The sequence below is a fragment of the Candidatus Binatia bacterium genome (assembly GCA_026415395.1).
GTDB lineage: Bacteria > Desulfobacterota > Binatia > HRBIN30 > HRBIN30 > HRBIN30.
The window spans coordinates 1-113,523 of the sequence record JAOAHD010000020.1 but is presented as its reverse complement, the minus strand read 5'-3'; the positions used below and the strand labels follow the sequence as shown (position 1 = coordinate 113,523).

Here is a 113,523-nt window from a genome sequence, read left to right as displayed (position 1 = left end):
CCCGCGGCTATAGGCTGCAAACGCCAGCCGGCACGGCTTGGCTATGGATTGCCGACGAGCCTCGCGCCTTAGCGCCCGTGCTCAAGAGCCTCGCCGAATTGCAGACCCAAATCAAAGCCAACCCCGAGTCTTTTGACCAAGTCGCTGCAGTGCGCGGCATGCACGAAGGCGTGCTTGTTCGCCTGCAAGTGCTCACGCCGAAGCAATACATCGTTCGCGAGTTGGTTTCCTTTACGCCCAAAACCTGGAGCGCGGCGGACTTCCGGGTCCCCACCGGCTCGAAAGCCATCCCGGTGGAGCGAGCTAGCGCCCGGCCGCAAGCAGGCAGTTGCCACAATTGTGAGTAACAAAACGGTGCATCCAGCCCTCAGTGTGTTTGCCCCCGATTTGTTTCGCGGCCGCACCGCTTTGGTCACTGGCGGCGGACGCGGAATCGGCCGGGCAATTGCCCTGGCGTTTGCACGCTTGGGGGCCAACGTGGTGATTGCTGCTCGCACACCGGAGCCCCTGACGTCGACAGCGCAGGAAATCGAGGCGCTCGGCAGCGTGTGCCTGGCGGTGCCCACGAACATTCGCGAGATCGATCAAGTGGAGCGTCTTGTTGCGCAGACGCTCGAGCGCTTCGGGGCCATCGATTTTCTCGTCAACAACGCCGGCGGGCAGTTTCCCGCTCGTCCCTTGGATATCAGCGATCGGGGCTGGCGGGCCGTGATCGATCTGAACCTGAACGGCACGTGGAACATGCTGAGTCGTGTCGGCCGGCACATGCTCGACCGCGGCTTCGGCGCGGCCGTGAACATCGTGCACATTTACTCATTCGAACGCGGCGCGCCTGCTTTTGCGCACTCAGGTGCGGCACGCGCCGGAGTGGTCAACCTCACCCGCACCCTTGCGTACTACTGGGCGCGGCGGGGTGTCACCGTCAATGCGATCGCTCCCGGCACGGTGTCCACGCGCGGCTTGCGCGAGGAGGAATTTAGCCGGGCGGAAGTCAGCGACTACGAAAGTCTCGCCGTACGCGACATTCCCGCCCACCGCCTCGCCGACCCGGAGGAAGTGGCCGCCGCGGTGCTGTTCTTGTGCTCGCCCGCGGCACGTTACATCAACGGCGCCGTGCTGGTTGTGGACGGTGCGCTGTCGCTGGACAACTGGACCCCGATGTGGGACCCGGAAACGTTTTAAGCCCGCGCTCGGCGCATGGTGGACGTGACCTTTCCCGATATCCTCGCTGCCGCCGAGCGCATCGCGCCGTGGGTTCACCGCACGCCGCTCCATACTTGCACGAGTTTGAGCCGCGAGTTTGGTGCCCATCTCTGGTTCAAATGCGAGCAGTTCCAGCGCACCGGCTCGTTCAAGTTCCGCGGCGCCTGCAACGCGGTGTTTTCCTTGCCAAGCGAAGCTGGCAAGCGCGGCGTGGTGACCCACAGTTCCGGAAACCATGGCCAAGCCTTAGCCCGGGCTGCGGCGCTGCGTGGCATTCCCGCGTACGTGGTGATGCCGGAGGGCGCGGTACGGAGCAAAGAAGCGGCCGCGCGCGCCTTTGGTGCCCAAGTCATTCCCTGCGGCCGCACGCTAGCTGCCCGCGAGCGTGTGGCTGCGGAAGTGCAGCTCCAGACAGGCGCCGAATTCGTGCACCCGTACGACGACCCGCGCGTGATTGCCGGTCAGGGCACGCTCGGCCTCGAGTTGTTGAAACAGCTTGGCGACGTAGACTTCGTTGTTGCACCGGTCGGAGGCGGAGGATTGCTCAGCGGAGTGTGCTTGGCGGTCCACGCTCAGGCCCCGCACGTACGCATTTACGCGGCCGAGCCCGCAGGGGCGGACGATGCAGCGCGCTCGCTGGCGAGTGGGCGAAGGCAGGGCAATCCCGAGGCGCGCACGATCGCCGACGGCCTGCACGCTGAGCTGAGCGAGCGGACCTTCGCCATCCTGCGGGAGCACTTGTCCGGCGTGGTCGTGGTGGAAGATAGCGCGATCGCGCGTTCCATGCGCCTCTTGTGGGAGCGCACGAAGTGGATCGTCGAGGCAAGCGCGGCCATTGCCTTTGCCGCCCTCAGCGCGCCTCCGCTCGTGGAGCTGATCCGCAATCGCCGAGTCGTTGTCATTCTCAGCGGAGGGAACGTCGACCTCGATCGTCTCCCCTGGACTCAATCCCAAATTCCAGTGTACTCGGCAGAGGCGCCACCAGGAAACAGCCCGAGGCAGAGAAAGGAGAACTCATGAAAGCAGACGCCTTAGCTCCCTTGTTCGAAAACAACCGCCGTTGGGCAGCAGCAATGACGCAGCGTGACCCGGAGTTTTTCTTGCGGTTGTCACGCCAGCAGGCCCCCCAGTACCTCTGGATTGGCTGTGCCGACAGCCGCGTGCCCCCCAACGAAATTGTCGGCCTCCTGCCTGGGGAGATTTTTGTTCACCGCAATGTGGCCAACATCGTGCTGCATGGCGACCTCAATTGCCTCTCCGTACTCCAGTACGCGGTCGAAGTTCTGCGGGTACGCCACATTATCGTGTGCGGGCACTACGGTTGCGGCGGCGTGGCCCATGCGATGGGGCATGGCGAACTCGGGCTCATCGACAACTGGCTGCGCTGCATCAAAGACCTCTACTTGCAACACGCAGGCGTGCTGGACACGCTCGACGAAACTCAACGCCTGCGGCGCTTGTGCGAACTCAACGTGCGGCAACAAGTTGCGAACACCTGCCACACCACGATTGTGCAAAAGGCGTGGGCCAGCGGCCAACAGCTCACCGTACACGGCCTGATTTACGACATCCGCGACGGGCTCTTGCACGACCTCGAAGTGAGCACGAACAGCCCTGCGCAAGTGCCCGCAATTTACCGGCTCGGCGGGTAAGGCCCCAGGGTTGCCGAAAAAACCGCCGCGCATACAATGAGCGTGTTTTTCACCAATTGCACAGGAGGTTTCTCGTTTGGCCGGGATCGTTCGCTACGGTAGTTACATCCCTTACTTCCGCCTGCAGCGCCAAGCGATCGGTGCGGGTCGCGGCGAGCGCGCGGTGGCGAGTTACGACGAGGACGCCGCGTCGCTGGCTGTGGAGGCAGGGCGCGACGCGCTGCGCGGCGGCTTGACTGTCGACACCCTGGTGTTTGCCACGACCAGCCCGCCCTACGCGGAGAAACTCAACGCTGCCACCATTCAGGCGGCGTTAGACTTGCCGGAGTCCATTGCCAGCTTCGAACTCTCAGCCACCACGCGCGCCGGGGCTTCAGCATTAGCGTTGGCTCTCGATTTGGCGGCCGCGGGGCGGAAAGTCCTGGCGTGCGCCAGCGACGTATCGGTGGGAGCGCCAGGTGGCCTGCGCGAAGCGCAAGGCGGCGATGCCGGCGTGGCCTTTGTCGTCGGCAGCGACAGCGACGCCATTGCCCGCCTGCTTGGCAAGGCAACGCGAACGATCGAAATTCTCGATGTTTGGCGCATCCCTGAGGAGCGGTTCCCGCGCTCTTGGGAAGAGCGCTTTGCGGCGGAAACGCTCGGGCCGGCAGTGCTCGAAGCGACCAAGGAGGCACTCACGGCTGCTGGCGTGGCACCGGCATCGCTCGCACACGTGGTGCTGGACGGGGTGAACCCGCGTACGCTGGCGCTGTTGCCGCGGGCACTCGGGCTCGATGCTGGCAAAGCGGCCGACCCACTTCTGCCGCAAATTGGGCGTTGCGGGGCGGCGCATGTCGGGCTTGGCCTTGCGCATGTGCTCGATCGGGCCCAGCCTGGCGAGCGCATCCTCGTTGTCAGCGAGGCCGACGGTGTGGATGCCTTGGTTTTCGAAGTCACGGAGCGGATGCGCTCGGCGGCGAAGCCGCGCGCGGTGCAGCGCTGGATCGATTCCAAACGGAACGACTTAGCGTATCCCACCTATCTCAAGTGGCGGGGCATTCTGCCGTTCGAGCCGCCACGACGGCCCGACCCGGAGCGGCCGGCGGCGCCGGTGATGCGCCGGCACGAGCGATGGAAGATGGCGTTCGTGGGCTCGCGTTGCACCCGCTGCCAAACTGGCCATCTGCCCCCGCAGCGCGTGTGTGTGCATTGCGGAGCGGTGGACCAAATGCGCGAAGAGCGCTACGCGGACACCTCTTGTCGGGTCACCACCTACACCCTGGACTATCTTGCGTACTCGCTGCAGCCTCCGGTGGTGGTCGCGGTGGCCGATTACGAAGGCGGTGGCCGCTTTAGCTGCGAGCTTACCGACGTCGACCCCAAGCAGGTGAAAATCGGCGATCAGCTAGAAATGACTTTCCGCCGCCTCTACACGGCGCAAGGAATGCACAACTACTTTTGGAAGGCGCGCCCGATGCGCTAAACGCACGGCGCAGAGAGCCCGAGCGAATTCAGGAGGAACGTTGTATGGCGAGCAAGGGAATCAAAGATCGCGTGGCGATTGTCGGCATGGGTTGTACTCCGTTCGGGGAGCATTGGGATAAAGGTCCGGAAGACCTTCTCATCGAAGCTGCCCGCGAGGCGTACGCTTCAGCCAACATCGACCCGGAGCAGGTCGACGCCTACTGGCTCGGCACCATGGCCAGCGGCTTTTCTGGCCTCATGCTCTCCGAGGCGCTGAAGATTCCCTACAAACCGGTCACCCGCCTGGAAAACATGTGCGCCACCGGCAGCGAAGCCCTGCGCAACGCGGCCTACGCGGTGGCAAGCGGTGCGTACGACCTGGTGATGGCCATCGGGGTGGAGAAGCTCAAAGACTCGGGCTTTTCCGGCCTGGCCATGGCCAACCCGCCGCACGATGGCACGATCTCCAGCATGACAGCGCCGGCCACGTTCTCGCTGCTGGCCCCGGCGTACGCGAAAAAATACGACGTTCCGGAAGACACGCTCAAGCAAGTGCTCGCACGCATTGCTTGGAAGAACCACAAGAACGGGGCGCGCAACCCCAAGGCGCAGTTCCGCAAGGAAGTGTCGATGGAGACCATTTGCAATGCTCCGCCCGTGGCCGGGATGCTGGGGATTTTCGATTGCTCCGGGGTGAGCGACGGCGCCGCAGCGGCGATTCTCTGTCGCGCGGAAGATGCGCACAAGTACACGGACAAACCGATTTTCATCAAGGCGTTGGCGTTCGCGGCGGGTCCGGCCGAGGGCTACTTCAGCCAAAACTACGACTTCACCACGTTCCCCGAAGTGGTGCGCAGCGCCGAAGATGCCTACCGGCAGGCCGGCGTCACCAATCCGCGCGAAGAAATCAGCATGGCCGAGGTGCACGACTGCTTCACGCCGACCGAGCTCGTGCTCATGGAAGACATGGGCTTTTCCCCGCGCGGGCAGGCGTGGCGCGACGTGCTCGACGGCCGCTTCGATGGCGATGGGCCGCAACCGATCAATCCCGACGGCGGGCTGAAAAGCTTCGGGCATCCAATCGGAGCGAGCGGGCTGCGCATGATGTACGAGATGTGGTTGCAGTTGCGCGGCGAGGCTGGCCCGCGGCAAATCCCCAATCCGAAACTCGGCCTCACCCACAACCTCGGCGGCGCCCCTGGGCGCTGCGTAAGCTTCGTGTCGATCGTCGGGTTGTAAGCTCACTCCGCCGGGGAGCCCGGCAGTTCGGCAGCGCGCGCTTGCGCCCGACGGCTGCGTAGCCGTTCGGCTACGGGCGGCACGGCTTTGAGGAGCATGTCGAAGTACGCGAGGTCGGCACCGACCGCCGCTTGCAGGGCCGCTTCGTATTCCGCCAGCGCGGGCTCGAGTTCAGCTTCCTTCTCAGGGATAATTGCCTCGTGTTCATCGAGGCAGGCATTCACCTTTTCGGCCAACTGCTCGAGCCGCTCCTCGCCCTCCTTGCCGAGTTTGCTGTGGAGAGTTTCGTTCCAAATGGCAAAGAAGCCAAAGGTTGCGGCGGTCTGGCGGCGCAAGCCTCCGCTCAACAAGTAAAGCTGCTCGGCCAATTGCTCAGCGTCGGGTTTGCCTCGCCGGCTCACCAGAGCACCGACCCGAACCAACTTGTCCCGCAAGCGCTGCACGCCAAGCTCTGCCGCGAGCAAGCGCATCGCCTCGCGGAACTCTGCTGCCGTCAACTGCGCCATTTCCTCCTGCCTCCTCTTCCAGTGCTGCCGCGCTGAACCGTGATCGTGGGCCTGCTTCGTAGAAAGCCTGAACAAGCAAGGCAACGCCAGGGGGCCATCGGCGCGCTGGCGCGTTCACGGAAACGAGTATTCGAAGGTTTCCACGCGCTCCAAGGCTTCCGCCACCAAAGCTGCGACATCCAGGGCCTGTTCCGCTCGCTCTGCCTCGGCTGGACTCGTGCGGGTGGCGGGCAGTGGCGGCACGAAAAGCTGGCAACAATCTTGGTCGGGTTGGATGGAGATTTCGTACGTGCCGATGCGCTCTGCCTGCGCGCGGATTTCGTTCTTGTCCATGCCAATGAGCGGGCGCAAGACCATGAGGTCCACCGCGCGCTCGATGGTGGCCAGGTTCTCCAGCGTTTGCGAGGCCACCTGCCCCAGGCTTTCCCCTGTGACCAGCGCTTTTGCATGCACCCGCCCGGCCAGTGCCGCGGCAATGCGGAGCATCATGCGCCGATAGAGCACCACACGGTACGGCCTGGCCACGGAGGCGACAATTTGACGTTGGATTTCTCCGAAGGCGACCGCGTGCAAGCGCGACTGTAATTGGTAACGGGTCAGGATGCGGGCTAGGGCTTGGGCTTTTTCCAAGCTGCGGCGGTCTTGGTACGGGGTGCCGGAAAAGTGCACAAACTCCACCCGACATCCCCTGCCCATCATCCGCCAAGCGGCCACTGGGGAATCGATGCCACCGCTCAACAAGCAGATCACCGGGCCGCTCACGCCTACCGGCAGCCCGCCCAGGCCGCGCACCCGCTCAACCGACACAAAGGCTTCACGGGCCAGCACCTCGATAAAAACTTCCACTTGCGGCTGTTCGAGGTCCACAGCCCAATGCAACCGCTCTTGCAAAAGCCGCCCCACTTGCCGGGCAATTTCCGGAGAGGGCAGCGGATAGCTCTTATCGGCACGTTTCACCCGCACCGCAAAAGTTTGCGCGGGCACGTTGCCCAAGGCGGTCAGCGCCGTTTCCGCCAGCGCCTCCACCTCGCGCCCGCTTTTCCAGGCCAAAGCAAAATTCGCAATGCCGAACACCCAACCCAACCGCTCGCGCACCGTGGGCCAGGCACTGGCATCCAGGAGATCGATGACCACCCGACCCTCTGCCGAGCGCACCCGCGAGCACGGGGTGTCGCGGAGCATGCCTTCGATGTTGCGCAGCAGTTGGCGCACGAACAAGGGGCGGTTGCGCTGTTTTAAAGCGATCTCGTGATAGTGCACGACAACCCGTTGCATCGGCTGAGCCCCTATAGCGAGATCGCACACACAATGCGCCAGGCGGGGGTCGTGCCGATGGAATGGCCAAGTGGCTGCCTCTAGCCGCCGCCTCCGCCCCAGGAGAGCACGCGCGTCGCCCCAGAACGATGTATGGGCCCGAATCCCGGCCCAGGTGCACCGCCGCCGCGCCGTCGGCCCCTCAAGCGCAAGCGAGAAGGAGCACGCGCGCTCCACGTTTTTCGTGGGGGGTCCCCTGCACTTCGCCTACCTCCCCGCGCATCCCCCGAGCGCGCCCGCCGAGGCTGGCCGGGCGGCAGCCGTACAAAACCCGCATGAAAAGTTAAGAAAACGGGAAGCGAACGCTTTTTGACAAGCAGTGGGGGCCATGTTATACGCCGGGCGCTTTAAGATCCCCTCCGAGAGGAGAAGTTTTGCTATGGCCCTATTTGGCAAGGACGACAAATCGCAGCGGTCCGACGATGCCAGGCCAGCGTTTATCAACTCTCCGGTTCTGCCCGGCGAACCTGCTCCGGCCGAGCCCAGCGTGCAAGCGCACCTCGGCAAGGGCAGCCGCGTGGAAGGAAAGTTGAGCTTCGAGGGGAGCGTTCGCATCGATGGGCAGGTGGATGGGGAAATTCAAGCACAGGAGGCGGTGATTATCGGTGAGAGCGCTGTTCTCCAAGCGCAAATAACCGCCGGCACGGTGATTCTGACCGGGAGGCTCACGGGCGACGTGGTCGCACGCAAGCGCGTCGAGCTCCGTGCTCCGGCGCGTCTCCTCGGCAACATCACCACTCCATGCCTGGTCATCCACGAAGGCGTGGTGTTCGAAGGGCGCTGTTCGATGGGCGGTGCCCAAGGCGAGGCGAAGTCCGCGGCCACGAGCGCTGCCTCCGCCAGTGGCGAGCGCGCCAAGGTTGCACAATTCCCCCGGGAGGAACGGCCTGCCGGGGTTTCGACTTCCGCAGGAGGTGGGAAGTAACGCTTCGCTAGGCAAGGCTGCGTTCACAATCTACGAAGCAATGCGAACGCCTCTTTCCGGGGCGCGCGGCTTTAGCCTCGGAAGAGGCGTTCGTGCGTAATCCGATTGAGGCCATTTTCTTATGCATTCGATTAAGCAAGTTTTTCACTGGGCAGGTCTGCCATGCTGACATTCCCTCCGGACTGGACGTTCTTGGTTCAGCTCATCTCGTTCTTTGTCTTGTGGCTCGTGCTGCGCCGCATCGCGTGGGAGCCGATGCTCCGCGTGCTCGAGGAGCGCGATCAGCGCACCCTGGGAAACCGGCAGCTTGCGTCGCAGTGGCGGACGGAAGCGGAGCAGGCCCGGCAACGATACGAGGAAGCCTTCGCCCGCGCGCGGGCGGAGATTACGGCGAAACTACAGAACCAGCGCTCAGCCATTGCTCAAGAAGAACAGGGCATCGTGTCGGCTGCGCGCAGCGATGCGCAAACCCGGATCAACGAAGCCCGCGAACAACTGCACCGCGAGCTGAAAGCGGCGCGTGAGAGCATCGTGCGCGAAGCGGAAACCGTGGGGCGGGTCATTGCGCGGCAGCTTCTCGGAAGGGAGGTCGCGTGAGCATGCTCGGGCAGCGGTGGTGGTGGCTCGCGCTACCGTGTGTCCCAGCGGTAGCCTGGGCGGCAGGCCCAGGCGGCCATGGCGCCGACGAAGCTCACGGTGGGATTCCCTGGGCCACGCTCTTTTTCACCTTCGTCAACTTCGCCCTCTTTGTTTGGCTGCTTGCGCGCTATGTGTGGCCGCAAGTGCGACTATGGTTGCGGGAGCGTCATACCGCAGTGGTGGAGGAGCTCGAGGCTGCTGCCCGCGCCCGCAAAGAAGCCGAAGAGCTGCGCGCTGAGTGGCAACGAAGGCTCGCCCAACTCGATGCGGAAGTGGCCCAGCTTCGCCAACAAGTGGAAGCCGACTTGGCGCGCGAACGGGAGCGTGTGCTCGAACAAGCGCGGCGGACGGCGGAAGCCATCCGCAAAGATGCCGAGCGCACGGTTGCCGCCGAGCTGCGGCGCTTAGAGGAAGAGTTGCGGAGCGAACTCGTGCAACAGGCAGTGGCCATCGCCCGCGAGATTGTGCGGCGCAATTGGGGCAGCGCAGAGCAAGAGCGGGCAGTAGAAGATTTCGTGCGGCAGGTGCAGGGATGAGTGCGGTAGCCCGGCGGTACGCCAAAGCCTTGTTCGCGCTCGCTCGCGAACAAAACCTGGAAGACACGATTGGAAGCGAGCTCAACCAGCTTGCCGAGCTCGTGCGGAGCCCGGAGCTGGCTTCGGCATGGAACAACCCGTTACTCACCGCTCCGGAACGCCGGCAGCTTACCAGCGTGGTGCGGGAGCAGCTTCGACTATCGGACCTGTTCGGCCGATTCCTCGACTATCTCGCCGAACACAAGCGCCTGCGCGAACTCCCCACCATTCGCGATCACTACGAACGGCTGCTCGACGAGCTACACAACCGGACCCGTGCCCGCATTGTCAGTGCCGCGGCGCTGACCCAAGCGCAGCTCGACCGCATCGTGCAGCTCTTGCAACAGCGCACGGGAAAAACGGTGATTGCTACGGTCACCGAAGATCCTTCCCTTGTGGGCGGATTCGTTGTCGAAGTCGAGGGCAAGGTCTTCGATGCCAGCGTGGCCAATCAACTTCACGTACTCGTCGCCCGTCTCGGTGCGGGCGTATCTCACTGAGGAGGAGACCAGAAAACGATGCAAATCCGACCGGCTGAGATCAGCGAAGTCATCAAACAGCAAATTGCCCAATACGGACGCGAAATTGAAATCCGCGAAACGGGCCGCGTGTTGTCGGCGGGCGATGGCATCGCGCGCATTTACGGGTTGGCAGAGGCTGCTGCCGGTGAGCTGCTGGAATTTCCACATGGCATCTACGGCATGGTGCTCAACCTTGAAGAGGACAACGTCGGTGCCGCCATCTTCGGTGAAGCGCACCTGATCAAAGAAGGCGACGAGGTGCGGCGCACCGGCCGCATTGCCGAAGTGCCCGTCGGCGAGGCGCTGCTCGGGCGGGTGGTGAACGCGCTCGGCCAACCGATCGATGGCAAAGGGCCGATCGAAGCCACCGAGACCCGTCGGATCGAGCTGAAGGCCCCGGGCATTGTGTGGCGCCAGCCGGTGAAAGAGCCCCTGCAAACGGGCATCAAAGCCATCGACTCGATGATCCCCATCGGCCGCGGGCAACGGGAGCTGATCATTGGCGACCGCCAAACTGGCAAGACTGCCGTGGCCGTTGACACGATCATCAACCAGAAAGGCGGCGACGTCTTTTGCATTTACGTTGCCGTGGGGCAAAAGCGCTCTACAGTCGCGCAAGTGGTGGAAAAGCTCACGCGTTTTGGCGCCATGGACTACACGATCGTCGTAGCCGCCACCGCCTCCGAAGCTGCGCCCTTGCAGTTCATTGCTCCCTACGCCGGCTGTGCGATGGGCGAATACTTCCGCGACACCGCGCGACATGCGCTGGTGATTTACGATGATCTCTCCAAACACGCGGTGGCATACCGGCAGCTCTCGTTGCTCTTACGCCGTCCGCCCGGCCGCGAAGCGTATCCGGGCGACGTGTTCTATCTGCACTCGCGGCTTCTCGAACGGGCCGCCAAAATGAGCGACGAGAAAGGCGGCGGCTCGCTGACTGCGCTGCCGATCATCGAGACACAAGCGGGCGACGTCTCGGCATACATCCCCACCAACGTGATTTCAATTACCGACGGGCAGATCTTCCTAGAGACGGACCTCTTCTACTCCGGCGTGCGGCCCGCCGTGAACGTCGGGATTTCGGTGTCGCGCGTCGGCGGCAATGCGCAAATTCGCGCCATGCGGCAAGTCGCCGGTTCGCTTCGCATCGAACTCGCACAATACCGCGAGATGGCCGCCTTCGCGCAGTTCGGGTCGGACCTCGACGCCACCACGCAGCGCCAGTTGGCGCGCGGGAGCCGGCTGGTGGAAGTGTTGAAACAGGGGCAGTACGAGCCGCTACCGGTGGAAAAGCAAATCCTGATTATTTATGCCGCCACCAACGGCTATGTGGACCATTTGCCAGTGGAGGCCGTGCGCAAGTACGAAGCCGAGCTGTATCGCTTTGTCGACAATCGGCATCCGGAAATCCTGCAAGCGATCCGCGAGAAAAAACAGCTCGATGATGCGTTGAAGGCACAAATCAACGCCGTGCTGGACGAATTCAAAGCCATCTTCCAGCCGTAAACCCTAACGTCCTGCGAGGAGTCCTGTCGTCGCCATGGCCAGTCTCAAGGCAATCCGCAAGCGCATCGCATCGGTGAAAAACACACAGAAAATCACCAAGGCGATGAAAATGGTCTCGGCCGCCAAACTCCGCCGTGCACAGGAGGCGGCCACCAACGCGCGCGCCTATGCCGACAAGTTGAGTGAACTCATGCGCCACGTGGCAGCGAGCAGCAGCGACTCGCCCCATCCGCTCCTGCAAGGGCGCGAGCAGGTGCGCCGCGTGGATCTGATCCTGGTCACAGCCGATCGCGGGTTGTGCGGCGCCTACAACAGCAACCTGATCCGTCGCGCCGAGCAGTTGCTGGCGCAGCACGGGCGGGACCGCGTGCATGTCACGTTCGTCGGGCGCCGCGGGTTCGATTACTTCAAGAAACGCGGCGTAATCGTGGCCGACAAACACATCAATCTATTCGGCGGGCCAGACTTGGCTCTCGCCCAGCGCCTCGCCGACAAAGTCGCAGCCGATTACGCCGACGGCACCACCGACGCCGTCTTTGTCTTGTACAGCCACTTTCGCTCGGCCTTGTCGCAAGTGCCCACGGTCGAGCAACTCCTCCCGATCGTACCGGCATCCGAAGGGAGCCACGGCGGGCGCGAGTACCTGGTGGAGCCAGATGCAGGCACGTTGCTCGATCGCTTGCTCCGCCAATACGTGCGGGTGCTCGTACACCGGGCGTTTCTCGAAGCGCAAGCGAGCGAACATGCGGCGCGCATGACGGCGATGGACAGTGCCACGAGCAACGCCGCCGAGATGATCGATCGGCTGACGCTGGAGATGAACCGTGCGCGCCAAGCTGCGATTACCAAAGAGCTCATGGAAATCGTCAGCGGTGCAGAAGCATTAAAAGGATGAGAGGTCTGCCATCATGAACATGGGAAAAATCACCCAGGTGATCGGTCCAGTAGTCGACGTGGAGTTTCCCAACGGTGACCTACCGCCGATCTACAACGCCTTGCGCGTAAGCAACCCGTCCATCAGCAGCCAACCATGGAACCTCGTGCTCGAGGTCGCTCAACACCTCGGTGAGCGCACGGTGCGGTGCATCGCTATGGACGCCACCGAAGGCCTCAAGCGCGGCATGCCCGTGCAAGACACCGGCGGGCCCATCAAGGTTCCCGTGGGGCCGCAAGGGCTCGGCCGTATCCTCAACGTGGTGGGCGAACCTGTAGACGAAGCCGGCCCCGTGGAGGGCGAGGATTACTACCCCATCCATCGCGAGCCGCCCAAGTTTGTCGACCAAGCAACGGAAATCCAGCAGTTCGAAACCGGCATCAAAGTTGTCGACTTGCTCACCCCGTATGCGCGTGGTGGGAAGATCGGTCTGTTCGGTGGCGCCGGCGTGGGCAAGACCGTGTTCATCCAGGAGCTGATCTCCAACGTCGCCACGCACCACGGCGGCTACTCTGTGTTCGGCGGTGTGGGAGAGCGCACGCGCGAAGGGAACGACTTGTGGCTGGAAATGAAAGAGTCGGGCGTGATCTCCAAGACCGCACTGATTTACGGGCAGATGAACGAGCCGCCCGGAGCCCGTGCCCGGGTGGGGCTTACGGCTGTGACTACCGCCGAGTATTTCCGCGACGTTGAAGGGAAGGACGTGCTGTTGTTCATCGACAACATCTTCCGCTTCACGCAGGCAAACTCGGAGGTGTCGGCGCTGCTCGGACGCATCCCCTCGGCGGTCGGTTATCAGCCCACGCTGGCCACCGATTTGGGCGAGCTTCAGGAACGCATCACCAGCACCAAGCGCGGCGCCATCACCTCAGTGCAGGCCATTTACGTGCCGGCGGACGACTTGACCGACCCGGCGCCGGCAACGACCTTCGCCCATCTTGACGCCACCACCGTGCTGTCCCGGGCGCTGACCGAAATTGGGATTTACCCGGCCGTGGACCCGCTGGATTCCACCTCGCGCATCCTTGACCCCAACATCGTCGGCGAAGAGCACTACCGAGTGGCGCGCGCGGTACAAGAGGTGCTCCAGCGGTACAAGGACTTGCAGGACATCATCGCAATCCTGGGTATGGACGAGTTGTCGGAAGAGGACAAACTCATCGTTGCCCGCGCGCGGAAAATCCAGAAGTTCCTTTCGCAGCCGTTCCACGTGGCCGAAGCCTTCACCAACATCAAAGGCGTGTATGTGAAACTTTCCGACACCATTCGCGGCTTCAAAGAAATCGTGGAAGGCAAGCACGACGAAGTGCCCGAGCAAGCGTTTTACATGGTCGGCACGATTGAGGACGCGCTGGAAAAGGCGCGCCGTTTGGCTGCGTAGGTTATGGCCAGTCGACTCCTGCTCCGCATCGTCACCCCGAAACAACCGCTCCTGGAAACCGAGGTTCAGGAGGTTACCGCCCCGGGTACCGTGGGTGAGTTCGGCGTGCTGCCGGAACACGTCACGTTCCTATCCTCGCTGGAAACGGGCGTCCTCCGCTATCGCAAGGATCAACGGGAGGCAGCGGTTGCCATTCGCGGCGGCTTTGCCGAGGTGCGCGACAACATCGTGACCATCCTTGCCGACGACGCTCAAGCTGCGGAGCAGATCTCCGCCGAAGCCACGCGCGAGGAACTGGCCAGTGCCGAAGCCGTGCTCAAACGTGCCGCCTTCGGGTCACCCGAATATGTGGAAGCCGACGCGCGCAAGCGTTGGGCCGAGGCGCGGCTTCAAGCGGCCCGTTTGCGGCAAGTCTCCTGAGTTTTGCCGGTGAGCGGTGCGGGAGGGGCTGATGAGCAACGGCGTTGCATTGCGCGACAACTCCCCGGGGCTATACAGCGAGGCCGTGCCTTCCAGTTCCGAGGAGTGGATCCCTGTTGCCCGCGCCGACGAGGTTGGAGATCGCACAACGAAGAAATTCTTTGCCCGAGTCGACGGGAACGAGGAAGAATGTTTTCTCGTGAAATACAGCGGGAAGTTTTACGCCTACGTCAACCGCTGTTGCCACGTCCCGATGACCCTCGATTGGGTAGAAAATCGCTTTTTCACCACTGACGGCCGTTACTTGCAGTGCGCCACCCATGGGGCGTTGTACTTGCCCGAATCGGGTGAGTGTGTTGCCGGTCCGCCCTGCGGGAAGTTTTTACAGAGGCTCGAGGTGGCTGTTCGCGATGGTGTGGTGTACGTGTTCGCCAGCCGCGCGGCACAGCAGGATCGACAGTTCTGACACAAGAGGGAGGTTATGGCTCGACAAGACCGTCGTTGGGAAATTCGCCGCCGCCGCAACCGACGCAAGAAATTGGCGAAGCTGCGGGCGCGTTTCAGCGCCGCGCGCACCGCGGCGGAGCGCGAGAAAATTCTTGCCAAGGTGCAGCGCGTGTCGCCCACGGTGACACGCGAGCAATTTATCGCCAGCGTCGAAGCCCTGGGGGGCGGTACGCGTCCGCCTGCGCGCAAGCAGCCAGGCGGCCGTTCGGGCTCGAGCACTTCGGCGGGTGCCGCGTAAGCGGGCGGTCACTCCGCCTCCGTTCGTTCGGCACCCACGCGCGGGAAAGCGCTAGTCGACCGGCCCTTCGCCAAAGGCCATCATCGCCGCGGTGTAGAGTAACGCGTGCTCCCACACGTGGGGCACGTCGTTTTGCGGCCAGTAATCCGGGGCCTCCCCGTCGCCGTTGCGGTCAACCTGCACGCGTCCATACGCCTCCGAGATATGCAGGGTGCCGTTAGTGGTGAGGTTGCGCACGAAAAATTGCACGGCACGGCGCAGCTCGGCAAGCGCTTGCTGATCGTTCCGCTGGCGCGCCAAGTATGCGAGAGCCAACAGCGGCTCGGCATTGTAGCCGCTTTCTGGCGCGGTGCGCTTCAGGATCGGATCGATCCCTTGCTCCTTTAGTCGCTGGGCGTGCGTGGTCGCTAGCGGGTCAGACGGCGACAGAAATTTCACCGGCCAAATCACCCACGGCGCCCGGGGTCCGTCCAAATGGGGCACTGGCTCCTGCTTCAGGAAATGCCGCGGGATTGCATCGGCGAGCTCTTGCGCCCGCGCACGCCAACGTTCCACCTCGCCCGGCTCGAACCCGCACGCCTCGGCTGCCTGGATACCGCTTTGCAACGCCAGCCAAACCGTTTGCGCACCGAGCAAACTTTGGGTGAGGGGAATCGTGTCATCCTCGTTGGCGTAACATTGGAGGTTGTTGCTCTCGTCCTTGCAGTTCGCCAGGTTGGTGGCTCCGAGTGCGATCGAGGAGCACACATCGGCCAAATACTGCGCGCGCTCGGTTGGGTCCTGCAGGAACTTGGCGTGCTCCCACAACGTCCACACGACGAGTCCGGCAGCATCGATTTCGAACGACAGGGGTAGGCCGGGGATCGCGGCCACCGGATCGGTGTAATAGTTGGCTTCCACGGTGCCAGCGGGGACGCAAGCCGGATATGTTGGCTGCTGGCGGTTACAGGGACCAAAGCTGTACAAGGGCGACCAGTCTGCCGGCCGCTTGCGCTGTACCCGCGCGTAAAATTTGTTGTGGCGGGTTACGAGCTCGTGGTAGCCAGCGATGTCGAGCGCGTAGTTGATGAAGGCGCCGTCCCGCGGCCAATCCTCACCGTACGGTGGTTGCGTGTTCACGCTGGCAACGATGCCGCCGCTCGCTTCGTCCATCGCCGTGCGGATGACGATCAGCGAACGCTTGGCGAACGCGAGCACCACCGGGTCGTCGGTGTTCGGCAAGCGCGCTGGCGCCAAAAAGCGTTGCCACCACGCCTCGGTGGCGGCACGTTGGGCATTGACGTCTTCCGCCCGCGTAGCGCGCAAAATGCCATACGCGTGATCGCGGGTGTCGGCGATGGCAATGTCCACCGTCGCCTCCGCTTGGTTGCCGGCGAACAACAAGCGCTTCGCCAAGGCCGCGTTCGCTTGGCAGGCAGCGATGGGAGAGCCGGACAACACGCCGTCGAGCGCATCGCTGTAAGCGCTTTCCGCTTCATACACCCAACCCAAGCGGCTGCGGCACTCCCCGAGCGGTCCATCAGGGTGTGTGATCTGGCGCTCGCACTGGAACGCCATGCGGACGAACTCGCCAAACGTGTCACCAAGGTCGAACACCCGAATGGTGTTTTCCGTTAGCCGGCTTTGCAGCTTACAGATGTCCGTCTGGTCGAAACCGCACTGGTACCCATCGTCACCCCCGCGGACCCCCATGGCAATGTAGACACCGGGCTCGTCCAACTCTCCGATCAGCGCGGCCACTTGCTCTTGCAGGGCATTGCCTTGGCCGGGCTCGCGCAAAATTTGCGACACCCGCGCCAACCGATGCTGATCGACTCGTTCGCTCTGCGGCAGGTAATGGAGCACAGCGCGCTCCCCCGCGTCGTACACCACGGCATGGTCGTTTTTAAAGTCGAGCGCCCAATCGGCCACCGGGAACAACGGCTGACGCGACATCGTTGGGGCAAAGTTGCTGTAAAAAATCAACGTCGCCTCTTGCACAGGAGAGTTGGCTTGGCGCTCCACTTCGTAGTGGTTCACCAAGACATTTCGCTCGGGAAGAATGAACTGGTACGCTCGCACGAGGAGTCCGAGCGCGTTGTTCCGCATGATCGTGAGTGCCACGTTGGAAGCATCGTTCGTGTACTGCTGCTGGTGTTCCCACGGCAAATCACGGAGCCAGGTGAAACCACGTTGGCCGGACCGCGTACGATAGGCGAGTCCGGGGAATGCCCCTGCACTGTCCAACGCGCCAAAATGCGGCTTTAAGCGAGCGTCGGGTTCGTTTGAAGTGAGGTAATCGAGCTGGTCGTAATAGCTCGGGCCGGGCCACTTGAGAGAAGTGATCTCCCCGCAAAGAGACAGGGTGCTCGTCATGTTTCCCGAGCCCAAGGCGGCGTTCGTATTCGTCGCTCCCCACTGGAGTTCGAATACGTTGGGAGCATCCGGCAGCACGCCCAATTGCGGGCAGGGCGGACGCGCTGCCACTCCCGCGCCTCCGGGCGGCTCGCCATCCGAGCCGCAACCCCCGATCAGGGCCACCCCCACCAAGGCCATGACCACGACCCAGCTTGGCTTTCGCAGTCCCTGTTCAAACACGCGAGTTCTGCCTCCCTACAATGCAAAATCTCGAGCTCAACAAAGCCCGTGACCGATAGCGCTTTCAGGCCGCCGCCGTCAGGGGCTCACGCGCACTTCCAGCCCGAGCGCGCGAATGCGCTCCGCCACGCGTTCCAAGGCCTCGGCAGGCAATGGCGCAAGGCGAATTCCTTCGGGTTGAGCCGACGGACGCGCCAAGGTGTACAACAACACCCCTCGCAGCTTGGCACCGCGTTCTTGCACCTGGCGCAAGAACTCTAGATACGCGGCGAGCTCTGCCGGCGCCGGCGGGAGTCCATCGCAGGCGAACCAGCAGGTCTGGATCCAAGTCGGACAAAGTTCGGCACAGAGCCGCACATTCTCCTCCACGCGCGCCACGGGGATCCGCGTGCGGTTGACTTCCCACAACCCTTCGGCTGTGGCGCGATCGACTTTGAACCACACCTCACCCTGCCACTGTACAAGCGAGCGCACCCCCACCTGCACACCGTGGTGGTGTAACTGGCTGCCGTTGGTAATCAGCACAGTTTTCACCGCGGCGCCCAAGCCAAAGCGCGTGCGAACTGCGCCAATGGTCTCGACCACTTCGGCAAATTCCTTCGCTGTGGTCGGCTCGCCGTTGCCGGAGATGGCAATGTCCTTGAGCACACGGAACCCCACCGGCAAATGCCGCTCGAGATAGTCTCCGCACACTACCTGCCGGATGAAGTCCTCCAGTTCGCGATGGAGCAGCGCAACGTCGATGCGCGGCGCGGCACCCCGCTGCAAACCTTCCACCTGGCAGTACACACACCGCCAGTTGCAGGCATTGTTCGGGTTCAAGTTCACCCCCACAGACAGTCCGCCCGAGCGCCGCGACAATACCGGGTAAACGTAGCGGAGCCCCGCCCGCTGCCGGGAATGATCGGTCACAGTGAGCATATTGCGCTGCTGCATTCGCCTGCGTTGGCTTTCTAGAAGGAACTCACCCGGAAACAAGCCGCACCCGCACAGTCATCCTCCGCCGAACCACTCCCCACCCTGCAGAGCTCGTTGTGACCCGTCGACCCGGCCCAGGCGCCACCCTCTCGCCTCCGCGCGCACGCACTACCCGGGTTCTCCTCGAACAGCGCTGACCGGAGAAACCAGCTTGCCCGGGACGCGGGAACATACTAAACGTTCAGTATGCCTTCCCAGGGGCTCTCAAGCCGAGAGAATCCGCGGCGGGAATTGTTGAACGTGGCCATCGATTGCTTCGCCAAGTACGGTTACGCGGCAACGTCGATCGAACGCATCGCCAAGGCGGCGGGGGTGACGAAGGGGGCTTTGTATTACCACTTCAAGGACAAACAGGAGCTTTTGCTCGAGTCTGTGAAGCACCGCGTCGGCCAATTCGAGCGCCGGGTGGTGCAGGAAATCGCTTCCGTGGACGACCCTGCCGACTCCATCCGGGCGCTCGGGCGGATTTGTCACGAGCACGCCACGCGCAGCAACCACCGGCGCTTGATCGTCACCTTGATGGTCGAAGCGCTCGACACATATCCAGCGCTGGAGCAGCTGTTTCGCGACATGATGCGGCGCTTCCGCGCGTTCGTGGCCAGCCTCGTCGAGCGTGGCCAGCAGCTCGGGCGCTTTCGTTCCGAAGTCGATGCGCAGCTTGCCGCCGGCATGTTTGCCGGTGCCGTCATGGGCTTGGAAATTCAATACTACCAAGACCCGGCGAGTTTCGACCTCAAGCGAGCTCTCGATGAAAACAGCGAGCAGTTTCTGACCTGGCTGAGCGCTCGGCCACGAGTGCCGGCGCAGCAGGACAAAAGGAGGATCTCATCATGGTCAGTTTCGAACCGTCGGAAGAGCAACAGCTAATCCGCGACACCGTTGCTGCCTTCGCCCGCGAAGAAGTGCGCCCCCTGGCACGGCCGAGCGACGAGACGGGAGAAATCCCTTCGGCCCTCGTGCAGCAAGGGTGGGAGTTGGGGCTTACGCAAGCGCTCATTCCCGAGGCGTACGGTGGGGCGGGCGAAGCTCACAGTGCCGTGACCAGCGCACTGGTGATCGAGGAGCTGGCTTGGGCGGATCTTTCCATTGCTTGCCACCTGCTCGCGCCGCGCTTGCTCGTGGTGCCGGTGATCGAAGCGGGCACGGAGGAACAAAAGCGCGCCATCCTGCCGCGCTACACGGGCACGCCGTTTACCGCCGCAACGGCGGCCGTGGTGGAGCCCCGCTGGGACTTCGATCTCGCTTCCCTTGCGGTAACGGCCACGCCCAAAAACGGTTCCTACATTCTCGAAGGAACCAAATGCTTCGTTCCGCTTGCGGCGGAAGCAGAGCATTTGGCAGTGTTTGCCCGAGTTGCCGATAGCAGCGAGGTCGGCGTATTCTTGCTCGAGCGCAACACACCGGGGCTGCGCATCTTGGAGCGCGAGAAGAACATGGGGCTCAAAGGCCTAGCTACTTACGAAGTGGCGTTCGAGCAGTGTCGGATTCCCGCCGAACAACGTTTAGGTGGAACCGCCGGTTGCAATGTGGATCGGTTGCTGAACCTGCAGCGGGTCGCGTTGGCCGCGGCTGCCGTGGGTGTGGCGCGCGCGTCGTTCGAGTACGCCCGCGACTACGCGAAAGAGCGCAAGGCCTTTGGCGTGTACATTGCGCAAAAACAAGCCATTGCCTTCATGCTGGCGGAGATGGCGATCGAGATCGACGCTGCCCGGCTGCTCACCTGGGAGGCAGCTTGGAAGCTCGATCGCGGCGAAGACGCCACCCGCGAGGCGGTGCTGGCCAAGCAGTACGCGGCCAACATGGCGCTGATGGTGGCAGATCGGGGCGTGCAAATCTTGGGTGGCCACGGCTACATCCGCGATCACTTGGTGGAGCTCTTCCTGCGCAATGCCCGCGGTTTTGCCACCTTCGAAGGATTGCTCACTGCCTGAGAAGCAGAGGAAGGAGAAACGGTCATGATCGATTTCGAATTGCCCCCGCAGGTCAAACAAGCGCGCGACATGGTGCACATGGTAGCGGAGAACATGATGCGCCCCATTGCCCGCGAGTACGATGAACGGGAGCACGAAAAGCCGTGGGATTTTTTGAATGCGATGTGGGAAGCGTCCAAGGCGACCAGCCCCGTGAGCTTCGGCGGCGGAGGGAAGAGAGAGCCTGGCGCCCCGTCGGTCCGCAACCTACAAACCGTGGTGAGCATCGAGGAACTGTCGTGGGGCGACGCTGGCCTCTATCTCTCCATCCCCAATCCCGGCCTCGGGGGTGCCGCCGTGGCTGCTGCCGGCACGCCTGAACAACGCGAGCGTTTTCTCGCACGATTCCGCTCCGGGCCACCGAAGTGGGGAGCCATGGCAATCACCGAACCGCATTGCGGGTCCGATACCGCAGCAATCACGACCACGGCCGTGCGCGATGGCGACCACTGGGTGCTCAATGGCACGAAGATTTTCGTCACCAGCGGCAAGATGGCTGCACAGGAATCCGACGGCTTCGTGGTTGTGTGGGCTACAGTGGATAAGTCGGCGGGGCGTGCTGGCATCAAAGCGTTCGTGGTCGAGCGCGGCACGCCTGGGATGACGGTCGTCAAAGTGGAAGACAAAATGGGCATTCGCGCCTCAGACACGGCGATGATCGTCTTCGAGAACTGTCGCATTCCACTCGACAACATCCTCGGTAGCCCAGAAGTGCAACGCTCGACGGAAGGCTTCAAGGGCGCCATGGCCACCTTCGACGCAACCCGCCCGGCGGTGGCAGCGAGTGCCATTGGCATTGGCCGCGCGGCACTCGACTTCGTGCGGGCCGAGTTGGAGAAGCAAGGAATCAAGATCCGCTACGGCGTAGCGCGCAACAAACTTACGGCGATCGAGCGGGATTTCATGGATATGGAAGCCAACCTGCAAGCCGCACGGCTGCTGACCTGGCGCGCCGCCTGGCTCATGGACCAAGGACGCCACAACAACCTCGAGGCGTCGATGGCCAAGGCCAAGGCGGGCTTGGCGGTCACCCAGGTAACGCAAAAAGCCGTGGAGTTGCTCGGTCCGCTGGGATACTCGCGCAAGTACTTGCTCGAGAAGTGGATGCGCGATGCGAAAATCAACGACATCTTCGAGGGCACCCAGCAAATCAACCTGCTAATTGTGGCGCGCCGTATCCTGGGATACTCGAGCAAAGAATTGAACTGAGGCCGCAGCACGCGCACGCGATCCTTCCCCGTTTGCCTGCTCCCTTGCGCCAGAGCAGGCACCTGGAGTAGCTTGCCGCTCCTATGCCTGCCACACGCATCGGCTTGATTGGCGCTGGGGTGATTGGCTGCACGCACGCTGCCGCTTTGCAGCAGATTGCCAGCGTACTTCCGGACCACGTTGAATTTGCGGCCGTGGCGGACCCAGACCCCGCTGCGCGCGAGCAGGCGGTGGCGCTCTTCGGTTTCCGGGAGTCGTTCGCCGATGGTCACGATCTGCTCGAGCGCGGCGCCATGGATGCTGTGTTCGTGTGCTGTCCGACGGCCTTCCACGCCGAGTTCGTGCACCATGCGGCAGAGCGGGGCCTCGCCATCTTTTGTGAAAAGCCGCTTGCGATGTCGTATGCCGAAGGTGCCGCAATGCTCGCTGCGGTGCGGCGCCACGGCGTGCCACACCAGATCGGACTCGTGCTGCGCTTTTCCGCAGTGTACACTGTCATGCGCGCCTTGTTGCACGATCCCTCGTTCGGCGAGCCCATGGCCGTCATCTTCCGCGACGATCAAGTGTTCCCCATCCGCGGGGTTCACCACAGTCAGTGGCGGGCGGATCGCCGGCTGACGGCTGGGGGCACGCTGATCGAGCACGGCGTGCACGATCTCGACTTGCTCGCCTGGCTCTTCGGCCCGCCCGTGCGATTGCAAGCGTGGTCGCGCAACATCGCGGGCTACGAGGGTGTGGAGGACTACGTGGCCGTGGAGTTGCAATTCGCCAGCGGGCTGCAAGCCCAACTCGTCAATGTTTGGCATGACATGGTCCAGCGCCCCTCCAACCGCCGCCTGGAGATTTTCTGCCGAACGGGCTTTGTGGCGAGCGATTTCGATTTTCTCGGACCCGTGCTTTACCAGGTTGGCGATGGGCCAGAGACCACCATCGCCGCCGAGGAGGTGCTCGCGCGCTTTGGCAAGTTGATTACGGTGGAGCCGCCGCAGCTCGCCCCCTTTGCTGGCATTGCGTACCTGCTGCAAGATTTAAGCTTCCTGCGCGCCTTGCGGAGTGGCTCTGCACCCGCGCCGGGCCTGGAGGTGGGTCTCGAAGCGCAACGCTTAGCGGAAGCCGCGTATCATTCCGCCCGAATCGGCGAGCCGGTGACCCTGGCCACGTTTGCTGGCGAGGTGCAGCAAGGATGGTCGCGCAAAAGCGCTTGAACGCAGCGGTGCTTGGCAAGTGGCTTCGACTGTGGCAGAGCCGCTCGCAGAGGATGTGGCCATGGCGCGGCTCGAGTCGTTTGCGGGCATCCGAGCGGTCGTAACCGGCGCATCGAGCGGCATTGGCGAACTCTTGGCGAAGCGCTTCGCGCGGGAAGGGGCGGCGGTTGCCCTGGTGGCTCGACGGCGCGGGGAACTCGAACGCGTGGCGCAGGAAATTCGGAACCGAGGCGGGCAAGCGTTGGTGTTGCCCTGCGACGTGGCGCGACGCGATGAAGTGTTCGCCGCCGCGGAACGCGTTGTCGGGGAATTCGGCGGCGTCGACTTGCTGGTGAACAACGCTGGGTACGGGGGACACCGGCCGTTCCTCGAGTGGGACATCGACGACATCGAGCACATCATGCAAGTGAATTACTTCGGCACCGTGTATTGGACCAAAGCGTTGCTGCCGAGGATGATCGAGCAGCGGCGCGGCTGGATCGTCATGATGGCCTCGGTTGCCGGCAAGCTGGGGGTGCCCGACGAAAGTGCCTATGCCGCGACCAAGTTTGCCCAAGTGGGCCTGGCCGAAGCGTTGTCGTACGAGGTCGAAGACTTTGGCGTGCACGTGCTCATCGTCTGCCCAGGAGCGATCGACACCCCTTTCTTCAACGAGGCCGCGCGGCGGCGCATGCCCGAGGTTGCCAAGCGCTTGATGATCCCACCGGAGCGCGTGGTCGACGCCGTGGTGCGCGCTTTGAGGGCCGGGAAGCGGGAGATTACGGTTCCTCCGTTTATCCGCGCCAGCTACGTCGTGCGGGCGTTGGCCCCAGGGATCCTCCGCCGCAATACCAAGCGTGTCGCCATGCCGCCCTCGGCGTGAACGGAGTTGCAAGCACCGGGCGGCGAAACTATATCCGGCCAACTTTGCAATCGATGTCGCGCGCAACCGCCACAGCCCTAGCCATCGTTCGCGTGCCGAAGGGCGCTCCGCGCCCGTCGGATGACGAGTTTCGCCGCGCCTTGGAGGAAGACCGCGCGCGTTTGCATCTGGAACCGCAACCTTACATTGCGGACTTCTTCGTTGCCGGCCCTTACTCCGTCACCCTCGACGGCCAGGAGTTCGACGAATACGTGGTGTGGGAGCGCTGACGCACCTGCCCGCACCGGCGTCGGCAAGCCCCGTTCCGTCGGCCCCAATGTGACGACCTGGAGAACCACCGGCGGAAGCATTAGAGGAGCGCCCGGCCTTCATATCAGCCACAACGTCGATGCGAGACCGGCTTGGGCTTGGCTCCGCACCGACGCTCCGCGCGCGGTGCACCCCGTAGCTGTCCGGGGGTGGGTACCGGCGAGGGCTCGGCCCCTCGTCGCCCGAGGCGCTTCTGCACCCTGGGTATCCAACCGCGAACACGGTCAATGGCGGGCGGCGCTCTTCACTCGACCGCGCTTTGCTCCTGTGGAGCCACGTCGAAGAAACGGTACAAAGCGGGGAGCACGACCAGCGTCAGGACCGTGGACGAGACAAGTCCGCTAATCACCACCACCGCCAGCGGCCGTTGCACTTCCGCGCCAACGCCGGTCGCGAACAAAAACGGCACCAACCCCAGGGCAGCGACCGTGGCAGTCATCATGACCGGACGAAAGCGTCGCTGCGCGCCCTCGACAACTGCCGCAGCCACCTGGAGGCCTTGTTGGCGGAGCGTGCGGATGTACGACACGAGCACCACACCGTTCAACACCGCAATGCCCCACAGCGCGATAAAACCGATGGAGGCCGGAACCGACAGGTACTCGCCAGTCACGAACAAGCCAACCACTCCTCCGATGGAGGCGAAGGGCAACACGAGAATAATCAGCGCCGCCAAGCGCACGGAACGGAACAATAAGAACAGCAAGAAGAAAATCGCACCAATCGTCACCGGTACGATCACCGCCAGGTGTGCACGCGCTCGCTGCATGTTCTCGAATTGCCCGCCCCACTCGAAGAAGTACCCCGAAGGCAACGACACCCGTCGCTCCACTTCTCTTTGCAGCTCGCTGACGTAGCCGCCGAGATCGCGGTCGCGCACATTGATCGCCACAGCGATGCGCCGCCGCCCTTGCTCTCGCCGCACCTGCGAGAGCCCCTCCTGAACCTCTACTCGCGCCACCGCGCTCAACGGAATCGGCTCGCCTTGCGGACCGGTCACGGTGATGTTCGAAATCGCGGCCACACTGTTGCGCAGGTGCTCGGGATAGCGCACGACCACTTGGAACCGGCGCTCGCCCTCGTAAATTTCCGTCACACCGCGACCGCCCACGGCTGCCTCGATAATGTCATGAACATCGGCGGCATCGAGCCCGTGGCGGGCGATCGCTTGACGATCGACCACGATGCGTAACGTGTGCTGCCCGCCGACACGGTCGACTTTGATCTCCCCCGTGCCCCGGATCGTGTTCGCGACCCGGACGACCTCGTTGGCCTTTTCGAGCAGGATGTCCAGGTCCTCGCCAAAAATTTTCACAGCGATGTCCGCCCGCACACCGGTGACCATCTCATCCACGCGATCGGAGATAGGCTGAGCCATGACAATGTTCACGCCGGGCAACACCGCCAGACGCCGCCGTACCTCGTCGGCAATTTCGTCCTGCGTTCGCCCGCCGCGTTTTGCGGGCGGCAGAAGTTCGATCATCATGTCGGTCTCATTGTAGCCCGCGGGATCGATGGGCGACTCCCCCCGACCCAAGCGGGACACGACGTAGTCCACGCCCGGAATGTCTTTCACCAGCCGCTGCGCCTCGAGCTCCATTTGAATGGATTCGTCGAGAGCAATGTTCGGTGCGCGGTTGATGTTGGGAGAAATCGTGCCCTCTTTGAGTTCGGGGATAAACGAGGTCCCCAAGTAAGGGAACAGCAACAGCGCCAAAGTAAACAGCGCTGCCGCCGCAGCGAGCGTATAGCCTGGCTGCGATACGGCGCGAAGGAGCAACCACGTGTACGGGCGCTTTAACGAGCGGACCAGCCTCGTATCGTGCTCCTGCCCACCGCGCAGAAAATAGGCACACAGCACCGGCGACAAGGTCAGCGACAACACGAGCGACACCGCCAAGGCCAGCGCGATGGTGTAAGCCAAGGGCGCGAACAATTTGCCTTCCATGCCCTGCAAGGTCATCAGCGGCAGGAACACGAGGATGATGACGCCCACGCCAAAGGTCACGGGCACCCCCACTTCGCTTGCCGCCTCGCGCACGACGTGGAGGCGGTTTCCAGGTGCGGAGTGGGACAGTCGCGAGAACACGTTTTCCACCACCACCACGGAGCCGTCGATCATCAGCCCGATGGCAATCGCCAAACCCCCGAGCGACATCAGGTTGGCTGACATGCCGAGGTAGTTCATCAACAGGAAGGTCACTGCAGGTGTGACCAGCAAGGTGGCGATCACAATCAGGCTTGACCGCACGTCGCCGAGGTAAAGAAAGAGTACGACGACAACCAAAACGATGCCCTCTACCAACACCCGGCTCACCGTGGCGAGAGCGGCGTCGACCAGTTTGGAGCGATCGTAGTACGGCACGATTTGCAAGCCGTTCGGCAGCAACTGTTTTCGGTTGATTTCTTCGACCCGTTGCTTGATGGCGGACACAACTTCCTTGGCGTTCCCTCCCGCCACCATCATCACGATGCCTCCGACAGCCTCGCCCACTCCACCCTTCACCATTGCGCCGTAGCGCACCTCTTCGCCGACCCGCACCTCGGCAACATCGCGAATAAACACGGGCGTGCCGCCCACTTCCTTGAGCACAATGGATCTGATCTCATCGATATGGCGAATGAGGGCGAAGCCCCCGACGAGGAGAATCTCCGGGCCACGGGGCAACAGACCGCCGCTCGAATTGGCGTTGTTCCGGGCCAATGCTTCTTGCACGTCCGCAATGCTGACTCCGTACAACCGCAGCCGGAAGGGGTCGACGAGCACCTGATACTGTTTCACATAACCGCCGGTGGAGTTAATCTCCGCCACGCCCGGTACCGAGCGCAGGAGTGGACGCACCACCCAGTCCTGAATAGTGCGGCGCTCCAGCAGTTCCTCCTTGGTGAGCGGCCGCGTGCCGTCGTCCGGCCGCTCCAAGGTGTACTGATACACCTCGCTCAAGGCCGTCGATACCGGTCCGAGCACCGGCGACAACCCCTGCGGCATGCGCGCTTTCGCCTCGGCCAAGCGCTCGGCCACGAGCTGGCGGGCGAAGTACACCGGTGTGTCGTCGGTGAAGACCAACGTCACGATCGACAAGCCGGGCTCGTTTTGCGAGCGCATTTCCACCAAGCCCGGCAGCCCGGTCATGGTGATTTCTACCGGAATCGTCGCCATGCGCTCCACTTCGTCAGGCGAGCGCCCGGGCACCTCGGTTGCCACTTGTACTTGAACGTTCGTGACATCCGGAAATGCGTCGATCGGTAACGTTTGCAGCGCCCGCAAACCAAACACCACGCCAATCACCGCCAGAACGAGGACAACCACCCGTTGCTGCAGCGACCAACGAATGAGAGCGTTCAGCATGGGTTAGCTCGCCTCCCCACGCAACTTTTGCACGCGCCGCTCGTTGTTCAGGTGAAAGGCCCCGTTCAAAACAAGTTGCTCGTGCCCATCGAGGCCGGCCAACACTACACGTTCGTCGCCGAGCTCCTCGCCAAGGGTTACCGGACGGAGCCTGAAGGTATTCGGTCCCGCCTGAACGAACACAAACTCTTGATTCCCCTCGCGAACCACCGCACTGAGCGGCACCAGCGTGCGTTCCTCGCTCGGCCCGAGCAAAACCATCTTGGCCATCATCGCGGGCTTGAGCCTGCCATCAGGGTTGGGAATATCCATGCGAACGCGGATGGTGTGGGTTTGCGGATCGACGGTGGCAGCGACGAACGAAAGTGTTCCCCGCACGACGTATCCGTTCAGTGCGGGAATCTCTCCCTCTACGGCTTGGCCGGGAAACAGCAACGAGGCGTATTGTTCTGGAACATCGGCCACCAACCATAGGTTCGAAAGGTCAGCGATTTCGAACAGCGCTTCGCCTGGTTGCACCACCTGACCCAGAACCACCTTGCGATCCAGCAGCGTGCCATCGATGGGCGCTGTGATTCGCAATGCCGAGTCGATGCGGCGGGATGCTTCCAAGGAAGCAATGGCGTCAGGGGTCATGCCGAGCATGGCTAGGCGATCCCGTAGAGCGGCGACCTCGGCAGTGGCCTCGACAAGTTCCACTTCCCGCCGGTGGACCTCGGCAGAGCCGATCACGCCGCCTTCGAGCAGCACGTTGGCGCGTTCGACAGCGCGCTGCGCCAACTGCTTTTTGGCGAGTGCCTTCAAAAACTGCTCCTGCGCCGAGGTCAAATCAGCACCATGCAAAACGCCGAGTAGCTGCCCCCGTTTTACCGGCTCGCCTTCGCGGACCGGGAGTTGAATCACCCGGCCAAGCACGGGGGACCCGAGCAAGACTGCGCGGGTTTCGTCTACCTCGATCCGCGCCGGCACGGGGATCTTTCTGTTCACCTGTTTTCTCTGCGCCGAGCCGAGCTGCAAGCGTTGGAGCAAAGCCTCGGAGGCACTCACCTCGTAGGGGTTGTCGGAAGCCGTGCGTGCGGGGTCTGGCTCGGGCTGACTCCCTCCCGAAGAGCAGCCGAGCACGAGCCCCAAGATCAGCAGCGGAAGACCACAGGACCGGAGATTCTGTCGCATGCGCATGTCGCTCCTTCCGGTTGTTTCATGGGGTGCGCTCGCGTGGGTCGCGAGCACGCAGCTCGTCAAGATCGATCAGGGCTGCTTGGCGATCGTAAATCGCCTGCACCAAGCTGAGGCGCACGGTGCGGAGTACTCGTTGAGCATCGAGCACATCGAGCAGCCCGCGCTCACCGAGCCGATAGGCAGCCTCGGTGGCTTCCAGCGCCTGCTGCGCTTCACGCAGCAACGCACCTTCGATGGCTTGGACCTGCTGGTTTGCGATCTGATATCGCTGGTAGGCGCTTTCCAAACGGGCCAACAATTCGAGCTCACGCATGCGCGCTATTTCGTGTGCTCGGCGGAGCGCCGCCTGGGCCTCGGCGATGGGCCCTTGACGCAAGTTCCACAACGGCACGGGGAGCTCGAACCCGAAGAGGTAAACCGGAGTGTCCGGCGGGTAGTCGACCTGGGTAACGAAGGAGGGCTGCGGGAGCCGCAACGCTTGTTCATGGGTGAGCCGTGCCTCAGCCGCTTCCACCTCAGCGCGTCCAAGCTGGAGTAACGGATGATGTCCCACCACTTCCGCACGGATCACTTCGAGCGGCGATAACGCTTGCGGTGCATCAGGTTCTCCGTGCACGTCGAGCGGCGCAGCCGGTGGCAGTCCGATGGCGTTCCGCAGCTCCGCCAGCGTACGGACCCGTTCGAGCTGGGCTTTATTGGCCGCGGTGCTTGCCAGCGCCACTTCCGCCTCCGCGCGAATCGCCTCCAGCCGAGCCCCTTCGCCGACCGCCACGCGGACAGACACTTTGCGCAAGAGTTCCTGCACGAGCCGGACGTTGTCCTCCAAAAGTTCCAGCTCGTCTTTCTTGTGCAAGGCTTCGAAAAACGCCCGGCGCGCATTGCTCAAGACTTCGAGCCGAACCAACTCCAACTGCAGCGCCGCACGGTGTTCCTCGCGCTCCGCGAGGGACACGCGACTGGACCGCACCGGCCCAACGTCCAGGAGTTGGCTTGCAGCAAAGGCGTGCGCCATTCCGGAAACGTTGCCCGCCACGCGCACCGCTTGTCGCCCACTTGCCGCCGCCACTTGCGGATTAGGAAACCCCCTCGCCGTGCGCACTGCCGCGCGGCTACCCTCCAACTCGGCTAGCGCCGCACGCAGCCGCGGATGCGATGCCTCGGCGAGGTCGAGGGCTTCCCGCCACGACAGCACCTGCCCTGGGGCGGGACTGCCGGCAGCGACTAGGGCGCAACACAAAACTGCCGGGAACGCACCAAGCATGCCCCACCTGCCGCAAGCGTTCTTCACACGCATGGTTCCTCCCGCAGGCAAAACCAGCCGTTGGACTCTATTCTCATCTCACTCCTCTTGTGACCCTCGCAGGAAGCTTCGGCGCACTCCCAACCTGGAATCTTCCCTGGACGAGGTCGGGCGCCCGCTCGTAAACGAGCACGAATTGGCGCCGCCCCTAATTGCCCGCGCACCACGTGTGGCTAGGAATGCGCAGCGGCGTCGCCCTGTTTTCGCAGCTACTGCCGGCTGCGGTGTCGACTGGGCGCGAGCGGTTGCGTTACCGAGGCCGTTGACTCAGCAGCGCAATACGCACAGCAATAAGTGCCGCGCGTGCGCCGTCGCGCGGGCGTCGCGGGCAACGCGTACCAGGGCTAGCGGCCGTCGTTCCGCGCTTGCTTCGACGACGCCGCTTCGGACATGGCTGGCATCGCCCCGCAGCGCTTTGAGATCCGGGCGCTGGCCACGGCTCCGGAGGGACGGCACCGGAGCAGCCTCCACGGTGGCTGCAAACTCGCCCTCGACAAGCGAAGTGCACGAAAGTACTCCCGTTGCCCCAGCTTCGGTTGCCGGGGCCAGACCGACACACAGTGCCGCGAGCAGCAGCCAAACCCAACGCATGCTCTGCCGCTAGAGAAAGCACCTACGCCTGTCAACGAAAGCAGCCCAACGAATCGACACGTGACCACCTCGGGGCACCCCTCGGACCCGCCTCAACGGCGCAACCGCGGCGTCGCTCGCGGAAGATGCGGGGCACCGACGTCGCGAACCGCCTGCACCTTGCCGCGCCCGGCCATCCGTTGCACTTGCTCTGATCGACTCGCAGCGAACAAGGTAGGGTGCGTTGCCATGCGCACCGGCAGGAAAATGGGTTCTCCGGCAGGATCCAACAGCGCGAACTCAGCCACCCACGGCTTCGAGGCGAAGCCGTGGGATACCGCCAACACACCTCGTGGGCGTGAGCTTAGCTGAAGGCAATTTTACCAGGTAAGCGAACATGAAATACGATCCAGCCCGCCACCATCGCCCTTCGATTCGTCTCAATGGCTACGAGTTCCCGAGCAGGGGCGTACTTCATCGCTATCGTCACGCAAGATCGGGCATGTCTGTTCAGGAAGATACGGTTGAATCAATTTGGGCAGATTGTGCAAACCGAATGGTCCCAATCGGTCCGGCTTCCCCGCGGAATGTAATTGTCGCCGGATGAATTTGTGGTGATGCCCAATCACATTCACTGCATCGTTTGGATCAGCGCGGATGAACCCGTACGGACGCACGCCGATGTAGGCGCGCACGGACGTATAGGGGCGCACAGCCGTGCGCTCCAACCATCGTTGCAACGTGCGCCGCGGTCGCTGGCGTCGTTCGTCGCGGGGTTCAAATCCATCGTCACCAAACGCATCAACCAACGCCGCGGCACCCCAGGCGTTCCCGTCTGGCAACGCAATTACTACGAACACATCGTCCGCGACGCCGCAGCCCTCGACCGCATCCGCCGCTACATCGCCGAAAATCCCCTGAGCTGGCATCTGGACCGCGAAAACCCGCACCGCACCGGCGAGGATGACGTCTAGAATACCCTGTTCGATGAACCAAACCTGCGTAATCAACCATGACCACGAATTTCAAATCCTACCCTGCCTGCAAAGACTCCGGCACCCCTGGCTGGGCAAGGTGCAGATGATCTGCACGGTCCCGCCCTACGCCATCAAATACGTTAAGAACTTTGATGCGTTTGCCAACGCAAGGGGGAATTGGCGTGAGACCACGAAAGAGGTTCCAAAACCTACTTCACGAACTCTTCCAATTTGATCTGGCCGACCTGGATTTTGGCATCTACCGCCTCATGAACTACAACTAGCGCGTCATTCAAAAGTGGTTGAATCAGGAGCTTCGCAAGGCGATTCGGGAGGAGTTGCAAAAGGGCGCACCGACCGAACAACCAGAAGCATAAAGACCGCTGGACGAAGCCCGCCAAAACGTACTGAAACCCCTGGGCGAGGACGACATTGACGCCGAAGGCAACTTGCCGGACCAGTTTCATGGCACCTGGGTCAAGGGCGGGCCGATAGGGGCAAACAGTTGAGTGAGAAATGGCACAGAAGAACTCTATTTTCAAAACATACCTCAAGAAGCTCACCGACGTCACCCAGACGGGGGATGCGCGGGAGGAAAGCCTTTACCCCGCGCTGCGTGATCTCATCCAGGCTGTAGCCCAGGTCATGAGGCGCCCAGAAATCCAGGTGACCATCCAACCGCCCCCGACAGAAGCCGGCAATCCCGATTTCCGCATCTGGGATGGGACAAGCCGCAGAGTGGGCTAAATCGAAGCCAAGCCGCCCACCGAGGAGCTGTTGGATCAGGTTGAGGTCTCCGAGCAGTTGCGGCGCTATCTGACCACCTTCCCCAACCTCATTCTGACCAACTTTCTCGAATTTCGCCTCTACCGCAACGGGCAGCGGGTGGCCGTGGCCCAACTGGCCCGCCCCTCGTCCTGGCCCAACTGCACCAGGTGCCCTCTCTGGAAAACGCCGTCCAGGTCTGGCCGCTCATCGAACAGTTCCTCCGGTTCTCCCTGCCGAGGCCCCTAACCGCGGAACAGCTGGCCGTCGAACCGGCCCAGCGCACCCGTTTCTTGCGGGACATCGTCCGGCAGCGGCTGGCCGAGGAACAAACAGCGCAAAATGGTCCACTCCTGGGGTTTTATGAGGCCTTCCACAAAAACCTTATGGACGGTCTCACCGGGGAAGACTTTGCCGATCTCTATGCCCAGACGATCACTTATGGCCTATTCGCCGCCCGTACTCGAGCAACCAACGGCTTCTCCCGCGGGGCGGCCTTCGATCACATCCCTCCCACCGTGGGTGTGCTGCGCGACCTGTTCCGGTTCATCTCCCTAGTCGACCTCCCCGAAGAGATGGCCTGGATCGTGGACGACATCGCCGAAGTACTGGCCGTGGCCGACGTGAACGCCATGATGGATCGCTACTACCGGGAGGGCCGCGGCACCGACTCGGTGGTGCACTTCTACGAGAGTTTCCTGGCCCACTACGACCCCGAGGAACGGGAGCGCCGCGGCGTGTACTACACCCCCGACCCGGTGGTCTCCTACATTGTCCGCTCCCTGCAAGAACTGCTCAAGTCGCACTTCGGCAAGCCCGACGGCCTGGCCTCCGAGGAGGTGACGCTGCTCGACCCGGCGGCGGGCACGATGACCTTCGTGGCCCGGGCCGCCGAGCTGGCCGTCCGGGAATTTGTCGACAAATAAGGTTCCGATCCTGGTGATCCTGGGCAATCCGCCCTATTCGGGGCACTCGGCTAACAACGGGAAGTGGATTCTCCAGCAGATCGAGACCTACAAGCAGGTGGACGGTAAGCCTTTGGGGGAGAAGAACCCTAAATGGCTGCAGGACGACTATGTGAAGCTTATCCGCTTTGCCCAATGGAAGATCGAACAGACCGGGCAGGGCGTGACCGGCTTAATTACGAACCACTCCTACCTAGACAACCCCACCTTCCGCGGCATGCGGCGCAGCCTGATGCAGACCTTCGACGAGATCTACATCTTGGACCTGCACGGGAACTCCCTGAAGCGAGAGCGCTGCCCCGATGGTAGCCCTGACGAGAATGTCTTCGACATCCGGCAGGGGCGGCCATCGCCTTTTTCGTGAAGACGGGCAAAGGCGGCGAGTCCGTTGTGCGCCATGCCGACCTGTGGGGCACGCGGGAGTTTAAGTAAGCCTGGCTAAAGTGCCACAACGTAACCAACACGCCGTGAAAAGTTATCCGCCCCAGGCCAAAGCTTTACCTCTTTGTGCCGCTTTGTGCCGCGAGAGGAGGCCGATCTAGATCGCTGCAACACCTTCCCCAGGGTGACCGACATCTTCCGCACCTACAGGGTGGGCATCGTCGCCGCCCGCGACCGGTTGACCATCCACTGGACCCCCGAGGAGGTGTGGACAACGGTACTCAACTTCTCCCGCCTGCGACCCGAACTAGCCCGGCACGCATATCGATTAGGCAACGATGCGCGTGATTGGAAAGTGCCCCTGGCGCAACAAGACCTGCGAGATTCCGGCCTAAATCGGGATAAAATCAAGCCCATCCTCTATCGCCCCTTCGATGTGCGGTACGCCTACTACACGGACCGCTCGCGCGGCTTTCACTGCATGCCGCGCCCCGAGGTCATGCACCACATGCTCGCGGGGGAGAATGTGGCGTTGTGTATCGGCAGGCAAGGCTAGGTTGTCGGTGGACAAACATGGGATCTGGTGTTCTGCTCCCCCTACATTGAAGACTTCAACCTTTTCTGCCGTGGTGGCGATGTGAATTTCCCCTCCGCCTCTGCCCGGCCGACCGGGAGAGCGGGCAAGGGGAGTTGTACGGTGCGCTGGAAGCCCGGAAGCGGCGGCCGATCGTGGTCTGCGACAGCACCGACCTGGCCAAGCTGATCCACGAGCACATCGCCAAGGAGAATGCCTTCAAAGAAGTGGAAAACCCGGACGGGCAGCAGGAGCTGACCTTCCGCATCGACACCAAGCTCCTTGCCGAAGCAGAAAGCACGGTGGACGGGGAGACCGAGCGGGAGGCGAGCGAGCGCCTCCCGCTAACTCGCGGACGCGCTGCGCAAGACGGAGTGGAAGGGCGAGGGCGAACCTCCAGGCAAGCATGTCCACTGCGTCGTCTCCGTGGGGATGCGGATTGCGAGCAGGCCCACCCAGGAGGTGAGCCATATTCTCGGCCTTCGGGCCTTCACCTCCCATCTGTGCTCTCAGCAGGTGGTGGGGAGGAGCTTGAAGGCACCCAACTTCGACGAGTTGTCGGAACCGGAATCGCGCTCCCGCGCGTGGAAGGGTAGGTCGTCGGTGTACGAAGCCGTATCCGGCTCAAGCTGAACGGCGTTCCCTACCTGGGGAGCGACCCGCGCACCGAGCCAACGGACGTGACAGTCAAGCCTGCGGTGGGGTGTCCGGTCGGGCGGCCCGATCGTCTTGGTCCGGATCCGGAGGTCGAGCACGACAGCCATCAACCAGAACGAGGCCGTGGCGTTGATGCAGGAGAAGTACGAGGTCTGCTGCGACCTCTTTTACGGCTTCGACTGGCGCGCCTGGAAGACGGGGCGGAACGAGGAGCGACTCGCGCTCCTCCCCGCCGCCCAGGAACACATCCTCGCCCACGAGAACGGCAAGGACCGGTTCCTTGCGGCGGTCGGGCGGGAGCTTTCTCGCGCCTTCGCCCTCGCGGTGCCCGACGAAGCCGCGCTGCGGATTCGGGACGACGTGGCCTTCTTCCATGCGGTGCAGGCTGTGCTCTCCAAGCGCGCGCCGCGAGAAGCACGGCCGGAGGAGAAACTCGATCACGCCGTGCGGCAGATCATCTCGCGCGCGGTGGCCCCGGAAGGCGTTGTGGAAATCTTCGTTGCGGCGAGCCTCCAGAAGCCCGACATCTCGATGCGCTCCGATGAGTTCCTCGCCGAGGTGCGGGGGATGCTGCAAAAGAACCTCGCCGTGGAACTCCTGCGCAAGCTGCTTTCGGGCGAGACCAAGACTCGCCGCAGAAGGAACGTGGTCCAGGCGCGCTCGTTCGCCGAACCGTTGGAGCAGTCGATCCGCCGGTATCAGAGCCGAGCGGTTGAGGCAGCCCAAGTGATCGAGAAGCTGACCGCCCTAGCCAGGGAGATGCGGAAAGCGGACCGGAGAGGTGAGGTGCTCGGTCTCACCGAAGAGGAGCTCGCCTTCTACGATGCCCTCGAGACCAACGCCAGCGCGGTCACGGTGCTAGGCGAGCCGACCCTCAAGCAGATCGCCCGCGAGCTTGTCGAGACAGTGCGGCGGAACGTCACCATCGACTGGACCGAGCGCGCGAACGCGAGAACGTGCGGTCGCTCCTCCGCCGCCTGGTCAAGCGGGTGCTCCGGAAGTACGGCTACCCGCCCGACAAGCAGGAGAAGGCAACGCTCACGGTCCTAGAGCAGGCGGAGCTCTTCGGTGCAGAAGTGGGCGGAACAGGGTGCGGCGGAACCACCAGTGGTGGCTGCGGAGGTCCTGCCCTTCCGGCGCGTAACCTCGAGCGCGGACGAGAAGTACCGCACCTGCGTGCCGCTCCTCACTCTCAAGGCAGCAGCCGGCGCCTTCGGTGAGCCCCAAGCCGTCGCATCAGAGGAATGGGTGGCACCCGATTCGCGGCGGTGGCTGCAGCCCGGCATGTTCGTCGCCCAGTTGGTGGACCGCCCCATGGAGCCGCGGATTCCCGATGGAGCGTGGTGCCTCTTCCGGGCGCCGGTCGAGGGGAGCCGCCAGGGAAAGATCGCCCTGGTCTGACACCGCAACATTCACGACCCCGAGACAGGCGGGCGCTACACCGTCAAGCGCTACCGCAGCCGCAAGGCCGCCGACCGCGAAGGCTGGCGTGACGTGGAAATCCGCCTCGAGCCGGAGAACGCGGATTTCGCCCCAATTGTCCTCCGCGAAAGCGCCGAAGGGCAGGTGCGCGTGCTGGCCGAGTTGGTGGAGGTGCTTGGCAAGGGATCGTCGTCCTTTTCGAAGCTAAGGTGACAGCAACAGAAACGCAGTTGATCGCAGCAGGACACATAACGTGGGGTGGTCGGAGCGTACCGACTGCACCCAGGATCGCGCGTGTCTGTTCGGCAACGCGTCAGACCGGCAGATGCGGTTCAAGCCGCCACAAGCAGCGGTGCGTGCCTGTTGATTGGCGATTCCGCACCATTTCACCCGGACCGCGTTGGCTGCTTCCGCCGTCATGACCAACGTTATGCATGGGACGGTTTCGTCGATGGCCGCCGCAACCCATGCCAATCCCGCAGCTTGTTCGGGACGGGCCGGTGCAAAGGGGCCCTGCGTGCCTCGGGCAACTCGACGAAGCGCGCTTTCCGGCGCAACCTGCGGCCGCTAGCAGTCGGGTTCGAGGCTATGCCGGAGGGGACGAAGGCGAGGCGGCCGCGAGCGCGGCAAAAGCGGACGGCACGACGTCGGAGTAGCAGCGGCCGCCTTGCGTGGCTTCAGGCCGGGTGGCCGCGCATGGTCTGGTTCACCCTGGAGTGGGCGACTCTCAGCGCTGCCGCAGCCGCTGCGGCCGTGTGGGCGTTTGGACAAGCGTTCTCCTTCTTCTGGTCCGTCCAGCGCCCAGGGTTCCGTTTACTCGCAAGCTTGGCCACCGCGTTTGTCTCCGCCGTGGCCATCGTGGCAGGTTGGGCGCTGGCGAGGGCACCGCTCCACCACCTGCACCGTGCCGCTCCGCTGGCCGTGGCAGCGGCGTTGGCGACCAGCGCCTGGTGGCTTGCCCCACAGCACGCCTCGACGCGTGCCTACGTGGAGCTCGAGCGCAATCTCGCTACCCGCGCGGAAAGCGAGCGCGAACGCATCGCCCATCAGGTGTACGCCGCCTACCGGCGGGCGAAGCTCGACGAGCTTGCCACCGTCCTGCGGCGCGCGGCGCCCTACCTACCGGCAATCGAGGAAGCCAGTGTCCGCTTCCGCTTGCCCAGCGAGCTGCTGGTCGGCATTGCCGCAACAGAGTCTTCCTTCTTGCCGAGAAAAAGCGCCGACGGCGGGCACGGCTTGTTCCAAATCACCGCGGTGCCGGCGCCCGTTGAACGAGTCGTGAAGCGCATCACGGGGGCCAACAAACTCGATTGGGACAACCCCCACCACAACGCGCTCCTCGCAGCCGCGACCCTGCGCTACTACTGGCAGCAACAAAACGGCGACCTGTTCTTGGCCCTACTCGCCTACAACATCGGACCCGCTAACGGTGGCCTGCGCGACATTATGCAGCGTTACGGGGCGACGGATTTTCTGACCATCCAACCGTACTTGCAAAGCTTGCCCGCGGATTACCCCATCCGCGTGTTGGCGGCAGCGCTCGCCTACCGGGTGCTTCGCCGCTACGGAGAGCTTCTGCGTTACGAAGAAGGTGACCATGCGCGGCAAATCCAGTCGCTCGGCATCCCCGGGTTGGATGCGTGACAGCCGCTATGCCGCTCGCGCCACGCTAACGCCCAGATCGTCAGTGGATGGTCTCGCCTTCGCCTGCAGCTTCGCCGTTCTGCGTGTCGCTGCCGTTGGCTGGGGCGACGCCGTCTTCACGCTCCGCCAAACGGGCCACGGCGACCACACGCTCTTCGCCTTCAAGGTCGATTAAGCGCACGCCCTGTGTATTGCGGCCAATCACCGACACGTCGCGCACCGGGAAGCGAATGACCCGACCCGTGTCGGTGATGAGCATGACTTCGTCGTCGTGCACCATTTGCACGCCGACAACTTTTCCGGTGCGCTCCGTGACCTTCATCGTGATCACCCCTTTGCCCCCGCGCGCCTGCACCCGGTACTCGTCCATCGGTGTGCGCTTCCCGAAGCCACGCTCCGAAACTGCCAGCAGGGTCGCCTGCGGGTCGACCACGTCGAGGCCAACCACCACATCGCCCTCGTCGAGCGTAATGCCTCGCACACCGGCCGCCGCACGGCCCATGGGGCGGACATCCGCTTCGCGGAAGCGAATGGCTTGGCCCTCGGCCGTAGAAAGAATCACTTCTCGTTCCCCATCGGTGAGGCGCACGCCAATGACTTCGTCGCCCTCTTCGAGATCGATCGCCACGATGCCAACCCGGCGCGGGTTCGAAAAGGCAACCAGCGGCGTCTTTTTCACCGTGCCCTTGCGCGTTGCGAAGAACACATAGCCGCCACCATCGAAGCGGCGCACCGGAAGAACCGCAGAAATCTTCTCGTCGCTGCCGAGTTGGAGAAGATTCACAATTGCCTTGCCGCGCGCAGCGCGCGCAAACTCTGGGATTTCATGGACCTTGAGCCAAAACACTTTGCCGGAGGTGGTGAACACCAACAAATAAGCGTGGGTGGATGCGGTAAAGAGGTGTTCGACAAAGTCTTCCTCTCTCGTGGTCGCGCCAATCAGGCCTCGCCCCCCGCGCCGCTGCGAGCGGTACTCGCTGAGCGGGCTCCGCTTCACGTAACCGGCGTGGGAAATCGTTACTACCACCTCCTCATCGGCGATCAACGCATCCGCGGAGAGCTCCTCCGCGTGGTCGAGAATTTCCGTGCGCCGGGCGTCGCCATACTGCTTCTGCACCTCGCGCAGTTCATCCACAATGAGGGAAGAAACTTCGCGCTCGTCGGCAAGAATCCTGCGGTAGCGGGCAATCCTCTCGATTACCTCCTCCCGCTCTTGCAACAGCTTGTCGCGTTCGAGGCTCGTCAGGCGTTGCAGGCGCATCTCCAAAATTGCCTGTGCTTGCCGCTCGCTCAACGCCAGCCGATCCATCAACTCTGCACGTGCGGCCGCTGGATCGGCAGCGCTGCGAATGAGCCGAATGACCTCGTCCAAGCGATCCAACGCAACCTTGAGACCGTCGAGAATGTGGAGCCGCTCTTCGGCTTGCCGAAGCTCGTATGCGGTGCGGCGGACGATCACCTGCCGGCGATGGTCCAGGAAGACCTGCAAGGCATCGCGGAGGTTCAGCAGGCGCGGCCGCCGGTCGACGATGGCCAGCATGGTCACGTTGAAGGTGGTTTGCAGGTCGGAGAGTTTGTAAAGCTGATTCAACACCACCTCAGCCACTGCGTCGCGCTTGACGTCCACAACAATCCGGAGTCCCTCGCGGTCCGATTCGTCCCGCAGGTCGGCGATGCCTGTAATGCGCTTCTCGTTCACCAGCTCAGCAATGCGCTCGATCAGCCGCGCCTTGTTCACCTGATAGGGAATCTCGGTAATCACGATGCTTTGGCGCCCGCTTTTGGGTTCGGTTTCGATGGTCGCGCGCCCGCGCACGGCAATGCCTCCGCGGCCGGTTCGGTATGCGTCGCGAATTCCCTCGCGACCGAGGATCAAGCCGCCGGTGGGAAAGTCCGGCCCGTGTACGTACTCCATCAACTCGTCGGCGGTCAGCTCCGGCCGCTCCACCAGCGCCACTAAAGCGTCGATGACTTCCGAGAGATTGTGCGGCGGGATGCTCGTGGCCATGCCGACAGCAATCCCCGCGGCGCCGTTGATCAACAGATTCGGAATGCGCGAGGGGAGGACAACGGGCTCCTGCAGCGTTTCGTCGTAGTTGGGAACAAAGTCGACGGTCTCCTTGTCGATGTCCGCGAGGAGTTCGCTGGCAATGCGCGCCATGCGGACCTCGGTGTACCGCATGGCGGCGGGCGGATCGCCATCGATGGACCCGAAGTTTCCTTGCCCGTCGATCAGTGGGTAGCGCATGGAAAAATCTTGCGCCATGCGGGCCACCGCCTCGTACACCGGCGCATCGCCGTGTGGGTGGTACTTACCAATGACGTCACCGACCACGCGCGCGGACTTTTTGTAGGGTTTGTTCCAGTCGTTGCCGAGGTCGTACATCGCGTACAGGATGCGCCGCTGCACAGGTTTCAGCCCGTCGCGCGCATCCGGGACAGCGCGGCTGATGATGACGGACAGGGCGTAGTCCATGAAGGACTGCCGCATTTCGTCCTCGATGTTCACCGGGATCCGGTGGCCTTTTTCGATTACGTCCATGGCACGGTCCTTAAAAAGCTGACGCCGCGGTTAGATATCCAAGTTCCGCACATTGAGTGCGTTCTCCTCGATGAACCGCCGGCGCGGCTCCACCTCTTCGCCCATCAGCATGGAGAACACCTCGTCGGCTTCGTAGGCGTCCTCGATTTTGACCTGCAACAACGTGCGCGTTTCCGGATTCATCGTGGTTTGCCACAGTTGCTCGGGGTTCATTTCCCCCAAGCCTTTGTAACGCTGGATTTCTACGCCACGTTTCGCTTCCGCGAGAATGTGTTGGGCGAGATCAGCCCAGGAGTGGATGTCCGTGACACGCCCATCGTCGCGCAAGCGATAGGGCGGTGCGCCCAGCCGCGCGAGTTCCGCGAAAATGCGCCGCATCTCTTCGAACTCGGGCGAGCTGGCAAACGGCGCGTCGAGCAAGAAATCCCATGTGCCACCAGATCCGCGCAGCTCCACGTGCAGGCGGAAACACGAGTGCTCCTCATCGCGCTCCACGATTACCGCGACTGTGCGCTCTTCACCGTTGGGCTTGGCCCGGCCTGCGGCTTCGAGATCACGCGCCAGTGCGGCAAGCGCAGTCTCGTCGCTCAAGAGCGAGGGGGAAAATCGCCCGTCCCGCAGCAGGAACTCCACGACCTCGCGTTTCCGCCGGTGCCGTTCCGCAAGCTGGAATAAGCGCTCCAAGCGGCGCACGCGGCGGACGGTTTCTTTAATTGCCGGCCCGCTCCAGGTTTCGCCCGTAGCCGGGGACTCCATGACCAACTTCTCCGTGGCGAGGTCGAGCAAGTACTCTTCCAGGGCGGTATCGTCCTTGAGGTACCGCTCTGTCTTGCCCTTCTTCACCCGATAAAGCGGCGGCTGAGCAATGAAGATGTGCCCGCGCTCGATCAGCTCGTGGAACTGACGGTAGAAAAACGTCAACAGCAGGGTGCGGATGTGCGAGCCATCCACGTCCGCGTCGGTCATGATCACGATGGTGTGGTAGCGGAGTTTGGAGATGTCCTTATCCTCGCGCCCGATGCCGGTGCCGAGCGCGGTGACCAAAAGGCGGATTTCTTGCGAGCTCAAGACCTTGTCGATGCGGGCCTTCTCGACGTTGAGGATTTTTCCCCGCAGCGGCAAGATCGCTTGATTGCGCCGATCTCTTCCCTGCTTTGCCGATCCTCCGGCCGAGTCTCCCTCGACGATGAAGAGCTCGGACTTCGCTGGGTCGCGCTCCTGACAGTCGGCAAGCTTGCCAGGCAACGAGCCCGAGTCCAGCGCTCCCTTGCGCCGCGCAAGCTCCTTGGCCTTGCGCGCGGCCTCGCGCACGCGCGCCGCCTCAAGGGCCTTCGCCGCAATTTTCCTCGCCTCGGTTGGATGCTCTTCCAGGTACTGACCGAGCTTCTCGTTCACCAACGTTTCGATGAAACCGCGAACGTCGCTGTTCCCCAGCTTGGTTTTCGTTTGGCCCTCGAACTGAGGTTCGCGCACTTTCACCGCGATGACTGCGGTGAGCCCCTCACGCACGTCCTCGCCCTGGAGGGCCTCGGCGTCTTTTTTCAACAGCCCGTGCGCGAGCGCATACTGGTTGATCGTGCGCGTCAGGGCCGCCTTGAACCCAATCAGGTGGGTGCCGCCCTCGACTGTGTTGATGTTGTTCGCAAACGAGAAGATCGTTTCCGCGTAGGATTCGTTCCATTGCACGGCGATGTCGGCCTCGCAGCCTTCGCGCTCGCCATGAATGGAGATGACATCCTCGTGCAGTGGCGTTTTCGCGCGGTTGAGGTGGCGGACGAACTCCTCGATTCCACCCTCGTAAAAGAATTCGTGATCCTTCTGAGTCCGCTCATCCTCGATGCGGATTCGCACGCCGCGATTTAGGAACGCGAGCTCGCGCAACCGCTGAGACAAAGTTTCGAAGCTGAACTCGGTGCTTTCGAAAATGTCCGGGTCCGGCTTGAAGGTGACTCGCGTGCCACGCGCCTCGGTGCGCCCCACCTCCCGCAAGGGCCCCTCCGGCTGGCCGCGGCGGTAACGCTGGACGTACACCTTACCATCGCGCTTCACCTCAACCTCGAGGTACTCAGAAAGGGCGTTGACCACCGAAACGCCGACCCCGTGAAGCCCACCGGACACTTTGTATGCGCCGCTGTCGAACTTCCCGCCAGCGTGCAGGCGCGTCATCACCACCTCGACGGCCGACACACCCTCGCCAGGGTGAATGTCCACGGGAATCCCCCGCCCATTGTCTTCCACCGTCACGGATCCGTCCACATGGATGGTGACCCGAATGTCGTTGCAGTACCCCGCCATGGCTTCGTCCACGGCGTTATCCACAACCTCGAACACCAAATGGTGGAGGCCCCGTTCACCGGTGTCCCCGATGTACATGCCGGGGCGCTTCCGTACCGCCTCAAGCCCCTCGAGGACGGTAATGTTCCTAGCAGTGTAGTCGTTGCTGCCTTGACCCTGCTGCAACGGCTCCGTCGGCAGGGGTTCGCCACTCAAAACGTGTTTTTCTTGCACGCGCGGACTTTAGCAAAGCAAAGCCTTAGGGCCAACTCGAAGCGAGTAAAAAAAATCTCGTAAATCTGGTAACTTAGACTCGATTTTCCGAGCGTTTCAAAACAATTTTTGCCACCGCCCTCGTCCGACGCCCGAACTGGGCCTCAGTTCAAGCGCATGGGCATGAGTACGTAGAGGAAGTCCGGCTCCTCGGGAATGCGGAATACCGTGGGGGATTCGTCGTCTTCGAGGCCCACCTCCACGACACTGTCGCCAGGAAACAGGTTGAGAACGTCCAGTAAGTACCGAGCATTAAAGCCGATCGTAAAGGGGTCGCCTGTGTATGCCGCTTCGACTTCTTCGCGTGCCTCGCCCATGTCTGGGTTTCTGGTGGAAAGCTCAACCCTGCCAGTCTCGAAGGTGAGACGGACCGGGTGCGTTTGCTCCACGGCGAGTACGGCAACACGGCGCAGTGCCTGACTCCATGGTGCATTGTTGATCGCCACATGGCGCGGGGATTCGCTGGGGATCACGGCACTGTAGCTTGGGAACTCCGCTTGCACCGTACGCATCGCTAGCTCCACGTTACCAGCGGTGAGGAAAACAATGCCGGTGCCGAAGGTCAGTTGCACCTCGCCGCTCGCTGCATCGAGCACTTTGATCATTTCGCCCACCGCCTTTCGGGAAAGAATCACTCCCGTATCCGGGCGCATCCCCTTGAGGGTGCGCGTGACCAAGCTCAACCGATGACCATCGGTGGCCACGAAGTTCAGAGCACCATCGCGCCGCTCGAGGTAAACCCCGCACAGTGCCGGGCGGGCCTCGTCACTGGAAGCCGCGAAAAGCGTGAGTTCCAGCATGCGGCGCAGGACCTCAGCATCGATGGCAAATTGGCCCTTGCTTTTCGTTTCTGCCGCGGCTGGCATCGCGGGAAACTCCTGCGGGTCGATGCCGAGGATACGAAACTGCGACTTTCCTTGTTTGAGTTCCAGTTGGTGGCGCTCCCCCGCGCGGAGTTCAATGTCACCCTCAGACAGGGAGCGCACGATCTCGTAAAGGACGCGGGCGTTTGCTGTGACTGCTCCCCGTTTCGCGACCGAGGCATCACAGGTGCGGCGGAGACCAATTTCCTGGTCCGTGGCAAGCACGGTGACCTCCCTGCTGCCCACGTTAATCAGAACATGGGTCAGTACCGGTAACGTAACCCGACGGTCTGCAATCCCCTGGGCAAGGTACAGTGCACCGAGCAATTCGTCTTTGCTGATGTGACACTCCATTGCTCTCTCCTTACGCTTTTTCTTTCAGTTCAACATACCGTAGTCACCGTGTGCGCTGTGGATTTGTGAAAAGCCGCAGCAGAAGCGGGCTGGAGCTGAGTTTCGGTTGTGGAAAGTGGTAAAAAGTGTGCCGGCATCGATAGCCTCTTCACTTCAACCAGAAGATGTTTTCCACGGCAACGACGCTGGCGCGCTGCCGCCCTCAAGGGCGGCACGTAACGACTGGATCATGCCACGCAGCCGTGGATCGGCGCTTTGGCGGCGCTCGATGACTTCCACCGCATGCATCACCGTGGTGTGGTCGCGCCCGCCAAAGCACTCGCCAATGTGGGGGAACGAAGCGCCGAGGTGGGTGCGGCAGAGGTACATCGCAATTTGGCGTGCCGTGGCGACGGCGCGAGTGCGCCGTGCCGAACGTAGATCTGCCGGGCGCAAGCCGAAAAAGTTGGCCACTATTTCCTGGATCCGCTCGGGCGTTAGCGGTTTCGGAGCCGACAAGTTCATGGCGGCTACTTTTTGCGCGAGGCTGACGGTCAGTTCCTCTTTGCTGAGCGAGGCAAGGGCCAGGAGACGAGTGAGTAGGCCATGAAGTTCGCGCACATTTTGTCCCGAGTTCTCTGCCAGAGCGAGCGCCACAGGATACGGCAATTCAACTCCTTCGAACTGGGCTTTTCGTTGGAGGATGGCAATGCGGGTTTCGAGGTCAGGCGGTTGCAGATCGACAACGAGACCCCACTCGAATCGATTGCGGAGCCGTTCTTCGAGCTGCACGAGATCGCGCGGCGCCTGATCCCCGGCGAGAACGATTTGCTTTCCCGCCTCGTAAAGCTGGTTGAAGAGGTGAAAGAGCTCTTGCTGTGTCCGCTCCCGCCCAGCAAGGAGCTGGACATCGTCCACTAGGAGTACGTCCACCCGCGCAAAGTTCGCTTTGAACTGCGGGAGTTGGTCTTTCCGAATGGCATGCACCACCTCGACCATAAAGGAGTCCGCATTCATGTAGCGGACCTGCAGGCCCGGGTGTTGGGTGGCAAGGGCCTGGGCAATGGCACGGAGCAAGTGCGTCTTACCGAGACCGACGCCGCCGTAGATGAACAGCGGGTTGTACTGCTGGCCCGGCTTGCGGGCCACGGCTAGGGCGGCAGCGTGCGCAAACTGATTACTCGCGCCGACAATGAAATTTTCGAACGTGTATGCCCCGGGACCAGTGGACTCGTCGATCAGGGTGGTATCGTCCCCGTGATCGAGAAGGGGAAACAGTTCGCGCTGCGGAGAACGAACGGGACGCAGGAACACGTGCACAGGCCGGCCCAGTGCCTCGGCAAGCATTTGCTCGATACGCGGCAAGAGTCGCTCGCGAACGAAGGTGGCTAGCAGCGGCTTCACCTCCAGGATGCAGCGATCATCAGCGTGGGCAACGTATCGTAACCCAGCAAGGGCAGCCTGCTCCTCCGGAGTGCTTCCCTCGTCGCGGAGCTGCTGCAACACCAGGCGAAGCTTCTCTTTCACGCCGGTATCCACACCTGGGGACAAAAGATCATTAGGTACACAAATACCATCACTTGAGAGAAGTTTCCACCACGCAGATCCACACCTTATCCACAAATAGTCGAGGGAAGCGGAAGCCGGTCGACAACAGCGGTCGGCGCCCCCAGCAATGGAGTGTTTTCACCCACGAGCTGAGCGAGGGTTTCCTCCCGCTTGGGTCGGAGGTCCGGGTTTGGCCTGTGGTGGGATGCGGATTCGCGGGGGGCTGCGTTTTCGTTGGGGCGCTTTTGAAAAAGGGTTTGCGCGGGGAGGTGTGCTCGTCTGGGGTGAGCCGATTGAGCGCGCTAGCTGCAGACGCTAGCGACCGGTGCATGTCCGCTTCGCTGTCGGCGCAGTTGTTTGCCCGCGCCCAACAAACGATTCCGGGCGGGGTCAATAGTCCGGTTCGCGCCTGGCGCGTGCTCGGGGGCGAGCCGCTCTTTATCCAGCGTGGCAAAGGCTGCTTCGTGTGGGATGTCGAGGGTCGCTCATACATCGATTACGTGGGCTCATGGGGGCCGCTCATCTTGGGGCATGCGGCTCCGGAGGTCTTGCGTGCTATTCATGATGTGATGCGTGATGGAACGACCTTTGGGGCACCGACCGTGCGCGAGGTGGAGTTTGCGGAGCAACTTTGCGCAGCGGTGCCTTCGCTCGACATGGTGCGCCTGACGAGTTCCGGAACCGAAGCCACGATGGCGTTGATCCGTCTGGCGCGTGCATTCACCGGACGGGACCGCATCATCAAGTTCGATGGTTGTTATCACGGGCACGTGGATGCCCTGCTGGTCAGTGCGGGATCCGGGGCAGCGACGTTGAGCGTTCCCAACAGTGCAGGGGTACCGTCGCGAGTAGCCGAGACCACACTGGTGGCAACCTTTAACGACTTGGCCTCCGTGGAAGCATGCTTTGCGCGCTTCCCCGGCGAAATTGCGGCTGCCATTGTGGAGCCGGTGGTGGGGAACATGGGGGTGATTCCCCCGGCGGAAGGATTTCTCGCTGGCTTGATTGAGTGCTGCCACCGCAACGGAGCGTTGGTTATCTTCGATGAAGTGATGACTGGCTTTCGGGTGGCGTGGGGCGGCGCGCAGGTCCTCTATGGATTGCGACCTGATTTGAGTTCCTTCGGTAAGGTGGTTGGAGGGGGGCTACCGCTGGCGGCGTTTGGCGGGCGGCGTGAGATCATGGAGCTTTTGGCACCGCTCGGGCCCGTGTACCATGCCGGCACCCTGTCCGGAAATCCCTTGGCGGTGGCGGCTGGTCTCCGTACCCTTGCAGCTTTGCAGCGCCCCGGTTCCTACGAGCGACTGGAAGAGCTCGGCCAGCGCTTGGAAGACGGCTTGCGTGGCGCTCTGACCACAGCCGGAATTCCGGGCTGCGTGCAACGGGTGGGGTCGATGTGGACGCTCTTCCTCGGGGTCGAGCGAGTTACGAACGCGGAAGAGGCGCGGGCAGTGGATCAGGAGCTGTTTCGTCGCTGGTTCTTTGGCATGCTCCACGAGGGGATTTACCTCCCTCCTTCGCCGTTCGAGGTCGCGTTTCTCTCGCTCGCCCACACCGAAGCGGAGGTGGACGTTACCGTGCAGGCGGCGCGCAGAGTTTTGCAGAGAGTTGAGAGGGGTTGATGGCGTTGAACCCGCGCACCCTGGCGCACCTCGCCCCGCTGGTCGCGGCGGGAACCGAACTGGCGGCGAGCGTCGTCGGCGGGGTGATTGCAGGGTATTACTTAGATCGCTATCTCGGGTCGGCCCCATGGCTGACCTTGCTGTTCACGCTGGCTGGTTTAGCTGGGGGACTGAGCCGCTTGCTGTGGGCTTTGCGGCGATTGGAGAGGAATCGGGACAAGCAAGATGAATCTGAGTCTCCGCAACGTGGTTGAGTGGCACGTCGCCTTGTCGGTAGCGGCAGCGGCGTCTGCGGCGTGGACTGGAGTTGGCCACGCCGGAAGCTTGGCCGCTGGGTCCTTGTGGGCACTGGCCAACCTTGGCGTATGGGCGGTGCTCGTTCGCACCTTGGTCCGTGCCCGGCAGGGTGGTGCAATCGGGGGGCGAGCACGTTGGGTTGCCGCCGGCGCGCTGATCGGGAAATTCGCGTTGTTCCTGGGAGTCATTACCGTCGTGCTGTTCCGCTTGCCGCTGGAACCACTCAGCTTTGCCGCAGGGGTGACGATGTTCACGCTGGCCCTTTTGACCAGCACGGCAGCGAGCAACTGGTCGAGCCTCTGGAGGGAGGCCTGAGAAGTTATGGAGCACTCGTTCATGTGGGTTAGCTTGGTGCCCGGGCTGCGGGACCTACCGGCGCACACGGTGCATGCGACGCTGGTGATGGTCTTCCTGGTGATGTGGGCGTGGCTTGCACGGAAGCAGACACAGCGTGCGCAAGACCCGGTGGTTCCCGACGCAACGTTGACGTGGCGCAATGCCTTGGAAGTGTTTGTCGAGTGGTTCATCGGTTTCATCGAGGGGGTGCTCGGTCCTGGCGGGCGGAAGTATCTGCACGTGTACGCGACGTTTTTCATCTTCATTCTGCTGGCGAACCTGCTCGGATTATTTCCCGGATTTGCGCCGCCAACGAGCAACTTTAACGTCACGTTCGCGCTGGGGGTCACGTCGCTGCTGTTTTACGTAACCTTCGGTCTCAAGCAAAATGGGATGGCGTACCTCAAGCATCACCTCGGACCGATTATTTGGCTTGCCCCGCTCATGTTGCCGCTGGAAATTGCGGACAACTTGATTCGTCCGGTTTCGTTGGGCTTGCGTCTTTTCGGCAACATGACGGGCGATCACCTGGTGCTCGAAATCTTTACCGACTTAACCAAGCTCGTGATTCCCGTGGTCTTTTACGTTCTCGGCGCCTTTGTTTCCTTGGTCCAGGCGTTTGTGTTTACCATTCTCAGCATTGTGTACTTGTCGCTGGCGATTGCTCATCACGACCACGACGGGGAGCACGGGCACGCGGAGGCGCACGCATAAGGCTTGCAAAGAGTTTGTGGACAACGCCGCCCATGCCACGCCACTGGTGGCGAGGAGGACAGAGAAGGTGGGGCGCACGGCGGGAGCGGCGAAAACTCGAAAAGGAGGTTGGATATGCAGTCATTGGTTCGGTTCTTCTTTTGGTTGGTGACCGTGATGACGGTCGCCCTTCCGGCCCTCGCGGCAGAGGATGGCTCAGCGCGGGGGTGGATTGGTCTGGGCGCAGGCCTCGGCATCGGCATTGCCGCTGGAGGTGTGGCGCTGGGTCAGGGGCGTACCGGTGCGGCGGCGATGGAGTCGATAGGGCGAAATCCCAACTCAGCCGATCGCATCCAAACGCCGATGATTATCGCCTTGGCCATGATGGAAGCCTTGGCGATTTACGCCCTTGTCATCACGTTCTTCCTGCAAGGCAAAATCTGAAAGCGCGCGCCAGGAGACGCACTTTGGTTCGGGGAGGCGGTGAGCGAGTGGCTCGTCGCCTCCTCGCTCCATTTCTAGCGTGCTCGGGGAGCGGGGCCGGGTTGTGGCGCTTTTAATCAAGCTGTTCGCATCGGCCCTATTCGTGGGTTACATCCCGGTTGCCCCAGGCACGTTCGGTTCGCTCGTAGCCATCCCGCTGGCAATCGCCCAAGCGCATCTCGCAGCCTGCGCTACGTGGGCAGCACTGGCCGGCCTCGTGCTGTTTATCGCACTTTCTGCTTGGTGTGCTGGCCGGGCAGAAACGATTTTTGGGGGTAAGGATAGCCGGCAAATCGTGATTGATGAGGTCGCCGGCTACCTTGCCGCAACGTTATTCCTTCCTCCAACCTGGGGCGTGCTCGGCGCTGCCTTTTTGTTGTTCCGCTTGTTCGATGTGCTGAAGCCGTTTCCCGCGGCCTGGATCGACCGTGAAGTCGGTGGCGGCTGGGGAGTTGTGCTCGACGACGTTGTGGCTGGCCTGTATACGCAAATTTGCCTCCGAGCCGTGTTGTGGCTCGGCTGAATATAAGCAGCCCTCCCGGCAGCGACGGGAGCAGCCACAGCTCTCAGGCAGGTCGGATCCAACCCGCGCGGACCACGGGTGCATCGTTGGGTTCATTGTGTCAGGCGGAGCGCGGATCCGCTGCCCGCCTGCGATGGGCGCCTTGACGCTCGCTCGCCGTGCAAGCAGGTGTGCGCGCCGCTCTACAAATGTCGCTGCCCAACCAGAGTCCCTCGAGCGACTGCCGTGGACAGGTGATCGCTTGGGCTCGGAGCGAGAACGCCCCGTTCTGCTTTAGAGATCGGTGCCCAGGTTCTGGCATCGCGGTTTTCTGGTCAAACTGCGGCCGTGTGAAGCGGCGCAAAAGTTGATCTCGGTCCATCACCTGGAAGCGCGTGCAGCGATGGGGTAACGCTCACGGTATGATCGAACGAGTTGCGCTCATTAGTACTGGAGATGAGCTGACGAGCGGCCGCACGGTGGACACGAATGCCAACTTCTTGGCCGACCGCTTGTTTGCGGCCGGATTCGAAGTCCCTGCGATCCTTGTCGTGGGGGACGACCGGGGGTGCATCATCTGGGCCTGGAAGGAGGCGATGCGCGAGGCCGAAGTAGTGATCAGCACCGGAGGTTTAGGGCCGACGGCCGATGATTTGACCACGGAAGCCATCGCGGAACTTGCGCAGCGGCCGCTTGTTCTGGACGAGCAGGTTGCCGCCAGTATCCGCCAGCGATTTGCGGCCATGGGTCGCGAGATGCCGGAGAACAATCTCAAGCAGGCTCGCTTTCCTCAGGGCGCGGTGATCTTGCCCAACCCGCTGGGTACAGCGCCGGGCTTTCGGCTCGACTTGCATACGGAGTTCGGGCTGCGCCACTTGTTTGCGCTCCCGGGTGTACCGCGAGAAATGAAGCCGATGTTCATGGACCAAGTTCTCCCGTGGCTAACGGAGCACCGCGGGCGCGACGTGGTGTATTTGACCCGCGAGTTTCAGACGTTTGGCATCAGCGAGTCGGCGTTGGACGAATTGGTTGCCGGCGTGGTGCCGGCAGAGTGCGGTCGTTTGCACTTCCGCGCTGCCTTTCCGCAAATTTCCGTGCGGCTCACCGTACACGGTTCACCCCAGCAGGCGGAGCGCCACCTTGCCGAATGGGGCGATCGCCTACGCGAGCGCCTCGGCGCGTATTGCTACGCCGAAGGTGATGCCACGATGGAAGAGGTTGTCGGCCAGGAGCTCCGCAGACGGGGTTGGCGACTCGCTGTGGCGGAATCGTGCACGGGCGGGCTCGTTGGCCACCGAATCACCAATGTTCCGGGTAGCTCGACGTACTTTCTCGGCGGGGTGGTGGCTTACAGCAACGAAGCGAAGCAAGCATTGCTCGGTGTACGAGCGGAGACGTTGGCAGCCTATGGCGCGGTTAGTGAGCAGACCGCTGGGGAAATGGCACGCGGGGTGCGGGAGCGCTTCGGGGCGGACGTTGGTTTGAGCATCACGGGCATTGCTGGCCCCGAAGGTGGCTCGCCGGATAAGCCCGTTGGCACGGTGTGTTTTGCGCTGAGCACGGCCGACCAGCTGTTCGTGCGGCGCTACCAATTGTGGGGCACGCGCGATTGGATCAAGTTACTCGCTTCGCAAATTGCGCTCGACTGGCTGCGGCGCCATGCGATTGGGGTGGGACTGCCGGACACCTTTCGCTTCCGTTAAACTGCGAGAGCCCACCGGGGGGCCGTGCGGGCAGTGCACCGGCACGCAGCCCCCGAGACGGAAATTGATGACCGAAGAAGGGAAGCACATTCGAACATTTATCGCCGTCGACGTGGATTCGGCCGTGAGTGAACGTCTGCAAGCGTTGCAGAGCACGTTGGCGAAAAGCCGCGCCGATGTGCGCTGGGTGGACAACAGTAGCTTGCACATCACGCTCAAGTTTCTCGGTTCCACACCGGAGGCATCGATCCCCGCAGTGACTGGCACCCTCAACCGCATTGCCCGCAACCACGCACCCTGGACGATCGAGTTGCGCGGGCTCGGCGCCTTTCCCTCGTTGCGGCGCCCGCGGGTGTTGTGGGTGGGAGTGCTGGACGGGGGAAAGCTTGCTCAGGTGGCTCGGGAGCTCGACGAGGCGCTTGCGCCGTTAGGCTTTGCGCGAGAAGAGCGGCCCTTTCAGCCGCATCTCACCCTCTGTCGCGTGCGCAGTTTGCAGCGCTGGGAGGCGTTGGAGGAAAAGGTCAAAGCGCACCTCGATGAGTCGTTTGGGCAGTCCGTGGTGCAAGAATTCATCCTTTACCGCAGTGACTTACGACCCACAGGTGCGGTATATACACCGCTGTGGAAAACTCCGTTGGGGGAGACAAAGGGCGAAGAAGCATGACATTGGATCCAAACCGTGAACGAGCCTTGGACTTAGCATTGGGCCAAATCGAGAAGCAGTTTGGCAAAGGCGCCATCATGAAACTCGGCGACCAGTCCCAGGTGCGGGACATCGAGGTTGTGCCCACCGGCTCTCTGGGGCTGGACATCGCTTTAGGCGTCGGCGGGGTGCCGCGCGGCCGCGTGATTGAAATTTACGGCCCGGAGTCCTCGGGCAAAACCACGCTGGCGTTGCAGATTATTGCCCAGGCCCAGAAGCTCGGCGGCATTGGCGCATTCATCGATGCAGAGCATGCGCTCGATGTGGGCTACGCCCGTAAGCTCGGCGTTCGAGTGGAAGACTTGCTGATCTCGCAGCCGGACCACGGCGAGCAAGCCCTGGAAATCGCCGAGACGTTAGTGCGTAGCGGTGCCATCGACGTGTTGGTGATTGACTCCGTGGCCGCCTTGGTTCCTCGCGCCGAAATCGAGGGGGAAATGGGAGAGCCGCAAATGGGTCTCCAAGCGCGCTTGATGTCGCAAGCCCTGCGCAAACTGACTGCGACCATCTCCCGCTCCAAAACCATCGTCATCTTCATCAATCAGATCCGCATGAAGATTGGCGTCATGTTCGGGAACCCCGAAACCACTACCGGCGGCAACGCGCTGAAGTTTTACGCCTCGGTGCGCATCGACATCCGCCGCGTCGGTTCGATCAAGCAAGGGGAGGAGGTCATTGGCAACCGCACGAAAGTGCGCGTGGTGAAGAACAAGGTCGCCCCGCCGTTCAAGGAAGCCGAGTTCGATATCCTTTACGGTAGCGGGATCTCGAAGGAAGGCGAACTGGTGGACCTCGGTGCCGATCTCGGCATCATCGAGAAGAGCGGGGCTTGGTACTCGCTCGACGGAGAGCGCATCGGGCAGGGACGGGAAAATACGAAGGAGTTTTTGCGCCAACACCCGGACATTGCCTTGCGGCTGGAGGACAAAATCCGGGTCAAGATGGGCCTCCCTCCCTTGGCCAAGGAGAGCCAGCCGGCGGAACCTCCCCGCAACGACACAAAAAAGAGCACGCGAGGCGCTTGAGCATTTGCATTTGACGCTGAGAGGCATTGGCCAGCCTTACCGTTGAGTAAAAAGTCACTCGGTACGCCGTTTGCACAGGCCTGCCCGCATGCACTTGGATGAAATTTTGCGCCGGGCGGTCGCGTTAGGAGCATCCGACGTGCTGTTGAAGGTCGGGGCACCCCCGGCCATACGGCTGAAGGCAGACCTCGTTGCGATGCCCGAGGCCCCTGCGCTCACCCACGAGTTGGTCGAGGCCGCCGTGGACGCCGTGCTCGACGATTACCACCGGCGGCGCTTTGCCGCCGAGCTGCAGGCGGACCTTGCGTATGAAAGCCCGGAACTCGGTCGCTTCCGGGTCAACGTGTTTCGCCAGCGCGGTGCCTTGAGCATGGTGGTGCGCATTATTCCGAACAAGGTCCGCACGGTCGCGGAACTCAACCTGCCCCCAGTGGTAGAGCGGATCGCCGAGGAGCGTCGGGGGCTTATTTTAGTCACCGGCACAACGGGCAGTGGAAAGAGCACCACGCTGGCGGCCATGATCGATTACATCAACCGTACCCGCCATGCCCACATCATCACCATCGAGGACCCGATTGAGTACACCCATCGGGATCAGCTCAGCTTCGTAAACCAAAGGGAGGTCGGCTTCGATGCGGTGAGCTTTGCTGCCGCGTTGAAAGCCGCCTTGCGGCAAAACCCCGATGTGATCTTGGTGGGGGAAATGCGCGATTTGGAAACGATCGAGACCGCGATTCTCGCAGCCGAAACTGGCCACTTGGTGATGAGCACCTTGCATACCCTCGATGCTCCGGAAACGATCACTCGGGCCATTAGCGTGTTTCCGGAGCACCAACGCGACCAGGTGCGGTTGATTCTCGCAAGCGTGCTCAAGGGCATCATTAGCCAGCGGCTGATTCCCCGGGCTGACGGGCAGGGCATGGTCCCGGCGGTGGAAGTGCTGGTGTCGAATGCGCGCGTGCGCGAGTACATTGCCGACAAAGAAAAGCTGCGCGACCTGCGCGAGGTCATCGCCCAAGGGCACGTGAGTTACGGCATGCAAACCTTCGATCAATCGCTGATGGCGTTGTACCAACAGGGGCTGATTACCCGCGAGGAGGCGCTGAAAAACGCTACGAATCCGGGCGACTTCGACTTGAAGCTGCGCGGGATCTCGTCCACGAGTGATACTCGTTGGGATGACTTCGAAAGGCGCGAAGGGCTCGGCGGGCCGGCGCGGGTGGAAATCGAACGCTTCTGAGCAGGAGGCGTGGCAGCGAGTCTTGGCTTGGCTCGGTCGCTTCGATCGCTCCGTCGGGGAAACTGCCCTTTACTTGGAACGGATCGGCTGCCCGCCCGAGATCATCACGCGCGTGTTGCAACGCTTGCAAGAGCAACACCTCTTGGACGACGAGCGATTTGCGCTAAACCGTGCCCAGGCCTGGGCGCGACGCGGTTATGGCCGCCTGCGCGCGGGTGCCGATTTGGCGGCGCGGGGTGTGGACGAGGCACAGATTGCCAGGGCGCTGCAGGCGAGCTTTGCCGATGAACGGGAACGGGCGCGGGAGATTGTCGGCCGCCGGTTTCCACACGCTCGAGCCGACGTGCGCGAGCGCGCCCGCGCTGCCCGCTTTCTCCTTTCCCGCGGCTTTCCTGAAGAGGTCGTCTTGGCCATTCTGGGTGAAGGCTGCTAGTGCTCGGTCGACCATGACTGGTTCCGAAGTCCGCTCTCAGTTCGTTGCCTTTTTCCGCGAGCGCGGGCACGAGTTTGTGCCGAGTGCGTCGCTGGTGCCGGAACAGGACCCCACCTTGCTGTTTACCAACGCAGGCATGGTGCAGTTCAAAAACGTGTTCTTGGGAACGGAGCGGCGTAGCATCCCCCGCGCGGTGAATTATCAGCGGTGTTTGCGTTTGTCCGGCAAACATAACGACCTCGAGGAGGTCGGCCACGACGGTTACCACCACACCTTCTTCGAAATGCTGGGGAACTGGTCGTTTGGCGACTACTACAAGCGGGAAGCGATTGCCTGGGCATGGGAGCTGCTCACGCAGCATTGGGGGCTGCCGAAGAAGCTGTTGTACGCCACCGTGTTTCGCACCGACGACGAAGCTGCGGAGTTGTGGCGCGAAGTGACCGACATTGCGCCGGAACGGATCTTGCGGTTCGACGAGAAAGACAACTTTTGGGAAATGGGTGAAGTGGGCCCGTGTGGCCCGTGCTCGGAAATCCATATCGATCGGGGTCCGGAACTCTGCGATCGCCAGCACGTGCCCGGCCATGTTTGCGGCGTCAATGCTGGCTGTGCGCGGTTTATCGAGCTGTGGAATTTGGTGTTCATTCAGTACAACCGGGACGAACGTGGGGAACTGCAGCCGTTGGCCGCACGGCACGTGGATACAGGGATGGGCCTGGAGCGGGTGACGGCGGTTCTGCAAGGCGTGCCCTCGAATTACGACACCGACCTGTTCCGCCCGCTGATTGAGTTTGTGGAGAGAGCGTCAGGCCGCCGTTATGGCGCCTCGGAGGTGGACGATGTGGCTTTTCGCGTGATTGCGGACCACAGCCGCGCGCTAACGTTTTTGGTGGCCGACGGGGTGCGCCCCGCAAACGAGGGCCGCGGCTATGTATTGCGGCGCGTGTTGCGGCGGGCAGCCCGGCACGCCCGGCATCTGGGCTTTCGCGAGCCGTTCTTGTGCCGCATGGTGGAGCCTGTGCTGAACGTCCTCGGTGCTGCGTACCCCGAAGCGCTCGGGCGGCAGGCCGACATCGCTGCAGTGCTGCGCGAGGAAGAAGAGCGTTTTGCTGAGACGTTGGACAAGGGCCTCGAGCTCCTCGAGGAAGAAAAGCAACGGCTGCGTGCGCGTGGTTCAAAGGTGCTGCCCGGTGAAGTGGCTTTTCGCCTGTACGACACCTACGGCTTCCCGCTCGACATGACGGAGGACATTTTGCGGAGCGAGGGAATCACCGTAGACACGGAAGGCTTCGAGCGCTGCATGGAAGAGCAGCGCCAGCGGGCACGGCAGGCGCGGCGAGTAGCGCTTGAGCATGCAGAACTTCTCACTGATGCCTTCGCGTTGGACACAACACTGGAAAGCCGCTTCCTGGGGGATTTCCTCTACGAGGCAGAGTCGGAGATCCTGGCTTTGCAAACCGAGGGCGAGTTGCGGCGCGAGGTGCGGAGCGGAGAAGCGGTTCACGTCGTGGTTGCTGAAACCCCCTTTTATCCAGAGGGCGGTGGGCAAGTAGGCGATGCCGGCTGGATCGAAAGCGAGGGCGGCGACCTGATCGAGGTGAAGGACACGCAGAAAGCGCGCGGGAACCTGATTGTGCACATCGGCGTCTTGCGGCGCGGTGCGTTCCACGTGGGGCAGCGAGTGTGGTTGCGTGTCGATCGCGCACGGCGGGATGCAGCGCGGCTCAATCACTCCGCCACTCATATTCTCCACGCGGTGTTGCGCGAACAGCTCGGCCGCGATGTGCGGCAGGCGGGCTCGCTAGTGGCGCCGGATCGCTTGCGGTTCGATTTCACCTACCACGGGCCGGTGGGGGAAGAGCGCTTGGCCGAGATCGAACGGGAGGTCAATGCCCGCATTCGTTGGAACGACCCGGTGTGGGCCGAGGAAATGCCGTACGAGGAGGCCATCAAAGCTGGGGCGCTTGCCTTCTTTGGGGAGAAGTACGGTGATGTGGTGCGGGTCATCCGCATCGGTGAGTACTCGACCGAGCTCTGTGGCGGCACCCACGTGCGCCGGAGCGGCGACATCGGCGTGTTCAAAATCCGCGGTGAAGAGGGGATCGCGGCCGGCGTGCGTCGCATCGAGGCGCTCACTGCTGAAGGTGCTTGGCAGTGGCTGCGCCAACGGGAAAGGGTACTGGAGCGGGCCGGCGCTTTGTTGCGGGCGCCGGAGGACGAATTGGCCGAGCGGCTGGAAAAGCTCCTGGCACAACAACGGGAGTGGGAGCGCCAGTTGCGGCAGTTGCAAAGCCAGTTGGCTAGCCGACAAACGGACCTGCTGCTGAAAAACGCGCGTCAGGTCAGCGGCGTGCAAGTCTTGGCTGCGGAGGTGGATGGCTTGGACGATGCCGCTCTCCGCGAGCTTGCCGATCAACTCCGCCAGCGGCTGGGCTCCGGCATCGTGGTGCTGGGCACCAAGCGCGGCGAGCGTGCGTTGTTGCTGGCGGCAGTGACCAAGGACCTTGCAGCCCGCTTTCCAGCAGGCCAAATTATCAAGCGTATTGCCCCGTTGATTGGCGGCGGCGGAGGTGGCAAACCAGAACTGGCGCAAGCGGGGGGAAAGAACCCAGAGAAGTTACAAGAAGCCCTGGAGGCTGTTTTCGAAATTGTCGGTTGAAACGGAGTTGGTCGAAACCAGTGCGGAAGCCGCGGAGCTCGAACTGAGCTTCCCTAACCCGCGCGTGTTTCAAGATCTGCTCGGCAACCACGACGAGCACGTAAAAACCGTGGAGCGCTTGCTCGACGTGCGCATCGGCGTGAGCGGTACGTCGCTGCACGTGGCGGGAGATCCGGTAGCCTGTGAGCTCGCCGGGCGGGTGCTGAACCAGCTCTACAGCGTTGTCGAGAAGGGTTACCCGATTTACCCCAGCGACGTGGACTACGCAGTGCGGATCCTCAGTCGCGACCGCAATGCCAATCTCCGCGACATCTTTCTCGATACGATTTACATCTCCTCCCACAAGCGGATCATCACCCCAAAGAGCATTGCGCAAAAGGAATACATCGATGCCATCCGCGAGTACGACATCGTGTTTGGCATCGGGCCAGCAGGTACGGGCAAAACCTACCTCGCCATGGCCATGGCGGTGGCGGAAATTATGAAGAACAACTTTGCCCGCATGATCTTGACCCGCCCGGCGGTGGAAGCCGGTGAGAAGCTGGGCTTTTTGCCCGGCGATTTGGTGGAAAAGGTCAATCCGTACCTGCGTCCGCTTTACGATGCCTTGCACGACATGGTCGATTTTGACCGGGCGCAGAAGATGATCGAGCGTGGCGTGATCGAAGTCGCGCCGCTGGCGTTCATGCGCGGGCGCACGCTCAACGACTCCTTTGTCATTCTCGACGAGGCGCAAAACACCACGAGCGAACAAATGAAAATGTTCCTCACGCGCCTCGGGTACGGCTCGAAGGCGGTCATTACTGGCGACGTTACTCAAATCGACCTGCCTGCTGGGCGCGCGTCCGGTTTGAAGGAGGCGCAGCAGGTGTTGCGCGGCGTGGAAGGGATCAAGTTCATCTTGTTCAGCGAGCGGGACGTTGTGCGCCACCGCTTGGTGCAGGACATCATCGCCGCATACGATCGTTACGAAAGCCAGCGCCAAGCGGAACGGAACAGTGCCAAGGGGCCTAACGGCTCTGGCAACGGCGAGAGCCAGCCAGACTGAGCCGGCACCTGCGAGGGGATCCGTCGGCTACCTTTTTCCATGGGCGTTACCGTGGTGTCTGCCCGCCCCAAGCGCGGTTTGCGAGTGCGCGCCCTCCGAGCCTTCGTGCAGCGCGCCCTCGAACTGGTGCAGGAGCCCGAGGGCGAAGTGTGTGTCCAGTTGGTGGATGACGCAACGATCCACGCGTTGAACCGTCGCTATCGCGGGAAGGATCGGCCCACGGATGTGTTAGCCTTTGCCGCACGCGAGGGACCACGCGTGCCGGGCGACGAGCAGTGGTTAGGTGACATCGTCATCTCGGTCGAAACCGCGGAACGGCAGGCGCGGGAACACGGCCATAGTTTGCTGCGCGAAGTGCACTGTCTTACTGTGCACGGGCTCTTGCACTTGCTGGGCTACGATCACGAACGCTCGGCAGCCGAAGCCCGGCGCATGCGCCGCAAGGAACGGTGGCTCCTGCGGGCTCTAACCGAGGCGGAGTAGGCCCTTGTCGGTCTCTTGAGCGTCGGCATGGGTTGTTTTAATTTTCGACGCCAGGCGCGCTAATGGCGGAACAGGATGGTGGCGAGGGTGGCCGGCTAGGTTTGCGGGGGGCGAGGAATCATCAGGCGTACCGTGCCTACCAGCGGGAGCTCCTCGCTCGCGAGCTCACTCGCGTGGCCGCGGCATTGCTGGCAATCACGCTCTTGCTGGTTGCCTTCTTGGCCTTGTTTTCCTGGCCGCGGCTGCGCTCTGAATGGCCCTGGCTGGCCGTGCTGGTCGTGACGCCATTGGGTACGCTGTTGATCACCTACTTCCGGCTTGCTCCGGACCGCCCTTACCTGGTTGCGCTGGGCACCGACGTGGCGTACACGCTCGGCATCGTTGGCGGGCTTCTGTTCCCCGGCACGCCCACTTCGGGCACGACGTTGTTCGTCTCGGTGAAAATGCTGGCCAGTGCCATGTTGTTGCCTTGGCATCCGGCGGCGCAGACGTTCTCTGCTGGGATGACCCTGGTCCTTTACTGGGCGGTGGGCTGGCACGCACAGCGGTTTGTTGGTCCGCATGCCGAGTTGCCCCACCAACTCACGGGCCCGTTCTTTGCCGCTTTGATTAGCGTGCTTGCTGCCCAGCGCAGCGAGCACCTCCGTCGCGACTTGTTCACCGAAACGCAACTGGCAGCAGAACGCGCGGAAATGAACGCCCGCTTTGCGGCCATTTTGTCGCACGAACTCCGTAACTTGCTGGCCGCTGTCTTAGGCTACGGGGAGATGCTGCGAGACGGGCTCAGCTCGCGAAACGATGTCGGCGAGCTCAAGGACGTAGTGCAGCGGCAGATCGCGGTAGGGCGGCAGGCGCTGGAAACCATTCAGGTGGCGCTGGACTTGAGCCGCGAACAGTCGCTGCGTCGCGGCGCGCGGCAACCGTTGGACGAACTGTGGCACGAGCTGCAGCACGAATATGCTTTGCGTCCGGCTCCCCCGGGCGTCGCTTTGCGCTGGGACGTGTCGCCCGACTTGCCCGCCACCTTGGTGGATGCCACCGAGATCAAGCTCATCGCGCGGAACTTGATCGACAATGCTCTGAAGTTCACTCCTGCTGGAGAAGTGCGGGTGCGCGTACGGGCAAGCTTTGACGAACTCGCTATCGATGTCACGGACACGGGCATCGGCATTCCCGAGGAAAAGCAGGCGTTTATCTTCGAGCCGTTCCGGCGGGTAGCGCCGGAGGAATTCTCCCAGGGGATTGGCCTCGGCTTGTACGTCACCAGCCGCTTAGTCGATGCGCTCGGAGGGACGATCCGCGTCGAAAGCACCGTCGGCCAGGGAACGACCTTCGAGGTGCGGATCCCGCTGCGCGTTCCCACTTTACCCGATCCGTCGAGGGGGGCTGCTTAATTCACCGAACAAGGTGTGGGAGTTGGCGTCGCAAACCCGCACGTCCACCAGCGTCCCCGGTTGCGGCGGCGTCCAGGCAGGAAAGATGCAGGTTTTAAACTGTGGGGTCTTGCCGGCGAACCACTCCGGCTTCTTGCGTGCAGGACCTTCGACCAAAACCTCGACCGTCCTGCCAATCCACGCACGATTGCGCTCGCGAGCGATGGATTCTTGCAGCTCGATTACGGCTCGAAGCCGCCGCTGCTTTTCTTCGGCAGGCACCGTCTCCGGCCACTTCGCTGCCTTCGTGCCGCTGCGCGCCGAGTACTGAAACATGAACGCCTGATCGAACCGTACTTCGCGCAAAAGCTCGAGAGTGGCTTCGAAGTCGCGTTCGGTCTCGCCGGGAAAACCAACGATGATGTCTGTGCTCAAGGCCATGTCGGCCCGCGCCGCACGCAGTTGCTCCACGAGCCGCAGGTACTGTTCCACCGTATAACCGCGGGCCATGCGCGCAAGCACTGCATCCGACCCGGACTGCACGGGCAGATGCACCTGTGGGCAAACTTTGTCGCACTCGGCAATCGCCGCAACCGCGGCCTCGCGCATGTCAGCGGGGTGGGGCGAGGTGAAGCGGATACGGAGAATATCGGGGATCTCGTTGGTCCGCCGGAGGAGCGTGGCAAAGTCGACGGTTCCGTCGTGATAGGCGTTCACCGTTTGCCCGAGATAGACGACTTCCCGAAATCCCTGCGCAGCTAACTGCTCAACTTGTTGCAACACCAACCCTGCCGGCAGCGATCGCTCGCGGCCGCGCACGAAGGGCACAATGCAAAAGGTGCAAAATTTGTCGCAGCCACGCATGATCGTCACCCATGCGCGCACCCCAGCTTCGCGCTCGGGCTGCAAGTCGGCGTAGGTCTCCGTACGGTCGAGCCGAACGTCGATGTACGGGTCGCTCGCGTTTGCCCGTAACACCTCAGGCAGGCGCCGATACCCGTCGGGGCCGACCACGAAATCCACGAAGGGCAAGCGGGCGAGCAGCCGATCGCGAACGTGTTGCGCCATGCAACCCACAATCCCGAGCTGGGTGTGGGGGCGGCGCGCTTTGAAACGGTAAAGGTCGCCGAGGCGACCCACCACGCGCTCCTCGGCGTGCTCGCGAATCGCGCAGGTGTTCAAGAGAATGACATCAGCTTCCGCCGGGTCACGCACGGGCTCGTAGCCGTGGTGCCGAAATTGGCCGAGTAGAAGCTCCGTGTCCGCCAGGTTCATCTGGCACCCATAGGTTTCAATGTATACGCGGCGACTCGCGCCGCGCTCCAGCATGCCGGAGTTGGTTTCGGTTTCGTGCACCGTGACCTCGAATCCGTTGACGCTTGCAGGCTCGCCATATAACGGTACCATCTACGGCTCACAACGTGAGTTCGACGATGGCGCGCGATAGTTTCGATCGGCTGGAAGCTTCTTTGTTACTGTGCCCGCAATGCCGCGTGGCCATGCCCGTGCGCAAGCGGCTGCTGTTAATTTTGCCGCAAGGCAACAAGTTCGAATACGTGTGCACGCGCTGCGGATCCACTTGCGGAGATACTCTCGAACCGGACCAGCCGCCTGAGCAGAGGCGTTACATGTGAACTTCCCGTGCCCGATGCGCATAGCCTCTCTAGTGCCGGCCGCGACCGAAACGGTTTTCGCCTTGGGCCGAGGCGATTGCTTAGTGGCGGTTTCTCACGAGTGCGATTTCCCCGAGGAGGCGAAGCGGCTTCCGGTTGCGACCCGCGCGCGGTTCGATAGCGACCAGTGCTCCCCCGCGATCGACCGGGCGGTGCGCGCGTACGTCGCCCGCGGCGAGCCTTTGTACGAGCTCGACGTGGCGTTACTCCGCAACCTCGAGCCCGAAACAGTGCTGGTTCAAGATGGCTGCGCTGTCTGCGCACTACCGGCAAACCAGCTTGCTGCGCTTGCCGTCGATTGGCAGCCTGCTCCGCAAATCGTTCGGTTGCATGCGCACGACCTTGCGGGCGTTTTTTGTGATATCGAGACGGTAGCGACTGCCCTCGGCTGTCCCGAAGAAGGCCAAGCATTGGTCGGCCGCCTGCAAGCAGAACTTGCGGCCGTTCAGGGGAGAACGATGCGCGCTCGCTACCGACCGCGTGTGCTGTGTTTGGAATGGCTCGACCCGCCGATGGTCGCGGGCAACTGGATGCCGGCCCTGGTCGAGGCGGCCGGCGGGCGCCCGCTGCTCGCACAGCCGGGCACAGCGAGTGCGGCAGCGAGCTGGGCAGACATTGCCGCGGCGGCACCCGAGGTTGTTGTGCTGATGCCTTGTGGCTTCCCGCTCGAGCGCACACGCGCCGAACTTCCCTGCCTGTGGAAGCAGCCGGAGTGGACCTCGCTACCGGCGGTGAAAGATGGCCGTGTCTACGCCGTCGATGGCAACGCATACTTCAACCGGCCGGGACCGAGAATCGTCGAGAGCGCTCGGATTCTTGCCGGACTTGTCCAGCCCGGGTTGTGCGCGCATTGGCTCCCTGAACGAGTTTGGATGCGCGTCACGGAGTGACCGCACCGCCGCCGGCGGTGTGGCAGGAAGTCCCGCCGCGCAACGTGGCGCGGTGTTATATCTCAAGCCAAGGGACCAAGTCAGTGCGCAAGGACCCTGGCTAGTCGGCGAACCGGCGTTCGATCGGTCACCAAATGCGGGCGAACGCGATGAGCAGCATCACCACGGTGATGGCCTGGCCGAGGGCAAAGGCCAAGGTACGCCACGGCTGAAGGGCGGCCAGGTAAAAGATCGAATGCAGCACACGGGCGATCAGATACCCGCCAAATAAAATGCGCGCCACGGCAGGATTTGGTTGGGTGAGTGCGTAAAAGAAGCCCACCGCAAAGAACGGCAAAATATTCTCCAAGTCGTTGCGATGGGCGCGGCGCGCGCGTTCTACGTCCTCGTCCCGCACCTCGCGAGGGGAAAGGCCCTGGAGTGCATAATCCTCCGGCGTGGCAAACACCCGCTTGCGCAGCCGGTAGTAGCTCGTCACCCAACCGACGGCGAGCATTTTGAGCACCAACAACAAGTACGTGAGGGCAAACACTCGCATCGCTGGTTGTTCGAGCCAAAGCGCCATCGTCGACCTCCTCGGTCCTGGCTTGTTTCACAAAAGATTCGTTTGCGCAAACCTCCGCAGCCTCACTCAAGAGGAAAGCAGCGAGAGCCGGCCCTGTCGGTATTCCAGGACGATGATTTGGCCATTTCGGGCTGCAGGCACGCGTTGCCAACCGCCGCACGCGGCCGCACACAGCGCTGCAATGACACCGGCGTGGCTGACCAGCACCACCTCGCTGCCGAGGTTTTGCTCGGCAATGCGTTGGGCTGCGGGCACCGCCCGAGCGGCTACGTCGAGGAGAGACTCGCCACCCAACGGGCGCCAGGCCCATGGGTCGTGCTCGCGAAAGGTCGGGTCCTCGAGTACAACGTCGTAGGGTTGCCCGGCGTAAATGCCGATGCTGCGCTCGCGCAAGTCGTGCTCGACCTCCACCCGTAGGCCGAGCTCGTGCGCGATCACTTGGGCGGTTTCCCAGGCTCTGCGGTACGGGCTCGAAATTAGTCGCGCAGGCCGGAATTGCTCCTGCAGGGCGCGTGCGGCCGCGAGCGCCTGCTCGCGGCCTAGGGCCGTTAGCGGGACTTCAGGGGTGGCGCAAAAGCACCGGTCGCGATTTCCCTCGCTTTCCCCGTGGCGGACGCAGAGTAACTTTGTGGAAAGGTCGTCGATCGGCATACTCCGTTCGTACCAAAGCGAACGCGGTGGGCGGTAGCCCGCTTGACTCCGCCGCGAGATCGGCCGAAACGAGGACGCATGGAGCAGCGCGGCATCACGGTGTTTGGCGCCACCGGGTACACAGGCCGCTTAGTGGTGGCGGAGTTGATGGCCCGGGGGGCACGGCCTCTCTTGGCCGGACGAAACGCCCAAAAACTTGCTGCCTTGGCGCGCGAGCACGGTGGTTTGCCGACGATGGTTGCGGACGTGGCGCGGCCACAGTCGCTTGCAGCGGTTGCGGAACGCAGCCGTGTGATGGTGAACTGCGCGGGCCCGTTTGTCGATTTAGGAGAACCTGTGGTGGATGCAGCGATTGCCGCCCGGGCGCACTATTTGGACACCACCGGGGAGCAGCCCTTCATCCGTGCGGTGCAGGAGCGCGATGCGAAAGCACGCGAGGCAGGGGTTGCTGTCGTGCCGGCCCATGCGTTTGAAATTGCTCTGTCAGACTGCGGCGCCGCTGTACTGGCCCGAGGTTACCGCGACGTGGCCTCCATTGAGGTCGTCTACGCCACGCGATTCCATGCCAGCCAGGGCACGAAACGGTCGGTGCTTCGCATGTTGGGGGCCGAGGGATTCGGCTACGAGGAGGGCAAAGTCGTGCGTCAACCACCGGCGCGTTACCACCGTGCCGTGGAACTGCCGGAGGGCTGGGGAGTGCTCGAAGCCGTGAGCTTCCCGAGCGCAGAAATCCTCACGATTCCCCGTCACGTGCGCACTCGTGCGGTACGGACCTACCTCGCGTTGCCCAAGTTGGTCGCGCTCGGGGCACTGTGGCTGGTTCCACCTGTGCGGGTTTTGGCCAAGACACCGCTGGTCCGCATTGCCGAGCGGCTACTGGGCAGCGAGACGAGCGGACCGGATCCCGCCGTGCGCGCCGCGGACCGCTTTTTGATTTGCGTGGAAATTCGCGGTGTGAGCCGTGGTGAGGCGCGGCGGGAAACTCTAGTGATTACCGGGCGCGACCCTTATGGGATCACTGCTGCTGTGGCGGCGCAAGGCGCCTTGCGTATGGCAGCGGAGGGCTACAATCGCAGCGGCGTGTTGGCACCAGCGCAAGCGTTCGATCCGGAAGCGGTGCTGGCGGATTGCGCCGCCTTCGATGTCGTGTGGAAGAAGCTCGCCTGAGCCGGCCCCCTCAGGCTTCCACCTCGAAGCCCAACGAAGTCACGAGCGCGCGTACCTGATCGGCCGCATCTCCAGGAGTGGTCAGGTAGCCGTCGACGAACAACGAATTTGCCGGGAAAAGCGCGAGCGCTTGCCAAGAGCCCAGGTGGAGTTCACGCCCGCCGGCAACGCGAATCTCGGCATCGGGCCGCACGAAACGCATGAGGCAGAGCGCCCGTAGGCACTTCGCGGGGTCCAGGTCCTTGCGGCCCTCGAGCGGCGTCCCTTCGATCGGGTGCAGAAAGTTCACCGGCAACGAATCCACGCGCAACGCGCGCAAGTCTAAAGCAAGATCGATGAGGTCCTCTTCCGTCTCGCCGAGGCCAACAATGCCGCCGCAGCAAGTTCTCAGGCCGGCTGCTTGCACCGCGCGCACGGTGGCAACCCGGTCGTCGAATGTATGCGTGGTACAAATCTCCGGATAGAAACGGCGGCTGGTGTTGAGGTTGTGGTTCACATAGTCGATGCCGGCCTCTTTCAACGCGTAGGCCTGGTCGGCATCGAGCAGACCCGGAGAGACGCATAGCTCCAACTGAGGAAACTCGCTTTTGATCGCCCGCGCAGCGGCACAGAAGCGCTCGATGTCGGTCGGACTCGGCCCGCGCCCGCTCGTCACCATGCAGTAGCGTGTCGCGCCGGCAGCAACGGCACGGCGGGCCCCCTCGAGTAGCTGGGCAACCGAGTCCAAACGGTAGCGGGGGATAGGTGCCGTGGAAATCGCGGACTGGGAGCAATAGTGGCAGTCCTCGGGGCAAAGACCACTGCGCGCGTTGCGTAACTGGCAAAGCTTCACCCGCCGGCCGAAGAACCGCTCCCGCACCTTGAACGCTGACCAGAGCAAGGCCGGCAGCGCCTCTACCGGTGCAAGCAGCACGGCTCGCGCCTCGGCACGGTCAATCTCCCCACCTGTAAGGATTTTGTTCGCAATGGTTGCAAAGGGAGAGTCGATGAGAGGGGGAGGATCCAGCACCAACATTAGCAACGCTACGTATCAATGAGGCCAGCGAGAGGCAACGTTGCCTTGGAAAGCGCGGGGTTTCGGGCGATAGGGACGACCCCATGAACCAAGCTGCGTTGCGAACCGTGGGTGTCATCGTGACCCTGCTGCTTGCGGGCTGCGTGCCCCGCCAGCCGCCAGAACCAGAGGCCGTCGTCGTGCCGACGCCAAAGATATTGGTTGAAGAGGATATTCCTGTGGTCGAGCGGCCAGAGCTGGCGATTGCCGATGTCGAAGAGCAGGCAAACCCGCAGGGCGCCTCGGTGGTGGTTTCTGGAACTGTAATCAATCGCGGCCGCGGACGGGCACGGAATCTCACCGTCACGGTGCAGGTGTTGGACGAGGCCGGAAATGAGCTGCTGGTGCTGCCGGCGAAGACACAAGTTTCGGTTTTGGAGCCGGATTCATCGACGACATTTCATGTCGAATTCCAACGCCCACCGGGAACTGCTCGCTACCACGTCGTCGCCCAAAGCCGCTAGGGCGTCGTCCGGTGCACCCTGCCAGCGCCGCAAAGAAAGTGCGAGCGGTGAGCGGCGAATGGCGAGCGGCGAATAGCGAGTCGGGAACACGTGGATTGGTGATGGTGCTGCCATCAGTGCCCGCGCCTGGCTGTCGTGCCACGGGCCACCAACGCCATCGTAGGGGCAGCCCTTGTGGCTGCCCTCGTTGCCCGCCACTACGCCGCTGTTGCCTTCTCCACGGCCGATACCCCCCACGGGCAGGCACAAAGCCCGCCCCTACAATTTTCTTTGCACTTGCCGTCGGCGCGGCACTCGCGGCAGCCCCTGTATGGCGCGGCGAAGGTGGTGAGCCCACCATACAGCTACCACCCGTCGTCAGTCATTCGTTCGCCGACCCATTAGCCACTGGTTAGCCGCAGGTAACGGAGCTGGCGCCGAGCGGTAGGGTTGTCGCATGATTCCGATGGCAATTGGGGCGCGGCTTTTTGTGGGGCAAGGAATGCCGTGCCCCTACGGTTGCTTCCGGCCGCCCGTGTGTTGGACCACGGGTGAGCGGGGGCCTCGTCGCTGGACTCTGATCCCATCACGGGCACAGCCGTCGGGCGCGCGGCGCAACCTAACGGTAGGCGCCCTTAATTGGCTGCGCCTTCGGCCGCAGCCTCGTCGGCGTATGCTTGCAAAATCCGGCGTGCCACGACCATTTTGTGCACTTCGTCCGGACCATCGTAAATCCGCGCCAGTCGCGCCTGCCGGTAAAAGTGGGAAAGCGGAAGATCGTCGCACACGCCAGCCGCTCCGAAGACCTGCACGGCCTTGTCCACCACGTTGTGCAACATCCGCGCACCGAAAAATTTGATCAGGGAAATTTCCTCGCGGGCGGCGTGTGCGCCTTCCGTGTCGATCTTCCACGCTGCATGCAATGTCATCAGGCGTGCTGCTTGGATCTCTGCGCGAGCCTCGGCAATCCAATCCTGGATGTTGGCCTTCCGTGCGAGCGTGCTGCCAAAAGCAAAGCGTTGGTTGGCGTAGCGGCACATCATGTCGAATGCCCGCTGCGCCATGCCGAGCCAGCGCATGCAGTGGTGGATGCGGCCCGGTCCGAGTCGTTCCTGAGCAATCACGAAGCCCATGCCCTCTTCGCCCAGGCGATTGGTCACCGGCACACGACAGTTCTCGTACCAAATTTCGGCATGGTGGTTGTCGTCTTCGCCGAGTACAGGCACGCCGCGGGCGATGCGGAAGCCGGGCGTGTCCGTGGGCACGATAATCATGCTGTAGCGGAGGTACGGGTTGTCGCGCTCCGGATTGGTGAGTGCCATCACAATCGCGAAAGCGGCCCCGTGGGCCCCGCTGGTAAACCACTTGTGTCCGTTGATGACGTACTCCTCGCCGTCGCGAACCGCGGTGGTGCGAAGCAAGCGCGGGTCGGAGCCCGCGACCTCTGGCTCGGTCATCGAGAAACAACTACGAATTTCACCGTCCACCAGTGGGCGCAGCCAACGCTCCTTTTGCTCCTCGGTGCCGAAACGCCACAGAATCTCGGCATTGCCCGAGTCGGGTGCTTGAGAGCCGCAAATCACAGGGGCCAAGGGTGAGCGTCCGAGAATTTCGTTCACGAACACGTATTGCATGAAGGGCAAGCCGGCACCTCCGGCTTCCTTGGGCAAGTGGAAAGCCCAGTATCCGCACTCTTTGGCCTTCCGTTGCGCGGCGCGAATCGCGGGCGGATACGGCGGCCCTCCTTCCTGCAGGACCCACCGCTCGCGCGACCTCTCCAGGGGGTACACATAGCTGTCCATGAATTTGTCCAGTTCGCGGCAAAGAGCTTGGGTTTCCTCGGGTACAGTAAAGTCCATGGCGCCGGTCTCCTTGGTTGGTGTCGCTCGATTTCGCATGCGCTGCCGCGCGGCGTGCGTCAACCCACCTATCCGCGATGGGCTTACAGGCTCGGCTGCGGCCTGCGAGCACGCCTGAGCTGCCGGGCGACACTGACCAGCAGCGTGACGAGGGTAAGCGGGATCACGAACACCAGCATCACGTTGCTGAACATCGGTAACGCATCGTGCTCCGCGGAGGCGAAGAGGAGGTAGGCCCAGTACGCCGCGCCGTGGCCCAGGAAGAGCCAGCCCTCCCATCGGGCAATGGTCTGGCCAGTGAAAAATACCGGCAAGCAGGCCACAGCAACCGCCACCATCACGGGGAAGTCGAAGTGCAAGGCTGCGGGAGCAACCGGCACGCCCTGCGGCGCAATCGAAGCCGCCGCGCCCAACACGAAGAACAAGTTGAACAAGTTGCTGCCGATGACGTTACCGACCGATAAATCGCGCTCTTTCTTGAAGGCGGCAACCACCGACGTGGCAAATTCTGGAGCCGAAGTGCCGCCGGCAACGATGGTAAGACCAATGACCAGCTCCGACACACCCAACCAGCGGGCGACTTCGGCAGCTCCGTGCACAAACCAGCGGGCGCCGACGACCAGCAATCCAACGCCGGCGACGATCAGGGCAACATTGTACGCTCTGCTCGGCTGAGTGCGAACCACCACCGGCTCGCTTTGGTCCGCAGTGGCACCCATGCGCACCGCCAACGCCGTGTAGGCCACGCCGAGAAGGAGCAAAAGGAATCCCTTGCTGCGCCCGATGTGCCCGTTCGTGGCAAACCACCATACCAGCAAAGACGTGAGAACGAGCAAGGGCACTTCGATGCGCACCAGTTGACGTGACACTGCCAAGGGCGCGACTGCTGCAGCAGCACCGAGGATGAAGAGCACGTTGAACACGTTGCTGCCCACCACGTTGCCAACAGCGATGTCGACTCGACCGCTCCATGCCGCCATCGTGCTCACCACCAACTCCGGTGCGCTCGTGCCCCAAGCGACAATTGTCAGCCCTACGAGCAACGGGCTCACCCCCAGGGCGCTGGCCAGCCGCGCGGCCCCGCGGACAAGCGCTTCGGCCCCGCCGAGGAGCAACGCGAGCCCCGCGACCATCAAGAGCGCCGCCACGTTCAGCGCACCTTCTGCCCGTCCAGGTTGCCAGTGCCAGCCGGCGAGCTGCGCAACAGGTCACCCGCGTCGGAATATTTCCCCCGCAACTCATCGCAGCACGAGCCCGCCCACAAAGGCACGCCGAGGCGGTAGGCAGCTCGGCCGATCATGTGGGCGGCCACCGGCGCAGTCAGTAGCAGGAACACAGCGGTGGCCACCGCGCGCACGGCAACCCCAACTTCCGGGGCCTGTAACGCGTAGGCAGCAAGCAAACAACCGCTGCCCAACGTAGCTGCTTTGGAGGTGCAAGACATGCGCAGATACACGTCCGGCATGCGAACGATGCCGATGCTCGCAACCAACATGAAGAACGTGCCTGCTAATAACAAAACTACGCTTGCCCATTCGACGACCATAGGCGGATCCCCCTTTCCACGTACCGCGCGAATGCCACCGTGGCGAGAAACGAGACGAGGGCGAGAACCGTCGCAACGTCGAACAGTGCGGCTTGCTGCCAAGCCAGCGCGGCGGCCGTAACGATGCCGACACCAATGGTGGTGAGTAGATCGAGCGCGACCACCCGATCCGGGAAGCTGGGTCCGAGGGCAAGCCGCACGACGGTGAGGAGAACAGCGACGGACAGCAACGGAAGAATTACCCACACGCACACGGCAGGAATCATTCCAGGACCTCCTTAACGTGCCGCTCAAGCACGGATTTGATTTCGGCGCGAAAAGTTACGGGGTCCGCAATGCGCATGCCATGCACGTAGAGAATCTGGCGGTCCGAGGAAACGTCGAGACTCAAGGTGCCCGGCGTCAGCGTGATCGCATTGGCAAGCATCGTGATTGCGGCGTCGCTTTGGACCTCGAGCGGCACAGCAACGATGCCCGGCCGCATGCGTTCGAGGGGGGCGAAGACGTGATAGGTGACACGCAAGTTCGCCAGCACGATTTCCCACAGAAATGCCAGGAGTGCCCGGAAGACACGTGGGATTCGCGCAAAGTACGTGCCCTCTCCGTGAGGGTGCGTTAGCCACAAGACCCCGTACGCAAGAAACCAACCGAACGTGAGATCGCTCAGCGACCATTGGCCGGTGAGCGCCACCCACAACACGGCGAGAAGTAAGTGCAACAAAGCCATCATCGTCCTCTGAGCACCGCTTCCAGGTATGCCTGACGGTCGAGCAGTTGTTCGGCCGCATTCTGCGCGATGGTGAACAAGGGCTCCGCAAAAACACCGAGGAGTCCGACCGCGCACGCCAGGCCGAATGTGGCCACGCGCATGGTCAGCGGCACCCTGCTCGACGCTTGCCCGCGCCCCGGTGCACTTTTCCAAAAAGCTTCCGCCCAAATTTTCGTCATCGAGAATAAGGTCAGCATGCTGACGGAAAGCGCGGCGCCGAGGCTCAGAAACGCCTTGCCCTCCAGCGCTGCAACTGCAAGTTGCAACTTGGCAAAAAAACCAGACAGTGGGGGCAGGCCGGCAAGGCCCATGGCGCCGACGAAACAGGCAGCGGCGAGTAGCGGATCGTCGCGGTAGCCGTTGCCGAGGTGGCGTAAGTCGGTGGTTTGGTACAGGCGTTCGAGCTCTCCGGCAACTAGGAACAACGCCGCTTTGGCAATGGAGACGTGCACGAAAAAGTAGATCGCACCTGTGAGTCCAGAGACACTGTACAATGCAAAACCGAGAACCAGGTAACCAATCTGGCTAACGATGTGAAAGGAAAGCAAACGCTTCATTTCCATTTGGGCGACCGCACCGAGGACGCCCGTCACCATGGTGAGACTAGCCACCACGAGCAGTGTGTTCCGGAGTGCTTCTGGAGGCTCGGGCAGCAGGAGGGTGCCGACGCGGATCATCGAATAAACGCCGACCTTCGTGAGCAGTGCGGAAAAGAGCGCTGTGATGGCCACAGGCGGCGTGTGGTACGACGCCGGGAGCCATCCGAACAGGGGAAACACGGCTGCTTTGATGCCGAAGCTCAAGAACAAGATCAGCACAGCCGCCACCCGCGGAAAGCTCAGCGGCGCATCCTGCATCCGCTGGGATAGATCGGCCAGGTTCAAGGTCCCCGTGGCACCGTACAGCAGGCCAACGCCGGTCAAAAAGAAGGCCGAAGCGATAAGATTCAGGGCGACATATTTGAGCCCACCTTCTAACTGCGAGCGCTCGGCACCGAGCGTGAGCAAGATGAAGGAAGCCATAAGCAAGACTTCGAACCACACGTACAGGTTAAAGAGATCGCCGGTGAGTACGGCACCGCTCACGCCCGCCAACAGCACAAGCAGCAGCGGGAAAAAGGCAAGTTGTTGGGTTTCCCTGGGAACCGACGCGATCGAGTACAGCGCGACCAGCCAAGCGATAAACGACATGTTCGCGAGGAGTACGCTGCTGAACGTATCGCCGACAAAGCTGATGCCGAACGGCGCCGGCCAGGCTGCCACCTGCAGCACCAACACATCCCCGGGCAAAACTGCCCGAAGCAGCCAAAGGCTGGCGAGCAGGTGGGCGGTCACGGCAGCGAGCGCCGCCCCGCGCTGGAACGGCAGCCGCGCCGGCAACGAAACGGCCGCTGCAACCAGTGGGATCAGAAGCGGCAAAACGAGCAAATGTCCTTGCACAGCGACGCCTCCGCTTGCTGCTCCTCGCTACTCCTCCGAGGTGCGTAAGGAATCGACGTCGTCGGTTTTGGCTGCCGCCGCCGTAAGCTTGATCAACACCACGGAAAAGGCGAGCACCCCGAAGCTGATCACAATCGCGGTGAGAATCAGCGCTTGCGGTACTGGGTCGGCCACTGCTCCATGAGGCGCGAGGCCGGTACCCTCCACGATAGGAGCGATCCGCCGCAAGCCGCTGGTGGAAAAAATGAGCAGGTTAGCTGCATGACCCAGCACGCCTAAGCCCAGCAGCAGTTTCACAATGCTGCGCCGGAGCATGAGGTAGAAAGCGCCTCCGTACAGGCAACCAATCGTCAGGGCGATCACCAGCTCCACCCTCACTCCTCCCAGAGAAGGAACAACATGTGGGTAACGATGCCCACCACTAATACGTAGACTCCAAGGTCGAACAGTAAGGGAGTGCCCACGGTACCCAGCACCGGCACCACACCCCACACCCCAGTGAGGTAAGGCTTCTGCCAAAACCACCCAACCAGCCCGCTCATGGCTGCGAGGGTCAGCCCAGCCGAAATGAGCGCAACGGGCGAAAACCCCACCATTAGGCGGGTGGCGACGATGCCGTGGGCAAGGGCGTGCAGGGCGAGCGCGCCCCCCGCCACTAACCCGCCGACGAACCCACCACCGGGCGCGTTGTGTCCGCGTAAAAGCAGGAAAACGGAGAACAGCAACATTAAAGGAAACAGTAGCCGCGTGGCCGTGAGGAGAATGAGCGACCTCATCGGTAACGCCCCCACATCGCCATCAGCGTGCCCACGCCCACGGCCGCAAGGCCGAGCACGGTAATTTCTCCTAGGGTGTCCAGGCTCCGAAAGTCCACCAAAATGACGTTCACGACATTGTGCCCGTGAGCGGCGGGCACACTGTTGGCAAGAAAAAACGGGGCGAGCACCGAAGGTGCAGGGTCGGCGAGCAACACCAGCACGACCAGGGCAACACCGCCGCCAACCGCCAGCGATAGCGCCGCATCACGGAGGCGCACGGCGGGGGTCGAGCGCGACTGGAAGCGCGGAAGCCGGTACAACACTAACACGAACAAGATCACCGTGAGGGTTTCGATCGCGAACTGAGTCATGGCGAGATCGGGCGCCCCAAAGATGAGAAAGAAGACACCGACAGCATACCCGGTCACGCCGAGTCCGGCGATTGCCGTGAGGCGCGAGGGAGTAAAGATAGTCGTGGCCAGACCAGCAATCATGGCAACGATGACCGCCGCTTCCGTCGGGAACAGCTTTTGCCACCGAAAGTGGAGATGGCCCCAGTCCGCAAGCACGGCTGCGAGGAGCACGGTGCAGACGGCGGTGACCAGAACCAGGGCTTGATATTGCCGGAGTTTGCCCGTCTGTAGGACGCCCGTTTGCCACGCGGCGAGCCGCGCAAGGCCAGCGAGGCTAGCGTCGTACACAGCCGCCGGACCGACGCCGACCAACGCCCGCCCCCTGCGAGCAACAGCACACCAGAGATTGCGGAGGAAGAAGGCCACTACGCCGAGCAGCACGGTCAGGAAGCTGAGAGCAAGGACGGGCGTCCAGCCGTGCCACAGTGCGAGCTTGAGCTCTAACGGGGAGCCTGCGATCTGCCCGGCCGCGTGTTCGAGCAAACGGGAAAACGCCGGCCACGGGATCAAGCTTGCTAGAATACTAGTAGCCGCCAACAGATAGGGGCCGAGAGCGAGCTCGACCTCTGGTCGATGCGGCGCGTGGCGCCCCGCAGGCGAACGAAAAAACAACGGCCGGACCACAGCAAAGCCGGCCACCGCGACCTGCAAAGCGCTGCAGAGAACGAGCAACGCGAGGGCTGGCGGCCGGGACGCGTGGAGAACCGCGTGATAAGCGAGTTCTTTGGCGATGAAGCCGAAAAAGGGCACCACCCCAGCCATGGACAACGCGAGCAACGAGGCAGCAAACGCAAGCGCAGGCCAGTGTTTCGCGAGACCACCTAGCTCGTCGATGTTCCGTGTGCCTGCCTCGTGATCCACAATGCCTGCGAAAAAGAATAAACCACCTTTGTAAAACGCATGCGCTACCAAAAACACCACACAGGCTGCGATCGCTTCCGTTGACCCGACGCCCAGCAGAAATACGAGAGTGCCGAGCGCGCTCACCGTGGAATAGGCTAGCAGGAGTTTCAGGTCGCGCTGCGGTAAAGCGGACAGGGCACCTAGAGCCATGGTGGCGCCGCCCACGGTGAGCAGTGCCGGTTGCCACAACCAGAAATCGTGAAACAGGGGATTCAAGCGCGCAAGCAGCACAACACCTGCTTTAACCATCGTTGCGGAATGCAAGTAGGCACTGACAGGCGTCGGTGCCGCCATGGCCGCGGGGAGCCAGTAGTGAAACGGGAATTGCGCGGATTTGGTAAAAGCGGCGAGAAAAATCACGAGGACGATGGGTAACGCCGATTGTGCGCCGTCAGCCCATCGCACTGGTTGCTGCAAGATGTCCGCCAGTTCCCACGTGCCGAAAGCACGCCACAGCAAAATGCAGGCAACCAGCAGTCCGAGTCCACCAACCCCAGTCGTGAGCAAGGCTTGCAGGGCTGATTTTCTCGCCTTTGCGTTTTCGTGCTCGAAGCCGATGAGAAGGTAAGAGAAAATGCTGGTGAGTTCCCAACACACGAAGAGCAGCAACAAGTTGCTGGCCAAAACCACGCCCAGCATCGCCGCCATGAAGCCCAGCAGGTACAGGTAGAAGCGGCCAAGGTGGGGGTGGTGACGCAGATACGCACCACCATAGAGGACGACCAAGGCACCGATGCCGGAAATCAACAACGTGAGCAGCAAGCTCCAGCCATCCACCAAAACCGACCACCGCAAGCCGTAGCGCGGCACCCAGTCGATGCTCGTTGCGACGTGCGCCGCATCCAGCGCAGCTGAAGCCGCCAGTGCGAACACGGCGATGGGGTACGCCAGTAACACCCGCGGGCCCCACTTGGTCCCTAGGCGCTGCACGCACCACGGCGCCAGTGCGGCCACCGCAAAACCCGTCAACACTGCTGCTGCGAGCACAAGCGCCGAGTCTCCCTTTCGAGGCGAGGAACGTTAGCCGGAGGGCTTTAGCGAAGTCCGCAAGCGTGTCGCCAGGGAGCGCGAGCACATGTGCTAGGCGAGCGGAGCCGCGCCTGGGTCTTGAGCAGAATCGGCGTCCGGGGAGCCACGCTCAAGCATGCCGAAGAGCATCGGGTGTGCGCTGCGAGACGCACAATGGCGTCAGCGCTCAGCGGTAGCTCCTGTTGTGGAGGGCTGCCTTGAATAGAATGCTGCTGACGCGAGCTAGTCAGGCCGCCCTGGCGAGCACACGGCGCGCCTGCGCAAGGGAGCCGCAGGCGCAGCGCGTGCACAATGAGGCCCGTCCGTGCGGCCAAGCCACTCCGTAAACGAGCTGCCGGCAGGAAGAGCAGCGCGCGCCCGGCCCAACGCGCCGCACCTCGTGTAAGGTCGGACCAACGCGTACGACGACACGCTCGCGATCGCGCAAAAACTTTTGCAACGCTTGGAGCAAAAGCTCGGAGTCATACGCAGTGCGCAACGGGAGCACGTAACCACCACCGCCAGCAAGGATCTGCGCCACAACCATTTCTGCACCTCCTCGAAGCGAGGGCGGTTGGACGAACTTCCTCAACATGGATTCGAAGTGTGAGCAGAAATTAGCGGCCTCGTGCTGAAGGACGATGCGTTGACTTGCTTGGTGGTACCCGCTAGGTAGCTCGACTCGTCACGACGCGGGGTGGAGCAGTCTGGTAGCTCGTCGGGCTCATAACCCGAAGGTCGGAGGTTCAAATCCTCCCCCCGCCACTTTCGAAGTCGGCGCGCAGCAAGGGCCCTAGGTGCCCGAGCTGCGCTCACCTGCCGCAACTGTCGGAGTGTCCGCTGCTCGCCGAGTAGGCTTACCAGCAGGGCGGCTGCCGAAGGGGCAGCGCAGGTGGTGGGGGCATCTCGCAGGCGGCGCCTTGTCCTCCTCCTCGCCTCCCTTCCCCCGGGAAGCGTGGGAGCCCGAGCGGACGCCTTGGTTGGCGAGGAACCTCGAACGCTCAGTTCGGAGGCATGTCGGCCGAGTCAGAGCGAGGGCAAGAGTGTCCCGCTGCATGGTGAGCAATTCTGGCGGGTGTATGTTTCCCGTTTTTCCTCGCCCCCAAGAGCCGCGTCGCCGCGGCGAGGACAGGGCGCGCTTCTCAACCACGAGAAGGCCCAAGATGCTTCTCTGGCAGCAGCATTGCTGCTCGTGCTTGGCAGGAAGATTGCGTTGGCTTTGCTGGCTCGCTTTGTCCACTTAACCTCCGGGAGGCACACCACGATGGCCAGGGAATTTTACGAGCGCTTGAGCGCCATGGATCGATTCTTCCTCGAGATTGAGGACCGCAACGTCCATATGCACGTCGGTGCCGCGGCAATTTTCGAAGGGGGCATGTTGCTCGGGTCCGACGGCGCCCTGGATTTCCCGCGCATCCTGCGGTTGGCGGAGCGCGTCGTCGCTGAGGTGCCAAGGTTGCGGCAAAAGATACACATCGTTCCAGGCTTCGATCACCCGGTCTGGCAAGACGACAACCGCTTCAACATCCACTATCACGTGCGGCACACGGCCTTGCCGCATCCGGGAGACGAACGCCAGCTCAAGCGCTTGGTTGGGCGCATTCTTTCGCAACAGCTCGACCGCGGAAAACCCCTTTGGGAGATGTGGTTTGTCGAGGGTTTATCCGGCAAACGTTTTGCTGCTGTGAGCAAGGTGCACCACTGCATGATCGATGGGCTGGCGGGCGTGAGCCTAATGGAGCGCTTGCTGAGCCCGGAGGCGCGAGCAGAAGCGGGCGCGCCGAAACCGTGGCGCCCGCGACCTGTGCCGCCCGACTGGAAATTGCTCTTGGACGAGGCCTCATACCGGCTGGGTTTGATGGAAGAGGCCCTGGGCGCGTTGCGTTCAGCAGCAAGGCACCCACTCGAGACCTTGCGGCGCGGCGTGCGGCTAGCCGGCGGTATTGCCGAGGCGCTCGCGCGCGGGTTCCAACCAGCCACGCTGACGCCACTGAATCGCCCCATCGGACCGCACCGCCGTTTCGATTGGACCAGGCTTGACCTGGGGCAGGTGCGCGCCATCGGCCAACGTCTCGGTGCTACGGTAAATGACGTTGCCCTCACGCTCACCGCAGGTGCGGTTCGCATGCTGCTCCAGCGTCGCGGGGTGGATGTCGGTGTTGTCCGCTTCCGCACGCTCGTGCCGGTGAGTGTGCGTGCGGAGCAGGAGAAAGGTGCGCTGGGCAATCGCGTGTCGCTGCTGGTCATAGATTTGCCAGTCAGCGAGTCCGACCCCGTCCGCCGCTTGCAGCGCGTCCACCAGGAAACCTCACGGCTGAAGGCCTCCGCCCAGGCCCAAGGTGCCGCTGCCTTAGAGGCGCTGAGCGACCGCACGGTGACCTCGTTATTTGTCACGTTCGCGCGCCTGGCTGCCACGACGCATTCGTACAACATGATCGTGACCAACGTTCCTGGTCCGCAGCGCCCGCTGTACCTGTTGGGCTCGCGGATGCGGGAGATTTACCCGGTCGTCCCTCTGTTCGCGGATCAAGCGTTGAATGTCGCATTGATGAGTTATGATGGCGGCTTGTTCTGGGGCTTTAATGCAGACTGGGACTCTCTCCCGGACTTGCATGACCTCGTGGATGCGATCGAGCGGGAGCACCGAGCCCTGCTCGCGCGGGTGGGCCGGCGCACAGCGAGTACTCGAGCGACCAGCAAACGAGGCGCCACGCTGCCACCGAGGGCTACGGTGCCGCGACAAGCACCGGCGAAGTAAAGAGGCGAGCGGCACGCGCGCTTACGTCGTCCCACACCGCCTGTTCCGTGCGCCTGGCCAGCGGCACACTCCACTCTCGGCCCTCGGGCGTGCGAAGCCAACGGTAAATGATCCACCGGCGATCCAGGTCCTCCTGGCGGACGAACGACACTTCACGGGGCGCCGCGGCGGACAATGCCTCCCAGGTGCGGCGGAAGGCGGCGTGTAACTCGTTCCGCGGGACCTCGGTGCGGGAAGCGACATCCCCGTCGCAAATCGCCCACAACGCAAGGCTGTCAGGCGCCACCCCCGGTTGGATGACCAGCGCGTTGTCGCCCCGCCGCATGGCAAGGTGCAGGAGGCGTTGGGCGCTCCGCACGCGTACCTCGCGCTCCCAAAGTCGCTGCGCTCGTTCGAAAGCCAATGCTTCGCTCAACTCTGTTCTCCGTTGTTCCCATTCCCGGAGCGCGTGAGAGGAGCCAGTGAGGGTTCGCACCGCGCGGAGAAGGGCTCTTCCGTACTCCCCAGGAGAGACGTTCCCTTGGCAAGGAGCGAGGCAAGTGCGGAGGCGGTAGCGCCAGCAGCCTTTTCCTTGCACCGCATCAGGTAACGGATCCCCACACGTGCGCAGCCCGAAGGCGTCGTTGATCTGCTCGAGTGCAGCACGCATGCGGCTGCGAGCGGCAAACGGCCCGAGGAACACATGCCCCTCGGCAGTTTCATTGGTGAGGACGAGCCTCGGGAAGGGCAAACGAAAGTCGATTGCCACGTAGGCATACCGCTCCGGGTGGCGCATCCGGCGGTTGAAGCGCGGGCGGAGCTGCTGGACGAGTTCCAACTCGCGCAGCATCGCAGCGAAGTCGGAACCCGTGAGCTCGTAGTGCACCGTTGCCGCAAAGAGCTTCACCATTGTCGCTTTGCGCCGCTCGTTGTGTCTTGCGGTAAAGTAGCTTTGCAGCCGGCGCCGCAGGTTTTTGCTTTTGCCGACGTACAGCGAAGCTCCCGTGCCGTCGCGGAACTCGTACACCCCAGCTTGCTGGGGCACAGCGGCAAAGCGCGGCGCGTGGTCGGCAAGTACTAGCGTGTGCCTCTGCATCCGCGTCGACCCTCCCGCTCACCACCGGTCCCGCTTGTGCCAACCCTGGGGAACAAATGCAACCAGGTTCGCGGCCACGTGTGCCCCCGGCACTCGCCTCTCGCAACTCGTTCCGGCCGGAAGCGATTGACTGTTGTGACGCGTTCTGGCTTGCTAAGGCAGACTGGAGGTTCGCGCATGGAATTGTGGACGCGGTGGTTCCTATGGACGGCACTTTCGTTAGCAGCCAGCGGGGCGCTCGCTCTTGATGGGGAGGCGCTGTACAAGGAGAAATGTGCCAAGTGCCATGGGGAAACCGGCAAGGGCGACACGCCGACGGGAAAGTCGATGAAGGTCCCCTCCATGGTGGGTGACCCGAAGGTGCAGGAGGCCTCCGCCGAGGAACTCATGAAGAACATCCGTGTCAACAAGAAACATAAGGAGCCGGTGAAAAAAATGAGCGACGAAGAGCTGCAAGCCGTGATCCCCGTAATCAAGCGGCTTGCCGGGGCGAGTGGATCCTGACGAATGCACGCCCTCGCGCAGACCGCCGTTGGATTGGACTGCGCCTCCAACGGCGTGCATTTCGCGCTTCCCTGTGGGGCTCCGGCGGGCCGACGCTCGGCTTAGGCTTTGTGGGCGGTCAGGTGGTGGAGTCGCCCTGGTATTTGTGCGCCTCCTCGGCTGTGTGCTCGTCTTACTCTTCGACCCCCCCGGCTGCGGAGGCAATTTGCGCGCGTTCAGGGGCGTGCTCAACGCATCACCACAGACTTGATGTTGGTGAATTCGCGTAAGCCATAGATGCCGAGCTCCCGCCCATAGCCGGAAGCCTTCACGCCGCCAAACGGTAGCCGCGGGTCGGAGTGTACGACATCATTGACATGCACCGCGCCAGCGTCGATCTGCTCGGCGAGCGCCTCGCCGCGGCGGCGATTGCGGGTCCAAATCGCTGCCCCGAGGCCGTAGCGGCTGGCGTTTGCGAGTTGGACGGCATGTGCAGCATCGCGGGCGACGACAACCGCCGCCACTGGTCCAAACGTTTCCTCGTCGAACACGGGCATGCCAGGCCGGACGCCGGTCAAAACCGTGGGCGCATAAAAGAACCCCTTTCCCTCCAACCGCTTGCCCCCGCACTCGAGCTTGGCCCCTAAGCGTAAGGATTCTTCCACCTGGCGGTGCAGGGTTTCCACCAGGTCGGCGCGAGCAAGCGGGCCCACACGGGTGTTTTCATCCATGGGGTCGCCAACCTTCATTTCTGTCATCGCCCGAACGAATAGGGGGACAAAGCGGCGATAGATCGAGCGTTCGACAATGATGCGCTTGGCGGCAATGCAACTTTGCCCGGAATTGATGGTCCGCGCTTCCGCGGCTGCCTGCGCGGCGCGTTCGAGGTCTGCATCCGCCAGCACAATCAAGGCATCGGAGCCACCAAGTTCGAGCACGCACTTCTTGATGTGCTGGCCGGCTACCGCGGCAACCGCTTGGCCCGCTCGTTCGCTGCCGGTTAGCGTTACCGCCGCCACTCGCGGGTCAGCGATGAGCTCTCCAACCCGCTCGTTGCCGGCCAATATGACTTGAAACACCCCCGCCGGAGCTCGCCCAGCACGCCACAGCCGCTCGATCGCGAGCGCGGCCAGGGAAACGTTCGCTGCGTGTTTGAGAACGATCACGTTGCCCGCCACCACTGCCCCCGCCGCAAAGCGGAACACCTGCCAAAATGGGAAGTTCCACGGCATGATCGCGAGAACCACGCCCAAAGGGTCGAAGCGCACATAACTCTTGTGCGCTTCGGTGCTCACCACCTCGGGTTGCAAGAAGCGTGGCCCGTGTTCGGCGTAGTACTCGCAAGCCCAGGCACATTTCTCGATTTCGGCGCGCGCTTGGGTAATGGGCTTGCCCATTTCTTGCGTCACCAGCCGTGCCAACTGCTCGCGCTGGCGGCGCAATTCCGCACCAACCCGCCCAACCAGCGCGGCGCGATTGCGGATGGGCTCGGTACGCCAACTGCCTGCTGCCTTGTGGGCGCGCGCAAGGATTCGCTCGAGTTCAGCCGGCGAGTGAGGCTCAAAGGAGCGCAACACTTCGCCCGTGGTCGGGTTGACAGACACCAGTGGCATGGCGTGCTACTTAGCCTGCGTTTGGCGAGCACCGCCAGGCCACTTGTACGGGCTCCAAGTGGTACCCGAGCTCGGAGCAGCGTGAGTGGCGCAGGGGCTGCCCTGCACGAAGTTGCGGACGCAACACCGGGGCTTTACGCCGCCCCGGCCGGGAGCCGCCACACGCACTGCTCGCAACAATGCTCACCCGCGGCACGCAATGAGCACCACCGCACCGAACGCACCACAATGCCATGGCGGTGCTGCTCGAGGACGTCTACCCGGGCACGCTCCTTGTGCACTGGGCAGGGAAGGTTCATGACGAATCGACGATCCGGCGCAACCTCCGTATCCCGCATGAGGTAAAACGCCACCAGCATGAGACCCATGACGACGGTGGTGAGGATGGCAACGAGAACTCCCGAGTCGATTGCGGTCATGACCAGCACCTCCGTGGTTGGACTCCGGGATGCAGCGAGTGTGCCCCGCGATGTCCATTGCGGAGATCATGCTTCTGAGCCCCATCCTCGCGAAAATAGGAAGCGTAAAGCGCCGCTTTGGGCAGACATGGGAACCCGCCCAAGCGGGTTGATGGAAAAAATCTCTCCTGTGCAGCGCCAGGGAAATTGCTGGGTCGGTGCTGGCCTGCACTGTTTCTGATTTGCCGGGTTTTCTCCTGCGGTGTGGCAGCGGTGCGCGGGTGCGGCTCTTCGTTTGCAGTGCTGGGCACGACCGGTTTCGCTTTCGCGCTGCGGGAGGTGTTGCTAGAGAGGCCACGTGCCATTGCTCGAAGTGCGCGACCTGCGGGTGACCTTCTTTACGCCCCGCGGAGAGGTGCGAGCGGTCGATGGGGTGAGCTTTACCATCGACGAAGGGGAAACGTTTGGCCTCGTAGGGGAGTCTGGCTGTGGGAAAACCGTGACCGCATTGAGTTTACTCAGGCTCCTCGACGGTAATGGCCGGATCGTGGGAGGGGAGATTGCCTTTAACGGCCGCGATTTGCTCGCGCTGGAAGAGGAGGAGATGCGCTCGTTGCGTGGTGACCAAATCGCCATGATTTTCCAGGAACCCATGACGGCCCTGAACCCGGTGTTCACCGTTGGTTTCCAAATTGGCGAAGTGCTGGAGATCCATCGCGGAATGAGCCGAAAGGAGGCACGGGCGCAGGCAATCGAGATGCTTCGCCTGGTGGAAATCCCCGAGCCGGAACGGCGCGTGGACGCTTACCCGCATCAGTTGAGCGGGGGAATGCGCCAGCGGGTGATGATTGCCATGGCACTTGTCTGTCGGCCACGGTTGCTCATTGCCGACGAGCCTACCACGGCGCTCGATGTCACGATTCAAGCGCAAATTCTCGACCTGCTGGCACACCTGCAGGAGCAATTCGGCATGGCGGTGCTCTTCGTCACCCACGACTTGGGCATTGTGGCCGAGCGCGCTCGGCGCGTTGCCGTAATGTACGCTGGGCGCATCGTTGAGCAGGCACCCACTGCAGAATTGTTTCGCCGGCCCCTGCATCCGTACACGCGCGGCCTCCTGCGTTCCATTCCACGGTTGGGTGAGCGTGGCCGTCGGTTGGAGGCCATACCGGGCACCGTGCCGAACCCTTTGGCGTTGCCTTCAGGGTGCCGCTTCCGCGATCGCTGTGCCTATGCTGTGGCCCAGTGCGCGGAGATCGACCCACTGCTGGCAGCGGTGAGCGAGTCACACCGCGTGGCGTGTATTCGCGCGGAGGAGTTCCTGCGGTGAAGGCGCCTGCCGAGAACACGCCACCGCTTTTAGAAGCGCGCGGCTTGGTGAAGCACTTTCCAGTTCGGCGTGCCTGGGGCCCCGCGCGAGAGTTCGTCCACGCAGTCGATGGAGTCGATCTGTTCGTGCGTCCGGGGGAAACCCTGGGTGTGGCTGGCGAGTCTGGCTGCGGGAAGTCGACGCTCGGTCGTTTGCTGCTCCGTTTGCTCGAACCGACTGCAGGAGAGCTCTTCTTTCAGGGCGAGAACTTGCTTGCGCTGCGCGGCCGGGAGTTGCGCCGTCGGCGCCGCTTTATGCAAATCGTTTTTCAGGATCCGTACGGTTCGCTGAATCCGCGCATGCGGGTGGGGGACATCGTCGGCGAGGGTTTGGACATCCATGGCCTGGCGAGGGGCCGCGAGCGAAAGGAGCGCGTGCTCGCGCTGCTCGAGCGGGTCGGGCTTCCGCGCGATGCTTACGACCGGTACCCGCACGAATTCAGCGGCGGACAACGCCAGCGCATCGGCATCGCGCGTGCGCTGGCGGTAGAGCCGCGTTTTATCGTGGCTGACGAGCCAGTGTCAGCGCTCGACGTTTCCATCCAGGCCCAGATCGTGAACCTCTTGCAAGACCTGCAAGAGGAGCGCGGGCTTGCGTACCTGTTCATCACGCACGACTTGCGGTTGGTGGAGCATATTAGCCACCGGGTGGCCATCATGTACCTCGGGCAAATCGTCGAGCTCGCACCAGCGGAGGAGCTGTATCGCAATCCACGGCACCCATACACGCGCGCGTTGCTGTCGGCGGTTCCCGAGCCCGATCCGGAGCGGCGCCGTGAGCGGATCGTTTTGCCGGGTGACGTGCCGAGTCCGATCGCGCCCCCGCCCGGATGTCGCTTCCACCCACGTTGTCCGTTTGCCGAGGCACGCTGCCGCGTGGAAGCACCTGCGCTCACCGCCAACGCTGACGGCCACGCTGTCGCCTGCCACGTCTTCCCACCACCGTAGTCTGACACAACGTGCTCAGTTGTACTCCCCCGCCCTGCCCGCGCTTGTCTTCCTTCGCGACGGTGCTCTCGGCGCGATTGGGCGCTTGCCTTTGTTGTATGATCGGTTTGCACCGCATGAGGGGAGTGGGTAAGAGGCAAACGAGAGGGGATTGAGCGTGGCATTTTGGAACCGCGAGAGCGACGACGGAAAAGCAGTTCCACCGACCCAGGTAGGCCGCGCCGAGTCGAGCTCGCCAGCGGCGGCCGAACCGACGGCGAGCCCCGTGGCCCATCAACCGGCCGTTCGTCAATTGCTCGGGCGGGAAACCACGGTGACCGGAAAGCTGAGCTTCAACGCACCGACGCGCATTGACGGCGTGCTCAACGGTGAGGTGCGTGCCAGCGATTTGCTGGTGATTGGCGAAGAGGGCAAGGTAGACGGCGCTGTCCGAGCACGGCAACTGCTCGTCTTAGGTGAGGTGCGTGGAGAAGTGTTCGTAGAAGGGCGCACAGAAATCGGGGCGAGTGGCCGAGTGTTCGGTACCATTCGCAGCAAAGATCTCGTGGTGCAGCCCGGTGCGGTGCTGGAAGGCGATTGTAAAATCGGCCAGTCGAGCTAGCAGCCGACGGGCGTGAGACCCCGACCCCTGCGGGCGGGATTGGACTCCGCGTTGCCGCCTTCGTTGTTGAGGTAGGGATCACATGAAGGAACGGGACCTGCGCGTTCCCGTGGGAGCAGGCGACACGGTCGGCGCTACGGCCGCGCTTCCGGATGTCATCGAGGTTCCGCTGGGGGTGCTGCTCGCCCATGGTGCGGGGAATGACCGCTTTGCTCCGCTGCTGGCCGGCGTGCAGCACGGGCTAGCGCGACGCGGTGTTTTGTGTGTAACCTTCAACTTCCTTTACAAAGAGCAAGGGCGCCGCGTGCCCGATCCGCTGCCGGTGCTCGTGCGCACTTATGCTCAGGCGCTCGCCTTCGTGCGCGGTCTGTTTTGCAACGAGGTTGAGGGTTGGGCGATCGGCGGAAAATCCTTGGGTGGCCGGGTTGCATCGCACCTGGCGGCAGACGGTGAAGCGGCCGAGGGGCTCGTACTCTTGGGATATCCCTTGCATCCCGCTGGAAAACCGGAGCAACTCCGGGTCGAACATCTCAGGCAAATCAGGATTCCGATGTTGTTTATTCAAGGCACGCGCGATTCTCTCTGTGACCTTGCGATTCTTCGATCTGTACTCCGAGCGTTGCAAGGCCAGCAGCAACGGCCGGTGGAGCTCGTAGTCATTGAGGGCGGCGACCATTCCTTCGTGGTCCCGCGCGCGCTTGGCGAGACGCAGGAAGAAGTATACGAGAGCATCGTGCTGCACATCCTCGCATGGCTTAAGAAGATTGCTGCAGGCAGGCGCAACAAACCATAGGGAGACGGCGATGAGCGAAGAGAAAAAATCCGCCCCAGTGACCGAGCAAATCCAGATTCAAATCGATCCGGAGCATGCTAGCGGGGTGTACTCGAACCTCATGATGATCAGCCACCGGAAAGAAGAGTTCATCTTGGACTTTCTGTTCGTGCAGCCGCAGCGCACCCCGCAGGGACAAATGTTGGCGAATCTCCGCGCGCGGGTGATTACCTCGCCGGAGCACATGAAGCGCATCCTCAAGGCAATCGAGGAGAATTTGGCGCGTTACGAGGCGGCATACGGGCCCATTCAGGCTGCAACGGATATCCCCCGGGTTACCCATTGAATGGGTCGCCGGGTGGGTGACCGACTCTAGCCGTTGCCTCTATCGCCCGGCCGATTCAGCCGGCGGTACAATGGGCGCAAACGGCGATACAGGTAGAGGAACTCTTGGAAGAGTTCCTCGTAGATGGTGCGGTGGGCTGGCTCCGGCAGAAACTCGCGCTCGACCGGGATGCGTTGCTCCATCTCTTCGGGTGAGAGAATTCCGAGAGTGGCGAAGGCAGCAAACGCTGCGCCCACCGCGTTAGCCACGCGTGGATGTGCGGGCCGCACGATGCGGCAGTCGAGTACATCCGCAAAAATTTGGCACCACAAGTCCGAGCTTGCCGCGCCACCAATGAAGCGTAAGTCCACAAAGCGCTGGCCAACGAACCGTTCCACGTGCATGCGGAGCCAACGCATGTTGAAGGCCACACCCTCCATCACCGCACGCACGTAGTGGGCGCGCGTGGTGCGGTGCGTTTGATTCACAAAGGCGCTGCGCGTGCGCGCGTCGTCGGCTGGCACCAGCACGCCGTTGATCCAAGGAGTGAACAGGAGCTTCTCGCTCCCTGGGGGCACCGAGGCGGCGAGTCCATTGAGGTACGCGTACGGGTTGTCGAGCGGTGCCACACTAGGATCGCTGCTCGGCAGGAGCACGTTGTCTTTGAACACCTCGAGACAGCGCCCCGCCATGCCCTGCTCGGCAGTGACCACATATCGCCCCGCGAGAGCCGCCGGCATGGTGGTGAGCATATGGCGCAAGTCGCTCCGCTTCCACGGCACGTGGCAGCTCATCCACGCCGTGGTGCCGACGTAAAAGTAGCCGACGAAGTCCCGCACCGAGCCAGCGCCGATGGCAGCTGACTGCCCATCGCAGGATCCCATGACCACGACCGTGTCCCGCCGGAGGCCGAGCAGGTCGGCAACCTCGGGGAGGAGCGGTCCGAGCACCGAGTTGACCGGCCGCAGCTCTGGGAGTTTACCCTCATCCACTCCTGCCCAGGCCAAAAGGCGCGGGTGATAAAAAATCCGGTTCGGGTCGCGGTTATCGGTAAGCCAGTAGGGGAACATGGTGCCAAAGGAAGCAGCCACGCGGCCGGTCAGGCGCGCATTGAGGTAATCCATCGGCTCCACGAATTTGTAAGCCGCGCGATAAATTTCAGGTTTTGCATGCTTGAAGAACAGGAGGTGGCCCAGCCCGTCCACTCCGCTGCGCGCCGGTGCGCCGCCGGTCAGGCGAATCCAGGTGAACAGTTTGTGCGCGGCGTAGCCGGAAATCTCCGGCCAGCCGCGCACGATCTCGCGCACAAATGGAGCGCCACGGGAATCCATCCACGAGATGGCGGGCGCGAGCGGCAAGCCGCACTGGTCGACCGGTACCGTCACCGCCCACTGCGTCGTACAGGCCACCGCCACGACGTTGTCCGCCAAATCGCTGCCTTCCCGCACCGTGGCTTGCGCCCCTTGGGCAACCCTGGCCCACCACTCCTCGGGATCTTGTTCCGCACCGCCTCCTGGAAGGAAGCGCGTGGTGATGGGCAAGGTTTGCACGCCGACTACTTCTCCGCGGGTGGACACCAGCGCGGTTTTCACTGCGCTCGTGCCCATGTCTATGGCCAGTACCCACGGGTCGGTTCGCACAGACTTTCCTCCTTCATTCAGCACGAATGGAGCTGAGCAAAGATGGGCGCCGACCTAGCGTGCCCCTATGGGCAGGAGCAACTCTCGGGGAAGGGCAAGGGTCCGCTGCACTTGGCCTCGGCTCGTTTGGCGCGCGGGGCCGACCCAGCAGGGTTGCGCACGACTACGAGTCTTCTCGACGAGCAGCAGCCAGGGCGGCTTGGTACACCAGCTTCAAGGGCACGTTCACCTCATGAGCGAGGCGTTTGCAGTCTTCGTACTCCGGTACCAAGTTCCAACGCCCGTCGGGCATCCGCGCCGCCTTGATGCGCACCTCGCCGTAAGGGGTGGACACAACCCGCTCCTCTCGGATGAGGCTATGGCGACGCACTGGGTAGCTCCGTACGCCGAGAGAGGTGGTTTCGTTGAGCAGCACCTGCATGACCGCAGAGTGTGCGGCAGCGTCCGAGAGAACATGCAGTACGCTTGCAGGACGGTTTTTCTTCATCTGCGCGGGGGTAAGCCATACGTCGCGAGCGCCGGCGGCAAACAGCCGCTCGAACACCCAGTCGAACCACTGCGGCGGCATATCGTCGATGTTGGTTTCGACGACCATCAATTCGTCCTCGGTAAACTGCGGCGCGGGCTCCCCCAGTACGAGCCGGAGCAAGTTCGGACGATCGGACCACTCGCGCGCTCCAGCGCCGTAGCCGACGCCTAACACGGCAAGGGGCGGTGGAGGTCCGGGCTTGCAAACAGTGGCGACAATCGCTGCACCGGTGGGCGTGACCAGTTCGCCCTCTCCGTCGCCAAAGTGCACAGGAAAGCCGCGCACAAGCTCGACCGTAGCCGGCCCCGGCGCGGGTAGCACGCCATGCTGCGAAGAAACGAATCCGCTGCCGAGCGGGAGCGTCCGCACATACCCCGCTTCAATTTGGAAGTGCTGCAAACCGACCGCAGTGGCGACAATATCGATAATCGAATCGACCGCTCCGACTTCATGGAAGGTCACGTCTTCCGGGGGCACGTTATGCACCCGTCCTTCAGCAACGGCGAGGTGGTGAAAAATCTGAAGCGCCCACTTTTGTACCCGCGGATCGATGCGGGCGCTTTCGATCATCGCGCGAATGTCGCGGAAGGCGCGGTGAACATGAGGAGCTTGAGCGGGCACCTGGACTTCGAACTTGTAAGCCCGGATCCCATGGATCATACGGGGGAACGCCCGCACTTCGTACTCGCCGAGCGGTAGCGCGTCGAGCGTGCGGCGCACCTCATCGAGCGGCAGGCCCAAGGAAAGCAAAGCGCCGACGGTCATGTCTCCGCTCACGCCCGCAAACGCGTCGAAGTAGAGTATCCGCATAGCCCTCTTCTCTGTTGCTCTTGCTTGGCACGGCATACCGGCACCTACAAGCGCTTCTTGCATCGGCTTCTTCGGAGCGCGCGGGAGAGCGTGTGGGCAAGCCGCGGCCGCTGGAGTTCAGGGGCAGACGATCCGGGCGCCAGACGGTGAGCCCGGGTCGGAAACAAAAGGAGCTTCTAGCGGACTCGGTTTCGGGTCGCCGGCCAAGACTTTGCCGCAATCCGTGCACTGCACGTTGACCCATTGCGCGGATCGTGTGCGCATGGCCTGCACCCAATCGACGATGGTCATCGACTCGCCGCCGCTTTGGTCGGTGTACACCTTGTTCAGGCCCCACATGCCGTGGCGGGAACCGGCTCCAACGTAGTACCGGTAGTTCGTCGGATTCGATGCATAGCTCGCCACCAACTGGCTCATCGCAACTGAATTCCATTGGCAAGTGGCATCCCACCAGCGGGCCCACTGTAATACGTTTGTCGGATTCAGCATGATGTTGTAAAAGCCACTTTGCCCGCCGGAGCCTCCATCGTAAGCAGTGGTGTAATGGGCCCAAGCAGTGTGGGGAAAGAACGAGGCCACAGCACTCACATAGACCGGCAGCCCTCCACCCTGGAGCGCGGCGAGAACGTTGGGGATTGTCGCAGGAATGTGTGCGGTGAGATTCCAGGTCGGTAACTCATTGAGCAAGAAGCTTGTGGTGATCACGCCGTTGCCGGCATCGCCGAGCACGGAGAAGTGAGAGGCTGGCCAAACGAAGTGGTGCAGCGGGGCGTTGAAAAAAGCCCCGTAGGCACCCGCGCTGGTTCCGGCGACGAAGACCTCGTCGGGATTGACGAAATGCTCTCGCGCCCATTTTTCCACCACGCGCGCGTTGTGGTAGCCACGGTGGTACACCAGCACGGTGGAGGAGTTGGTGTACTCGCGGTCCGCATCGCCAAAGTGCAAATCGCCCGTGCAGTACGGGACGAAAATAATGTTCCAGTCTTTGAACGGATTGTTAGGGTTGCTCAAGTTCGCGAACCCAGCCGGGCTCGCCAGGTTGTTCGGGTTGTCCGAGCCTAAGGGGTCTACACTGGTGTCAAACGTCACCAAGAAGCCGCACGTCATCCAGTTCCAGCAGGCACCCCCGCCTTGGTAGTAGATGAGCAGATTGTTCGTGGTGCCGCGCTTCGCGAAGAAGGAAAAGGGTGTATCGAAGGCGCAGCGCGGTCGCAGGGTCTCTCCCTGGTACGTGACCACGGCGGGCGGCGTGATGGTTGCGAAAGCGGTATCGGGCACCGCCGGGGAGATGGTTGCGAGTTCGATCGTAGCGCCAACTAAATCTTCCACCAGCGATTGCAGGGCGCTCTCGGTTGCCATGGTCGGGCAGCTTCCCGCTGTGGCTTTGTTCCAAGCCTTCGTAAAGTTCGCAACGGCTCGGTTCCGCTTGCTCTCGCGCTTGGTGCGTTGCGGGTCCTTGTCCAAGCGAGTGACAAACGTTGCTTCCGCCGCCAAGAACGCGCGGCACTTGGCACCGGCCGCCCGGAGCAGCGAGCGGCTGCAGCGTGCGTGCGCCGGGACGTTGAGGTCGAGCCCCTCGTGAATAGCACTGCGTACGGCTTGGATTTCAGTGTCGATGCTGCTTTGCATGCTGGCAACAGTTGCCGTAGTCTCGCTGCAATCGACGCCTTTCGCCGCTGCGTCGAGCTCCGCTTTGCTCCAGCGCGTTGCCAGCAAAGCAGCTGCTTTGGCCAGAGCGGCATCGCGCCTGGCGCTGTCCTGGGACACATCCCACGCTCCCCAGGCGCGTGCCGCGTTGCGGCAGTAGGCGGCGGCTGCGCTCAGTTTGGTGGCAACGCAGCGATTGGTGGGATACACCGGACTGGCCGCCCGAGCTGGTCCTCCAGCGAGCGCGATCAACGCAAATAGCGCCAAACGGTGCATCCCTGTGCCCTCCCCTTTAGCTTCGGCTGCGTATGCCCGAGCTCGACGGTTTGCAAGCCGGAACCGTGCGCGGCATGCGGCTCGGTCGAGAGGCGGTGAGGCTTTGACCACGAGCGCCAAGACGCCACCCTGCTCGCTTGGCATCCGACACCGACGGCTCCTCGCCCCGGCGGGATTCATCGGTGGCAATGTCCAGCTCGGTGGCGAATGGGGCGCCCGGAGGACAAGTAGGAAGGCGACAACGAGCGCGGTGTAAGTGCTCGGTGCACGGACCTTCTGCGTTGCAAAGCAGCCGCACATCGGCTACGCGAGCGAGCCACTGAAGCCTGCCAATGCGCCACGGGGTGTTGACCGCAGCCGAGCCAACAGCGGTGCTGCTGGGTGCTTGCCAGCAGTAGTGGCCGAGCGCAACAAGAGGGAACTGTGCGACGACCGACTTCCATCGATGACTTGCGAGCTCGCATCGACGATATCGATCAAAAAGTCCTCGCGCTGCTCAACCGGCGAGCCCGGCTGGCGCGAGAAATCGGTGAACACAAGCGGCGACAGAACGCGGCCATTTACGCGCCCGCGCGGGAAAAGCAAATTCTGGCTCGTTTGCTGCGTGCGAACCGGGGCCCGCTGCGGGCGGATCAGGTGCGGAGTATCTTCCGCGAAATCATCAGCGCCTGTCTTGCTTTAGAGCAGCCGCTGAAAGTCGCGTGCCTCGGGCCGTTCGGTACGTTTTCCCACCAAGCTGTGGTGCAGCAGTTCGGTAGCCAGGCGAACATCCTGCCGGTGCCGACGATTCCTGAAGTCTTCGACGAAGTGGAGCACCGGCGTGCCGATTACGGGGTGGTACCGGTGGAAAACTCCACGGAAGGAGTGGTTGCGGTCACCCTGGATCGGTTGGCCGAGTCGTCGCTTACCATCAAGGCGGAAATCCAACTGCGGGTGGAGCACTGTCTGCTGGCGCGGGCGTCCCGGCTCGAGGATGTGGAGCTAGTCTTCGCGCACCCGCAAGCGTTGGCGCAGTGCCGGTTGTGGTTGCGAGCACATTTGCCGCATGCGCGGCAAGTCGAAGCGCCGAGCACTGCGGCGGCGGCGCAGCGGGCGCAGAAGGAGCGAGGTGTGGCAGCGGTAGCGAGCAAGCTCGCTGCTGCGTACTACGATTTGAATGTACTCGCCGAAAGCATCCAGGACTTGGCCAACAACTTCACTCGCTTTTTTGTTTTAGGGCACGACGGACTGGCGCGCCCGAGTGGCGACGACAAAACATCGATCGTCATTTCCGCGCGCCACGAGGCGGGTGCGTTGTATCGCGTGTTGCAGCCCTTTGCGGAGCACGGCGTGAGCTTGTGCAACATCGAGTCGAGGCCCTTGCGCAACCGCCCTTGGGAGTATCTATTTTTCCTCGATATGGTGGGCCACGCTGAGGAGCCGCACGTGGCGAAAGCGCTGGCGGAGGTCGAGCGGCGTTCGCTGTTTTGCAAGGTGTTGGGGTCGTATCCGGCGGCGAGTCGCCCGACGTGACCCGAGTGGATGGACGATGGCGAAGAAGCTGGAAGACTTAGCGCCGGAGTGGATCCGTACGCTTGCACCCTATCCACCCGGGAAGCCCATCGAAGAGCTCGAGCGCGAATATGGCATCCGTGACTCGATCAAGCTTGCCTCCAACGAGAACCCGTTGGGTCCTTCGCCGCGAGCGATCGCCGCAATTCGCGAAGCCCTAACGCAACTGCACCGCTATCCGGACGGCAGTTGCTATTACCTGAAACGAGCTTTGGCGCGGAAGCTCGGGGTGTCGGCTGACGCCATCTTGTTTGGCAGCGGCTCCAACGAGCTCATCGAACTCGCGGTGCGAACATTTCTCCGGCAGGGTGATGAAGCGGTGATGGCCGACCAGGCATTCGTGATCTACCGCCTGGTCGTGCAAGCGCAAGGCGCCACGGCGCGCGTGGTGCCGCTGCGCCACTACACGCACAATCTGGAAGCGATGGCCGACGCGATCACGCCAGCCACGCGCATGGTGTTCCTCGCTAATCCGAATAACCCAACGGGAACGATTGTTTTCCGCAACGAATGGGAAGAATTCCTCTCTCGGGTGCCAGAGGACGTGCTGGTGGTCATGGATGAGGCGTACTTTGAATACGTGGACGACCCGCGGTATCCCGATTCGCTGTCGAGTCAATCGCCCACGCGGGCGCTGTTGACCCTACGCACGTTCTCGAAGATCTACGGCTTGGCTGGGCTGCGGATTGGATACGGCATCGCCCCGCCCGCGCTGGTGGATCTGATGGACCGTGTGCGCGCTCCTTTTAATGTCAGCAGTTTGGCGCAGGTCGCAGCCCTGGCCGCCCTCGAGGACGATGAGCATGTACAGCGCACGCGTGAAGTAAATCGCCGGGGCATGGAGTTCTTCCGCCGCGAGTTCGAGCGGCTGGGACTGGAGTACGTGCCGAGCTGGGCAAATTTCATTTTGGTTCGCGTGGGCAACGGCGCGCGCGTGTACGAGGCCCTTCTGCGCCAGGGAGTTATCGTGCGGCCCATGGGAGTGTACGGATTTCCGGAGCACGTGCGGATCAGCATCGGAACCGCGGCCGAGAATGAGCGCTGTGTCCACGCACTCGAGCAGGTGCTGCGCGGGGGAGGACTGCGTGCCGCTGCATTTTAACCGTGTGGCCGTGATTGGGGTGGGCTTGATTGGCGGCTCGCTGGCCTTGGCGGCACGGAGGGCGGGTGTGTTCGGTGAGGTTGTGGGCGTAGGTCGGAGCCCTGTCAACCTCGAGGAAGCGCGACGTCGCGGCATCGTGGATTCTTTCACCCACGACCCGGCAGAAGCGGTGCGCAAGGCGGACCTCGTTCTCCTGGCAGTGCCGGTGCGCGCCATGGCGGGAGTGGTCGCACAGTGTCGCCCGGTGTTGCTCCCGGGCGCCGTTGTGACCGATGTGGGAAGCATGAAGCGCTACGTCCTCGACACGGTCGAGCCGCTGCTGCCCGCCGGCGTGAGGTTCGTCGGTGCCCATCCCATTGCGGGCACGGAAGCCAGCGGCGCCGCCGCTGCCGATCCTGACTTGTTTCGCGGCCGCCGGTGCGTGCTCACGCCCGGAACGCGCTCCGATCCCGCGGCGCTGGAGCAAGTGCGAGCGCTGTGGGAAGTCGTAGGCATGCGCGTGTTGGAAATGGACGCCGATAGCCACGACACCGCGCTCGCGTGGGTGAGCCATTTGCCCCACGTGTTGGCATTTTCGGCAAGCCGTGCCTTGGAGCGGTATCAACCTGACGCGGCACGCTTGGCCGGGCCAAGTTTTGCGAGCCTGACGCGGGTGGCGGCGAGCCATCCAGAGACCTGGGTGGATATTTTTATCGCGAATCGGAGTGCGATTGCTCGCGCGGTGGAAGGGTTGGTCGTGGCGGTAGAGGAGCTCCGACACGCAATCTGCACGGCCACGCCGGAGGAGTTGCGTGCGTGGCTCGAAGAAAGCCGGCAGTGCCATTTGCGTCACCTTCGGGCGAGCCGCGAGGAGCCATGAGCGAAAGCGATGTCTACTGGGTTCAACCACTCACGGGTCCAATCGACGCCGTGGTCGCGGTGCCGGGCTCGAAGAGCATCACCAATCGCGCGTTGCTCCTCGCGGCCTTGGCTGAGGGCGAGAGCACCTTGGAAGGCGCGTTGTTCAGCGATGACACGATCTACATGGCGCAAGCGTGGCGCGCCTTGGGCATTCGGGTCGATGAGGATCGCTCCGCTCGGTACTTCCGCGTAATCGGTGGAAGCGGCACCTTTCCCGCACGGGAAGCTGATCTGTTCGTGGGCAACGCCGGCACGGCCATGCGGTTCCTCGTGGCTGCCCTTTGCCTGGGCCACGGCCGCTATCGGATCGACGGGTCACCGCGGATGCGCCAGCGGCCCATCCAGCCATTGCTAGATGCCTTGTGCCAACTTGGAGCCGACGTGCGTGCCGAGCACCTCAACGGCTGCCCGCCCGTCGTCGTGCACGCACACGGCCTGCGCGGAGGAAAAGCGACCCTCGAAGCAAGCAAGAGCAGCCAATTTCTTTCGGCGGTCCTGCAAGTTGCTCCTTGTGCGCAAGAGGCCGTCGAGGTGCGCTTGCGCGGGTCATTGATCGCGGAGCCGTACGTGGACATGACCATCCACGTGATGCGTGCGTTCGGTGCTCAAGTGGAGCGAGAGGAACACGGTACGTTCCGTATCGGCCCGCAGCGCTATGTCGGCCGTCGCTACCGGATCGAGCCGGATGCGTCGAGCGCGCACTACTTTTGGGCAGCGGCCGCACTGTGTGGCGGACGCGTGCGGGTGCCGGGCCTGAGCCGCGATTCGTTACAGGGCGATGTGCGCTTCGCCGACGTGTTGGCGCATATGGGCGCTGCCGTCGATTATGGCGAGGATTTCATCGAAGTGCGTGGCACCGGGAACTTGTTTGGCCTCGATGTCGACATGAACGCCATCTCCGACACTGCCATGACCCTGGCGGCCCTCGCTCCCTTTGCCAGCGGACCGGTGCGGATTCGCAACGTGGCGCATTTGCGCCTGCAGGAGAGTGATCGCCTGCATGCCATGGCCACGGAATTGAATCGCCTGGGTGTGAGGGTGGAAGAGGCAGAGGATGCGCTCACTGTGTACCCGGGCACGATTCGACCCACAGTGGTGGAGACGTATGACGACCACCGCATCGCGATGAGCCTGGCGCTCATTGGCCTACGTGTGGCGGGGATCGGCATCCGCAATCCGCAGTGTGTGGGTAAAACCTTTCCCGAATTCTTCGCGAAATTGGAGGCGCTGCGCGGATGAGGCCATTGGTCGTTGCGATTGACGGCCCGGCTGGCGCTGGCAAGAGCACTGTGAGCCGTCGCCTCGCCCAGCGGCTAGGCTTTCAGTATGTAGATACGGGTTCCATGTACCGGGTGATTGGCGTGCTCGCCGCCGAGCGGGGCATCGCCCCCGATGACGCAGCGGCGCTCGACCAGTTGTGCCGTGAAACGCGCATCAGTTTTCGCGACGATGAACAGGGGCGGACGCGTGTCTTCGCTGACGGGCGGGATTTGACCGAAGCAATCCGCACCCCCGAAGCGGCGCAGTGGGCCTCGAAGGTATCCGCCGTTCCCGAGGTGCGTGCCCATTTAGTGGCCCAGCAGCGCGCGCTCGGTGCACGCGGCGGAGTCGTCATGGAGGGGCGGGACATCGGCACGGTGGTGTTTCCTGATGCCATGGCGAAGTTCTTTCTCGATGCCTCGCCGCTCGAGCGTGCCCGCCGGCGTGCCGCTGAGTGGCACCGCGAGGTCAGCGAAGCAGAGATCGAGGCAGTGGCGAAAGAAATTGCAGAGCGCGACGCGCGCGATCGGCAGCGTGCCCATGCACCACTCAAACCCGCGCCCGATGCGGTTTACGTCGACACCACCGAGAAAAGCATCGACGAAGTGGTGCAAATGCTCTACGAGATTGTAGCTGCGCGTCGCGCAGAACTTGCAAGGCTATAGGTGTGACGATATGAAGAACCGGAACTCAGCCCCAGGGGGTACCCCGTACATGGAACAAGCAAGAGATGAAGCTGCGTCCAGCAGCGAGAACGACTTTCGGGAGCTTTTCGAACAAAGCACCCGCGCGCCTCGCCCAGGGCAGGTCGTTCGTGGTCGTGTGGTCCATGTGTCACACGATGCCGTAACCGTCGACATTGGTTACAAGTCCGAAGGAACCATTCCAGTTGAAGAGTTCACTGATCGCGAAGGCAACGTTGAAGTACGGCCTGACGACGAGATCGATGTGTATGTAGTCGCGCTCGACCCGGACATGGGCGGTGTGCGCCTGTCGCGGGTGAAAGCCGAACAGCTGCGGGTGTGGAGCGATATCGAAAAAGCAGAGCGAACAGGGAAGACGATTGAAGGGGTCATCGTTGGAAAAGTGAAGGGTGGTCTCAAAGTCGACGTGGGCGTGCCCGCGTTTCTTCCTGCTTCGCAAGTGGATGTGCGCCCGGTCCGCTCGCTCGATCGCTTTATCGGCCAGCGGGCGCAGTTTGCCGTAATTAAGTGTAACCGCTCTCGGGGCAACGTCGTCTTGTCGCGGCGCAAGGTCATCGAGGAAGAACGCGAGCAAATGCGCCGGGAAACGCTGGCCGTGCTCGAAGAGGGCGTGATTCTCGAGGGCGTGGTCAAGAACATCACGGACTACGGAGCCTTTGTGGACCTCGGCGGCATCGACGGCTTGTTGCACGTCACCGACATGGCTTGGGGCCGGGTGAACCATCCGTCGGATGTGGTGAAAGTGGGCGAGCGTGTGCGGGTCGTAGTGCTGAAATATGATCCGGACCGCGGGCGGGTGTCGCTCGGCATGAAGCAAATCATGCCAGATCCGTGGCAAGGAGTGGCGGAGCGCTATCCTGTAGGTTCGCGGGTTCGCGGCCGGGTGGTGAACATCGCCGATTACGGTGCCTTCGTGGAATTGGAGCCCGGGGTCGAGGGATTAGTGCACGTATCGGAGATGTCGTGGACCAAGCGTGTGGTTCATCCCTCGAAGGTCGTGGAGCCCAACCAAGAAGTCGAGGTTGTGGTGTTGGACGTCGATGAGGAAAATCGACGGATCTCTCTCGGCTTGAAACAGGCCGTCCCTAATCCGTGGGACTTGCTCCGCATCAACCATCCGGTGGGCTCGCGCATCACGGGCGTCGTGAAACACATTACCGACTTCGGCGTGTTCGTGGGGATTGCTGAAGGCATCGATGGCCTGGTCCACGTGTCGGACATGCACTGGACGAAGAAGATCAAGCATCCCTCTGAGTTGTACAAAAAAGGGGACACGATCGAGGCGGTAGTGTTGAGCATCGATCCTGAGCACGAGCGGGTTGCTCTCGGCGTGAAACAGCTCACGGAGGATCCCTGGAACACCATGGCGCAGAGGTACCCCGTGGGTAGTCGGGCGCGCGGCAAAGTCACCTCGGTTACCGACTTTGGTGTCTTCGTCGAGCTCGAAGAGGGCGTCGAAGGACTCATCCATGTTTCTCAGTTGAGCCATGAGCGGGTGGATCGACCGCAGGATCTCTTCCAGCCCGGCCAAGAGGTCGAGGCGGAAGTCACGTTGGTGGATCCGAAGGATCGGAAGATTAGCCTGAGTATCCGCGCGTTGCGGCGTACGGAGGAGCGGATGGAAATGGAGTCGTACCTGCAGCGCGACCGCAACCAGGGCCGCTTCTCTCTGCAGGACATCATGGCCGAACAGTTGCGGGCAGAGACGGAAAAGAAAGAACCGCCGCAATCCTAAACGGCCGTTGGGTGGAGAGTGGCGGTATGACGAAGAGAGAGCTGGTCGAAGAGCTTGGCCGCCGGTTTCCGTATTGCTCGCGCCGCGATTTGGAGGTGGTGGTTCACACCGTGTTTCGCAGCATGGTGGAGGCGCTCCAGAAAAATGGACGGGTCGAAATTCGTGGGTTCGGCACCTTTCAGCTTCGCGAGCGTCGCGGGCGCGAGGCCCGCAATCCAAAAACCGGCCAGCCTTTCCGTGTTGCTCCGAAACGACTGCCGTTTTTCCGTGCCGGCAAGGAGCTGCGCTTGCGGGTGGATGGGCAAAAGCCAGAGAACAGTTAGCACCAGCCCCTTGCTGCGGGCGCGCGTTGCGCGGGCCGGAATGTGAACACCGAAGGTGAACGGTGGACAAGCGTAAGCGGCGGTTGCCCACGCGGAATCAGGGAGAGGGGGAAGTGGTCGAAGTCCTGTGGGCTCCTTGGCGCGGCGTTTACCTGAGTGGACCCAAGGATCCCACCTGCATCTTTTGCCGTGCCCGCGATGCGAACGATCCAGCCGAGCAATATGTGTTGAGCACCTCGCCCGCCGTGGTCATGCTCAACAAGTTTCCCTATGCCACGGCTCATCTGATGGTGGCACCGCGCCGGCACACTGCGGATTTCGCCGGGATGCCTGCAGAAGAAGCCTGCGAGCTCCTTAAGGTCGTACAACGCGCCGCTGTCGTTTTGCAGGAGGTGTACAAGCCCGAAGGAATGAACATTGGGCTCAACCTCGGACAAGCGGCTGGTGCCGGTTTCGTTGACCACTTGCATTGGCACCTCGTCCCGCGTTGGATTGGCGACACCAACTTCATGCCGGTGCTTGCGGGTGTAAAGGTGATGCCGGACCACTTGCAGGCAATTTACGAGAAGCTCAAACCCCACTTTGCTGGGGAGTAGCCCGAGAGGTGCCTCCAACTTCGAGCGGCGCTCGGCCCGCGGTCGCCGCGCAGAGGGCTCCTAACGCGGTGGCCAAATCAGCGCCGCTCTGCTCACGGCGAAGTTGTTGTTCCGCCGCTTTTTGGGGGCCGAGAAGAAGGAGTCGCTCCTGGTGCGCGGAAAAATCGGGCGGGCGCCGGTGATGCCCGCCTGGCAATCCAGAGACGCTCTCCGGATCTTTTTGCGAAGCCCAAGCCGAGGCCCCGAGCTGGGGTGAGCCTTGTGAACGCAGACCGCCTACCGCGCAGAGTTGCATAACAGAGCTTTTACGTTGTAGGGGTCGGGCGGTCTAGAAGCGGGTGGTATTCCGTGAGACGGGCCCGAACCAAATCTATAAAGGAAATCCTGGTTTGCTTGCGAATCTTGTCCCTCGCGCCCGCATGCGTGCTGTTTGTCATGTCTCGACCTACCCTGGCCATGCAGATTTTCGTCCGCACCATTCCTGGTACGACGATCACCCTCGAAGTTGAGCCGACAGACACGATCGGTTTCGTAAAACAGCTCATTCAGGATAGGATCGGCATCCCGGTCAGCGAACAATGCTTGGTCTTTGGTGGCCAGGAACTTCCCGACGATGCAACCCTTCAGGAGTTGAACATCCAAAGGGAGAACACTCTCTTCTTGCGGGAATGCCAGAGGGCAGAGGTCTCGACCGTGCCCGTTCTCACGGGCGTTGCTGGAATAGCCCTCGCATTGTTGGTTTTGTGCGTTGGCGCTGCCTCGCTCCGGCAAAAGAGCGGGCAGTGTCGCCCTCCTCGTTTCTCCTCGTAGCGCTGCGCACTCAGCCGTTCGGCGACGGCCCGTAGGCGCGCAGCAACACATCGACAGCGTGTTCGACCGCCCGCTCGCGCTCCTTCCGGCTCGGCGCCGGGCGCCCGCCAATGAGAAGGCCGATGCTCACGATTCCCTGCCACATGCCGAGCAACTGCTCGGCGGCTCGCTGGCTGTCGTGAGGGCGCAAGTCCCCGCGGGCCTCGGCCGCAGAAAGAATGCGTGCCACTTTTGTCCGCATCGTTTCGGGTCCTTCGCGGTAAATCAACCGGCCCAAGCGCTGGCGGAGAGACGGCTCGGCAGCGAGCATGCGTTGCAACGCAACGGTTTCGCTGCTGGTGAGGAACTCGACCAAGCGGGTCCCGAACTCGACGAGAGAAGCCCGAACGTCAGAGGTGGTTTGCGGGAGCCGGTCCAGCGCACGGGTCATGCTCGCACGGTGGTCTTGGATGACCGCGCGCAGCAGTTCGGTGAGGTTGGGGAAGTAGGCATACAACGTGGCCTTCGACACTCCCGCCTCGCGGGCAATCCGTTCCATGCGCAGCTTGCGGGGGTCAGCGGCGAAAAAGATGCGCCGGGCCGCGGCAATGATGTCGCTCCGCTTGCGCTCGTCGCGCGGCCGCCCGCGCGGCCGGCGGGTAGTGCGCGCTGCCTGCGGTTGTTTTCTCGTTCTCGCGGCCATTTACTGAACGCTTCCGTTCACATAATGTACGGCTCGATGACGCTTCGGCGAAGAGGATCTGTTTGCTGGCATAGTGCGCTTGCCGCCGCAATGTGGGCGCTCGTGCTCTTTGCAGGCTGCCGTCCATCGGCACCAGCGGGTCGTCAGGAACTGCCGCCACTCGTGCGGGTGGCCAAGGTGGAGCAAGTTGCCTCTGCAAGTTGGAGCTTGTCGGGAACAATTCGCGCACGCGAGGAAGCTCCTTTGGCGTTTCGCGTTGGCGGGCAAATCCGCCGCCGCTGGGTAGAGGCTGGGAGGCGGGTGGCTGCGGGCGAGATGTTGTTCGAGCTCGACGACCACGATGCCCGGCAAGGAGTGGCGGCGGCTGAGGCGCAAGTGGTTGCGGCGCGGGCCGAGGCCGAACATGCAGAGCGCGAGCGGGTGCGTGCCGCGGCGTTGCGCGAGCAGCGGCTCGTGAGCGAGCAGGGTTACGAGCTTGCCGCCACCACGGCGACTGCGGCGCGGGAACGGCTCCGTGTCGCCGAGGCCCAACTGGCCCAGGCACGCAACCTGCTCGACTACACCAAGCTTGCCGCCCCGGCGGCCGGAATCGTGGCGGAAGTTCATGCAGAGGTTGGGCAAGTGGTAGCCCCGGGCCAGCCCGTAGCCGTGGTTGCGCTGGAGGGCCCGCGGGAAGCGGAAGTGTACTTGCCGGAAACGCGGCATGCGGATCCGCCAGCCGAGGGGGTCGCGACGGTTTGGGGCGATCCCCGCGAGTGGCCGGCGCGCTTACGGGAGGTGGCTGGGAGTGCAGATCCGCTAACGCGCACTTGGCGAGCCCGGTTCGCCCTACAAGGCGACACGCGGGAACTGCCCCTCGGGGCTACCGTGCGGCTGGTCTTTAGTGAGGCGGAGCAAACGCTCCAGCGCATCGCTGCATCCGCATTGTTCGATAACGGCGATGGGGCGCATGTGTGGATCGTGCGCGATGGGCGTGTACAGCTCGAAACTGTGCGCGTGCACTCGCTCGAGGGGGAGCACGCCCTCATTGAAAATCGTCTTCCTGCGGACGCCCAGGTCGTCGCTCTGGGGGTGCATCTGCTCCAGCCCGGCCAGGCGGTTCGGATTGCACCATGAGTAGAGCTGGGTTCAATCTTTCTGCGCTGGCGGTGCGCGAGCGCTCGGTGACGTTGTTTTTCCTGTTGGTCACTGCCGTAGCCGGAGCAATGGCGTTTTGGTCCCTCGGGCGAGCAGAAGATCCAGCGTTTACCGTGCGTGCGTTGGTCGTATCCGCAGTGTGGCCCGGTGCCACTGCGCAGCAAATGCAAGAGTTGGTGGCGGACCGCCTCGAGAAACGGATTCAAGGGGTGGACTATTTCTACCGCGTGGAGACGACGGCGCGGCCCGGCCGTGTCGACATGGTTGTGGAGTTCCACGATTACACACCATCGGCCAAGGTTCCGGATTTGTTTTATGAAGTCCGGAAGCGGATGCTCGACGAGTCGAGCCGGCTCCCGTCCGGTGTGCTTGGTCCGTTCGTCAACGACGAGTTTTCCGACGTGTACTTCGCGCTCTACTCGCTGACCGCGCCAGAGCTGGCGCCGCGCCAACTGGTCCGCGAAGCGGAAAAGATCCGCGATCGGTTAAACGCCATCCCCGGGGTGGAAGAAGTGCACGTGATTGGAGAGCGGCCGGAGCGCGTATTCGTTCGCTTCGACAACGCCCGTCTGGCGCAGCTCGGGCTCTCGCCGCTGCAAGTTTTGGATGCAGTGGAAGCGTATAACCGCTTGGTCCCGGCCGGTTTATTCGAAATCCAAGGGCCGCGCTTGTTGTTTCGGGTTGACGCCGACCTGGCGGACCTCGACTCCGTACGCAACGTGCCCCTGCGCGCGGGGGGCCGTTTGATCACCTTGGGCGACATCGCCGACGTGTATCGGGGATACGAAGATCCGCCCTCGTACCTCGTGCGCGCGTTTGGCAAGGATGCCGTGCTTCTCGGCGTCGTCATGCGCCGCGGCGAAAACGGGCTCGAGCTCGGCGAGCGCCTCAGGGATTTTCTCGCCCACCAGCGGGAGTTGCTACCGCTCGGCTTGCATCTCGACGAGGTGACGAATCAGGCGCACGCCATTGCCGCGGCGGTCGAATTGTTTCAAGTGAAGTTCTTCATTGCCGTGGGGGTAGTGACCCTCGTGAGCCTCGTGGCTCTCGGCCCTCGTGCCGGAATCGTGGTTGGCATTGCCGTGCCGCTGACGCTCGGGCTCACCTTTTTGCTCATGCGCCTGACGGGGATCAATCTCGATCGGATTTCGCTCGGGGCGCTGATTGTGGCTTTAGGGCTGCTCGTGGACGACGCCATCATCGCCATCGAGATGATGGTGGTGAAGCTCGAAGAGGGATGGGAGCGGACAACTGCAGCGGCATATGCTTGGACCGTAACGGCGGCGCCGATGCTGACGGGAACGGTGGTCACCGCGCTCGGCTTTCTCCCGATTGGCTTTGCCCGCTCGGGAGTGGGTGAGTACGCGGGCAATATGTTTTGGGTGCTCGCTTACGCCCTGTTGGTTTCGTGGCTCGTGGCGGTGGTGTTTACTCCTTATTTGGGTGTCGCGTTGTTGCCCGATTATCGCAGCGAGCGCATCAGCGAGGACATGTTGTACTCCACCCCGCGGTATCAGCGGCTGCGGCGGGCCGTTCAGCAGTGTGTCCAGCACCGCTGGACCGTGGTGCTGGTGAGCCTAGGGATTTTGCTCGCCAGTATTCTGGTTTTGAACGTAGCCGTGCCGCGGCAGTTCTTTCCGACTTCAGACCGTGCGGAGGTGATTGTCGACTTGTACCTGCCGCAAGGCACGAGCATCGAAGTTACCGATCGGGTGGCCAAGCGTATGGAGGCGTTTTTGGCTGAGCGGCGCGAGGTGCGCAGTTTGGCCGCGTACGTCGGGGCAGGGGCACCGCGGTTTTTTATTTCGTTGAACCCGGAAATGCCGAATTCGGCGTTTGCGAAGGTGGTGGCGGTGACCGGTTCGGCGCGAGAGCGTGAGGCGGTGCTGGCCGCGATTCGTGACGCAGTGGCACAGGGCAAGTTTCCGGAGGCCCGGGTACGCGCACACACGTTGCTGTACGGTCCGCCAGTGCAGTGGCCCGTGAGTTTTCGCGTGCTCGGACCGGATCTCGTGGAGCTCCGCCACTGGGCGCGCGAGGTGCGCAACATCGTCGCGCAAAATCCTCATGTTGTGGATCCTCACCTCGAATGGCAGGAGCGGGTTCCGGTGCTGCGCTGGCGCATCGACCGCGAGCGGTTGCGCGCCATCGGACTCACCCCGCGCGATTTGGCTCAGCAACTGCAATTCGAGTTCGGCGGCTTTCCCGCCACAGAGTTGCGGGAGGACATTCGTGGCGTGCCGCTTTTCTTGCGCGGCAGCGGCGATGGGCAGGTGGATGCGTTGCAGGTCAAAACCGGCGATGGACGCACGGTGCCGCTCACCCATGTGGGCAAGTTGGAGGTGGAGTTCGAGGAACCGGTGTTAAAGCGGTACAATCGCGTGCCCTTCATTGCCGTGAACGCCGAGGTTCAGGGTGCGCAGGCCAGCGATGTGACCTGGCAGATTTGGCAAACTTTGGAGCCGCTGCGGGCGCGGCTGCCAACCGGATATCGCATCGACATCAGCGGCACGGTTGAGCAGTCGCAAAAAGGCGAGCGTTCCATTCAAGCCGTGCAGCCCATCATGCTGCTGCTGATGCTCATGGTCATCATGCTGCAGATGCGCACGTTTCGCGGCACCCTACTGGTTGTGGCCACGGCGCCCCTCGGGATCATTGGGGCGGTGCCTGCGTTGTTGGTCGCGCAGAGGCCCTTAGGGTTCGTCGCCATGCTGGGGTTGATTGGGCTTGCCGGGATTCTCATGCGGAACACCCTAATTTTGGCCAAGCAGGTGGACGACAATCTCGAGGCTGGCCTGCCCGCGCGCGATGCCATCGTGGAAGCCACAGTGCGGCGGGTGCGGCCAGTGGTGCTCACCGCTGCCGCAGCCGTGCTCGCCTTTATCCCGCTTGCGACCGACACGTTTTGGGGGCCGATGGCTATTGCCCTCATGGGCGGTGTGACCGCCGGCACCATCATCACGCTGCTGCTCCTGCCCGCCCTGTACGCGGTGTGGTTTGGCGTTGCACCCTCGGTAACGGCGGCAGACATGCCAGGGCGTGGCGTGCGGTGAGCACTCCCTTGGGCGCGGGCGACCGCACGGTCACCTCCCGCTCGAACTGTCTGGGTTCGCCAGCCGGTGGAACCTGCGGGTGCGCCCCCCGGGTTCGCGGGATATCAGCGCGCGTTTGGGTTGATTGCGTAGAGGCCGGTGATGCGCGCTTGGGCAAGCACGTGCCCTTGCAAGGCGCGGAGGACCTCACCTCCCGTGAACCTGCCGGAAAGCGGAAAGCGGTCAAAGTCGGTGGCGTACAGCGTGAAGTGATAGTGGTGCACGATCTCGTCGTTCCACGGGGGGCAGGGCCCGTCGTACCCGTAGTAATCGCCGGCCATTTGCGGATCGTTGGCGAACCAGTTCGTGAAGTCGTTGATCCCCTGGCGCGTGCCCCGCGGCCCTTCAGGCCCGGGCTTTCCGCGCGGCACGATCCCGTTGGAAAACTCGCCTTCGGCAATCTTGCTGATGCTCGGCGCGAGGTCCACGAGGACCCAGTGGAAGAAATCCACTCGCGGCAAGGTTGCAGGGACCACGACACCTTCCTTGTTCACGTCGTCCGCCCGGCTCGGCACGTCGGAGTCATGGCAGAGCAGCACCAGCGACTTTGTCCCAGCGGGTAGATCCGACCATGCCAAGTGCGGGTTTTTATTGTCGCTCAGCTCGACGTGTGTCTGCGGGTGGTATTTCCCGAAGGCACAGCGCTCCGGGATGCGCCCACCGTCCACGAAGCTTTCGCTCGACAGTTTCATCACTCCACCTCCTTACGACCAAAACGGGGACAATGCTCAAGCATGGCTCGGGGCGTGCGTGCGCGCGCCAACTAGAGCTTGCACCGCTTCCGTAAGCCCGTCAACGCTCAGGTAAAACATGGGGAACAGCTTGCGGATGATGCGACAAGTGTCGGCTTCCCAATATGCAGGCTTTTCCGGGTTCACCCACACCGCACGATCGAAGTGCGAGGCAATGCGTTGGAGCCACACAATTCCTGGCGTTGCCGACACCCGGCGCGGGTCGATGTTCCCGAATGGCTCGAGCAGCTCGGCTGGATGCATGGCTGCGTCGCCCACGAGCATCACCTTCCAGCGCGAGTCCAAACGTCGGAGCAAGTCGCCCGTGGGGACAGCGTCGCTGCGAAACATCCGTGCCCGGGTGTAGACGTGGTCGTAAATGCAGTTGTGGAAATAGTACGCCTCGAAGGCACGCAACCCCCGCTCTTCATGCAGCGCGGTCAGCAACTGGCTTACCGGTTCGAAGTACGGATCCATGGTCCCGCCGACATCCATCAGCAAGAGCAAGCGCACATCGTTACGCCGCGGCGGGCGGAAGATAAGTTCGATCTCGCCAGCGTTACGGCAAGTTTCGTCGACGGTACGGTCGAGATCGAGCTCGGTGGCCTCGCCAGTGCGGGTAAGCTGCCGCAAGCGACGGAGCGCTACCCGCATTTGGCGCACGTCGAGGCTCACGTCTGTACGGTAATCGCGGAACCGCCGCTCTTCGGCCACTTTCATTGCCGAGCGACTGCGCGGCGGACCACCCACTCGAATGCCGGTAGGATGCTGGCCAGAGTGCCCGTAGGGCGAGCGCCCACCAGTGCCAATCCACTTGTCGCCCCCGTCGTGTCGCTCGGTTTGCTTCTCAAGGGTTTCCAAGAAACGGCGCATGAGTTCGTGATGGCTTAGGCGCTCGAGTTCCGCGAGCTGCTCGGGCGTGAGGTTGGGGAAATTTTTCGGGTTGCGCAGCCACTCGAGAACTTTCTCAACCACTTCGTCGCCGAGCGAGCCTTCCACACCGCGAAAAACACGCGCAAAGACGCGATCGTATGCGTCGAAGAATGTTTCGCTCTTGATTAAGCAAGCGCGCCCTAGCTGGTAAAAGCCAAGCAAACTCGACCCGTGCAAACCTTTCTCCAAGGCTTCGAGGAAGGTCATCCATTCCTGAATGCCCACTGGCACTCCTTCTTCCCGCAAGCCGTAAAACAGGTCGAGAAACATGTCAGCCACTCGCTCGCCAACGTTGGCTATTGGTTGTATCGCGGCCCAAGTTCAGCCCAAGACTTGGGGAAGCGACCCCCAGCCGCATCGTAACGCAGCAATGCGTCGACATCTTGCTCCTTCTTAAGCAGCGCACCGACAAACGGAATATGCTGCTCGACTTTCTCGATGCTCACCCCTGCACGTACGAGCGCGGCAATCCAATCAATGAGCTCCGAAGTGGAAGGCTTTTTGCGCAATTCCGGTTGCTCTCGCAGCCAGTAAAACTTGATGAGCACCTGATCGAGCAGCTTGGCATCGAGATGAGGATGGTGCACGGCCACGATGCGCCGCATCAGTGCTGGGTCGGGAAACTCGATGTAGTAGAAAATGCAGCGGCGGAGAAAGGCATCCGGCAGTTCCTTTTCGTTGTTCGACGTGATGATCACGATCGGTCGGTGCCGCGCGACAATTTCCTCGCCGGTTTCCACGATGGTGAAGCGCATTTCGTCGAGCTCGCGCAGCAGGTCGTTGGGGAATTCCAGGTCAGCCTTGTCGATTTCATCGATGAGGAGCACGACGCGCTCGGGCGAAGCGAAGGCCTGCCCTAAGGGCCCCAACTTGATGTAGCGGCGGATGTCGGACACATCCCCCGTGCCAAAGCGGCTATCGTTGAGCCGTTGCACCGTGTCGTACACGTATAGCCCCTCCGCTGCTTTGCTCGTGGACTTGATGTGCCACGAGAGCATTTTGAGTCCGAGCCCTTCCGCCACGTGGCGGGCGAGTACGGTTTTGCCGGTACCGGGCTCCCCTTTGATGAGCAGTGGCCGCTCGAGGGCGATGGCGCAGTTGACTGCATCCACCAACGCCGCTGAAGCGATATAACCCGGAGTTCCTTGAAAGCGTTTGAAGCCGTTATCGTGCGACATGGCGTCATTTGGTATCGGTGAGCCCCCTTTCGCGCAACCCAAGGTGTGGTTGGGCTGGGTTCAAGGCGGAGCGTACACGAATGATGCCAGCGCCGCGCGGATTCGCGCGGAGAAACCGGTGAACTGGGGCCCTCCGTTCAAGGCTAGCCGCTACCTGGGAGGCTTGGCACGCGAGCGGCCAGCCGGTGCCGAGCGGTAGGAGTGCGAGCGCGATTGACGTGGCTTGCGGTCGCCCAACAACCGCTAACAGCGCCGCACCGAAAGACTTGAGCGCGTGCTGCATAAGGTCACCGCGCACGCTGCACGCTGAGTGGGAGTTCCTGGTGGACTTCGCTGTGCCGGTCCCTACGATGTCCCAGCCGTGCCGAGAGAAGTCCCACAATAGTGGGTGGAACGAATGTCCTGCGGCACAGGAGGTGAAGGATGGCTCGCTGTCGTCAGTGGGGTCGGCTTGGCGTTGCGGCCATGGTCGTGGTTTTGGCCGTGCCTCGTTGTTTGGCCCAGGTGTTGGTCGACGCGGCAGAGACTAGCGGCTACCCGGGGTGGACTGTTCCCTTGTCGGTGTCCCACGGCGCGAACGGTGCCGCCCCTTCTTCCGTGGGTCTCGCACTCTTTTTTTCCGATCCTAGGAATGTGAATGTCGTGGCCAACAGTGACGGACGGCCCGACTGTAGCGCGCACGAAGCCGTATCGACCCCTGGCCAATTTGTGTTTTGGCCGGTCGGGTGCCGGTACGAGGATGACGAGTGCGACACCGTACGGGCGCCGTTTGTCGATCTTTCCGGAGCACAGCCGAATTTGCCCTCTGGGGAATTGTTCCGCTGCACCGTGCGTATCGCTGGGAGCGCTTCTCCGGGCACGTATCCGGTGCGGGTCATCGACCCGGACGCTGCCGCGCAAAACGGTGTCACCGTCACCGCTAGCGCCGACGATGGTGTTGTTCACGTGTTGCAGCCGCCGGGCGGCGGTGGTTGCATGATCGACCCGACGAACAGGGGCACTGCTGTTTGGTTCGCGCTGCTCGCTTTGCTCGTCGGCGCGGGCGCGCGCAGTGCACGAACGCGGCGGTAGCAGTGGGCTTTTGGGGGGCACCCGTTGATTCGCCGCCCGCTAAACCTTCTTGCGGCCATAAACCTGCTCCTCGCTGGCGGTGTTGCCGTGGGGGAGGCCTCGGAGTTTGCGGCTGAAGGTGTGTGGGTCCGTGGCGCAGAACAGGGCACGTGGCACGCCGTGCTTGGAATCGACGGTACTGGAGCAATCAGTGGGCGAGTCGGGTTTCGCGGGCTCACCGATTTCCCCAAGGGAAACTTGCTCGCGACGTGGAGCGCTGGCGGAATCCAGAAAGGTTTTCTGTTTTACCAGGGGACAATTGCTCGCGCCGGGCGACTCCGTGGGGGCATCGGCTTGAACGGTGTCAGCGGTGAGTTCACCCTTCCTGGCGGAGCAGTGGCCACATGGCGCCTCCAGTCGATTCGAGCAACTCGGCAAAAGTTTGCACCGGTGCGAGCGGGTGAGCTCCTCGCCCGCGGTAGCCCTGCAGCCGTAATGGTTACGATTGACGATTACCCGGCGGTACGGGCTGCGCGCGAGCGTGTGGCCGATTTGGCTCGTTACGAGTGGGATAGCGACGCCGCGCAAATCGCATACGAATCGGCAGTGGCAGACTTGCAGGAGTCGGTGTTGCGGACACTCGCAGGCAGCGCTGCGCTCCTGCTTTCCACCCCCGTGGGGTGCCCCAACTTCAACTTTATCTGCAGGACAGTGCCGCGCTCACCACCCTCTTGTCCCTGCCCGAGGTCAAAGCGGTGCAAGATCCAAGGGTGTACAAGCTTGCCCTCTTCCAAAGCCTGCCCTTGATCGGTCAGCCCTCTGCCCTCACCAGGGGGTTTACCGGCCAGGGTGCGCGGGTGGCCGTGGTGGACACGCGCATCGATCATCGGTGGCGAGATCCCGACGGCTTGTTCGCATTCGGTGCGGGGTGCGCGAGCGGCGTCGGCTCGCCCGATTGTGCGATCGTCGCATCCTACGACGCCGCCGGTGGTGAACCCGAGGATCCATCTCACGGCACTAACGTGGCCGGTATCTCTTGGCAGGTTGCCCCGCAGTCGGGCATCGTCGGGGTGGATGTATTCAGGCAGGTAGATGGTTCCGCATTAGCGTTTTCGCCGGATATCATCGCTGGCCTAAACTGGGTGCTCAACAACTGGCGCCAATAGAATATCGTAGCCGTAAACCTCAGCTTTGAGGGGGCGAACTCAACTCTCTTTCCCGACAGCGACCTACGGCCGCCTATAGCTGCGCCACGTCGCGTAGGTCGCATTGTGGTTGCCGCTTCCGGAAACGAGGCGTGGAGCGACCGGCTTGCTGACCCGGCCTGCGTGCCGCGAGTTGTGCGTGTTGGTGCGGTGTACGATCGCCGGCTCGCTCGATTTGCGACGCGGGTGTGCGAAGATGTGGATGTTACGGCTGACCAGGTTGCGTGTTTTTCCAACAGCGCTTCTTTTTTGAGCTTGCTTGCTCCAGGAGTGGTCATTGAATTTGCCGGGATCGGAATGGCGGGTGCCTCGCAAGCCGCCCCTCACGTCGCTGGTGCCATTGCTTCTCTGCGCACGCAGGACCGTTTTACATCGGACTCTGCTGACTGCACGATCGCACGGGTGCTCAGAACGGGCACACCGATTTTCGATTCACGCAACGGCTATACATTTCCCCGGCTGAACCTGGACGCTGCTTCGCTCACATGGCCGAATTCTGTCGGTAACTGCAACGCCGACGGCCGCGTCGTTACCGAGGAACTCGAGACAGGGGTGGGCATCGCGCCGGGGGCATTGCCACTTGCGCAGTGCCCGCGGTTCGATGCTGCGGAAGACGGCGAGGTCACCATCGAGGAGCTGGTGACTGGCGTTAACATTGCCCTCTTTGGATGCGCTTTCGGGGCGAGCGGGTTGACGTGAGCCCGATTGTGAAGAGGCTCGGTGGACCCAGGGAGCAGGGCACGAGGATCTTCGCTTGACTTTTCTAGTGCAATAAAAAAACTAAAATTGTTTTGAAACAAACGCGGGAGAGCGGCATGGACCCCGCGGTACGGGTAACGAGAGGCACAATCGGCGGAAAAACGGCGCGCGAGCTGGGCGGGTACCTTTCCGGCTTGCTGCTCTCTTTGGTCCTTGCCGTTGTCGTACCCGCGAGGGCTGCGGAGTTTTGTGGGTACGCTGTCGATGACATCGGAGGAACGGTGACGGGTGTGGACTTGCCTGCGGGCCGGTTTCGTCATCGGATCCCCGTGGCACCATCATGGGATTTCAGCGTCGGGCCTTGCGTGGGTGGGGAGCGGGGACCGCTGCTGTACTGTGCAGTGCAGCGGGTGTTTCGCCCAGCTGCTAGCGTGCGGGTGCTCGGTCAGGCTGGAGTGGCAGTGGACGCGAGCGCGGTTTGGGTCATCGACGTGCAGCAGGCGCGGTCCGTAGTGCGATTGCCGTTTGGCGCCACAGGGTTGGCCCTTGTCGCGGGTGGGCGCTGGCTTGCGGCTGTGACTCTAGAGGCGTCGGTGCTGTTGTATGACTTAGACGCCAGCGCGCTGCACGGCCCGGTAACTCTGCCGGGCATGGCGAGGTCGATCGCGTCGTCTCCGGGTGGGCCGCGGGTTTACGCGACTTATCGGGCACCCGCCGGTAACGGGCTCGAGGAGTATGGACTCGCCATCGTCGACGCCGAGTCCGCTCGACTAGTAGCCACTGTGCAGTTGCTGGCCGCGGCCGGACCCGAGTACCCTGCTCCGTACGAGATCGTGGGCGTCGGTCCTGCCGAACTGGTTTACTTGAGGCAGCGTGCTAACGGGGTTGAGGTTGTCGACGGCGCCAGGGCGGTTCATCTCGGGTCGATAGCGTTGCCTGGGAGGGCGCTGGTCTTGGGCCATCCCCCTCGGGGGGTCCTCCGTGTACGTCACCCGCGGCAGCGAAGGCGACACTTCTTTGCTCCTCATGTCGCTTCCCGACGGGGCAATTTTTGCGTCCCGTTCTACACCCTCAGCGCTGATGGGGCTCACCATGAGCCCTGATGGGGAGTGGGTGGCAGGTTCGTTATTCGACCCACCGGTGGGAAGTTTGGCAGTGTGGGAGTCCGACTCGTTGGTGCAGCTCGGCCAAACGCGAGCCTCTGCATCAACGCATCCATTGACGGTGCTGAGCGGTGCATGCCCGGCGGTGGAACCCTGCGCGCGAGATTGCGACGGCGATGGGTCGGTAACGGTGGATGAGGTTTTGCGGGCCGCCAATGTGCTATAGGAGCAAGCTCCCCCGACGTGGTGCTTGGCAGCCGATGCTTCCGGGGACAACGCGGTGACCATCGACGAAATCGTTACCGCGGTGGTGCGTTTATTGGGAGGGTGCGGAGCATGAAGCCGGCCACGCCTGCGTCTGGGCGCGAAATTCCGGGCCCGCGCCGAGCCCAGGTGAAAGCCGCAGCGAGTCTGCCGAGGGTGCAGTACGCGACCGAGGATTGCGGGTGTGGAATCCGACCGCCGAGTTTGAACTTGGAAGAGCTCGTGGAAGTGCTGCGGAAGCAGGCGCAGGTCTTGACTGCTTGGGCCAATGCTTTGGAACGAGAGCTGGCCGGGCTCCCGCGAGTCAGCACGCGAAGCAAGGCGTATGCTTTTGCAGCAACAGCAGTGTTTCGCCGCGAAGGTGAATACTGGACGTTGGCCTACAAAGGCAAAGTGGTTCGACTCAAACATCGCTTGGGTCTCGGTTACTTGCGCGCACTTTTGGAGGCTTCCGGTCGAGAAATCCCCGCCCTCGAGCTGATTGGCGGCATGGCGGAAGCGAATGTCGCGGCTCCCGGCTGTCATCGGCGTGCACGAACTTGGCAGGGCTTAGAGAGGCTGAAGGAAATGCGTGCGATGCTGGCTGCACTTGACGACGAGCTGGAGCAAACCCTGGGCAATCAAGATGTCGGCCGAGCCACCGCCCTCCGCGAGCAGCGGCAGCTCGTTCTGCGGGCTTTGGCCGAGGTAAGTGGCCGGTGGGTCACGCCGGCGGAGTGCGCACGAGCAGCGGTCAGCAAGGCGGTGCGTCGTGCGCTCGCTGCCATCCGGCGGGTTCACCCCGAACTTGCCGCGCATTTACAGTGACACGTTCGGCTCGGCTACGTGTGCTGTTACGATCCAGCGGCGGAGGCAGCGCGATTCACTGGAGCGTTGCTTGAGCAGCGACGGCTTGTGCCCCTGCCAGCAGGCCTACCCTTGCACGGGCCGGCGGCCGCACAAAAAATTTTCGCTCCCGGTTGCTTTGGTTGGCCCGGCCACGTAGGCGAACTGTCGGAAGGGGCCAATGACACCCTGCGCGAAAAGCACCGTTGCGACCGTGATTCCATGTCTTCGCTACCGGGATGTAGCCGCCGCGATTTCCTGGTTGTGTGCTGCCTTCGGGTTCGAGCGCCACTTGGTCGCGGAAGATGAAGAGGGCAAGATCGTTCATGCCCAGCTCCGGTTCGGCAACGGGATGGTCATGCTCGGACCAGCTTCCGACGCCCACAGCGATTTCAACCGGTTCATGAAGCAGCCTGATCAGGTTGGGGGCGAAACACAAGCCCCGTACGTAGTTGTGAACGATGCGGACAGCTTGTACGCCCGGGCTCAGGCCGCTGGGGCGGAAATCGTGATCCCGCTCCACGACGAAGCCTATGGGGGCCGCGGCTTCAGTTGTCGCGATCCCGAAGGCCACCTGTGGTATTTCGGTACGTACGACCCCTGGGGCGAGGCGCACTCCAGGTAGGCACTGGCGAAGCTCGTAGCGGTGACCGGAGAGTGGACTCGCCGGCAGAGCCCGCGGCGCCCGCTGTTCCTCGGCACAATCTTAAGTAGGGTGAGTGAAGGGGCTCGAACCCTCAACCCCCGGAGCCACAGTCCGGTGCTCTGCCAGTTGAGCTACACTCACCGAAAGTGCTGTTGGGCTGCCGAGTAAAGCACGGATACGCAAACCACCACATGCTCGCAAGGCCTACCCACGCAAGAGCGCGCCAGAAGGGATTCGAACCCCTGACCCACGGCTTAGAAGGCCGTTGCTCTATCCAGCTGAGCTAC

General features: G+C 62.7%; 113 protein-coding genes, 2 tRNA genes and 2 pseudogenes (1 of these 117 only partly in view). 78 read left to right on the top strand and 39 right to left on the bottom strand.

The genetic code is table 11. The features are described from left to right. The 6 genes from N3C12_15155 to N3C12_15130 form a co-directional block, all read left to right on the top strand. A protein-coding gene (locus N3C12_15155; GenBank protein ID MCX8073764.1) for a hypothetical protein crosses the window boundary here: on the top strand, window positions 1–347 show its end. It extends 487 nt beyond the left edge of the window; 347 of the gene's 834 nt are visible here — the last part of the coding sequence; its start codon lies beyond the left edge, outside the window; it ends in the stop codon at window positions 345–347. Beyond that, window positions 340–1,182 (top strand): SDR family oxidoreductase, encoded by an 843-nt coding sequence (locus N3C12_15150; GenBank protein MCX8073763.1) that lies wholly within the window; start codon window positions 340–342, stop codon window positions 1,180–1,182. Before N3C12_15155 ends, N3C12_15150 begins: the two co-directional genes overlap by 8 nt. Window positions 1,183–1,197: 15 nt before the next feature. Then, complete coding sequence (locus N3C12_15145) at window positions 1,198–2,223, top strand: threonine/serine dehydratase (protein ID MCX8073762.1); 1,026 nt, start codon at window positions 1,198–1,200, stop codon at window positions 2,221–2,223. Next, entirely contained in the window at window positions 2,220–2,855 is a 636-nt protein-coding gene (can, locus tag N3C12_15140) for a carbonate dehydratase (GenBank protein MCX8073761.1), read from the top strand. Before N3C12_15145 ends, can begins: the two co-directional genes overlap by 4 nt. A 76-nt stretch (window positions 2,856–2,931) precedes the next feature. After that, a complete protein-coding gene (locus N3C12_15135) occupies window positions 2,932–4,317 on the top strand; it encodes an OB-fold domain-containing protein (protein ID MCX8073760.1) in 1,386 nt (461 codons plus the stop codon). Between the two features lie 44 nt (window positions 4,318–4,361). Further along, on the top strand, window positions 4,362–5,537 hold the full coding sequence (locus N3C12_15130; protein ID MCX8073759.1) for an acetyl-CoA acetyltransferase: 1,176 nt from the start codon (window positions 4,362–4,364) through the stop codon (window positions 5,535–5,537). Between the two features lie 2 nt (window positions 5,538–5,539). Here N3C12_15130 and N3C12_15125 read toward each other — a convergent pair whose 3' ends face one another. Beyond that, entirely contained in the window at window positions 5,540–6,043 is a 504-nt protein-coding gene (locus tag N3C12_15125) for a hypothetical protein (GenBank protein MCX8073758.1), read from the bottom strand. Window positions 6,044–6,157: 114 nt separating this feature from the next. Continuing rightward, window positions 6,158–7,318 (bottom strand): tRNA 4-thiouridine(8) synthase ThiI, encoded by a 1,161-nt coding sequence (gene thiI, locus N3C12_15120; GenBank protein MCX8073757.1) that lies wholly within the window; start codon window positions 7,316–7,318, stop codon window positions 6,158–6,160. Window positions 7,319–7,685: 367 nt separating this feature from the next. On the opposite strand from thiI, the gene N3C12_15115 reads away from it, so the two are divergent. The 10 genes from N3C12_15115 (at window position 7,686) to N3C12_15070 (ending at window position 15,003) form a co-directional block, all read left to right on the top strand. Then, window positions 7,686–8,282 carry a polymer-forming cytoskeletal protein gene (locus tag N3C12_15115; protein MCX8073756.1) on the top strand — a complete coding sequence of 199 codons (597 nt, stop codon included), beginning with the start codon at window positions 7,686–7,688 and terminating at the stop codon, window positions 8,280–8,282. 162 nt (window positions 8,283–8,444) lie between these two features. Further along, on the top strand, window positions 8,445–8,879 hold the full coding sequence (locus N3C12_15110) for an ATP synthase F0 subunit B (protein MCX8073755.1): 435 nt from the start codon (window positions 8,445–8,447) through the stop codon (window positions 8,877–8,879). A 2-nt stretch (window positions 8,880–8,881) separates the two neighbouring features. Then, window positions 8,882–9,457 (top strand): F0F1 ATP synthase subunit B, encoded by a 576-nt coding sequence (gene atpF, locus N3C12_15105; protein MCX8073754.1) that lies wholly within the window; start codon window positions 8,882–8,884, stop codon window positions 9,455–9,457. Continuing rightward, the gene (gene atpH, locus N3C12_15100; GenBank protein MCX8073753.1) at window positions 9,454–9,996 is read left to right on the top strand and encodes an ATP synthase F1 subunit delta; all 543 of its coding nucleotides are present in this window, start codon (window positions 9,454–9,456) and stop codon (window positions 9,994–9,996) included. The genes atpF and atpH overlap by 4 nt, the downstream gene beginning before the upstream one ends. Before the next feature lie 18 nt (window positions 9,997–10,014). Then, on the top strand, window positions 10,015–11,523 hold the full coding sequence (gene atpA, locus N3C12_15095) for a F0F1 ATP synthase subunit alpha (protein MCX8073752.1): 1,509 nt from the start codon (window positions 10,015–10,017) through the stop codon (window positions 11,521–11,523). A gap of 34 nt (window positions 11,524–11,557) precedes the next feature. Next, window positions 11,558–12,418, top strand: coding sequence for an ATP synthase F1 subunit gamma (atpG, locus tag N3C12_15090; protein ID MCX8073751.1), 861 nt, complete (start codon window positions 11,558–11,560; stop codon window positions 12,416–12,418). Between the two features lie 13 nt (window positions 12,419–12,431). Beyond that, window positions 12,432–13,838: a F0F1 ATP synthase subunit beta gene (gene atpD, locus N3C12_15085; GenBank protein ID MCX8073750.1), complete on the top strand. Its 1,407-nt coding sequence runs from the start codon at window positions 12,432–12,434 to the stop codon at window positions 13,836–13,838. A 3-nt stretch (window positions 13,839–13,841) separates the two neighbouring features. After that, window positions 13,842–14,258 carry an ATP synthase F1 subunit epsilon gene (gene atpC / locus N3C12_15080; protein ID MCX8073749.1) on the top strand — a complete coding sequence of 139 codons (417 nt, stop codon included), beginning with the start codon at window positions 13,842–13,844 and terminating at the stop codon, window positions 14,256–14,258. 31 nt (window positions 14,259–14,289) lie between these two features. Then, entirely contained in the window at window positions 14,290–14,724 is a 435-nt protein-coding gene (locus N3C12_15075) for a Rieske 2Fe-2S domain-containing protein (protein MCX8073748.1), read from the top strand. Window positions 14,725–14,739: 15 nt separating this feature from the next. Beyond that, window positions 14,740–15,003, top strand: coding sequence for a hypothetical protein (locus N3C12_15070; protein ID MCX8073747.1), 264 nt, complete (start codon window positions 14,740–14,742; stop codon window positions 15,001–15,003). A 51-nt stretch (window positions 15,004–15,054) separates the two neighbouring features. Here the strand turns inward: N3C12_15070 and N3C12_15065 are convergent, their stop codons facing one another. Both N3C12_15065 and N3C12_15060 read right to left on the bottom strand, forming a co-directional pair. Next, window positions 15,055–17,580, bottom strand: coding sequence for a hypothetical protein (locus tag N3C12_15065; protein ID MCX8073746.1), 2,526 nt, complete (start codon window positions 17,578–17,580; stop codon window positions 15,055–15,057). 78 nt (window positions 17,581–17,658) lie between these two features. Continuing rightward, window positions 17,659–18,516, bottom strand: coding sequence for a radical SAM protein (locus N3C12_15060; protein MCX8073745.1), 858 nt, complete (start codon window positions 18,514–18,516; stop codon window positions 17,659–17,661). A gap of 282 nt (window positions 18,517–18,798) precedes the next feature. On the opposite strand from N3C12_15060, the gene N3C12_15055 reads away from it, so the two are divergent. From N3C12_15055 to N3C12_15030, 6 genes are all read left to right on the top strand, one after another. After that, a complete protein-coding gene (locus N3C12_15055; GenBank protein ID MCX8073744.1) occupies window positions 18,799–19,425 on the top strand; it encodes a TetR/AcrR family transcriptional regulator in 627 nt (208 codons plus the stop codon). Then, window positions 19,389–20,489: an acyl-CoA dehydrogenase family protein gene (locus tag N3C12_15050; protein ID MCX8073743.1), complete on the top strand. Its 1,101-nt coding sequence runs from the start codon at window positions 19,389–19,391 to the stop codon at window positions 20,487–20,489. Before N3C12_15055 ends, N3C12_15050 begins: the two co-directional genes overlap by 37 nt. A gap of 24 nt (window positions 20,490–20,513) precedes the next feature. After that, on the top strand, window positions 20,514–21,737 hold the full coding sequence (locus N3C12_15045; protein ID MCX8073742.1) for an acyl-CoA dehydrogenase family protein: 1,224 nt from the start codon (window positions 20,514–20,516) through the stop codon (window positions 21,735–21,737). Window positions 21,738–21,820: 83 nt separating this feature from the next. After that, window positions 21,821–22,942, top strand: a complete 1,122-nt coding sequence (locus tag N3C12_15040) for a Gfo/Idh/MocA family oxidoreductase (GenBank protein ID MCX8073741.1) — start codon at window positions 21,821–21,823, stop codon at window positions 22,940–22,942. A gap of 61 nt (window positions 22,943–23,003) precedes the next feature. Beyond that, window positions 23,004–23,804: an SDR family oxidoreductase gene (locus tag N3C12_15035; protein ID MCX8073740.1), complete on the top strand. Its 801-nt coding sequence runs from the start codon at window positions 23,004–23,006 to the stop codon at window positions 23,802–23,804. Between the two features lie 53 nt (window positions 23,805–23,857). After that, window positions 23,858–24,073 (top strand): hypothetical protein, encoded by a 216-nt coding sequence (locus N3C12_15030; protein ID MCX8073739.1) that lies wholly within the window; start codon window positions 23,858–23,860, stop codon window positions 24,071–24,073. Between the two features lie 284 nt (window positions 24,074–24,357). Here N3C12_15030 and N3C12_15025 read toward each other — a convergent pair whose 3' ends face one another. The 5 genes from N3C12_15025 to N3C12_15005 form a co-directional block, all read right to left on the bottom strand. Next, complete coding sequence (locus N3C12_15025; protein ID MCX8073738.1) at window positions 24,358–27,462, bottom strand: CusA/CzcA family heavy metal efflux RND transporter; 3,105 nt, start codon at window positions 27,460–27,462, stop codon at window positions 24,358–24,360. 3 nt (window positions 27,463–27,465) lie between these two features. Beyond that, the gene (locus tag N3C12_15020; GenBank protein ID MCX8073737.1) at window positions 27,466–28,635 is read right to left on the bottom strand and encodes an efflux RND transporter periplasmic adaptor subunit; all 1,170 of its coding nucleotides are present in this window, start codon (window positions 28,633–28,635) and stop codon (window positions 27,466–27,468) included. A 25-nt stretch (window positions 28,636–28,660) separates the two neighbouring features. After that, window positions 28,661–29,935, bottom strand: a complete 1,275-nt coding sequence (locus N3C12_15015) for a TolC family protein (protein ID MCX8073736.1) — start codon at window positions 29,933–29,935, stop codon at window positions 28,661–28,663. Window positions 29,936–30,208: 273 nt separating this feature from the next. After that, window positions 30,209–30,532 (bottom strand): hypothetical protein, encoded by a 324-nt coding sequence (locus N3C12_15010; GenBank protein ID MCX8073735.1) that lies wholly within the window; start codon window positions 30,530–30,532, stop codon window positions 30,209–30,211. Window positions 30,533–30,624: 92 nt separating this feature from the next. After that, on the bottom strand, window positions 30,625–30,855 hold the full coding sequence (locus N3C12_15005; protein ID MCX8073734.1) for a hypothetical protein: 231 nt from the start codon (window positions 30,853–30,855) through the stop codon (window positions 30,625–30,627). A 53-nt stretch (window positions 30,856–30,908) separates the two neighbouring features. Here N3C12_15005 and N3C12_15000 point away from each other — a divergent pair. Continuing rightward, a pseudogene (locus N3C12_15000) lies at window positions 30,909–31,485 on the top strand (transposase). A 212-nt stretch (window positions 31,486–31,697) separates the two neighbouring features. On the opposite strand, the gene N3C12_14995 reads toward N3C12_15000, so the two are convergent. Continuing rightward, window positions 31,698–31,955, bottom strand: coding sequence for a hypothetical protein (locus tag N3C12_14995; GenBank protein ID MCX8073733.1), 258 nt, complete (start codon window positions 31,953–31,955; stop codon window positions 31,698–31,700). 49 nt (window positions 31,956–32,004) lie between these two features. Between N3C12_14995 and N3C12_14990 the strand changes: the two genes are divergently transcribed. The 8 genes and pseudogenes from N3C12_14990 (at window position 32,005) to N3C12_14955 (ending at window position 37,896) form a co-directional block, all read left to right on the top strand. Next, window positions 32,005–32,235 carry a hypothetical protein gene (locus N3C12_14990; GenBank protein MCX8073732.1) on the top strand — a complete coding sequence of 77 codons (231 nt, stop codon included), beginning with the start codon at window positions 32,005–32,007 and terminating at the stop codon, window positions 32,233–32,235. Between the two features lie 188 nt (window positions 32,236–32,423). Continuing rightward, a complete protein-coding gene (locus N3C12_14985; protein ID MCX8073731.1) occupies window positions 32,424–33,179 on the top strand; it encodes an N-6 DNA methylase in 756 nt (251 codons plus the stop codon). A 13-nt stretch (window positions 33,180–33,192) separates the two neighbouring features. Further along, the gene (locus tag N3C12_14980) at window positions 33,193–33,582 is read left to right on the top strand and encodes a hypothetical protein (protein ID MCX8073730.1); all 390 of its coding nucleotides are present in this window, start codon (window positions 33,193–33,195) and stop codon (window positions 33,580–33,582) included. Between the two features lie 153 nt (window positions 33,583–33,735). Further along, complete coding sequence (locus N3C12_14975) at window positions 33,736–34,155, top strand: hypothetical protein (protein ID MCX8073729.1); 420 nt, start codon at window positions 33,736–33,738, stop codon at window positions 34,153–34,155. Window positions 34,156–34,328: 173 nt separating this feature from the next. After that, entirely contained in the window at window positions 34,329–34,769 is a 441-nt protein-coding gene (locus N3C12_14970; GenBank protein ID MCX8073728.1) for a hypothetical protein, read from the top strand. A gap of 160 nt (window positions 34,770–34,929) precedes the next feature. Further along, window positions 34,930–35,906 (top strand): annotated as a pseudogene (locus N3C12_14965) (DUF3387 domain-containing protein). Further along, window positions 35,899–36,231 carry a hypothetical protein gene (locus N3C12_14960; GenBank protein MCX8073727.1) on the top strand — a complete coding sequence of 111 codons (333 nt, stop codon included), beginning with the start codon at window positions 35,899–35,901 and terminating at the stop codon, window positions 36,229–36,231. Before N3C12_14965 ends, N3C12_14960 begins: the two are co-directional and overlap by 8 nt. Before the next feature lie 717 nt (window positions 36,232–36,948). Next, window positions 36,949–37,896 (top strand): transglycosylase SLT domain-containing protein, encoded by a 948-nt coding sequence (locus N3C12_14955; GenBank protein MCX8073726.1) that lies wholly within the window; start codon window positions 36,949–36,951, stop codon window positions 37,894–37,896. A gap of 40 nt (window positions 37,897–37,936) precedes the next feature. Here N3C12_14955 and gyrA read toward each other — a convergent pair whose 3' ends face one another. The 4 genes from gyrA to dnaA form a co-directional block, all read right to left on the bottom strand. Beyond that, the gene (gene gyrA / locus N3C12_14950) at window positions 37,937–40,438 is read right to left on the bottom strand and encodes a DNA gyrase subunit A (protein ID MCX8073725.1); all 2,502 of its coding nucleotides are present in this window, start codon (window positions 40,436–40,438) and stop codon (window positions 37,937–37,939) included. Window positions 40,439–40,468: 30 nt separating this feature from the next. After that, window positions 40,469–42,898, bottom strand: coding sequence for a DNA topoisomerase (ATP-hydrolyzing) subunit B (gyrB, locus tag N3C12_14945; protein ID MCX8073724.1), 2,430 nt, complete (start codon window positions 42,896–42,898; stop codon window positions 40,469–40,471). A gap of 191 nt (window positions 42,899–43,089) precedes the next feature. After that, window positions 43,090–44,202: a DNA polymerase III subunit beta gene (dnaN, locus tag N3C12_14940; GenBank protein MCX8073723.1), complete on the bottom strand. Its 1,113-nt coding sequence runs from the start codon at window positions 44,200–44,202 to the stop codon at window positions 43,090–43,092. A gap of 153 nt (window positions 44,203–44,355) precedes the next feature. Beyond that, window positions 44,356–45,708, bottom strand: a complete 1,353-nt coding sequence (gene dnaA, locus N3C12_14935; GenBank protein ID MCX8073722.1) for a chromosomal replication initiator protein DnaA — start codon at window positions 45,706–45,708, stop codon at window positions 44,356–44,358. A 350-nt stretch (window positions 45,709–46,058) separates the two neighbouring features. Here dnaA and hemL point away from each other — a divergent pair, with 350 nt between their 5' ends. The 15 genes from hemL (at window position 46,059) to N3C12_14860 (ending at window position 60,350) form a co-directional block, all read left to right on the top strand. Further along, on the top strand, window positions 46,059–47,351 hold the full coding sequence (gene hemL, locus N3C12_14930; protein ID MCX8073721.1) for a glutamate-1-semialdehyde 2,1-aminomutase: 1,293 nt from the start codon (window positions 46,059–46,061) through the stop codon (window positions 47,349–47,351). Continuing rightward, entirely contained in the window at window positions 47,351–47,605 is a 255-nt protein-coding gene (locus N3C12_14925) for an AtpZ/AtpI family protein (protein ID MCX8073720.1), read from the top strand. The genes hemL and N3C12_14925 overlap by 1 nt, the downstream gene beginning before the upstream one ends. Continuing rightward, window positions 47,577–47,963: a hypothetical protein gene (locus tag N3C12_14920; GenBank protein ID MCX8073719.1), complete on the top strand. Its 387-nt coding sequence runs from the start codon at window positions 47,577–47,579 to the stop codon at window positions 47,961–47,963. The genes N3C12_14925 and N3C12_14920 overlap by 29 nt, the downstream gene beginning before the upstream one ends. 21 nt (window positions 47,964–47,984) lie before the next feature. After that, window positions 47,985–48,698: a F0F1 ATP synthase subunit A gene (gene atpB / locus N3C12_14915; protein MCX8073718.1), complete on the top strand. Its 714-nt coding sequence runs from the start codon at window positions 47,985–47,987 to the stop codon at window positions 48,696–48,698. 114 nt (window positions 48,699–48,812) lie between these two features. Continuing rightward, window positions 48,813–49,121, top strand: coding sequence for an ATP synthase F0 subunit C (locus tag N3C12_14910; protein ID MCX8073717.1), 309 nt, complete (start codon window positions 48,813–48,815; stop codon window positions 49,119–49,121). Between the two features lie 103 nt (window positions 49,122–49,224). Beyond that, complete coding sequence (locus N3C12_14905) at window positions 49,225–49,683, top strand: phosphatidylglycerophosphatase A (GenBank protein ID MCX8073716.1); 459 nt, start codon at window positions 49,225–49,227, stop codon at window positions 49,681–49,683. A 401-nt stretch (window positions 49,684–50,084) separates the two neighbouring features. Beyond that, on the top strand, window positions 50,085–51,365 hold the full coding sequence (locus N3C12_14900; GenBank protein MCX8073715.1) for a competence/damage-inducible protein A: 1,281 nt from the start codon (window positions 50,085–50,087) through the stop codon (window positions 51,363–51,365). A gap of 67 nt (window positions 51,366–51,432) precedes the next feature. Next, on the top strand, window positions 51,433–52,029 hold the full coding sequence (gene thpR / locus N3C12_14895) for an RNA 2',3'-cyclic phosphodiesterase (protein ID MCX8073714.1): 597 nt from the start codon (window positions 51,433–51,435) through the stop codon (window positions 52,027–52,029). Continuing rightward, a complete protein-coding gene (gene recA / locus N3C12_14890; GenBank protein MCX8073713.1) occupies window positions 52,026–53,093 on the top strand; it encodes a recombinase RecA in 1,068 nt (355 codons plus the stop codon). Before thpR ends, recA begins: the two co-directional genes overlap by 4 nt. An 88-nt stretch (window positions 53,094–53,181) precedes the next feature. After that, window positions 53,182–54,333, top strand: a complete 1,152-nt coding sequence (locus tag N3C12_14885; GenBank protein ID MCX8073712.1) for a PilT/PilU family type 4a pilus ATPase — start codon at window positions 53,182–53,184, stop codon at window positions 54,331–54,333. A gap of 22 nt (window positions 54,334–54,355) precedes the next feature. Next, complete coding sequence (locus N3C12_14880) at window positions 54,356–54,766, top strand: recombination regulator RecX (GenBank protein ID MCX8073711.1); 411 nt, start codon at window positions 54,356–54,358, stop codon at window positions 54,764–54,766. Window positions 54,767–54,779: 13 nt separating this feature from the next. Beyond that, on the top strand, window positions 54,780–57,425 hold the full coding sequence (gene alaS, locus N3C12_14875) for an alanine--tRNA ligase (protein MCX8073710.1): 2,646 nt from the start codon (window positions 54,780–54,782) through the stop codon (window positions 57,423–57,425). Then, window positions 57,415–58,473 carry a PhoH family protein gene (locus N3C12_14870; GenBank protein MCX8073709.1) on the top strand — a complete coding sequence of 353 codons (1,059 nt, stop codon included), beginning with the start codon at window positions 57,415–57,417 and terminating at the stop codon, window positions 58,471–58,473. The genes alaS and N3C12_14870 overlap by 11 nt, the downstream gene beginning before the upstream one ends. A gap of 39 nt (window positions 58,474–58,512) precedes the next feature. Beyond that, window positions 58,513–58,956, top strand: a complete 444-nt coding sequence (gene ybeY, locus N3C12_14865; protein MCX8073708.1) for an rRNA maturation RNase YbeY — start codon at window positions 58,513–58,515, stop codon at window positions 58,954–58,956. A gap of 62 nt (window positions 58,957–59,018) precedes the next feature. After that, the gene (locus N3C12_14860) at window positions 59,019–60,350 is read left to right on the top strand and encodes a HAMP domain-containing histidine kinase (protein MCX8073707.1); all 1,332 of its coding nucleotides are present in this window, start codon (window positions 59,019–59,021) and stop codon (window positions 60,348–60,350) included. Here N3C12_14860 and miaB read toward each other — a convergent pair. Continuing rightward, window positions 60,321–61,736 (bottom strand): tRNA (N6-isopentenyl adenosine(37)-C2)-methylthiotransferase MiaB, encoded by a 1,416-nt coding sequence (gene miaB, locus N3C12_14855; protein MCX8073706.1) that lies wholly within the window; start codon window positions 61,734–61,736, stop codon window positions 60,321–60,323. The genes N3C12_14860 and miaB overlap by 30 nt on opposite strands. Window positions 61,737–61,762: 26 nt before the next feature. Between miaB and N3C12_14850 the strand changes: the two genes are divergently transcribed. Continuing rightward, entirely contained in the window at window positions 61,763–61,963 is a 201-nt protein-coding gene (locus N3C12_14850; protein MCX8073705.1) for a hypothetical protein, read from the top strand. 14 nt (window positions 61,964–61,977) lie between these two features. Continuing rightward, window positions 61,978–62,892, top strand: coding sequence for an ABC transporter substrate-binding protein (locus tag N3C12_14845; protein ID MCX8073704.1), 915 nt, complete (start codon window positions 61,978–61,980; stop codon window positions 62,890–62,892). A 127-nt stretch (window positions 62,893–63,019) separates the two neighbouring features. On the opposite strand, the gene N3C12_14840 is transcribed toward N3C12_14845, so the two are convergent. Continuing rightward, the gene (locus tag N3C12_14840; GenBank protein ID MCX8073703.1) at window positions 63,020–63,457 is read right to left on the bottom strand and encodes an MAPEG family protein; all 438 of its coding nucleotides are present in this window, start codon (window positions 63,455–63,457) and stop codon (window positions 63,020–63,022) included. Window positions 63,458–63,523: 66 nt separating this feature from the next. Further along, on the bottom strand, window positions 63,524–64,108 hold the full coding sequence (locus tag N3C12_14835; protein MCX8073702.1) for a histidine phosphatase family protein: 585 nt from the start codon (window positions 64,106–64,108) through the stop codon (window positions 63,524–63,526). Between the two features lie 78 nt (window positions 64,109–64,186). Here N3C12_14835 and N3C12_14830 point away from each other — a divergent pair, with 78 nt between their 5' ends. Then, the gene (locus N3C12_14830) at window positions 64,187–65,275 is read left to right on the top strand and encodes a saccharopine dehydrogenase NADP-binding domain-containing protein (GenBank protein MCX8073701.1); all 1,089 of its coding nucleotides are present in this window, start codon (window positions 64,187–64,189) and stop codon (window positions 65,273–65,275) included. Window positions 65,276–65,285: 10 nt separating this feature from the next. Here N3C12_14830 and bioB read toward each other — a convergent pair whose 3' ends face one another. Beyond that, on the bottom strand, window positions 65,286–66,290 hold the full coding sequence (gene bioB / locus N3C12_14825; GenBank protein ID MCX8073700.1) for a biotin synthase BioB: 1,005 nt from the start codon (window positions 66,288–66,290) through the stop codon (window positions 65,286–65,288). Between the two features lie 83 nt (window positions 66,291–66,373). Between bioB and N3C12_14820 the strand changes: the two genes are divergently transcribed. Continuing rightward, window positions 66,374–66,793: an FxLYD domain-containing protein gene (locus N3C12_14820; protein ID MCX8073699.1), complete on the top strand. Its 420-nt coding sequence runs from the start codon at window positions 66,374–66,376 to the stop codon at window positions 66,791–66,793. A 614-nt stretch (window positions 66,794–67,407) separates the two neighbouring features. On the opposite strand, the gene N3C12_14815 is transcribed toward N3C12_14820, so the two are convergent. The 10 genes from N3C12_14815 to N3C12_14770 all read right to left on the bottom strand — a co-directional run bounded on the left by N3C12_14815 (window position 67,408) and on the right by N3C12_14770 (window position 76,014). Then, window positions 67,408–68,631 carry an acyl-CoA dehydrogenase family protein gene (locus N3C12_14815; GenBank protein ID MCX8073698.1) on the bottom strand — a complete coding sequence of 408 codons (1,224 nt, stop codon included), beginning with the start codon at window positions 68,629–68,631 and terminating at the stop codon, window positions 67,408–67,410. Window positions 68,632–68,714: 83 nt separating this feature from the next. Then, window positions 68,715–69,785 (bottom strand): calcium/sodium antiporter, encoded by a 1,071-nt coding sequence (locus N3C12_14810; GenBank protein MCX8073697.1) that lies wholly within the window; start codon window positions 69,783–69,785, stop codon window positions 68,715–68,717. Then, window positions 69,782–70,177 (bottom strand): monovalent cation/H(+) antiporter subunit G, encoded by a 396-nt coding sequence (gene mnhG / locus N3C12_14805; protein MCX8073696.1) that lies wholly within the window; start codon window positions 70,175–70,177, stop codon window positions 69,782–69,784. Before mnhG ends, N3C12_14810 begins: the two co-directional genes overlap by 4 nt. Beyond that, window positions 70,153–70,443: a monovalent cation/H+ antiporter complex subunit F gene (locus N3C12_14800; GenBank protein MCX8073695.1), complete on the bottom strand. Its 291-nt coding sequence runs from the start codon at window positions 70,441–70,443 to the stop codon at window positions 70,153–70,155. Before N3C12_14800 ends, mnhG begins: the two co-directional genes overlap by 25 nt. Continuing rightward, window positions 70,440–70,907 (bottom strand): Na+/H+ antiporter subunit E, encoded by a 468-nt coding sequence (locus N3C12_14795; protein ID MCX8073694.1) that lies wholly within the window; start codon window positions 70,905–70,907, stop codon window positions 70,440–70,442. The genes N3C12_14800 and N3C12_14795 overlap by 4 nt, the downstream gene beginning before the upstream one ends. Continuing rightward, window positions 70,904–72,385, bottom strand: a complete 1,482-nt coding sequence (locus tag N3C12_14790; protein MCX8073693.1) for a proton-conducting transporter membrane subunit — start codon at window positions 72,383–72,385, stop codon at window positions 70,904–70,906. The genes N3C12_14795 and N3C12_14790 overlap by 4 nt, the downstream gene beginning before the upstream one ends. A 27-nt stretch (window positions 72,386–72,412) precedes the next feature. Continuing rightward, a complete protein-coding gene (locus N3C12_14785) occupies window positions 72,413–72,763 on the bottom strand; it encodes an NADH-quinone oxidoreductase subunit K (GenBank protein ID MCX8073692.1) in 351 nt (116 codons plus the stop codon). Then, a complete protein-coding gene (locus N3C12_14780; protein MCX8073691.1) occupies window positions 72,760–73,161 on the bottom strand; it encodes a Na(+)/H(+) antiporter subunit B in 402 nt (133 codons plus the stop codon). The genes N3C12_14785 and N3C12_14780 overlap by 4 nt, the downstream gene beginning before the upstream one ends. Then, window positions 73,158–75,446: a proton-conducting transporter membrane subunit gene (locus N3C12_14775; protein MCX8073690.1), complete on the bottom strand. Its 2,289-nt coding sequence runs from the start codon at window positions 75,444–75,446 to the stop codon at window positions 73,158–73,160. Before N3C12_14775 ends, N3C12_14780 begins: the two co-directional genes overlap by 4 nt. A 268-nt stretch (window positions 75,447–75,714) precedes the next feature. Next, window positions 75,715–76,014, bottom strand: coding sequence for a hypothetical protein (locus N3C12_14770; GenBank protein MCX8073689.1), 300 nt, complete (start codon window positions 76,012–76,014; stop codon window positions 75,715–75,717). Between the two features lie 144 nt (window positions 76,015–76,158). Between N3C12_14770 and N3C12_14765 the strand changes: the two genes are divergently transcribed. Both N3C12_14765 and N3C12_14760 read left to right on the top strand, forming a co-directional pair. Then, a tRNA-Met gene (locus N3C12_14765) sits at window positions 76,159–76,232 on the top strand. Window positions 76,233–76,731: 499 nt separating this feature from the next. Continuing rightward, window positions 76,732–78,225 carry a wax ester/triacylglycerol synthase family O-acyltransferase gene (locus tag N3C12_14760; protein ID MCX8073688.1) on the top strand — a complete coding sequence of 498 codons (1,494 nt, stop codon included), beginning with the start codon at window positions 76,732–76,734 and terminating at the stop codon, window positions 78,223–78,225. Here N3C12_14760 and N3C12_14755 read toward each other — a convergent pair. Then, on the bottom strand, window positions 78,194–79,300 hold the full coding sequence (locus tag N3C12_14755; GenBank protein ID MCX8073687.1) for a GIY-YIG nuclease family protein: 1,107 nt from the start codon (window positions 79,298–79,300) through the stop codon (window positions 78,194–78,196). The genes N3C12_14760 and N3C12_14755 overlap by 32 nt on opposite strands. Window positions 79,301–79,477: 177 nt before the next feature. Between N3C12_14755 and N3C12_14750 the strand changes: the two genes are divergently transcribed. Next, window positions 79,478–79,804 (top strand): cytochrome c, encoded by a 327-nt coding sequence (locus N3C12_14750; GenBank protein MCX8073686.1) that lies wholly within the window; start codon window positions 79,478–79,480, stop codon window positions 79,802–79,804. Between the two features lie 227 nt (window positions 79,805–80,031). On the opposite strand, the gene N3C12_14745 is transcribed toward N3C12_14750, so the two are convergent. Continuing rightward, window positions 80,032–81,396: an NAD-dependent succinate-semialdehyde dehydrogenase gene (locus N3C12_14745; protein ID MCX8073685.1), complete on the bottom strand. Its 1,365-nt coding sequence runs from the start codon at window positions 81,394–81,396 to the stop codon at window positions 80,032–80,034. 134 nt (window positions 81,397–81,530) lie between these two features. Continuing rightward, window positions 81,531–81,815, bottom strand: coding sequence for a hypothetical protein (locus N3C12_14740; protein ID MCX8073684.1), 285 nt, complete (start codon window positions 81,813–81,815; stop codon window positions 81,531–81,533). Between the two features lie 337 nt (window positions 81,816–82,152). Between N3C12_14740 and N3C12_14735 the strand changes: the two genes are divergently transcribed. From N3C12_14735 to N3C12_14715, 5 genes are all read left to right on the top strand, one after another. After that, complete coding sequence (locus N3C12_14735; GenBank protein ID MCX8073683.1) at window positions 82,153–83,124, top strand: ABC transporter ATP-binding protein; 972 nt, start codon at window positions 82,153–82,155, stop codon at window positions 83,122–83,124. Beyond that, complete coding sequence (locus tag N3C12_14730) at window positions 83,121–84,110, top strand: dipeptide ABC transporter ATP-binding protein (GenBank protein ID MCX8073682.1); 990 nt, start codon at window positions 83,121–83,123, stop codon at window positions 84,108–84,110. Before N3C12_14735 ends, N3C12_14730 begins: the two co-directional genes overlap by 4 nt. A 157-nt stretch (window positions 84,111–84,267) precedes the next feature. Further along, on the top strand, window positions 84,268–84,711 hold the full coding sequence (locus tag N3C12_14725) for a polymer-forming cytoskeletal protein (protein ID MCX8073681.1): 444 nt from the start codon (window positions 84,268–84,270) through the stop codon (window positions 84,709–84,711). Window positions 84,712–84,793: 82 nt separating this feature from the next. Beyond that, the gene (locus N3C12_14720) at window positions 84,794–85,504 is read left to right on the top strand and encodes a dienelactone hydrolase family protein (GenBank protein ID MCX8073680.1); all 711 of its coding nucleotides are present in this window, start codon (window positions 84,794–84,796) and stop codon (window positions 85,502–85,504) included. Between the two features lie 10 nt (window positions 85,505–85,514). Further along, window positions 85,515–85,829 (top strand): DUF3467 domain-containing protein, encoded by a 315-nt coding sequence (locus tag N3C12_14715; protein ID MCX8073679.1) that lies wholly within the window; start codon window positions 85,515–85,517, stop codon window positions 85,827–85,829. 26 nt (window positions 85,830–85,855) lie between these two features. On the opposite strand, the gene N3C12_14710 is transcribed toward N3C12_14715, so the two are convergent. From N3C12_14710 to N3C12_14700, 3 genes are all read right to left on the bottom strand, one after another. After that, window positions 85,856–87,448 carry an FGGY-family carbohydrate kinase gene (locus tag N3C12_14710; GenBank protein ID MCX8073678.1) on the bottom strand — a complete coding sequence of 531 codons (1,593 nt, stop codon included), beginning with the start codon at window positions 87,446–87,448 and terminating at the stop codon, window positions 85,856–85,858. A gap of 163 nt (window positions 87,449–87,611) precedes the next feature. After that, the gene (gene larC / locus N3C12_14705) at window positions 87,612–88,787 is read right to left on the bottom strand and encodes a nickel pincer cofactor biosynthesis protein LarC (protein MCX8073677.1); all 1,176 of its coding nucleotides are present in this window, start codon (window positions 88,785–88,787) and stop codon (window positions 87,612–87,614) included. 117 nt (window positions 88,788–88,904) lie between these two features. After that, the gene (locus N3C12_14700; protein MCX8073676.1) at window positions 88,905–90,710 is read right to left on the bottom strand and encodes a pectinacetylesterase family protein; all 1,806 of its coding nucleotides are present in this window, start codon (window positions 90,708–90,710) and stop codon (window positions 88,905–88,907) included. A 423-nt stretch (window positions 90,711–91,133) separates the two neighbouring features. On the opposite strand from N3C12_14700, the gene pheA reads away from it, so the two are divergent. From pheA to N3C12_14655, 9 genes are all read left to right on the top strand, one after another. Further along, window positions 91,134–92,222, top strand: coding sequence for a prephenate dehydratase (gene pheA, locus N3C12_14695; GenBank protein MCX8073675.1), 1,089 nt, complete (start codon window positions 91,134–91,136; stop codon window positions 92,220–92,222). A gap of 16 nt (window positions 92,223–92,238) precedes the next feature. Continuing rightward, on the top strand, window positions 92,239–93,363 hold the full coding sequence (hisC, locus tag N3C12_14690) for a histidinol-phosphate transaminase (protein ID MCX8073674.1): 1,125 nt from the start codon (window positions 92,239–92,241) through the stop codon (window positions 93,361–93,363). Beyond that, the gene (locus N3C12_14685; GenBank protein ID MCX8073673.1) at window positions 93,347–94,222 is read left to right on the top strand and encodes a prephenate dehydrogenase/arogenate dehydrogenase family protein; all 876 of its coding nucleotides are present in this window, start codon (window positions 93,347–93,349) and stop codon (window positions 94,220–94,222) included. Before hisC ends, N3C12_14685 begins: the two co-directional genes overlap by 17 nt. Beyond that, on the top strand, window positions 94,219–95,502 hold the full coding sequence (aroA, locus tag N3C12_14680) for a 3-phosphoshikimate 1-carboxyvinyltransferase (protein MCX8073672.1): 1,284 nt from the start codon (window positions 94,219–94,221) through the stop codon (window positions 95,500–95,502). The genes N3C12_14685 and aroA overlap by 4 nt, the downstream gene beginning before the upstream one ends. Further along, window positions 95,499–96,188 carry a (d)CMP kinase gene (gene cmk, locus N3C12_14675; protein ID MCX8073671.1) on the top strand — a complete coding sequence of 230 codons (690 nt, stop codon included), beginning with the start codon at window positions 95,499–95,501 and terminating at the stop codon, window positions 96,186–96,188. The genes aroA and cmk overlap by 4 nt, the downstream gene beginning before the upstream one ends. Window positions 96,189–96,198: 10 nt before the next feature. Further along, a complete protein-coding gene (locus N3C12_14670; GenBank protein MCX8073670.1) occupies window positions 96,199–97,962 on the top strand; it encodes a 30S ribosomal protein S1 in 1,764 nt (587 codons plus the stop codon). Window positions 97,963–97,988: 26 nt separating this feature from the next. Further along, the gene (locus tag N3C12_14665) at window positions 97,989–98,285 is read left to right on the top strand and encodes an integration host factor subunit beta (protein ID MCX8073669.1); all 297 of its coding nucleotides are present in this window, start codon (window positions 97,989–97,991) and stop codon (window positions 98,283–98,285) included. Window positions 98,286–98,347: 62 nt separating this feature from the next. Continuing rightward, window positions 98,348–98,881 (top strand): HIT domain-containing protein, encoded by a 534-nt coding sequence (locus tag N3C12_14660; GenBank protein MCX8073668.1) that lies wholly within the window; start codon window positions 98,348–98,350, stop codon window positions 98,879–98,881. Window positions 98,882–99,229: 348 nt separating this feature from the next. Then, window positions 99,230–99,691 carry a ubiquitin gene (locus tag N3C12_14655; GenBank protein MCX8073667.1) on the top strand — a complete coding sequence of 154 codons (462 nt, stop codon included), beginning with the start codon at window positions 99,230–99,232 and terminating at the stop codon, window positions 99,689–99,691. Window positions 99,692–99,701: 10 nt separating this feature from the next. Here the strand turns inward: N3C12_14655 and N3C12_14650 are convergent, their stop codons facing one another. Further along, window positions 99,702–100,373: a TetR/AcrR family transcriptional regulator gene (locus N3C12_14650; protein MCX8073666.1), complete on the bottom strand. Its 672-nt coding sequence runs from the start codon at window positions 100,371–100,373 to the stop codon at window positions 99,702–99,704. A gap of 162 nt (window positions 100,374–100,535) precedes the next feature. On the opposite strand from N3C12_14650, the gene N3C12_14645 reads away from it, so the two are divergent. Both N3C12_14645 and N3C12_14640 read left to right on the top strand, forming a co-directional pair. Further along, window positions 100,536–101,489 carry an efflux RND transporter periplasmic adaptor subunit gene (locus N3C12_14645; GenBank protein MCX8073665.1) on the top strand — a complete coding sequence of 318 codons (954 nt, stop codon included), beginning with the start codon at window positions 100,536–100,538 and terminating at the stop codon, window positions 101,487–101,489. Then, window positions 101,486–104,563 (top strand): efflux RND transporter permease subunit, encoded by a 3,078-nt coding sequence (locus tag N3C12_14640; GenBank protein MCX8073664.1) that lies wholly within the window; start codon window positions 101,486–101,488, stop codon window positions 104,561–104,563. Before N3C12_14645 ends, N3C12_14640 begins: the two co-directional genes overlap by 4 nt. 104 nt (window positions 104,564–104,667) lie before the next feature. On the opposite strand, the gene N3C12_14635 is transcribed toward N3C12_14640, so the two are convergent. The 3 genes from N3C12_14635 to N3C12_14625 are packed head-to-tail and all read right to left on the bottom strand — an operon-like array spanning window position 104,668 to window position 107,444. Next, a complete protein-coding gene (locus N3C12_14635) occupies window positions 104,668–105,294 on the bottom strand; it encodes a YbhB/YbcL family Raf kinase inhibitor-like protein (GenBank protein ID MCX8073663.1) in 627 nt (208 codons plus the stop codon). Window positions 105,295–105,330: 36 nt separating this feature from the next. Next, window positions 105,331–106,536 (bottom strand): VWA domain-containing protein, encoded by a 1,206-nt coding sequence (locus tag N3C12_14630; GenBank protein ID MCX8073662.1) that lies wholly within the window; start codon window positions 106,534–106,536, stop codon window positions 105,331–105,333. 26 nt (window positions 106,537–106,562) lie between these two features. Further along, the gene (locus N3C12_14625) at window positions 106,563–107,444 is read right to left on the bottom strand and encodes a MoxR family ATPase (protein ID MCX8073661.1); all 882 of its coding nucleotides are present in this window, start codon (window positions 107,442–107,444) and stop codon (window positions 106,563–106,565) included. On the opposite strand from N3C12_14625, the gene N3C12_14620 reads away from it, so the two are divergent. From N3C12_14620 to N3C12_14580, 9 genes are all read left to right on the top strand, one after another. Beyond that, window positions 107,443–107,643 carry a hypothetical protein gene (locus N3C12_14620; protein ID MCX8073660.1) on the top strand — a complete coding sequence of 67 codons (201 nt, stop codon included), beginning with the start codon at window positions 107,443–107,445 and terminating at the stop codon, window positions 107,641–107,643. The genes N3C12_14625 and N3C12_14620 overlap by 2 nt on opposite strands. Before the next feature lie 224 nt (window positions 107,644–107,867). Beyond that, window positions 107,868–108,515 (top strand): hypothetical protein, encoded by a 648-nt coding sequence (locus tag N3C12_14615; protein MCX8073659.1) that lies wholly within the window; start codon window positions 107,868–107,870, stop codon window positions 108,513–108,515. An 87-nt stretch (window positions 108,516–108,602) separates the two neighbouring features. Next, complete coding sequence (locus tag N3C12_14610) at window positions 108,603–109,301, top strand: hypothetical protein (GenBank protein ID MCX8073658.1); 699 nt, start codon at window positions 108,603–108,605, stop codon at window positions 109,299–109,301. Next, on the top strand, window positions 109,265–109,660 hold the full coding sequence (locus tag N3C12_14605; protein MCX8073657.1) for a hypothetical protein: 396 nt from the start codon (window positions 109,265–109,267) through the stop codon (window positions 109,658–109,660). The genes N3C12_14610 and N3C12_14605 overlap by 37 nt, the downstream gene beginning before the upstream one ends. Window positions 109,661–109,735: 75 nt before the next feature. Next, window positions 109,736–110,398 carry a S8 family serine peptidase gene (locus tag N3C12_14600; protein ID MCX8073656.1) on the top strand — a complete coding sequence of 221 codons (663 nt, stop codon included), beginning with the start codon at window positions 109,736–109,738 and terminating at the stop codon, window positions 110,396–110,398. 116 nt (window positions 110,399–110,514) lie between these two features. After that, the gene (locus tag N3C12_14595; protein MCX8073655.1) at window positions 110,515–111,501 is read left to right on the top strand and encodes a hypothetical protein; all 987 of its coding nucleotides are present in this window, start codon (window positions 110,515–110,517) and stop codon (window positions 111,499–111,501) included. Beyond that, complete coding sequence (locus N3C12_14590) at window positions 111,491–111,727, top strand: hypothetical protein (protein ID MCX8073654.1); 237 nt, start codon at window positions 111,491–111,493, stop codon at window positions 111,725–111,727. Before N3C12_14595 ends, N3C12_14590 begins: the two co-directional genes overlap by 11 nt. Before the next feature lie 110 nt (window positions 111,728–111,837). Continuing rightward, window positions 111,838–112,572, top strand: coding sequence for a hypothetical protein (locus tag N3C12_14585; protein ID MCX8073653.1), 735 nt, complete (start codon window positions 111,838–111,840; stop codon window positions 112,570–112,572). Window positions 112,573–112,771: 199 nt separating this feature from the next. Continuing rightward, a complete protein-coding gene (locus N3C12_14580; GenBank protein ID MCX8073652.1) occupies window positions 112,772–113,215 on the top strand; it encodes a VOC family protein in 444 nt (147 codons plus the stop codon). Between the two features lie 89 nt (window positions 113,216–113,304). On the opposite strand, the gene N3C12_14575 is transcribed toward N3C12_14580, so the two are convergent. Continuing rightward, window positions 113,305–113,377, bottom strand: a tRNA-His gene (locus N3C12_14575). Window positions 113,378–113,523 lie beyond the last annotated feature (146 nt).

Coding starts and splice junctions, on each gene's coding strand:
- bioB (MCX8073700.1), bottom strand. CDS start 66,290: ATGTTGGTGCTGGATCCTCCCCCTCTCATCGACTCTCCCTTTGCAACC.
- N3C12_14885 (MCX8073712.1), top strand. CDS start 53,182: ATGCACTTGGATGAAATTTTGCGCCGGGCGGTCGCGTTAGGAGCATCC.
- atpG (MCX8073751.1), top strand. CDS start 11,558: ATGGCCAGTCTCAAGGCAATCCGCAAGCGCATCGCATCGGTGAAAAAC.
- N3C12_14590 (MCX8073654.1), top strand. CDS start 111,491: ATGAGCCCTGATGGGGAGTGGGTGGCAGGTTCGTTATTCGACCCACCG.
- aroA (MCX8073672.1), top strand. CDS start 94,219: ATGAGCGAAAGCGATGTCTACTGGGTTCAACCACTCACGGGTCCAATC.
- N3C12_14750 (MCX8073686.1), top strand. CDS start 79,478: ATGGAATTGTGGACGCGGTGGTTCCTATGGACGGCACTTTCGTTAGCA.
- N3C12_14995 (MCX8073733.1), bottom strand. CDS start 31,955: ATGAAACTGGTCCGGCAAGTTGCCTTCGGCGTCAATGTCGTCCTCGCC.
- N3C12_14745 (MCX8073685.1), bottom strand. CDS start 81,396: ATGCCACTGGTGTCTGTCAACCCGACCACGGGCGAAGTGTTGCGCTCC.
- N3C12_14925 (MCX8073720.1), top strand. CDS start 47,351: ATGGCGTTGAACCCGCGCACCCTGGCGCACCTCGCCCCGCTGGTCGCG.
- ybeY (MCX8073708.1), top strand. CDS start 58,513: ATGGGCGTTACCGTGGTGTCTGCCCGCCCCAAGCGCGGTTTGCGAGTG.
- N3C12_14955 (MCX8073726.1), top strand. CDS start 36,949: ATGGTCTGGTTCACCCTGGAGTGGGCGACTCTCAGCGCTGCCGCAGCC.
- N3C12_15110 (MCX8073755.1), top strand. CDS start 8,445: ATGCTGACATTCCCTCCGGACTGGACGTTCTTGGTTCAGCTCATCTCG.
- N3C12_14625 (MCX8073661.1), bottom strand. CDS start 107,444: ATGTCGCACGATAACGGCTTCAAACGCTTTCAAGGAACTCCGGGTTAT.
- N3C12_15045 (MCX8073742.1), top strand. CDS start 20,514: ATGATCGATTTCGAATTGCCCCCGCAGGTCAAACAAGCGCGCGACATG.
- N3C12_15050 (MCX8073743.1), top strand. CDS start 19,389: ATGGTCAGTTTCGAACCGTCGGAAGAGCAACAGCTAATCCGCGACACC.
- N3C12_15070 (MCX8073747.1), top strand. CDS start 14,740: ATGGCTCGACAAGACCGTCGTTGGGAAATTCGCCGCCGCCGCAACCGA.
- N3C12_14910 (MCX8073717.1), top strand. CDS start 48,813: ATGCAGTCATTGGTTCGGTTCTTCTTTTGGTTGGTGACCGTGATGACG.
- N3C12_14755 (MCX8073687.1), bottom strand. CDS start 79,300: ATGCAGAGGCACACGCTAGTACTTGCCGACCACGCGCCGCGCTTTGCC.
- N3C12_14780 (MCX8073691.1), bottom strand. CDS start 73,161: ATGAGGTCGCTCATTCTCCTCACGGCCACGCGGCTACTGTTTCCTTTA.
- N3C12_14850 (MCX8073705.1), top strand. CDS start 61,763: ATGGCGCGCGATAGTTTCGATCGGCTGGAAGCTTCTTTGTTACTGTGC.
- N3C12_14830 (MCX8073701.1), top strand. CDS start 64,187: ATGGAGCAGCGCGGCATCACGGTGTTTGGCGCCACCGGGTACACAGGC.
- larC (MCX8073677.1), bottom strand. CDS start 88,787: ATGCGGATACTCTACTTCGACGCGTTTGCGGGCGTGAGCGGAGACATG.
- N3C12_15125 (MCX8073758.1), bottom strand. CDS start 6,043: ATGGCGCAGTTGACGGCAGCAGAGTTCCGCGAGGCGATGCGCTTGCTC.
- recA (MCX8073713.1), top strand. CDS start 52,026: ATGACATTGGATCCAAACCGTGAACGAGCCTTGGACTTAGCATTGGGC.
- N3C12_14845 (MCX8073704.1), top strand. CDS start 61,978: ATGCGCATAGCCTCTCTAGTGCCGGCCGCGACCGAAACGGTTTTCGCC.
- N3C12_14740 (MCX8073684.1), bottom strand. CDS start 81,815: ATGACCGCAATCGACTCGGGAGTTCTCGTTGCCATCCTCACCACCGTC.
- N3C12_14630 (MCX8073662.1), bottom strand. CDS start 106,536: ATGTTTCTCGACCTGTTTTACGGCTTGCGGGAAGAAGGAGTGCCAGTG.
- N3C12_14650 (MCX8073666.1), bottom strand. CDS start 100,373: ATGGCCGCGAGAACGAGAAAACAACCGCAGGCAGCGCGCACTACCCGC.
- N3C12_14720 (MCX8073680.1), top strand. CDS start 84,794: ATGAAGGAACGGGACCTGCGCGTTCCCGTGGGAGCAGGCGACACGGTC.
- cmk (MCX8073671.1), top strand. CDS start 95,499: ATGAGGCCATTGGTCGTTGCGATTGACGGCCCGGCTGGCGCTGGCAAG.
- N3C12_14640 (MCX8073664.1), top strand. CDS start 101,486: ATGAGTAGAGCTGGGTTCAATCTTTCTGCGCTGGCGGTGCGCGAGCGC.
- N3C12_14770 (MCX8073689.1), bottom strand. CDS start 76,014: ATGGTTGTGGCGCAGATCCTTGCTGGCGGTGGTGGTTACGTGCTCCCG.
- mnhG (MCX8073696.1), bottom strand. CDS start 70,177: ATGGTCGTCGAATGGGCAAGCGTAGTTTTGTTATTAGCAGGCACGTTC.
- N3C12_15040 (MCX8073741.1), top strand. CDS start 21,821: ATGCCTGCCACACGCATCGGCTTGATTGGCGCTGGGGTGATTGGCTGC.
- N3C12_14665 (MCX8073669.1), top strand. CDS start 97,989: ATGACGAAGAGAGAGCTGGTCGAAGAGCTTGGCCGCCGGTTTCCGTAT.
- N3C12_14620 (MCX8073660.1), top strand. CDS start 107,443: ATGGCGTCATTTGGTATCGGTGAGCCCCCTTTCGCGCAACCCAAGGTG.
- thiI (MCX8073757.1), bottom strand. CDS start 7,318: ATGCAACGGGTTGTCGTGCACTATCACGAGATCGCTTTAAAACAGCGC.
- dnaN (MCX8073723.1), bottom strand. CDS start 44,202: ATGGAGTGTCACATCAGCAAAGACGAATTGCTCGGTGCACTGTACCTT.
- N3C12_14840 (MCX8073703.1), bottom strand. CDS start 63,457: ATGGCGCTTTGGCTCGAACAACCAGCGATGCGAGTGTTTGCCCTCACG.
- N3C12_15115 (MCX8073756.1), top strand. CDS start 7,686: ATGTTATACGCCGGGCGCTTTAAGATCCCCTCCGAGAGGAGAAGTTTT.
- N3C12_14835 (MCX8073702.1), bottom strand. CDS start 64,108: ATGCCGATCGACGACCTTTCCACAAAGTTACTCTGCGTCCGCCACGGG.
- N3C12_14920 (MCX8073719.1), top strand. CDS start 47,577: ATGAATCTGAGTCTCCGCAACGTGGTTGAGTGGCACGTCGCCTTGTCG.
- N3C12_15130 (MCX8073759.1), top strand. CDS start 4,362: ATGGCGAGCAAGGGAATCAAAGATCGCGTGGCGATTGTCGGCATGGGT.
- N3C12_14670 (MCX8073670.1), top strand. CDS start 96,199: ATGAAGAACCGGAACTCAGCCCCAGGGGGTACCCCGTACATGGAACAA.
- N3C12_14585 (MCX8073653.1), top strand. CDS start 111,838: ATGAAGCCGGCCACGCCTGCGTCTGGGCGCGAAATTCCGGGCCCGCGC.
- N3C12_14595 (MCX8073655.1), top strand. CDS start 110,515: ATGGACCCCGCGGTACGGGTAACGAGAGGCACAATCGGCGGAAAAACG.
- atpD (MCX8073750.1), top strand. CDS start 12,432: ATGAACATGGGAAAAATCACCCAGGTGATCGGTCCAGTAGTCGACGTG.
- alaS (MCX8073710.1), top strand. CDS start 54,780: ATGACTGGTTCCGAAGTCCGCTCTCAGTTCGTTGCCTTTTTCCGCGAG.
- miaB (MCX8073706.1), bottom strand. CDS start 61,736: ATGGTACCGTTATATGGCGAGCCTGCAAGCGTCAACGGATTCGAGGTC.
- atpA (MCX8073752.1), top strand. CDS start 10,015: ATGCAAATCCGACCGGCTGAGATCAGCGAAGTCATCAAACAGCAAATT.
- N3C12_14860 (MCX8073707.1), top strand. CDS start 59,019: ATGGCGGAACAGGATGGTGGCGAGGGTGGCCGGCTAGGTTTGCGGGGG.
- N3C12_14820 (MCX8073699.1), top strand. CDS start 66,374: ATGAACCAAGCTGCGTTGCGAACCGTGGGTGTCATCGTGACCCTGCTG.
- N3C12_14760 (MCX8073688.1), top strand. CDS start 76,732: ATGGCCAGGGAATTTTACGAGCGCTTGAGCGCCATGGATCGATTCTTC.
- N3C12_15015 (MCX8073736.1), bottom strand. CDS start 29,935: ATGCGTGTGAAGAACGCTTGCGGCAGGTGGGGCATGCTTGGTGCGTTC.
- N3C12_14900 (MCX8073715.1), top strand. CDS start 50,085: ATGATCGAACGAGTTGCGCTCATTAGTACTGGAGATGAGCTGACGAGC.
- N3C12_15020 (MCX8073737.1), bottom strand. CDS start 28,635: ATGCGACAGAATCTCCGGTCCTGTGGTCTTCCGCTGCTGATCTTGGGG.
- N3C12_15010 (MCX8073735.1), bottom strand. CDS start 30,532: ATGCGTTGGGTTTGGCTGCTGCTCGCGGCACTGTGTGTCGGTCTGGCC.
- N3C12_14700 (MCX8073676.1), bottom strand. CDS start 90,710: ATGCACCGTTTGGCGCTATTTGCGTTGATCGCGCTCGCTGGAGGACCA.
- N3C12_15035 (MCX8073740.1), top strand. CDS start 23,004: ATGGCGCGGCTCGAGTCGTTTGCGGGCATCCGAGCGGTCGTAACCGGC.
- hemL (MCX8073721.1), top strand. CDS start 46,059: ATGTCCGCTTCGCTGTCGGCGCAGTTGTTTGCCCGCGCCCAACAAACG.
- N3C12_14715 (MCX8073679.1), top strand. CDS start 85,515: ATGAGCGAAGAGAAAAAATCCGCCCCAGTGACCGAGCAAATCCAGATT.
- thpR (MCX8073714.1), top strand. CDS start 51,433: ATGACCGAAGAAGGGAAGCACATTCGAACATTTATCGCCGTCGACGTG.
- N3C12_15030 (MCX8073739.1), top strand. CDS start 23,858: ATGTCGCGCGCAACCGCCACAGCCCTAGCCATCGTTCGCGTGCCGAAG.
- N3C12_15060 (MCX8073745.1), bottom strand. CDS start 18,516: ATGCAGCAGCGCAATATGCTCACTGTGACCGATCATTCCCGGCAGCGG.
- atpH (MCX8073753.1), top strand. CDS start 9,454: ATGAGTGCGGTAGCCCGGCGGTACGCCAAAGCCTTGTTCGCGCTCGCT.
- hisC (MCX8073674.1), top strand. CDS start 92,239: ATGGCGAAGAAGCTGGAAGACTTAGCGCCGGAGTGGATCCGTACGCTT.
- N3C12_15075 (MCX8073748.1), top strand. CDS start 14,290: ATGAGCAACGGCGTTGCATTGCGCGACAACTCCCCGGGGCTATACAGC.
- N3C12_14635 (MCX8073663.1), bottom strand. CDS start 105,294: ATGAAACTGTCGAGCGAAAGCTTCGTGGACGGTGGGCGCATCCCGGAG.
- N3C12_14800 (MCX8073695.1), bottom strand. CDS start 70,443: ATGATTCCTGCCGTGTGCGTGTGGGTAATTCTTCCGTTGCTGTCCGTC.
- N3C12_14580 (MCX8073652.1), top strand. CDS start 112,772: ATGACACCCTGCGCGAAAAGCACCGTTGCGACCGTGATTCCATGTCTT.
- N3C12_15025 (MCX8073738.1), bottom strand. CDS start 27,462: ATGCTGAACGCTCTCATTCGTTGGTCGCTGCAGCAACGGGTGGTTGTC.
- atpC (MCX8073749.1), top strand. CDS start 13,842: ATGGCCAGTCGACTCCTGCTCCGCATCGTCACCCCGAAACAACCGCTC.
- N3C12_14615 (MCX8073659.1), top strand. CDS start 107,868: ATGGCTCGCTGTCGTCAGTGGGGTCGGCTTGGCGTTGCGGCCATGGTC.
- atpB (MCX8073718.1), top strand. CDS start 47,985: ATGTGGGTTAGCTTGGTGCCCGGGCTGCGGGACCTACCGGCGCACACG.
- can (MCX8073761.1), top strand. CDS start 2,220: ATGAAAGCAGACGCCTTAGCTCCCTTGTTCGAAAACAACCGCCGTTGG.
- N3C12_14815 (MCX8073698.1), bottom strand. CDS start 68,631: ATGGACTTTACTGTACCCGAGGAAACCCAAGCTCTTTGCCGCGAACTG.
- N3C12_14990 (MCX8073732.1), top strand. CDS start 32,005: ATGGCACAGAAGAACTCTATTTTCAAAACATACCTCAAGAAGCTCACC.
- N3C12_14795 (MCX8073694.1), bottom strand. CDS start 70,907: ATGATGGCTTTGTTGCACTTACTTCTCGCCGTGTTGTGGGTGGCGCTC.
- atpF (MCX8073754.1), top strand. CDS start 8,882: ATGCTCGGGCAGCGGTGGTGGTGGCTCGCGCTACCGTGTGTCCCAGCG.
- gyrA (MCX8073725.1), bottom strand. CDS start 40,438: ATGGACGTAATCGAAAAAGGCCACCGGATCCCGGTGAACATCGAGGAC.
- N3C12_15145 (MCX8073762.1), top strand. CDS start 1,198: ATGGTGGACGTGACCTTTCCCGATATCCTCGCTGCCGCCGAGCGCATC.